General features: G+C 51.0%; 76 protein-coding genes and 1 pseudogene. 51 read left to right on the forward strand and 26 right to left on the reverse strand.

What is annotated here, in order from left to right; translation table 11 throughout:
- Positions 1–128: 128 nt before the first annotated feature.
- The 12 genes and pseudogenes from G8770_RS19695 to G8770_RS19750 all read left to right on the forward strand — a co-directional run bounded on the left by G8770_RS19695 (position 129) and on the right by G8770_RS19750 (position 11,535).
- The gene (locus G8770_RS19695) at positions 129–506 is read left to right on the forward strand and encodes a hypothetical protein (protein ID WP_167191151.1); all 378 of its coding nucleotides are present in this window, start codon (positions 129–131) and stop codon (positions 504–506) included.
- An 88-nt stretch (positions 507–594) separates the two neighbouring features.
- Complete coding sequence (locus G8770_RS19700; RefSeq protein ID WP_167191153.1) at positions 595–1,017, forward strand: hypothetical protein; 423 nt, start codon at positions 595–597, stop codon at positions 1,015–1,017.
- 122 nt (positions 1,018–1,139) lie between these two features.
- Entirely contained in the window at positions 1,140–2,048 is a 909-nt protein-coding gene (locus tag G8770_RS19705; RefSeq protein ID WP_167191154.1) for a hypothetical protein, read from the forward strand.
- A 103-nt stretch (positions 2,049–2,151) separates the two neighbouring features.
- On the forward strand, positions 2,152–2,652 hold the full coding sequence (locus G8770_RS19710; RefSeq protein WP_167191155.1) for a hypothetical protein: 501 nt from the start codon (positions 2,152–2,154) through the stop codon (positions 2,650–2,652).
- A gap of 109 nt (positions 2,653–2,761) precedes the next feature.
- Positions 2,762–3,544: a hypothetical protein gene (locus G8770_RS19715; RefSeq protein WP_167191156.1), complete on the forward strand. Its 783-nt coding sequence runs from the start codon at positions 2,762–2,764 to the stop codon at positions 3,542–3,544.
- A gap of 31 nt (positions 3,545–3,575) precedes the next feature.
- Positions 3,576–4,004 (forward strand): hypothetical protein, encoded by a 429-nt coding sequence (locus tag G8770_RS19720; RefSeq protein WP_167191157.1) that lies wholly within the window; start codon positions 3,576–3,578, stop codon positions 4,002–4,004.
- Positions 4,005–4,171: 167 nt separating this feature from the next.
- Positions 4,172–4,441, forward strand: a pseudogene (locus tag G8770_RS24750) (transposase); the annotation flags it as partial.
- A 25-nt stretch (positions 4,442–4,466) separates the two neighbouring features.
- Positions 4,467–5,054, forward strand: a complete 588-nt coding sequence (locus G8770_RS19730) for a CoA transferase (RefSeq protein WP_279537198.1) — start codon at positions 4,467–4,469, stop codon at positions 5,052–5,054.
- Between the two features lie 697 nt (positions 5,055–5,751).
- Positions 5,752–7,311 (forward strand): amidohydrolase family protein, encoded by a 1,560-nt coding sequence (locus G8770_RS19735; RefSeq protein WP_167191159.1) that lies wholly within the window; start codon positions 5,752–5,754, stop codon positions 7,309–7,311.
- 92 nt (positions 7,312–7,403) lie between these two features.
- Positions 7,404–8,186 (forward strand): amidohydrolase family protein, encoded by a 783-nt coding sequence (locus G8770_RS19740; RefSeq protein ID WP_167191160.1) that lies wholly within the window; start codon positions 7,404–7,406, stop codon positions 8,184–8,186.
- A gap of 137 nt (positions 8,187–8,323) precedes the next feature.
- A complete protein-coding gene (locus G8770_RS19745) occupies positions 8,324–9,889 on the forward strand; it encodes an amidohydrolase family protein (RefSeq protein WP_167191161.1) in 1,566 nt (521 codons plus the stop codon).
- A 17-nt stretch (positions 9,890–9,906) separates the two neighbouring features.
- Positions 9,907–11,535 carry an amidohydrolase family protein gene (locus G8770_RS19750; RefSeq protein ID WP_167191163.1) on the forward strand — a complete coding sequence of 543 codons (1,629 nt, stop codon included), beginning with the start codon at positions 9,907–9,909 and terminating at the stop codon, positions 11,533–11,535.
- A gap of 249 nt (positions 11,536–11,784) precedes the next feature.
- On the opposite strand, the gene G8770_RS23960 is transcribed toward G8770_RS19750, so the two are convergent.
- The 6 genes from G8770_RS23960 to G8770_RS19775 form a co-directional block, all read right to left on the reverse strand.
- Positions 11,785–12,309 carry a transposase gene (locus G8770_RS23960; RefSeq protein WP_208022395.1) on the reverse strand — a complete coding sequence of 175 codons (525 nt, stop codon included), beginning with the start codon at positions 12,307–12,309 and terminating at the stop codon, positions 11,785–11,787.
- Entirely contained in the window at positions 12,306–12,737 is a 432-nt protein-coding gene (locus tag G8770_RS23965) for a transposase (RefSeq protein WP_208022396.1), read from the reverse strand. Before G8770_RS23965 ends, G8770_RS23960 begins: the two co-directional genes overlap by 4 nt.
- A gap of 204 nt (positions 12,738–12,941) precedes the next feature.
- Positions 12,942–14,405, reverse strand: a complete 1,464-nt coding sequence (locus G8770_RS19760) for an arylsulfatase (protein WP_341771180.1) — start codon at positions 14,403–14,405, stop codon at positions 12,942–12,944.
- A 529-nt stretch (positions 14,406–14,934) separates the two neighbouring features.
- Entirely contained in the window at positions 14,935–15,270 is a 336-nt protein-coding gene (locus G8770_RS19765) for a hypothetical protein (RefSeq protein WP_167191165.1), read from the reverse strand.
- A 56-nt stretch (positions 15,271–15,326) separates the two neighbouring features.
- Positions 15,327–15,821 carry a DUF1269 domain-containing protein gene (locus G8770_RS19770; RefSeq protein WP_167191167.1) on the reverse strand — a complete coding sequence of 165 codons (495 nt, stop codon included), beginning with the start codon at positions 15,819–15,821 and terminating at the stop codon, positions 15,327–15,329.
- Between the two features lie 578 nt (positions 15,822–16,399).
- Positions 16,400–16,630, reverse strand: a complete 231-nt coding sequence (locus G8770_RS19775; RefSeq protein ID WP_167191149.1) for a hypothetical protein — start codon at positions 16,628–16,630, stop codon at positions 16,400–16,402.
- 341 nt (positions 16,631–16,971) lie between these two features.
- On the opposite strand from G8770_RS19775, the gene G8770_RS19780 reads away from it, so the two are divergent.
- Positions 16,972–17,181 carry a cold-shock protein gene (locus tag G8770_RS19780; RefSeq protein ID WP_167191169.1) on the forward strand — a complete coding sequence of 70 codons (210 nt, stop codon included), beginning with the start codon at positions 16,972–16,974 and terminating at the stop codon, positions 17,179–17,181.
- Between the two features lie 184 nt (positions 17,182–17,365).
- On the opposite strand, the gene G8770_RS19785 is transcribed toward G8770_RS19780, so the two are convergent.
- Complete coding sequence (locus G8770_RS19785; protein WP_167191171.1) at positions 17,366–21,181, reverse strand: molybdopterin-dependent oxidoreductase; 3,816 nt, start codon at positions 21,179–21,181, stop codon at positions 17,366–17,368.
- Between the two features lie 167 nt (positions 21,182–21,348).
- On the opposite strand from G8770_RS19785, the gene G8770_RS19790 reads away from it, so the two are divergent.
- Positions 21,349–22,380 (forward strand): AraC family transcriptional regulator, encoded by a 1,032-nt coding sequence (locus G8770_RS19790; RefSeq protein WP_167191173.1) that lies wholly within the window; start codon positions 21,349–21,351, stop codon positions 22,378–22,380.
- Between the two features lie 520 nt (positions 22,381–22,900).
- On the forward strand, positions 22,901–23,983 hold the full coding sequence (locus G8770_RS19795; RefSeq protein ID WP_208022397.1) for a nucleoside hydrolase: 1,083 nt from the start codon (positions 22,901–22,903) through the stop codon (positions 23,981–23,983).
- A 288-nt stretch (positions 23,984–24,271) separates the two neighbouring features.
- Here the strand turns inward: G8770_RS19795 and G8770_RS19800 are convergent, their stop codons facing one another.
- On the reverse strand, positions 24,272–25,039 hold the full coding sequence (locus G8770_RS19800) for an outer membrane beta-barrel protein (protein WP_167191175.1): 768 nt from the start codon (positions 25,037–25,039) through the stop codon (positions 24,272–24,274).
- Positions 25,040–25,183: 144 nt separating this feature from the next.
- Positions 25,184–25,921, reverse strand: a complete 738-nt coding sequence (locus G8770_RS19805) for a P-type ATPase actuator domain-containing protein (protein WP_167191177.1) — start codon at positions 25,919–25,921, stop codon at positions 25,184–25,186.
- 465 nt (positions 25,922–26,386) lie between these two features.
- On the opposite strand from G8770_RS19805, the gene G8770_RS19810 reads away from it, so the two are divergent.
- The 13 genes from G8770_RS19810 to G8770_RS19875 all read left to right on the forward strand — a co-directional run bounded on the left by G8770_RS19810 (position 26,387) and on the right by G8770_RS19875 (position 60,864).
- Positions 26,387–27,415, forward strand: a complete 1,029-nt coding sequence (locus G8770_RS19810) for a leucine-rich repeat domain-containing protein (RefSeq protein ID WP_167191179.1) — start codon at positions 26,387–26,389, stop codon at positions 27,413–27,415.
- A gap of 148 nt (positions 27,416–27,563) precedes the next feature.
- The gene (locus G8770_RS19815) at positions 27,564–28,460 is read left to right on the forward strand and encodes a sulfotransferase domain-containing protein (protein WP_167191181.1); all 897 of its coding nucleotides are present in this window, start codon (positions 27,564–27,566) and stop codon (positions 28,458–28,460) included.
- A gap of 25 nt (positions 28,461–28,485) precedes the next feature.
- A complete protein-coding gene (locus tag G8770_RS19820; RefSeq protein WP_167191183.1) occupies positions 28,486–28,791 on the forward strand; it encodes a hypothetical protein in 306 nt (101 codons plus the stop codon).
- A gap of 645 nt (positions 28,792–29,436) precedes the next feature.
- On the forward strand, positions 29,437–49,725 hold the full coding sequence (locus G8770_RS19825) for a hypothetical protein (protein WP_167191185.1): 20,289 nt from the start codon (positions 29,437–29,439) through the stop codon (positions 49,723–49,725).
- 99 nt (positions 49,726–49,824) lie between these two features.
- The gene (locus G8770_RS19830; RefSeq protein ID WP_208022399.1) at positions 49,825–50,178 is read left to right on the forward strand and encodes a DUF3467 domain-containing protein; all 354 of its coding nucleotides are present in this window, start codon (positions 49,825–49,827) and stop codon (positions 50,176–50,178) included.
- An 87-nt stretch (positions 50,179–50,265) separates the two neighbouring features.
- Positions 50,266–52,113, forward strand: coding sequence for an efflux RND transporter periplasmic adaptor subunit (locus tag G8770_RS24580; protein ID WP_167191187.1), 1,848 nt, complete (start codon positions 50,266–50,268; stop codon positions 52,111–52,113).
- An 8-nt stretch (positions 52,114–52,121) separates the two neighbouring features.
- Positions 52,122–54,269, forward strand: a complete 2,148-nt coding sequence (locus tag G8770_RS19840; protein WP_167191189.1) for a biotin/lipoyl-binding protein — start codon at positions 52,122–52,124, stop codon at positions 54,267–54,269.
- Positions 54,262–56,262: a preprotein translocase subunit SecA gene (locus G8770_RS19845; protein ID WP_167191191.1), complete on the forward strand. Its 2,001-nt coding sequence runs from the start codon at positions 54,262–54,264 to the stop codon at positions 56,260–56,262. The genes G8770_RS19840 and G8770_RS19845 overlap by 8 nt, the downstream gene beginning before the upstream one ends.
- A gap of 111 nt (positions 56,263–56,373) precedes the next feature.
- On the forward strand, positions 56,374–57,159 hold the full coding sequence (locus G8770_RS19850) for an efflux RND transporter periplasmic adaptor subunit (protein WP_167191193.1): 786 nt from the start codon (positions 56,374–56,376) through the stop codon (positions 57,157–57,159).
- Positions 57,160–57,188: 29 nt separating this feature from the next.
- On the forward strand, positions 57,189–57,851 hold the full coding sequence (locus G8770_RS19855; protein ID WP_167191195.1) for a YoaK family protein: 663 nt from the start codon (positions 57,189–57,191) through the stop codon (positions 57,849–57,851).
- 211 nt (positions 57,852–58,062) lie between these two features.
- Positions 58,063–58,623, forward strand: coding sequence for a hypothetical protein (locus G8770_RS19860; RefSeq protein ID WP_167191196.1), 561 nt, complete (start codon positions 58,063–58,065; stop codon positions 58,621–58,623).
- Between the two features lie 864 nt (positions 58,624–59,487).
- Complete coding sequence (locus tag G8770_RS19870) at positions 59,488–59,778, forward strand: YkgJ family cysteine cluster protein (RefSeq protein WP_167191200.1); 291 nt, start codon at positions 59,488–59,490, stop codon at positions 59,776–59,778.
- A gap of 348 nt (positions 59,779–60,126) precedes the next feature.
- Positions 60,127–60,864: an SDR family NAD(P)-dependent oxidoreductase gene (locus tag G8770_RS19875; protein WP_167191202.1), complete on the forward strand. Its 738-nt coding sequence runs from the start codon at positions 60,127–60,129 to the stop codon at positions 60,862–60,864.
- A 262-nt stretch (positions 60,865–61,126) separates the two neighbouring features.
- Here G8770_RS19875 and G8770_RS19880 read toward each other — a convergent pair whose 3' ends face one another.
- Positions 61,127–61,708, reverse strand: coding sequence for an OsmC family protein (locus G8770_RS19880; protein ID WP_167191204.1), 582 nt, complete (start codon positions 61,706–61,708; stop codon positions 61,127–61,129).
- 174 nt (positions 61,709–61,882) lie between these two features.
- Here G8770_RS19880 and G8770_RS19885 point away from each other — a divergent pair, with 174 nt between their 5' ends.
- The 10 genes from G8770_RS19885 (at position 61,883) to G8770_RS19930 (ending at position 73,725) form a co-directional block, all read left to right on the forward strand.
- Positions 61,883–62,935, forward strand: a complete 1,053-nt coding sequence (locus G8770_RS19885) for a GlxA family transcriptional regulator (RefSeq protein ID WP_167191206.1) — start codon at positions 61,883–61,885, stop codon at positions 62,933–62,935.
- A 3-nt stretch (positions 62,936–62,938) separates the two neighbouring features.
- On the forward strand, positions 62,939–63,400 hold the full coding sequence (locus G8770_RS19890; RefSeq protein ID WP_167191208.1) for a methyltransferase family protein: 462 nt from the start codon (positions 62,939–62,941) through the stop codon (positions 63,398–63,400).
- Between the two features lie 152 nt (positions 63,401–63,552).
- Positions 63,553–64,122: a Tll0287-like domain-containing protein gene (locus G8770_RS19895; protein ID WP_167191210.1), complete on the forward strand. Its 570-nt coding sequence runs from the start codon at positions 63,553–63,555 to the stop codon at positions 64,120–64,122.
- Between the two features lie 471 nt (positions 64,123–64,593).
- The gene (locus G8770_RS19900) at positions 64,594–67,068 is read left to right on the forward strand and encodes a TonB-dependent receptor (RefSeq protein ID WP_167191212.1); all 2,475 of its coding nucleotides are present in this window, start codon (positions 64,594–64,596) and stop codon (positions 67,066–67,068) included.
- 300 nt (positions 67,069–67,368) lie between these two features.
- Positions 67,369–68,853 carry a glutamate-cysteine ligase family protein gene (locus G8770_RS19905; protein ID WP_167191214.1) on the forward strand — a complete coding sequence of 495 codons (1,485 nt, stop codon included), beginning with the start codon at positions 67,369–67,371 and terminating at the stop codon, positions 68,851–68,853.
- Positions 68,850–69,866, forward strand: a complete 1,017-nt coding sequence (locus G8770_RS19910) for a M14 family metallopeptidase (RefSeq protein WP_167191216.1) — start codon at positions 68,850–68,852, stop codon at positions 69,864–69,866. Before G8770_RS19905 ends, G8770_RS19910 begins: the two co-directional genes overlap by 4 nt.
- Positions 69,867–70,138: 272 nt before the next feature.
- Positions 70,139–70,633, forward strand: a complete 495-nt coding sequence (locus G8770_RS19915; RefSeq protein ID WP_167191218.1) for a hypothetical protein — start codon at positions 70,139–70,141, stop codon at positions 70,631–70,633.
- Between the two features lie 122 nt (positions 70,634–70,755).
- Entirely contained in the window at positions 70,756–71,115 is a 360-nt protein-coding gene (locus G8770_RS19920; protein ID WP_167191220.1) for a hypothetical protein, read from the forward strand.
- A gap of 69 nt (positions 71,116–71,184) precedes the next feature.
- A complete protein-coding gene (locus tag G8770_RS19925; RefSeq protein WP_167191222.1) occupies positions 71,185–71,643 on the forward strand; it encodes a GNAT family N-acetyltransferase in 459 nt (152 codons plus the stop codon).
- A gap of 588 nt (positions 71,644–72,231) precedes the next feature.
- Positions 72,232–73,725: a protein adenylyltransferase SelO family protein gene (locus G8770_RS19930; protein ID WP_208022401.1), complete on the forward strand. Its 1,494-nt coding sequence runs from the start codon at positions 72,232–72,234 to the stop codon at positions 73,723–73,725.
- A gap of 226 nt (positions 73,726–73,951) precedes the next feature.
- Here the strand turns inward: G8770_RS19930 and G8770_RS19935 are convergent, their stop codons facing one another.
- The 3 genes from G8770_RS19935 to upp all read right to left on the reverse strand — a co-directional run bounded on the left by G8770_RS19935 (position 73,952) and on the right by upp (position 75,709).
- Positions 73,952–74,125 (reverse strand): YMGG-like glycine zipper-containing protein, encoded by a 174-nt coding sequence (locus G8770_RS19935; protein ID WP_167191224.1) that lies wholly within the window; start codon positions 74,123–74,125, stop codon positions 73,952–73,954.
- 31 nt (positions 74,126–74,156) lie between these two features.
- A complete protein-coding gene (locus G8770_RS19940) occupies positions 74,157–74,537 on the reverse strand; it encodes a hypothetical protein (protein WP_167191226.1) in 381 nt (126 codons plus the stop codon).
- Positions 74,538–75,064: 527 nt separating this feature from the next.
- On the reverse strand, positions 75,065–75,709 hold the full coding sequence (upp, locus tag G8770_RS19945) for a uracil phosphoribosyltransferase (protein WP_167191228.1): 645 nt from the start codon (positions 75,707–75,709) through the stop codon (positions 75,065–75,067).
- Between the two features lie 371 nt (positions 75,710–76,080).
- Between upp and G8770_RS19950 the strand changes: the two genes are divergently transcribed.
- From G8770_RS19950 to G8770_RS19970, 5 genes are all read left to right on the forward strand, one after another.
- Positions 76,081–77,568 (forward strand): NCS1 family nucleobase:cation symporter-1, encoded by a 1,488-nt coding sequence (locus G8770_RS19950; protein WP_167191230.1) that lies wholly within the window; start codon positions 76,081–76,083, stop codon positions 77,566–77,568.
- 9 nt (positions 77,569–77,577) lie between these two features.
- Positions 77,578–78,024 carry a YbaY family lipoprotein gene (locus G8770_RS19955; RefSeq protein WP_167191232.1) on the forward strand — a complete coding sequence of 149 codons (447 nt, stop codon included), beginning with the start codon at positions 77,578–77,580 and terminating at the stop codon, positions 78,022–78,024.
- Positions 78,025–78,556: 532 nt separating this feature from the next.
- The gene (locus G8770_RS19960; protein ID WP_167191234.1) at positions 78,557–79,621 is read left to right on the forward strand and encodes a DUF2868 domain-containing protein; all 1,065 of its coding nucleotides are present in this window, start codon (positions 78,557–78,559) and stop codon (positions 79,619–79,621) included.
- 1 nt (position 79,622) lies between these two features.
- The gene (locus G8770_RS19965; RefSeq protein ID WP_167191236.1) at positions 79,623–81,014 is read left to right on the forward strand and encodes a DUF3482 domain-containing protein; all 1,392 of its coding nucleotides are present in this window, start codon (positions 79,623–79,625) and stop codon (positions 81,012–81,014) included.
- A 420-nt stretch (positions 81,015–81,434) separates the two neighbouring features.
- On the forward strand, positions 81,435–81,887 hold the full coding sequence (locus G8770_RS19970; RefSeq protein ID WP_208022402.1) for a cytochrome C: 453 nt from the start codon (positions 81,435–81,437) through the stop codon (positions 81,885–81,887).
- A gap of 238 nt (positions 81,888–82,125) precedes the next feature.
- Here G8770_RS19970 and G8770_RS19975 read toward each other — a convergent pair whose 3' ends face one another.
- From G8770_RS19975 to atpD, 12 genes are all read right to left on the reverse strand, one after another.
- Complete coding sequence (locus G8770_RS19975) at positions 82,126–83,016, reverse strand: LOG family protein (protein ID WP_167191238.1); 891 nt, start codon at positions 83,014–83,016, stop codon at positions 82,126–82,128.
- A 29-nt stretch (positions 83,017–83,045) separates the two neighbouring features.
- Entirely contained in the window at positions 83,046–84,449 is a 1,404-nt protein-coding gene (locus G8770_RS19980) for an MBL fold metallo-hydrolase RNA specificity domain-containing protein (protein WP_167191240.1), read from the reverse strand.
- Positions 84,450–84,460: 11 nt separating this feature from the next.
- Entirely contained in the window at positions 84,461–86,185 is a 1,725-nt protein-coding gene (locus G8770_RS19985) for a Na/Pi cotransporter family protein (RefSeq protein ID WP_243760589.1), read from the reverse strand.
- Positions 86,186–86,224: 39 nt separating this feature from the next.
- On the reverse strand, positions 86,225–88,690 hold the full coding sequence (locus G8770_RS19990) for a phosphoketolase family protein (RefSeq protein ID WP_167191242.1): 2,466 nt from the start codon (positions 88,688–88,690) through the stop codon (positions 86,225–86,227).
- Between the two features lie 108 nt (positions 88,691–88,798).
- Positions 88,799–89,659 (reverse strand): F0F1 ATP synthase subunit gamma, encoded by an 861-nt coding sequence (locus G8770_RS19995; protein WP_167191244.1) that lies wholly within the window; start codon positions 89,657–89,659, stop codon positions 88,799–88,801.
- Complete coding sequence (locus G8770_RS20000) at positions 89,656–91,185, reverse strand: F0F1 ATP synthase subunit alpha (RefSeq protein ID WP_167191246.1); 1,530 nt, start codon at positions 91,183–91,185, stop codon at positions 89,656–89,658. Before G8770_RS20000 ends, G8770_RS19995 begins: the two co-directional genes overlap by 4 nt.
- Entirely contained in the window at positions 91,182–91,946 is a 765-nt protein-coding gene (locus G8770_RS20005; protein ID WP_167191248.1) for a F0F1 ATP synthase subunit delta, read from the reverse strand. Before G8770_RS20005 ends, G8770_RS20000 begins: the two co-directional genes overlap by 4 nt.
- Before the next feature lie 9 nt (positions 91,947–91,955).
- On the reverse strand, positions 91,956–92,219 hold the full coding sequence (gene atpE / locus G8770_RS20010; RefSeq protein ID WP_167191250.1) for an ATP synthase F0 subunit C: 264 nt from the start codon (positions 92,217–92,219) through the stop codon (positions 91,956–91,958).
- Positions 92,212–92,919, reverse strand: a complete 708-nt coding sequence (locus tag G8770_RS20015) for a F0F1 ATP synthase subunit A (protein ID WP_243760590.1) — start codon at positions 92,917–92,919, stop codon at positions 92,212–92,214. Before G8770_RS20015 ends, atpE begins: the two co-directional genes overlap by 8 nt.
- A 6-nt stretch (positions 92,920–92,925) precedes the next feature.
- Positions 92,926–93,201, reverse strand: coding sequence for an AtpZ/AtpI family protein (locus tag G8770_RS20020; protein ID WP_167191251.1), 276 nt, complete (start codon positions 93,199–93,201; stop codon positions 92,926–92,928).
- Positions 93,198–93,596: a F0F1 ATP synthase subunit delta/epsilon gene (locus G8770_RS20025; RefSeq protein ID WP_167191253.1), complete on the reverse strand. Its 399-nt coding sequence runs from the start codon at positions 93,594–93,596 to the stop codon at positions 93,198–93,200. Before G8770_RS20025 ends, G8770_RS20020 begins: the two co-directional genes overlap by 4 nt.
- Entirely contained in the window at positions 93,593–94,978 is a 1,386-nt protein-coding gene (gene atpD / locus G8770_RS20030) for a F0F1 ATP synthase subunit beta (RefSeq protein WP_167191255.1), read from the reverse strand. The genes G8770_RS20025 and atpD overlap by 4 nt, the downstream gene beginning before the upstream one ends.
- Positions 94,979–95,742: 764 nt before the next feature.
- Between atpD and G8770_RS20035 the strand changes: the two genes are divergently transcribed.
- From G8770_RS20035 to G8770_RS20070, 8 genes are all read left to right on the forward strand, one after another.
- Positions 95,743–96,081 (forward strand): hypothetical protein, encoded by a 339-nt coding sequence (locus G8770_RS20035; RefSeq protein ID WP_167191257.1) that lies wholly within the window; start codon positions 95,743–95,745, stop codon positions 96,079–96,081.
- 345 nt (positions 96,082–96,426) lie between these two features.
- Positions 96,427–97,419 (forward strand): sensor domain-containing diguanylate cyclase, encoded by a 993-nt coding sequence (locus tag G8770_RS20040; RefSeq protein ID WP_167191259.1) that lies wholly within the window; start codon positions 96,427–96,429, stop codon positions 97,417–97,419.
- A gap of 452 nt (positions 97,420–97,871) precedes the next feature.
- Positions 97,872–99,227, forward strand: coding sequence for a TolC family protein (locus G8770_RS20045; RefSeq protein WP_167191261.1), 1,356 nt, complete (start codon positions 97,872–97,874; stop codon positions 99,225–99,227).
- Positions 99,224–100,408, forward strand: coding sequence for an efflux RND transporter periplasmic adaptor subunit (locus G8770_RS20050; protein ID WP_167191263.1), 1,185 nt, complete (start codon positions 99,224–99,226; stop codon positions 100,406–100,408). Before G8770_RS20045 ends, G8770_RS20050 begins: the two co-directional genes overlap by 4 nt.
- Positions 100,401–103,568, forward strand: a complete 3,168-nt coding sequence (locus G8770_RS20055) for an efflux RND transporter permease subunit (RefSeq protein WP_341771181.1) — start codon at positions 100,401–100,403, stop codon at positions 103,566–103,568. The genes G8770_RS20050 and G8770_RS20055 overlap by 8 nt, the downstream gene beginning before the upstream one ends.
- 30 nt (positions 103,569–103,598) lie before the next feature.
- The gene (locus tag G8770_RS20060) at positions 103,599–104,291 is read left to right on the forward strand and encodes a response regulator transcription factor (protein ID WP_167191264.1); all 693 of its coding nucleotides are present in this window, start codon (positions 103,599–103,601) and stop codon (positions 104,289–104,291) included.
- 55 nt (positions 104,292–104,346) lie between these two features.
- Positions 104,347–105,570 carry a sensor histidine kinase gene (locus G8770_RS20065; protein ID WP_167191266.1) on the forward strand — a complete coding sequence of 408 codons (1,224 nt, stop codon included), beginning with the start codon at positions 104,347–104,349 and terminating at the stop codon, positions 105,568–105,570.
- Positions 105,571–105,845: 275 nt separating this feature from the next.
- Positions 105,846–106,883, forward strand: a complete 1,038-nt coding sequence (locus tag G8770_RS20070) for an MBL fold metallo-hydrolase (protein ID WP_167191268.1) — start codon at positions 105,846–105,848, stop codon at positions 106,881–106,883.
- 201 nt (positions 106,884–107,084) lie between these two features.
- On the opposite strand, the gene katG is transcribed toward G8770_RS20070, so the two are convergent.
- Positions 107,085–109,298 carry a catalase/peroxidase HPI gene (katG, locus tag G8770_RS20075; RefSeq protein ID WP_167191270.1) on the reverse strand — a complete coding sequence of 738 codons (2,214 nt, stop codon included), beginning with the start codon at positions 109,296–109,298 and terminating at the stop codon, positions 107,085–107,087.
- Positions 109,299–109,733: the final 435 nt, after the last annotated feature.

The following is a 109,733-nucleotide window of genomic DNA, read 5'->3' on the forward strand; positions in this document are numbered from 1 at the left end:
TAAAGTTCGCGCAATGAGTGATTATGTTAAGTGGATATGGTTGAATGGTGAGCATCAAAATTAAAAGGAATGGGCTGTGGATAAGCAATCTTTAGAAAACGTTTTTCTACAGTCTCGTTAGGCATCATATGAAGTATTTAATTGGCTTTATAACAACACCGCTCTTAGGCGGCTTACTCCTGACGCTCACAGATTATATTTCCTCTGGCTCATTCGGCCTCACCCTTGCAAACTTTGTTGCATGCTTCGTTTTTTCTGCATTCCCTGGGACGTTAATTGCTTACGTTTTAGCTAAGCAACAGGAGACTTCGATTGTTTGGTATTTTATCTCAGGCTGTCTTTTGGCATTAATATCTGTTTCAACCATCCTACAGATCGTACCCTTTCTTAACATTGGCCCATATAACTGGTTAAGTTACATGGCTCAATACTGGGCAATTCTTTTAGTTGGGGTAATATGTGGTGGTTACTATTTCTTTATTACAAGGCGCTGGCTTAATGCCTAACAAGGCCAAGCACATCGCGCCGTTGGCGCTGGACTCACAACAAGTTGCTCGCCTGTGTTGGCGGCGTTAGGTTTAATCAAGGTTTAGAATGAAGAGATTTCTTATAGTAACTGTGGCGATATTCTTGTCAGCTTGCAGTACGATTAAAAATAAATACGATGCACCAACATATGAAGGCCATCCGATTGTGGGTACCTGGATATACTCGAAAAATGGGTGCAATGAACAGTATGAATTTACCGCAACAGGTTCTCGCTTAGTGCATTCGAATCAGGAAGTGGTAAAAGCGATATATGAAGTAACAAACGTAGATAAAGAGCGCGGCGTCTACCTGTTAAAGGATACTGTTATAGAAGACAACGGAAAACCGGATTGTTCTGGCTCAACCAGTGATATGAGTGGAGATGTTGTTGAGGTTCTTTTGTTTATCCAGAATTTTCCTGACCGATTTAGTTTTTGCTTCAATCAGCAATTAACCAATTGTGTAGGACCATTTGTTAAACAACGGTAGAAACCTAACAAGCGCATGTTGTTCGCCCCTGCGGGGCTGGGACCTCCGTTCCGGCGTTTCACGCCTACACTGCGGCCCCAAATGCGGGCGTTATGTGAAAGCAATACATTGGAATAAATTTCATGAGTGAAAAAAATCAAATAAAGTTCGCTTTGCACCTGAAAGATTGGAGTTACGAGACTGGGGACAAAAAATTACTCAGAAAAAAGTCCAAAGAAATAACAACAACAGAATATCTAAAAGAAATGAAAGGCAGTATCTTTTGCCCAGAATGCTGCGTTGGACTATTTAAGTCCCCTGAGGATAAAGATTTTGACACAAATGGTAGAAAGGCGTTCTTTGCTCACACTAGCAAACACTCCCCTGACTGCGGACTGCGAGTGAAAAAGGCTGAGGGCAAAAGGTATGACAATGAGGAGCTTGCTAAAAAGGCCATAGAGGATGAAGAGCTTGTTGTTATTAAAGGGTTTATGAAAGAAAAGCCCATTCCCCCAAATATAGACGAGCCGCAAGAATATAAAGGGCATCCGAATGAAGACAAAAATGGAGGGATATCTAAAGTTCCCATTGGTCGGCATAATGGAGAGAATCTAAATCTTCCTTCTACTATCACAACTATTAGAGGCCTTTGTCGAAACTTTAATAAAAATATACATAAGTATTTTTACCTTCCGGGCCGAAATAATGCCGTTCATCTTCAAGACTTGCTAGTTGATATTAGAGCTGTAAAGGACGTCGATGATGTCCCGAAATTGTACTTTGGTAGGGTCACTAGGTCATGGAATTGCGGGCCAACACCACAGAATATTCGCCAGACCATGCTTGAATACAAACAAATTGGTGAATATAAAGATTTTTGCCTAAAAGCAACGGATGCTAGTTCACAAGAGCATGGTATTGATGATGATTCAAAAGGGAAAATGGCAATCATGTATGGTGTTGTTACCGTTAGCGGAATAGGGCTTTGCATTGAAAATGTAGGATGGGGAGAGTTCGCAGTGCTTTCAAAAAAATATGAAGACCTCCTTTAGCTCATCACATAACAAGACAATGGTTCGGATTTTTGTAAGCTCCGGCTTCGCCTCTACTTACAAAAACCGCACATTTCGGCGTTAGAAATCAATCGGGATTAGCATGGACATCAATTGGCAGGGCTTAATCACGGGCGCAATATCAGTTTTTGTGATTACGTACTTTATTAAAAGAGCTACCTACGCTGCGCAAGAAGGTGAATTAAAATTCGGGCTATTTATGAAGGGCTTGGGCTTGGCCTGCTTGTTATTTTCGGTAGTTCCATTCCTTGTATTTATAACTGGAAATTATCAAATAGATAAACCTGGAGAAACAACAGCTCTTATTGGTTTAACCATTGGTTTTGGCGTTGGTGCTATTTATACCTTGGTTGAAGGGTTCTTTGTAAAAGGCACTTATGATGACACTGAAATTTTCTTCTCAACTCCTTGGTCTGGCAAGAAAATCGAGAAATGGAATGATCTTGATTCAGTAAGTTTTAACGGCTGGTGTTATTGGTATGTGCTCAAATTCAAGAGCGGAAAAGTAATTCGGTTATCGTCATATTTAGGCGGTCATGGCTATTTATTAGAGTTTTTGCAGGATCGTGGCTATGATTTCTAACAATACGTGTCAGTCGGACAGTTTGTTCCGTGGCTCTTTTTGTGCTGGTCGCTACGCTAGCACAAAACGCCACTCCACAAACTGCCGCTGCACTTTGCGTTAGATTTATATGAACTCCGAACTAGATATCATCAATAAGTTAAAAGAATCCATGAGGACTTCATGTGATGATGCATTCTATTTCTCTGATAATGAAACACAGCTGATTGACGCTGAATACCTTCTAACAGTGAATGCAGCAAAGGCAATTAAGGAGCTCAACCACTATTTTGGCACTCCATACAAAATATGCCTTGAAAATAACACGAAGAAATTCGCTTCAGCTTGTACACCTCTAATGGCCAATGTAAAGGCGGACAATTTTCTAGGCTACAAATCTGTTATTCGAACTCCCAGCAATACACTGAGGTCTGGGAAAATTGATATTGCTATTTACACCGATCGAAACAGTATAGATATCCCGCTATGTGCGATTGAGGTCAAAGGGTTTAATCCGTGTAAAACCCTAGTAATTGAAGATCTAGAGAGAAATGCAGAATATTTTTCTTTAAGCTCTCGAACTGGCGATTCGATTTTACCTTTTACTGTTTTTATAGCGCTCCACAGTTATAAGGGAGTTTGGAATGATGAAAAAGAGCAGTTAAACCTTTCAAAGGTTAAGAAGCGCTATCAAAGCTACATTGATGGCAATGAGAAATTAAATAGCCTGTCACAGAGTGTAGAGGTCTTTACAATTCGGCGAGGGATTCTTCCAGATCCAGAAGATCCTCATATCCAAAAATATGGATTGCAAGGAGATGAAGACTATCTTTTCATAGGCGCGGTAGTAACAACGAAGAAAAATCTAACAAGTCAAAGCACTCGGACGCAGCAAAACTGCGCCGGTGTTTGAAGCGTTATGCGAAAAAGACAAGGAGCAGAAAGTGCCACTGAAGGTATTAACAATTCTATTATTTTCGATTTCTCTTTTTGGGTGTAACGCAGGGAATATAAAACCCAAGACACCTGGTGTCGGTTCCGTAAAGGTAATACCTGATGAAAAGGTATATCTGACAGTAGATATTCAAAGTGGAAACGTTTTAAGTGTTTCACGGGGTGAGTCATCCGGAAATATCACTTTTGAGCTTTCGAAAATGTCATCAGGAATGATGTTGTCAGCCTCAAACACGCTAGATCAGATTGTCAAATATGACATTTACATGATTGATTATAATGGCAATAAGCATTACACCAGTAGTTGTCCAATGATGGCTGGGGCAGGTGTCTTTGAAAGTTGGCCACACAATATCCCACAGTTATCCATTGAGAACTTTAGAGTTCTTGCTGCCAGTGACGAGCTCGCATGTCAGTAACATCGCATAACAAGGCCAAGCACAATCGTGCAATGCAAAAGACGCATTGCACTGGACGGCCTACACTACGTTTCGGCCGCCCGTGTTGGCGGCGTTGAAATTGTAGAAAAACTCCTAAAAATAGGTGTTTTTTGATAAAATTAGGCATCGGAAAAAGGACTACCGCCATGCCAAACTTCAAAAAGTACAACTACAGCCAGTCAACGATGGTTGTCATCAATTTCTAAGAGCAGCTTCAACCCAACACCTTCGAATTTACCTTGCATCAACTGATCGACAATCACATTGATCTGTCAGCGTTTTACGACAAGTACAACAACGATACCGGGGGCCGATCTGCCTATGATCCTGCCATTCTCTTGAAAATTATTCTTTTTGCCTATTACAAAGGCATCACCTCCAGCCGCGAAATTCAGTGGCAATGTGAGCACAACGTAGACAGTGCCTGTCCTCTTCAGTTCGATGGTGGAAGGTTCCGCAAATTTGATGTGGATGTGCCACAGTTACCACGCCGTCAATCAGTGGGATATGCGCAAGCGCGGTACCAACTTGTTGGATGGCGGTGCGTTTTTCTATGACACCTACGAGACAGCCGATGGTCGTTATGTGGCTATTGGTGCGATTGAGCCTCAGTTTTTCACAACCTTGGTGGAGAAAGCTGGCCTTGATTCGTCACGTTTCAATCTGAAGGATCAAATGCAAGAGCAATTGTGGCCTGAGCTAAAACAGGAGTTGGCGGCGGTGATCCGCAGCAAATCCCGAGACGAGTGGTGTGAACTACTGGAGGGATCCGAAGCCTGTTTTACCCCGGTTCTGGACGCAGTCGAAGCGCCACAGCATCCACACAACCAGGCTCGCCATAATTATTTGGACATTGATGGATATTTACAGCCTGCACCGGCACCACGCTTTAGCCGAACCCAGTCGCAGGTGAAACACGGCTTGCATCAACCCGGTGCTGATAACAGCAGTGTGCTGACGAGCCTGGGATTTTCTGCCAGCGATATAGCAGGCTTATGCGAGTCCGGCATTATCAAAAGCCGGACTTGAGGCTAGCCGAGGATTTCTGGTATTAAAAAAAGGGTGGGCCATAAGCCCACCCTTTTTAGTGAATAATATAAATAGAGCCTCTAGGTCCGCCGATCTAACTAGCTCTATATAACACCGAAGATTCCGGCGCGGGTCAGGGGGCGTGCGATTGCATTGATGCTGGCGCATCACAACCCGGGTGGGTTGCGGTCAATGATTATGTACTGGAGCGGGCAGAAATCGTAGCGGCCGAGATCCGCGAGCTGGGTGTGCCTGCCTGTGCCGTGCAGGCCGACGTCGGTGATCTGATGTCGGTGAACACAGCCGTGACTCAGGTTGAAGAGGCGTTGGGGCCGATCAGTCTTCGCAATAACGCAAATCGGGGTCCTTGCTGTAGGAATAGCCCAACGCCGTGGTCTTGCTGCCCAGCGCTGGGGCGGTGAAGCTCAGTGTCATTGCCCCGTGGCGTGCACGGGTAGGCAGATACGGGGACAGTTCACTGAACTTCCCCGCTCACCACCGGGATAAGTAGACTGTCCCCTAAATTCAGTGAATTCCAGAGACATTTGACAGCCAACACGGTTGCTGCTTAGCTCATAGAAGAACCTATGGCGCTCACGGGGAGAACCGTGGGCACTATTTCCCCCACTCGTTCCCCCACTCGGTTTGCCAATACGCGCTGCTTTGGCGGTACTGCGGCCACAGCGGAGATCATCGCATGAGATCCAACCTTCAGTTTTTTTTCGCTCTCGCTACAGTTCTTTTTGCCGCAGTAGCCAGCGGCCAGGATCACGACCTCGTGATCAAGAACGGTCGCGTCATGGACCCTGAGACCGGATTCGACCAGGTCGCGAACGTCGGCATAGACAAAGGCGTGATTACGAAGATCACGGAGGAACCGATATCCGGTAAAGAAACCATCGATGCCACGGGACATGTGGTGGCGCCGGGGTTTATTGATTTCCACAACCATATCGCAAATACCCCATTCGGTCAGAGGCTGGCCTTACGCGATGGCGTTACGACCCCTTTGGAGATGGAAGCAGGCGGTTACCCGATTGACATGTGGTACAAGCAATTGGAAGGGCGTTCGCAAACCAATTATGGCGCCACAGTTTCAACAGCCGGAATTCGGGAAAAGATTGCACATCCGGATTACGATACCAATTCAGGTTCATTCATTATGGATATCACAAATCCTGATACAGAAAGTAACCCTGATCTTCAGTTTGCAACCCTGTTGGCTACTCCTGAACAGTTAGAAGAAATGCGGCAGATGTTTATTGAAGGTGTTGAACAGGGTGGTCTTGGTATCGGAGGCCTGCCCGGTTATATGACAGATGGAACGAAAAGTGAAGAAACGATTATGTGGCAACAGGTGGCCGGGAAATATGGTCTGGCGGTTTATATTCACGGACGTTTCTCCAGCCAGATGCCGCCAACCTCCGGCATCCTGGGGACTCAGGAGTTCCTTGCCAGTGTCGGTATCTATGGTGGTGGCTTATATGTCCACCATGTCCATCAGCAAACCCTGGATCTCACACCCACTGTATTGGATTTGATCGAAGATGCCCAAAATAAAGGAATGAAGGTTCTTGCCGAGATCTACCCGTACTATCAGGGACAGACCATCGTATCAGCTGATTATTTAAAGCCGGAAACGTATGAGCGCAACATGGGTCGTGACTACGGTGACCTATTGGAAATTTCGAACATGCAGCCATTGACGAAGGAACGATACGAGGAAATGATAAAAACGAGCCCGCAAGACCAAGTTATTTTTGGTGGAATCTCAGAAGAGGGCATGCTCAGTGCATTGGCCGACCCCAGAACGGTGGTAGGAAGCGATGCACCGCCCATGGTAATCCCGGCAACAGGCAAATCGGCCATGGATTTTGATGTACCCTTCGAGTCGGTATCGGGGCACCCCCGAGCTGCCGGAACCCATGCCAAGGTGTTGAAACTTGTACGCGAAAAAGAGCTGATGCCACTGATGCTGGCTATTAAAAAAATGACCATCATGCACGCTAATTGGCTGGAAGAGAATGGCGCAAAATCGATGTCCCAGAAAGGTAGACTGCAAGTAGGAAAAGATGCCGATATCACGATCTTCAATCCGGTAACCGTGACCGACAATTCCACCTATAAACAAGGGGCATTGCCGTCAACCGGCATACCCTATGTGGTGGTCAATGGTACTGTAGTAGTCAAAGATTCAAAAGTACTGGAGGGTGTCTATCCCGGTAAAGCCATCAAGAATGATGTTGTAAAACAATAGCTTATGATAGTCTTCAATGAGTTTATGAAAAACTTCAAAATAATGAAAAAGACAATTAACATAGTCTGGCTAAGCAACTTTGCCTGATGTGCGTGACGCTATTTACCGGGTGCAGCGATAAGGCTGACGATACACCTACAAAATCCAAAGTAAATTCGAATACTGAGTTCGACCTAGTCATTTTAAATAGCTGGGTGATGGATCCAGAATCGGGCTTGGATGCCATCAGAAATGCTGGTGTAAAAGATGGTGTCATTGGGTTGATCACTAAAGAGAAAATATCAGGAAAAGAAACCATTGATGCCACGGGACATGTGGTGGATCCTGGGTTTATCGATATTCATTCACATATTTCAGATTTCCCTTTTGGGCAAAAATTAAGCTTGCGAGATGGGGTGGCTACCCCACTCGACATGGAAGCAGGTGCCTATCCGGTAGATGCATGGTATGCCAAATTGGAAGGTAAATCACAGACCAACTATGGAGTCGCTGTGTCTGCCGCAGCTATTCGCGAAACCCTATCAAACCCTGATTACAACACAAGTACGGCATCAATCCTTTTGGATGCATTTGATCCACATAATTGCAGTGATTTCAACATGTCCCTCACTGAATTTCTTCCTTCTCCAGAACAAATAGATGAAATGGAAGCGATGCTTGAAAAAGGCATTCAACAGGGAGCATTAGGCCTGGGGGCAGTTCCAGGGTACATGACGCGCGGCACGACCAGTCGGGAAACGATCATTTGGCAAAAATTGATGGGAGAACATGGTCTTAGCACCGTGCTTCATGGTAGGTTTTCCGGGATAAGTAGACTGTCCCCTAAATTCAGTGAATTCCAGAGACATTTGACAGCCAACACGGTTGCTGCTTAGCTCATAGAAGTACCTATGGCGCTCACGGGGAGAACCGTGGGCACTATTTCCCCCACTCGTTCCCCCACTCGTTCCCCCACTCGGTTTGCCAATACGCGCTGCTTTGGCGGTACTGCGGCCACAGCGGAGATCATCGCATGAGATCCAACCTTCAGTTTTTTTTCGCTCTCGCTACAGTTCTTTTTGCCGCAGTAGCCAGCGGCCAGGATCACGACCTCGTGATCAAGAACGGTCGCGTCATGGACCCTGAGACCGGATTCGACCAGGTCGCGAACGTCGGCATAGACAAAGGCGTGATTACGAAGATCACGGAGGAACCGATATCCGGAAAAGAAACCATCGATGCCACGGGACATGTGGTGGCCCCGGGATTTATTGATTTCCATAACCATATCGCAAATACCCCATTCGGTCAGAGGCTGGCCTTACGCGATGGTGTTACGACCCCTTTGGATATGGAAGGTGGCGGGTACCCGATTGACATGTGGTACAAGCAATTGGAAGGGCGTTCGCAAACCAACTATGGCGCCACAGTTTCTACAGCTGGTGTCCGCGAAAAGATTGCTAATCCGGATTACGATACCAATTCAGGTTCATTTATCAAGGATGTTACTAATCCTGATACACATAGTAACCCTGATCTTCAGTTTGCAACCCTTTTGGCAACTCCTGAACAGTTAGAAGAAATGAGGCAAATGTTTACTGAGGGTGTAGAACAGGGAGGTCTTGGTATCGGAGGCCTGCCTGGCTATATGACCAATGGAACGAAAAGTGAAGAAACGATCATGTGGCAACAGGTAGCTGGAAAGTATGGCCTGGCGGTTTATATTCACGGACGTTTCTCCAGCCAAATGCCTCCAACTTCCGGTATCTTAGGGACTCAAGAGTTCCTGGCTAGTCAAAGTATCTATGGTGGTGGCTTATTTGTCCACCATGTCCATCAGCAAACCTTAGATCTCACACCCGCTGTTTTGGATCTGATTGAAGATGCCCAAAATAAAGGAATGAAGGTACTTGCCGAGATCTATCCTTATTACCAGGGACAAACAATCGTATCAGCTGATTTTTTAAAGCCTGAAAACTATAAACGCAACATGGGGCGTGACTACGGTGACCTGTTGGAAATTTCGAACATGAAGCCATTGACGAAGGAACGATACGAGGAAATGATAAAAACGAGTCCGCAAGAGCAGGTCATTATGGCTGGGATCACAGAAGAAGGTATGCTTAGTGCATTAGCTGATCCCAGAACAGTAGTAGGAAGTGATGCACCGCCCATGGTAATCCCGGCAACAGGCAAATCGGCCATGGATTTTGATGTACCATTTGAATCAGTATCGGGGCACCCTCGTGCTGCTGGAACCCATGCCAAGGTGCTGAAACTTGTACGCGAAAAAGAGCTGATGCCACTGATGCTGGCTATTAAAAAAATGACCATCATGCACGCTAATTGGTTGGAAGAGAATGGCGCAAAATCGATGTCCCAGAAAGGTAGGCTGCAAGTAGGAAAAGATGCCGATATCACGATCTTCAATCCCGAATCTGTGACCGACAATTCCACCTATAAACAAGGGGCATTGCCGTCAACCGGTATACCCTATGTGGTGGTCAATGGTACTGTAGTAGTCAAAGATTCAAAAGTACTGGAGGGTGTCTATCCCGGTAAAGCCATCAAGAATGATGTTGAAAAAAATAGCTTATGATAGTCTTCAATGAGTTTATGAGAAACTTCAAAACAATGAAAAAGACAATTAACATAGTCTGGCTAAGCATACTTTGCCTGATGTGCGTGACGCTATTTACCGGGTGCAGCGATAAGGCTGACGATACACCTACAAAATCCAAAGTAAATTCGAATACTGAGTTCGACCTAGTCATTTTAAATGGCAGGGTGATGGATCCAGAATCGGGCTTGGATGCCATCAGAAATGTTGGTGTAAAAGATGGTGTCATTGGGTTGATCACTAAAGAGAAAATATCAGGAAAAGAAACCATTGATGCCACGGGGCATGTGGTGGCTCCTGGGTTTATCGATATTCATTCACATATTTCAGATTTCCCTTTTGGGCAAAAATTAAGCTTGCGTGATGGGGTGGCTACCCCACTCGACATGGAAGCAGGTGCCTATCCGGTAGATGCATGGTATGCCAAATTGGAAGGTAAATCACAGACCAACTATGGAGTCGCTGTGTCTGCCGCAGCTATTCGCGAAACCCTATCAAACCCTGATTACAACACAAGTACGGCATCAATCCTTTTGGATGCATTTGATCCACATAATTGCAGTGATTTCAACATGTCCCTCACTGAATTTCTTCCTTCTCCAGAACAAATAGATGAAATGGAAGCAATGCTTGAAAAAGGCATTCAACAGGGAGCATTAGGCCTGGGGGCAGTTCCAGGGTACATGACGCGCGGCACGACCAGTCGGGAAACGATCATGTGGCAAAAATTGATGGGAGAACATGGTCTTAGCACCGTGCTTCATGGTAGGTTTTCTAGTCAGATGCCCCCAACAACTGGGATTTTGGGAACTCAGGAGATGCTGGCAAGTGTCGCTGCCTATGGCGGAGGGCTATATGTGAGCCACATTCACCAACAGGCATTGAATTATACCTCAACAGCAATTGACATGTTGGATGCTGCCAAAAAGAATGGGCTAAATACCGTTGCTGCCATTTATCCCTATTGGCAGGGGGCAACGGTAGCAGGGGCCGACTACTTGGCACCTGATAATTATCAACGGAATATGGGGAGAAGCTATGAAGACATCATAGAAGTGGCGACCATGAAGCCATTGACCAAAGAACGATATGAAGAGCTGTTGAAAACACAGCCCGGGGCATCTGTCATTTTTGGTGGTGTAGAGGAGGAAGTCATGCTGCAGTCACTAGCCGACCCCAGAACCATGGTCGAGTCTGATGCCGCTCCCCTGTCTGTGACAGAAACCGGAGAACTGGCGCTTGATTGGTCTATTCCTTATGAGTCCACCCAAGGCCACCCACGTGGGGCTGGTTCGCATGCCAAAGCCTTACGCTTGGTCAGAGAAGAAAAACTGATGCCACTCATGTTGGCCATATCAAAAATGAGCTATATGCAAGCCAAATTCTTGCAGGAAAACGGTGTGGAACAAATGGCTCGAAAAGGACGGGTTAAGGAAGGGACAGATGCCGACATCACCATTTTCAACCCAGAAACGGTTACTGACAATGCCACTATGGCAAAAGGAGGACTACCATCTACAGGCATCCCCTATGTCATTGTCAATGGAACCATTGTAGTGAAAGAGTCTAAAGTTCTTGAAAGTGTTTATCCTGGTCAGCCAATACGAAATAAAGTCATTGATTAATATATACGTGGGTGTAAGCGGACAAGGTGTTTGCTCTTCACTTTCTAACTATACAGAATAATACAGGACAGGCACTGCTAAAAAAGATCTATCTCTATCCCGTCTGATCGATCACAAATCCTGCTAACTATTCAAGAATAATCACAATGTGTGGTGCAAAGGCGCCTAAACGCCAAATTTTCAAATTCCGGACACAGATACTTCTCGCAAAATGCGATCAACCAAAAGAGAAGGGAAAATCTGTTCAATTTACGCCGATTTTCGAAATCGTCGATGCACGATCTTTTCAAAGTGCTGGCTGTTGGTCAGCCAAAGCTCAGCGCGAATATTGAGTCGTTTCAGAATCGGTGGCAGGTGTTCGGGGATCGAACCCCGCTTGTCATTGCGAACGGCACGACCTGTCCAATCCACCAGTTGCAGATAATCACTCAGCGAATAGGCAATACCCGTTTGGCAGGTTGAACGGATAACATCTTCAAAAGGCAAGAGAGGCTTGATCGATAGGTCAAATTCGTTGGCTAATGCCTGATCCTTGATGGCGCTCTCCAGAGTAATCACAGGGTTGATACGTTCCCGAATGCTGGTGTGCTCAGAGGTCTCCGGTGTTTTGGCCATTCCCGCGCGGATGGGGTTGAGATCCACATACGCCATACACGACAGTAAGGCTTCGTCGGTGAGCAATGCCTGGGATTTAAAACGGGATTCCCAAAAGTGACCCGTGCAATTGTCCTCGGCATTGGCGAGTCGGGCAATGGGTTCGTTCAGGCACTTCACTTGTGCCCTATGGGTATGAACCAGCTTAGGTTTTGAAGTCGCTGTCGCCAGACGTTGATGATTTGTGAAACAGCCTCTTGTTCTACCTTGGACAAGGTCTCGCCTTTGTAATAACGCTGGACCAGTAGAGGGCCTTTATAGAGAATCAACCAGCGATCCAGCACCATCTGATCGGACCACTCATCAGAGGCGTTTAGCTTAACCACTAGATGGTAGTGATTAATCATCACTGAATAAGCACAAATATCGATGGCAAAGATGGCACTGAGCAGGTGAATTCGGTCTTCCAGCCACTGCCGACGATGCTCATAACTTTGTCCGGTGACCGTATCCGTACCACACAAAAAGGCACGCCTGACGCTGCGGGAGACACAGTGGTAGTAGGGCGTATCCGCCGTTGATATGAGTTGTTTACGAGGTTGGGTCATAAGGAGGACTCTGACATTGTGAGCCGGAAGTTTATTATTGCTGTGACTATAAGGGACTGTCCTGGATGCAAGACCGGAGAAGATGAATTGTTGTTGAATTGGAATGATATTGGGGTGTGTTTCACACTTAAGTGTTGGTTTTAATGCGTAGGTAGCGCCTGTCCTCTTCAGTTTCTTCAGTTCGTCACGATTTGAACGATGGGTTTATGGCCGAGCTGAATCGGGCAGATACGGATCGGGCGTGCCTAACTTGATGGGAGGCTCGTCAATTAGGGTTTGCTCGTGCTCCAATACCAGCTTCATGACGGCGGGCGTCACCCACATACTGTCTTCGCCATGCACGGCGCCGTATTGATAGATGTTGTACTGCTCTTTGGGATCGCTGAGCAGGTTGAAAACCTGGGGCATGCCCGGTCGATTGATGTCTCCCAGCATGGAGTCCTGCGTCAGGAAATGCACTTTCCAGTTTCTCCACTTGTAGGCCTGCAGTTGATCACCGTTGTAAACAGGAAACCCATCTCGCAGGCCCGTCGTGGTGTGGCCGGTGAGCAGGGCAGACTGGTCCAGGCCATCGATGTATCGGTCATCAGGAACCGTGGCACCGACAATTTTCGCGAGAGTCGGATAAACGTCAGTAATATGCATGATTTCGTTGTGGACGGTGCCCGCCTTTATTTTTCCGGGCCAGCGGATGATGAAGGGTGCCCGCAGCGAGCCCTCGAGTGCTGTGAAGTAGGTGCCCCTCCAGGGACCCGCAGTACCGTTGTACGGATAGACTTGTTCAGGTCCGTTTTCACTCATGAAGATAATGATGGTATTGTCGCGGATGCCCAGACGATCCATTGCGTCGATAACCTGTCCGGACCGATGATCGACCTCGGCCAGGACATCGGCCCAGCGGCCATTGCCCGTGCTGCCCTCGAAATCCTCGTTTGGCAATGCCGGCACGTGGACTTGCGTCAAGGGAAGGTAGGCAAAGAAAGGCTTACCTGCCTTGACGCTCTTTTCCACGAAACGAATTGAGCGCTGCACGAGTTCGGCGTCGATCTGACGCCGCGCGGCACGGTCATACAGTTTAATTTTGCGGGGTTTCTCGCCCCGAATGCTCTCGAAAATGTAGGGAGGCGTCACGCTTTCGGGATCGAACTGTAATCCCGACGCGTATACCGATTCATCCGTCGTGTTCGGTATGCCGTAAAACTCGTCAAACCCCTGATCTGTGGGGAATCTTCCGACCGTATCGCCGAGATGCCATTTACCGTAAATCGCGGTGGCATAGCCTGCGTCAGATAACGCCTCCGCAATCGTGTATTCCCACTGGGTCAGCCCGTAAAGCTGGCCCCAAACCACCTTGGTGGTTCCCGAGCGTATTGGATGTCGACCTGTCATCAATGCCGACCGGCTCGGCGTGCACTGGGATTCGACGTTAAAATTGAGAAAACGCATACCTTCAGCGGCCAACCGGTCTAGGCGAGGTGTTTCTGCACCACGGAGGATGCCGCCGCCGTAGGCACCCAGCTCACCCCAACCAAGGTTGTCCATCACGATCAGAACGATATTGGGTTTATCGTCTCGCGCAGAGGCGTTACCAGCAATGAATATGCCGGACAGCACTAGGGCTGCAACGAACAATTTTCCAGCCCTGAATGGATGAATTTTATCGATCACTTAACCTTCCTCTAAAACCAATAGCTATCCGTCCCCACAGCTGACGCCCACATGCTGGCACTTCCAATATAAACAATACTTCCTTTCATGCTGGTTCCTTCGATGCCAAAAGTAACTGCATACCCGACAATAGTAAACGAAGAATTTTAGCCGTTGTTAGCTATTGCGGTATCAGGCCGCAGAGCGATTCCTCTACCGCGATTAAACACCTGAATTATGACGGCAAGGCGAAAAAACTGCCTAAGACCCATTGTAAGGGCATGCCCCATAAACACTGCCAGCAAATCGCTCCTATCGGCCACTGGACGCCGCTTACGCTGCACACCTGTTACAGACGTCCGGGCTTCAATGACGCTTCTATTTCTGGTTTGATTATTCCATTATTTCATGGAGGCTCGGTGACCTATCCAGTAGAGAATACTGAGTCGGCTGCCCAGCGAACTTTCAAACCCCTCCGAAGAACCAAAGGACCGCCACGTGAGCACGCCGCTATTAGTTAGTGACTCGACGTCGACATCGAATGCCGTAATCAGTTATCGAGAAGGTCCAGCGCCTCGTCGTACTTCATTAGGGCATTCTCATAATGCGACACTGCCACACTGTCCTTGCCGTCGGCCCACGCCTCAATAGCCTTTTCCAGTTGCTCATTGCCCTGATCAAAATCCTTTGCAGCTTTGGCATAGGTATCAGCCTCGGCTTTCACCAGGTGGTCCAGCGCCGTGCTAAATTTCTCCAGGCCTTTGTTGAGGTGCTTGACCGCAGTATCATCATTACCTTTTGCAAGCGCGTTATCGGCTCTTTGGAATTCACGAATGCCCTTGGCAGCATTGACAGACGCTCGATGCAGTTGAAAATTAATACCCATTATATTCTCCGGTTATCGACATAGATCACGGGAAGTGATCTGATTTTTCTCGCAAATTAACTGGCGCTCTCAATAGCGGCGCGCAATGCATCTTCGCTATCTTTGGTCAGCGAGGTCTGCAGCACTTTGCCCTCACCGGTAAACTCCTTTAATTCTTCCAGAACCTTGTCGCCTGTCACTTTTCGTACCAGTACAAACAACGCGGAAGAACCTGGCGTAAAATTGGCCGCGACACCTTTCATCATGTCATCGCTGATGCCAATGTCAGACAAGGCACCAGACAGCGCACCGGCACCAGCGCCAACAGCAGCGCCAAGCAGAGGGTTCAGAAAAATCATGCCGATGAGCATGCCCCAAAACCCGCCACCGGCAACGCCGGCCGCCGTGAGATTCTGGGCTTGGTGTAGCTTCACCTTCCCCTTGTCGTTCTTTGTAACGATGACAATGTCTTCCATATCAATAAGGTATTCCCGTTGCATTTTTGCCAATTCACTGCGCAGAGCAAAGGCTTTTTCTTCATCAGGGAACGCAATTACAATGAGGTCTGACATAAATTATTCTCTCTATGTTTATGATTCTGAAAAAGTCGAACACCGGCCTGCATAATACGTGTGTATGCAAGCTGGAAGCCTGAGATTATGATGATGTGTCCGAACCGGACAAGAACCTAACCGAATAGTGTAGTCAAAGACATGGCAATCGCCAGTCTTCCCTATGGCGACAACTAAAGTAACGGCACCGGATTCATCTAGCTCGGTGAGCTGCTGAAGATCTTTTCGTCTTTACGATCTATACGGAACTCTGGTTAGAATCTGCAACGGAAATTCGATACCCAGTTGATTGACGTCACGATAAGCAGATAAGTCCCGGTAGCCTTCCCACTTACATCCGGAGGATCCTCCGGGAAGAGCTGGCACGCACCTGACAGCTCCATGATAATACAGGACAGGCACTCCTAAAAAAGATCTATATGCATCCCGCATGATCCAACATCAACCCCGCTAGCTATTCAAGAAGAATCAGATTGGGTGGTTTAAAAACAACTTAAGCGCCACTATCTCAAATCCCGGCACAGATACTCATCAGCAAATAAAGATCGGCTGGAAAGAGAAGGGAAAATCTGTGTAATCTACGCCGATTTTCGAAATCGTCGATGCACGATCTTTTCAAAGTGCTGGCTGTTGGTCAGCCAAAGCTCAGCGCGAATATTGAGTCGTTTCAGAATCGGTGGCAGGTGTTCGGGGATCGAACCACGCTGGTCATCGCGGATGGCACGACTCGTCCAATCCACAAGTTGCAAAATAATACAGGACAAAAAAATAATACAGGACAGGCACTCCCAGAAAAGATCTATACGCATCCCGCATGAACCAGCATCAACCCCGCTAGCTATTCAACGCAGGCAGTGCCTTTCCTCTTCAGTTCCCGAGGCACTTCTCAATACTTGCCGCATAATTATAATTAAGGCGTCAACTTTTAAATGGGTAGCACCAGTGTCGCAAGCCTGAGAAATCGTTTGACTTTGCCTGGTAAGACCTATAGTGTGGTTAAAGCTTGAAAGTAAGTCTATTTTTATTACCTCCATTTCGTCGTGTTCTTTGTAGTTCTTCGTCCTGTAGTTTCTAAATCTCAATTTATATTTCCCGCTTTTTCGTGCCTCACGAAGGCATTTTTATACTTTTTAATTACAGGATATTTATCATGTCTAATGCAACTACTGGTACCGTAAAATGGTTCAACGAATCTAAAGGTTTTGGTTTTATCGAGCAAAAGTCTGGCCCAGACGTATTTGCACACTTCAGTGCAATTGTTAGCTCGGGTTTTAAAACATTAACTGAAGGTCAACTGGTTGAGTTCATTGTTACTCAAGGCCAAAAAGGACCTCAGGCTGAGAATATCGTAGCTATCTAATAGCTCGGTAATTCATAAAAAGGCAAGCTGTAATGGCTTGCCTTTTTTTGTGCCTCAAATATAGCAAGTCTCTAAATCAATAAAAACACGTAATTAGCAGAAGTAATACAGGACAGGCACTCCTTAAAAAGATCTATATGAATCCTGCATGGTGGCAGTCGTGACTGTCCTGTTCTGCATTAGTTTACAAAGCTTCAACCGTCACCGGAATACCATTGAAGACAGCATTGCCTGAAAGTTCATCAATTAATTGATCATCGGTAAGATCGTTTTTGTTAACACCAGGATTGGTTTTCGCAACGCGCAACTCAACCCCTTCAAGGTCGTGACCCCAACCGTGTGGTAAACAGACTGCTCCCGGCATCACCGTGTCTGTCACTTCAACCACCACGCTAAGTTGTCCAACGCGTGAAGAAATTTTCGCTTTTTGGCCGTGGCTTAAATTGTATTTTTCTGCATCCTTTGGGTGCATGAATAAGCCGCAGCGGTCTTTACCTTTTACAAGACGTTGGCTGTTGTGCATCCAAGAGTTATTGGTGCGCAAATCACGACGTCCAATGAGGTTCAGTTCGGATTTGTTTTTCAGCTCGCTGGCAAAGATTTTTAAACGCTTTAAATCAGAGATGAATGGCTCAGGCAGCATGTGGATTTTCTTATCTTCAGTGAATAAAAAGTCCGGGAAGCAAGGCTGTAGTGGGCCAAGGTTTAAACCATTCGGGAATTCTTTGAGTTTTTCAAGGCTTAAGCCTTCGCTGTGGTGTTTGACCACTTCATCCCCTTGGTATTCATCAAAGCCTTGCCCGTATGGACCTGCTTTTAATGCGTAATCCAACATTTGTACCAAGGTCATGGCTTGAGGTTTTGGCTCTAGGCCGGTTTTGATTTGTTCTAGGCGGCCGATTAAACCGTTCATGATGTCCCAATCAGAAAGGGTGCCCGGTGCATGTGGGAATAACGGCTCAGAAAATTTCGCCACGTTATGAACCGAAAGAAGATTAAATACGAGGTCGTATTGTTCGTGCTCCAGTGGACCCGTTGGCGGCAAAATAATATCCGCATGGCGAGAGGTTTCGTTGAGATAAAAATCTAATGACACCATGAAGTCTAATTCACTGAGGCTTTTTTCCAGTAAGCGGCTGTTCGGGGTAGAAAGCCCTGGGTTACCAGCAATACAAATAAAGCCTTTGATTTGACCTTCACCCGGGGTGGTCATTTCTTCGGCCATGGCAGAGGATGGGAATTCACGGTTAAATTCCGGCAGGCCACGTACGCGGCTTTGGTAGGTGTTAAAGCTACCGGCTTGATGTGGTTTTACCGCAGAATCCACCGCTGGTTTGGTAAACATCATGCCGCCTCGACGATCTAGGTTACCGGTTAAAATGTTTAACGTGTTGATTAAGTAATGATTCAATGCACCGAATGTTTGTGCCGAAATACCCATGCGGCCATAACAAATGGCTTTGTCAGCGGCGGAAAACTCTTCTGCAATGCGTTCAATTTCCGATTGAGGGATACCCGTTAGTTGAGCAATTTCTGACATTGGTAACAAGTCGAAGGTGTCTAATAACTCACCCCAGTGATCCATCATGTCTTTTAAACGGCCCGGCTTATAAAGCTCTTTGCGAATCACATGTTGAATTAGGCCCACTAAGAAAATGGCATCGGTAGCTGGTTGAATAAAGTGGTGCTCTTGTGCGTAGATGGCGGTTTCGTTTTTACGCGGGTCGATCAACACGAGTTTTCCGCCTCGTTCGTGAATGCCTTCGATGCGTTTTAAAATATCACCACCGGACATCAAACTGCCGTTTGAGGCCGCTGGGTTGGCTCCTAACATCAACATGTAATCGGTGTGGTCTATATCTGGAATGGTAAACACTTGACCATGACCAAACATTAAGTATGAACATAGCTGGTGTGGCATTTGGTCAAGCGACGCCGCCGTATACATGTTTTTACTTTTTAAAACTTTACGAAGTTTGTTGGTGGCCATTAATAAACCAAGGTTATGTGAGGTTGGATTACCCCAGTAACCACCTACAGCATCGTTACCGTATTGTGCTTGTACTTTAGCAAGACCCTGGGCCGCGTAATCTAGGGCTTCGTCCCATTCAACTTCTAACCATTGGCCATCCACTTTGCGTAATGGTTTTTTCAAGCGGTCTGGGTCGTTGTGTAAGTCTTGTAATGAATAACCTTTCGGGCAAATGTGACCCCAGCTGTGTTGGTCTTTTTCATCGCCGGCCACGGCGATGATTTTGTCCCCTTGATATTGAATTTGCACACCACACATGGCTTCACACAACGTGCAGCTGCGGTAATGGGTTTCTACTGGCAATTTAGCTTGTGCCTCGGCCTCGGCCATGGCAGTGGCGCGCGCATCTTTGATGATGCTGAGCATTTTGGTCACGTTAGTTTCTTTGCGACGTGGGCGACCTTGCTTGGCCCCTTCCGCTTGTTCGTGTTGATCCAGTAATTGCCAATCGCTATAGGTAATGAAGTCCACTTGGTTCTGTTCAAGTAGGGCTTGAACGTCGGCTTCTATGGTGTCGAGCGTTTCTGGTAGGGCAGAAACCAATTGGCTGACCGTATCTGTAGCACAGTTTTTGTTACTGCCGATGACACCGCTGGCACCGCGTTTAATCCAACCGGCCACATAGGATTTTTCTTGCACTAATGATTTGTCGTTGGCGATGACGCCTCGGCGATCATCAAATGGTAGACCTTCAATGGGTGTGCCTTGATAACCAGTGGCGTTAATAATTAAACTCACTTCCAGAACGGATTTTTCATTGGTGGCAACAGCGGATACGTCGCCATCGTCGGCGCGCTCTAAACGGTTACGCACAATGTGCAATCGTTTCTCACCGTTTGTTTCAGTAATGGATTCTGGGCTGGTTAAAAACATAAAACGAATGCGCTTGGCGTTGTCGTCTTTTTTAAGTGGACGTTTTGCCACTTCACGTAACAAGGTTATGTTTTGACAGGCTTCGCTAAATTCAGGTAGGGCCAGTACTGCTTCGCTTTGTGTGTCCAGTTCAAGGTCGGCTGGGTTAATGACCAGGTCTAAATTTTCAATGGCAATTAATTGCTCTAACTCTTTGGGTGTGAACGCCGCTTGCACCGCACCGCGGCGCGCAAGTAAGCAAACTTCTTGAATGTTGCTGTCTTTCAGAGCCAACAGGGAAGGGTCGGCAATGTCGGTTTTGGCTAGTTCATCGTGTGGCAAAATTAAAATACGGGCAATATCCAACGCCACATTACCAATACCAATGACTGCTGCACGTTCGCCATTTAATGTTGGCGTGAGTGTTTGGTTTTCTGGATGGCCGTTGTACCAACCTACAAATTCAGATGAGCCAAAAATGTTATCCAAGTCAGCGCCAGGAATGGTTAGCGCGCGGCTTTTTGAGCCGCCCGTGGCATACACAACAGAATGATAAAGGGTGTTTAAGTCATCGATGCTGATGTCTTCACCAATTTTCACGTTACCCAAAAAACGCACTTGTGGATTTTCGGCAATACGTTCAAAACTGGCACTCACTGATTTAATGCGTGGATGATCTGGCGCTACGCCGTAACGCACCAAACCAAATGGGGTGGGCAGTTTTTCAAAAATATCCACTTTGGCCGATGGCATTTTTTTCAAAATGGCTTCGGCGGCATAAAACCCGGAAGGGCCAGCCCCCACAACGGCAAAACGACCAGATAATGCAGAGTGTGCACTGGCTGCCGTTTGTTGGGACACGCTTTGACGAATGGCTGGTAAGACTTTGGCTTGTTCAGCGTTTAGGGCGATGTAGTGCTGTTGATCTTCAGGCACTGCCGATTGAGGGAAGATGGCACGCTCAGGGCACTCCGTTAAACAGGCGTTACATTCAATACACACTTCTGGGTCGATATACAGCATGTCTTCGCCAGCGCGAAAGGCTTCAACTGGACACACATCCACACAGTTAGTGTGCTTATGGTTTACGCAAGACTCGGTTACAACGTAGGACATGGGGAAACTCCCTCATTCTCATCATGTGGTTGTGAGGCTTTGAAACTTTCTTCAAGCCTCATTTATCCTGGTTTTACTAATGAGGGAATATTAGGTATTTCAGGATCAGAAGTATTGACAGTTTCTCGCTCATTGACATTTTGTGCCAAATCTAGAATACTGGCCAAATGTCAGAGCAAGCCGTTATTCCCACCAGTTTTATTGCCGTATTACAGCGCTATGTTGCTCAGCGCGATTTACATTGCCCTGAGTTTTCAAAAAAGCTAGAGGACTTCCAGTCCCAAACTAAAATGGCCAACCGTGAATACGATGCACTGATTCACGAGCTGTATGCTATGGAGCCGGTGCCGGCCTTAGGGGTCAAGTTAGGGCAAATCATTCAGCCTAAAGATTTTGGCATCGTGGGTTATTTATTAACCGCGTGCAGTACACTTGGGCAAGCCTTAACCCGTTACGGCCGATTTCAAACCTTGGTACTTTCTGAGCTCAGCACACAGGTAGAAGTGAGCAGTGATGTGATTCGCCACCGCTGGCATTTACACGGTGTCGACACCCAACTTTCAGCACAGTTTGGCGTGTCTGTGTTTATCACGCTTTACCAAAGTTTGATCGGAAAAAAAATCGCGCCCATTAAAGTGGGTTTGCCTTTTGACGCGCCTGAAAATCCAGAATTGTACGACGAGTTATTTGCTTGTCCGGTGGAATTCAATACCGATTGTTTAATGGTGGATGTACCCGCTAATGTCATGTGGATGACGATTACCAGTAGTGATCCTTACATGCGCAAGATTTTTGATGGTCAAGCAGAAGCCATGCTGAAGGCTGAAGTTGAAAAACCATCAGATCCGTTTGAAGCTTTTTTCGAAAATCTACAGCAGCATATATTAATGGCCATGAAAGATGGTGATACAAAAGCTGCCACCGTGGCAAAGCAAATGGGTTATTCCACTCGCAGCTTTTACCGAATTTTAGAAGAAGCGGGTTACAGCTACCGCAGTATTATTTCCGGCTTGCGGCGCCGGCTGGCAAAAAAATATTTATTAGATGATTCCTTATCGTATTCTGATATTTCCATGCTGTTGGGGTATTCAGAACAGAGCGCCTTTTCTCGCGCGTTTAAAGATTGGATGGGGATGACACCGGGAGAATATCGAATGGGAAAAACTGGCAGCAAAAACCAGAATAGGCACTCTCTATAGTGGCCTAATGACTCGTTCAACATACTTTCTCATTCTCTCTGATAGCCAGAGTAATACAGCACCGAAATTCGGGGACAGAGAAAAGCCATGACGTCAGAGTGGTCATACGTTGACCTCGAATAGTTAGACCCCAAATAGTTTCTCCACCTCTCTATTGTTAGTTCTCCTGATTTTGAAAAATCTGTCTTACAGGCGGCTTTTTTGTGTCTGCCTATTCGGTGATGCTTGCTGGCGTTGCATTTCTTGATTAAAAGCTGACCGATTGGTTAGTTTTGGTGCGAAAAGAAGGGGCAACGCCGGGTGATCTTTTTTCAGTTGGTACGTCAAAGCCCCCGCCGTTACTGACTTTGTCCGTTATTTTTGTATGAAATATCATGATGGGCACAGTTTCTGCTATGACCTCCGTTTCTGTGTTCAGAGACACATCCTGAATAGGCGCTGGTATCAGCGCTATTTTTAGTTTAGATGAGGCATAATGATGATTCGATTACCTGTCCACGCTGTGAACAATATGAAACACATGGCACTAGGTTTAGCCTTGAGCTGTGTTGCTGCGCATGTGGTGGCTGCAGAAAAGCGCAAAGTGATTCTTGATGACGATGGATTTGCAGTAGCGCAGTGGATGGTCATTCAAGACCCCGGTGTTGACGTTTTGGGTGTCACTCAGGTCAGTGGTAACCGTTGGTTAGGTTGGAATGTCCAATGGGCTTTGCGTGCGTTAGAGTTGGCTAACCGCAGCGATATTCCCGTGTATGCCGGTGCGACCTTTCCCTTGCTCAATACCGAAAAATCCACGGAGTTATGGGAACAGCGCTACGGCAAGCTCATTTGGAAAGGCGCCTGGCAAAAAGAGTGGGTGGAAGAAACCGAGCAGTCCACACCTACCTATCACGCCTGGAACGAGATTCCCGATCTGGTGGAGGGTAATCCGACTCACACGGCTAAAGCAGAGCATGCCGCCAACTTTATGATTCGCATGGTACGTACCTATCCGGGAGAAGTATCGATCATAGCAACGGGGCCATTAACGAACATTGCGCTGGCACAATCGCTGGATCCAGAGTTTGCCAGCTTGGCTAAAGAGCTGGTTTACATGGGTGGCAGTTTGAATCCACGTCAGCGGTTGGATAACAAAATTGCGGGGGAATTTGCTCGCGAATTTGTCAATTCGCCACGTCGTGAATTTAATTGGCTTTGGGACCCTGAAGCGGTGCGCATGGCTTTGCGTGCACCCTGGAAGAAAATTGTGATGGTCCCCGTTGATCCTTCCACCACCACCCAATTGACACCGAAATTACTTAAGGCAATGGCGAAGCAAGATAATGCTGTCGCAAAGGTAGTCAGCACGCGCGAAGCCAATTTTCCGTTGTGGGATGATATTGCCTCGGGCGTTTGGTTGGATCCAACTCTCATAACAGAGTCCACCGATCTTTACGTGGATGCGGTGGTGGAATTTGGCCCAAACTATGGTGACACACTCTCATGGGCGCCGGGTTATCAGCCTGAGCAAGGGGAAACCTTGCAACAAGTGGTGCAAACGGTCGACACCAAAGGTTTAGAGAAACTCATGGTGCAATTGATGAATCGTCCACTGCCGGAATAACGGAAGCATTCATTGTTTTAACCCCCCAAAGCCCTTTGATGAAGCTCAATTAAAGGCTTTCCCTGAGGAAAATGGGGGTTGAATGCGGAGAGTTTCATAACAATCGTGGTGCTCAAGGCATGGAGCGTTCGATTTATTTAACAGACATTGCGGATAACAACATTGAGCTGAGGGCTGTTGTCGAAGAAAATTAAATGACGTATTTGATCTACAGTGGGTGTTATCGGCACGAACGATAGTCGTGCCAAGATCACAGTTACCAGCCCATCTGTTGATGAAAACGTGATATCAGTACTGCCAGCTGAGGCTGGCCTGAATTACGTCGGATTCCAGGTCAAAAACTCGCGAAAAACTGGCGCCCAGAGACAAGTGGTTGGTGAAATGAAAGCGCGCACCTACGCCTAGGGAAAAATCGCTGCTGTCATCGGTGTCGCTGGCATCTTCCAGCCAGATGAGGCTGCCGGTAGCATTTAATTCAAAACGAGGCGCGACTAAAACCCGACCACCGGTGGTCAATCGATACACGCCGCTTTCAACTTTACCCACTGGCGTATCGAGTGTTTCTCGGTCGTAACCTATACCTGCCAGCATACGGTATTTAACGCTCGGAGCCGACACCGCGCCGATAAAAATCGATTTTTGTGAAATGTCTATATCGTCGACATCCATATCAAAAACTTCGTCGACCTCGCCGTCCAGATACGATATTTGCATTAAAAAACCGCTGGTGAATTCATGTGACCACTCTATACCAAAACCACTTGCCTCTATATCCACAACGTCAACTTTTTGAACGAAGCCACCTGCTCGTATATAGCTCCAGTTCAGCAGATTTTCATCCGCATAGACACCCGGAGCTGCAGCCAACGCCATCAATCCGATAATACAACCTCCTGCTTTCAACATAACACTCTCCTTATGATTTCCGTGTTTGAATACATCCTTAAGCTCTACAGCCCCTGTAGGTATAACATATGCCCGGATCAAAACAACAAGCCTCAGTTGAAAATAAGATAAATGAACTTTAAATGTCAGGAAGGTGCTATTTTTTTGCAAAAAAGTTCCAGAGGCACAGGCGGAAATGTTCCCAGTACTACCTCCTGATCTATTACTCAGTGCTCTGTTCTTTATTCAGCGATTACCGAATCGATGCTTTGCAGAATTGGAGTTGTCATTGTTGGCCGCGGGCTCGCACGGTGCCTACTGGTACCGATGTTGCCCTTGCCCTGCCTGGATGTTTGTCTTGGTGTTTAACCGTATGACGAGGTCGATCAGTCCTTTTGATGCGCGCCAGCCCTTTTGCTGCCCGGTGTGGGCAATACACAGGCACGCCGAACCGGTCAGTACCCGTGTGCCTGCCATGCCCCAGTACTGGCCCTGCAGGGCTGTGGCCTGTTCGGTGAGTACGGTGCTGTCGATGGCATGCTTGTGAACCGGCCAGGCTTCGCCGGTCAGTGCCGATTCGTCCACCTGTAGCTGGTCGGTGAGCAAGAGGATACCGTCGGCGGGAAAGGCATCACCCTGTGTTACCAGCACCAGATCACCGGGCACCAACTCATGGGCTGGCAACGTCTGTTGTTTGCCGGCCCGAATCACCTGCGCATTACTGGCGAGCCGAGAACGCAGTCCGGCGGTGGAGGCCGCGGTGCGGTGGTGGAGGTAGAAATCCATGCCCACCAGTGGCAAGACGGCGATCAGCAGGATCACGGCTTCGTCGATGTCTTTGAGAAAAGCAAACAGAAGACTGGTGATGAGCAGAAACCAGAGCATCGGGTCGCGCGCGGTATCGGCGAGCAGTTGCCAGCCACCGCCCGGAGCTTTTTCGAGGATATCGTTACGACCAAAAGACGCACGTCGTGCGCTAACCTCTGTGTCGCAGAGGCCCCGCTCGTGGTCGGATAGAAAATCTTGAATGGTGTCGGGAATCGGGCGTCGCAATCATGATGCTCCAGCGGCAATCTGATCTCATTATAGGAGACCTGACGCAAGCATTGGGGAAATACAATAAACCTGAGCCGTTACGGGGACAGCGACTGCTATCGGTCTGGCACTCCTGTCAGCCTGCTTGCCATAACAGCGGAGTAATTGAAGTCCTTACGGAGCCAAGGCCAAGGCGCAGTTACCGCAAGACGTTGAATTCATGCCAAAGTAAGGTATCTTGAAGTAACAGGTATAGCTGCTGTCAGTATGGCTTTTAATGCCGGTGCCGTTGCTTTTAATACCAGTGCGATTGCTGACAAAGTAGCGCCCTTTTATTCGCGCTGCCCGGATTCCGGCCCTGGCTATAGATCACCAGCTGAATTTACGAGTAAAATCGCTGCTCACCATAAAGTGTGAGCAAAAGGGGACTGGGTTTCGACGTTTTTGTAGAACATTAAAAACAATCAAGGAAGGTTAGCCTGAATGATTTTTTCCAGACGCTCAATAGCCACATTCGGTTTGATAGGTATCATCGCTTCACTGGTTATCATTTATAGCGAGACGATTGTGGGGGCAGTGGATCGTTTATTTCCCCCAAACATTGAGGACACAGCACTTCTTCAGTGCATAACAGATGCGATGCGAGACAATACCGCGTCCGATCAAAACGTGATTACTCACTTGAAATGCAATGACAGAGGGATTAAAAGCCTGGCCGGGATTGAGCACTACGGAGAACTGAAATCTCTGGAATTACTCAAAAATCCTATAGCCGATATACAGCCCGTGACAAATTTGACGTTGCTTGAAGAGTTATCCGTGAGCGAGGCTGAATTTAATGATCTGAGTGCGATAGGCAAGCTGTCAAAGTTGAAAAAATTAACCTTATCGCAGTTTAAACCCAAGCTCAGCGAACTCTCTGAGCTGTCAACGCTGATAGAATTGCAGGAGCTGTATGTTGCGGCAAACAACATTACCGATTTATCGTTCCTGACTGACATGCAGCGCTTGGAAAAGCTCAATGTCTCTTTTAATAAACATATAAATCTCGAGACGCTACCGCAACTGCCAGCTCTGATTGAATTTAATTGTACCTTCTGCGCGATAGCTGATTTGTCGCCAATGACTCGCATCAAGAGCGTTAAGCGTATTGGCCTGTTCAGTAACGACATTGTCGACATCTCTCCACTCAGTGAGTTGCTGAGCCTCGAAGACGTTTCTCTGGTAAAAAATCAGGTTTCAGACATTAAACCGTTAACTCATTCTGTGAACATCAAAAGTTTAAACCTGGCCAACAACAGGGTTGAAGATTTAGAACCTTTAAGTGGATTAAGCGACCTTCAATATATTCAATTGGTCGGTAATCAAATCACCAGCTTAACGGCACTGGGTGGATTGGATAAGATCGTTTCGTTACAACTTGAAGGCAATGCAGGCCTAAGTTGTGAGGATTATCGCTGGGCGAAAAAGAATATTGGTGGCTCTATTTACTTTGACAAAAATTGCGGTTAACGAAATTTGGTGTTGCGGGTGTCTGCATTCCAGGCAGCTGAACCATTTAGACGGTACCACGAAATACTCACCATTTTGCTGTGGCGGCCTGATTGACCTTTGCACGCCATAAAGGAGGCGACTGCTTTTGAACAGCACGAATTGTCCGATGAAAACCAGAGAGCTCCATAATCATCATATCGACTCCACGATCTGGAACGATTTTACGTTTCGAGACGACGATATCATCATTTCGACTTATGCCAAGTCGGGCACCACCTGGATGCAACAAATCATTGCCCAGTTGTTGTTTAACGGTGCCGAGGGGTTGGAGGTTGCGGAAATGTCGCCCTGGGTTGACCTTCGGGTACCTCCCAAAGCCATAAAACTGCCTGCGATTGAGGCACAGTCACATCGACGGTTTTTAAAAACGCATCTGCCTGTGGATGCGTTGGTCTTTTCCGAAAAAGCAAAATACATCTACATCGGCCGGGATGGTCGTGATGTGTGCTGGAGCTTATATAACCATCATTTAAACGCGAATAAGTCTTGGTACCAAGCGTTAAACGATACGCCGGGCAGGGTCGGCCCGGCAATCGAACCTCCACCGTCTTCGGTCGTGCAGTATTTCAATGACTGGCTTGAAAAAGATGGCTTCCCGTTTTGGTCTCTTTGGGAAAACGCTCGTAGCTGGTGGGCCATTCGAGACTTGCCGAATGTGCATTTCGTTCACTTTTCTGCGTTAAAGGCAGATTTACCGGGTGAAGTGCGCCGCATAGCCGAGTTTATTGAAACCCCCATAGACGAGTCCCGGTATGGGGAACTGTTGCACCACTGCAGTTTCGATTATATGAAAGCCAATGCGACCAAAAGCGTTCCCTTGGGCGGTGCTTTTTGGGACGGCGGTGCTGAAACCTTTATTCATAAAGGCACAAATGGCCGCTGGCGGGAACTTCTCTCAGCGGAAGATGTAGCCAGATACGAGCAGCGTGCGGAAGCGGAACTTGGCCGCGCGTGTGCACACTGGCTGGCCACCGGTGAGATTGCCGAGACCGACTATAGTTAGGTGTCCCTGTATGGAGAGCGTTACTATGGCACGATATTTAGGCTTGTTTTTCTTGCTGGTGTCAGCGGCAGGCTCGGCGGACGATCGCTATATACAGGGCAAAGTAGTGTCTCTGAGCGGGAGTGATTTGGGCATACATGTTCGTTTGAATACGGGCAAACCTCTGGATTGTAAAAATTCACCCGGCGACAGTATTCTGGTGAAGCCCGATTATATTGGGGCGCTGTATCTTGCGCCCGCTTCACTGGGTAAACAGGTTGGCATTTTTGCGGATTTTGATCCCCTCCACAGGGAGTGTGTGGCAAAAGATTTTCAAATAAAAAGCCCTTAAGTAAGGCGCGGTGATGGCTTTCATTTGTACCCTCATTTCTGAAGTCGCTGCATAACACCATCCAACATCCTCATTGGCGAATATCATTTGTCTAAAATGACCAGGTTACCAGACCCCAAATGGACAGTCCTGAACGTGTGTGGAGTGAGGCTGACATACGCTTAATAGTTGAATTTTGCGTCAAATAATTGTCAATTTTTTTTACAATACATGCCTTTCTGATGTTTTTCTTGGTCAAACACTGACACTTTTTAAAAATAAATACTTACAAAACAGGCAGTTCCATTTGCGGGAACGCTAATTGCTTGTCACGTATTTCTTTGCTGTCATCCATTTACACAGCGCAATTATCTAAAGGTTCCCTCAGACCAGACAGGCACCTGAAGGGATTTCGGCCACGCCAAGCCGATGATGTAAGCAGGTTATGTAAAAATTTCGATTGATCACTCGCCCAATGCCCGAAACGGCTGTGAGGTGAGTTTCTTTTCAATACTGCTATCGATGTATAGCTGCGAAGTGCCTGAGTTGATAAAGGACGGTGTCCGACGATAGTGTCATGCAGCCTGACATACCTGACGTTGATAAATGGCTACGCATGAGTCGTTGTTCATCGATGTCCTCAGTTACCACGGATAAGGGTGAAAAATGGGTACTTCAATCACGTCGAAAATAAAGCGTTTCAGTCAGCGCAAATTGCCAGCGATTATCACCAGCATTAATCAACGCATTGGAGCACTCGGCGCGGGATTGGCCGCCTCGCAATCGGGTGCAACGCTCAAAAACAAGGCCTTGTTTTTTGAGACGCTGGAAACGCGATTGCTGTTGAACGCCGACCTTCCCGGTGTGGATTTGCTGGTCGCTGTTGATGCAGACCGGGACCATGATTTGCTGGTGCGGATGATTGAAGACCAGAAAACCACGGCGAGCGGATCAACCAGCGTGACCCGCCTGGAAGTGGTGGATCTGTCCAATGGCAATGAGATTCTGGGCCGAGCGAACGTCAATACTCTGAGCTCGCTGACGCTCGATTTGTCTGGTGGTGATGACCGTATCACGGTTGATACCCTGTCATTTGCCGATCACAGCCTTCCAGCCATCACGCTCTTGGGCGGCGGCGGCAACGATCAGCTGGTGGTCGAGGCGCTGTCGGACACGGTGTGGGAGATTAATGGCGACAACGCCGGCAGGGTCTCCGGCCCGCTCAACATTGACTTCGACAGTATCGAGACGCTGACCGGAAGCGCCAATAATCAGGACACCTTTATTCTCGGGGTCGACGGAGCCCTTACGGGGGCGGTGGACGGCGGCGATGCCGGCTACGATGTGCTGGAGATAGAGGGCTCTTACGCGTCGGTCACTTCCACTGTCTTTGATGCTGCCTCTGGGGTGATTGACCTGGATGGCAAGTTAATCACTTATGCCGGACTGGAGCCGGTCACCATCCAGAATGCGTTGCAATTTGTGCTGCTGGGCACCAGCGGTGACGATGCCGTGGTTTTGGAAGAAACCAACAACGGCAGTTTCCAGCTCAGAAGCGACAACGGTACCTTTGAAACCCATATATTCACCGGAGATGTGCAGACCATTGTGCTGGGCTTGTCGACGGGCAACGATTCCTTTACCTCGACGCTGACCAGTGACAACGCGTTTGACGGCAACCTTCTTATTCAGGAAACGGCCAATCTCACCCTGGGTGATATCAGCGGCCTGGCCGGTAACCTCACCATCGATACTCTGTCGGCCTTAAACGAGGCCGAGCCCGGACAGCTGGATTGGGACGGCTCGTCGGTCACCATTGCTGACAATGCCGTCATTAATCTCGGCGGGGATTTATCGATCACGGTCAATGCCAATACTGTGCAGAACGCCTCCACCATCCAGGAGTTTATCAGCGCGCCAATCGTCAAAGGCACTCTGGTGGTGGGTGATAATGTCAGCATCAATGCGGGCAATATCGATCTGCTGGTCAACAGCAACAATGAACGGCAGATGTTCCTGGGCATTGATACCCAGGCCTTGATCCAGCTGGCGCTGGATGACGCCAAAGTCGCTGAGCTGGCTGACGGTTGGGGGGCATTAACCTTCGCCAGTAACGGCGTGATTACCCGTGCCCAGGGCAGTTGGCTGGACGACGGCTTCGCCATTGGCCAGGACATTCAAATCAGTCTGGCGGACAATGCCAGTCATCAAACCTATAACATCACTGACGTCACCGCGACCACCGTGAGCGTTGCCCTGAGTCACGGCGCAACCATGCCCGCTGCCACGGAAACAGAAGCCGACTCCGGCATCCAGGTTACGGGCTATGGGTTTGATCGCGTGTCCGGTACCGATACGTTGGTGTTTGGTCTGGTGGAGGGCAGCGGCCTGTCCGGCATTGCCCGTCAGGTGCCAAGCGTTAATCCGGATGCGACCTTAACGGGCAATCCGGGTTTGGATTTTGTGCACAGTGACAGTGGCCCCGACAGCATCGTGCGGGCTGCGGGAACCTGGCTGGGGGATGGCTTCAAGGTGGGACAAACCATTGCCATTACCAACGCCGGTGCCAACAACGGCACCTATACCATAGCCGCGACCAACGGCACAGTACTTACCCTGGCGACAGGGGAAGTCTTGCAGGGTCAGCTCGGTGTCAGCGACGCGGCCATTAGAGGCCATCAGCTGGGCAATTTTATCGATGACGGGTTTGCCGCCGGTGACCTGATCGTGGTGCAGAATGCCGAGTTGAACAACGGCACTTACACCATCTCGGCGGTTACCGATACGCTCATTACCCTGTCGACCAGTGATGTGACGTCAGCGGAAACTGTTGACCTGAGTGCAGACGACGCCCCGAACCTCATCGTGCAGGTGGTGAAAAATGATTTGGCTCTGGCCAATGTGCCACTGGTGCTGATGGACGCCAATGGCAATGTGGTGCAAACCAGTGCCGGCGATGCCCTCAGTTTTACCCAGCAAGAATTGGAAGCGGCTTACGCGGCGTCTGCCGACAACGCTGCGATCAGCGAAGCCGATGTGCTGGCGTTCCTGGCGGACAACCCGATAACCGATATGCTCGGCGGCTTTGGCCTCAAAGTCTGGTGGAGTGACGTATCGGGTAGCATCACTTTGGGCCAGAATGTATCGCTGCAAGCCAGTGGCGATGTGAATATTCTGTCGACGGTACAGGTGGAGGTGGCGGCGTCGACGCCCAGTATCGTGGCCGGTGCCAGTGTCGTCGGTTCCGTGGTGGATGCTTCCGTAACTTTGCAAGAGGGGGTTGTCATCAATGCCGCGGGTCACGTTACGGTGGATGCCACGGCGGAAAATACCATGGAATCCAAGGTCTCGGTGACCTCCGGTTCCATTCAAAATCCCGGCCAGAGTGTGATCAGTGGCATCACCGGCTCGGCCACCGAGTCGGATCCCACGGGCTTTTCCAGTTTTACCGCGCCGCTGGTCTCCCAGTCTTTTCTCGGACCTTTGGGTTTTATCCGCGTACCTGGGCCCTCCCTGTCTGTGGCCGTGGGTATTGCCGATACCGACAGCTCAGTGCATCAGGCTGCCGGTGGCAAAATCCTGGCGAGCAGTGTCGATATTGCCGCCAACAATACCAATAACTATGCGGTGGAAGCGTCTTCCACCGTGTTTCAACCCGGGGCCAACATGGGGGTTGGGATCGGCGTGGCGGTCAGCGTCAATGATTCGGACAGTACTGTCACCATTGATGGCGACGTCATTACCCACGTCGGTCAGGAAGGGGATATCACCATCAGCGCCAGCTCGGTGAATGAGACCAATTCCGTCAGCTCGGCGGCCTGGGTGCGGGATGTGCCCCAGTCCGGGGGCGGTGCTGCGTCGCTGTTGGGTGGTTTTAGTGACAGCGTCAAAAATTTCCAAAATAACCTGCGCAACAACACTGCTCTCTCCGATTTGACCAATGAAAACCCTGGCAAGTTTGAGATGGCGGCGGCCATTTCGGTGCTGGTCAGTGCCAACACGGTCGACGTGATCATTTCGACAAAACCGGACGCCACCGGCAATGGCGGTGTGGTGGCCGATGGCAATCTCACGATCAGCAGTTACGCCGAACAAAACCCCGGTGTCGGGGCCGGTGGCTGTGCTGAGTCCGGTGGCGAAGTGGCACTGGCGGGCGGCATTGCCTTTGCCCGGTATGACAATACCGCCAACGTCACTGTCGCCGAGGGCGCACAGTTGCAAGCCGGTGGCGCCATGTCGCTGGCGGCCGAAGCGCAGGTGCCCAACCAAATTACCCTGGACGATACCTTTGTCACTGCTTTTACCGATGCCGAAAAGAAACGCGATCTCGCCATTGTCGCCGCCAATGGCGACGCGGATGCCATTGCCGAAGCCAATGTGGCGTTTAATGAAGAAATTGCGGCCGCCTCGCAAAGCCTGATTAAAACCCTCTTTGATGCGGTGGGGTTACGCAAGTGGGGGCTGGCGGGTCTGGAAGGCAGCTTGTTTACTACCTACATTAACTCCGGTGCCGGCGGCGAATACGCTTCCAATGCCCAGGGCGATCAACAGACGGTACTGGACGCCAACGGGCGTGCCGTCCTGAATGGCGATGGTACGGCAAAAACCACCACCCGGGCCGACGCCAAGCAGGCAAGCGACTACGCCCTGGCCGGCAACATCAATATTTTTGAAGTGCACAATCAGGCCGAGGTGGTGATTCAGGGTGCGGCGATTTTGGACGCGGACGATGATCTGACGATTGCCAGTAAGGCCGAAGCGGAAAGCGTCAATGTCACCGGTTTGACCAGTGTCTGGGATATTTTCTGGTCTCGCTTTGGCACCAGCAGTAACGACGGCGCATCCACCAGCGGAGCCAAAGCCGGTGTGGGTGCCAGTGTGGCCGTACGGGTATTTGATAACACCGCCCGCAGCACTGTTCTGGGTGACAGCGAGCTCAGTTCTTCGTCGGGCAGTGTGGCTATTTCAAGTAACACACGGGATTTGGCGGTTAACCTGAACGAAATGGGTTCCGATGGCGGCGAAGTCGGCATTGCCGGCAGCGTTGCGGTGGATGTCATCAGCACCACCACCGAAACCCTGGTGGATGAGTCGGCCCGTCTGTCGGCCTGGAACGATGTTTCCCTGACCGCCGACAGTGACTTTCTGCAAATCAATGTCGGCCTGGCGGGCACCCGGGTCGACGGTGGTGTGGCCATCGGTGCCGCCATCAGTGTGGATGTGATCGACACCACCACCCAGGCCATGGTGATGGATCTGGATGGCAGTGTGATTGATAACGCGGCGGCGATGACCGACGCGGACCTGGCGAACATCCAGGCGGGCCACGATGTGTTTGTCACCGCCGCCGCTCAACAGGTGATTGTCGGCGCTCAACTGGCAGGCGCCATGCAGGCAGACCCTGCCTCCGACAGCGGATCGGGTTCGAGTGGACCTCAGTGGGATTATGAGTGGTCAGGTACCAGCAATCTGATCAACAACAACAGCAGTGCCGCCACCCGCGGCGGTAGCGCGACCTCCACCGATAACGGCAAGGAAATCGGCGCCGCCGGTGCGGCCAGCGCCGTCATTTCTTCGGCGTCGGTGCATGCGGCTATGGGCTCTGGCAGTTCCGTCAGCGCGGGCAACGCGATCGACATCAGCGCCGACTTCGACGCCGACACCATTCTGGTGGAAGGCGGGGGCTTGCTGGATTTAACCGCCGAGGGCACCGACCTGGCCATTGCTGGCGCGGTGGGAGTGACGGTGTTTACCCGCGACGTTGACGCCAGCGTGCAAAACGCAATCGTTTACGGCAATGACCTGACTGTGGCGGCCGCCCAGCGAGATCTGTTGGTCGTGGTCTCGGCCGGTGGCGCCGGTGGTGCCAAGACCGATACCGCGGTGGGGATCTCGGGCAACATCCATGTGCTGGATAACCAGATTGATGCCGAGATCAATGGCGGTTTCATTCGCCTCGATCACGATGCCTGGGTGGGGGCGGAATCCGATACCTTGTTGGTCAGCGTGGCCGGCGCCCTGGGCTTTACCCTGGATGGCACCGGTGTGGGGGCGGCGATTGGTATCTCCCACGCCAACAGCGATGTGTCGGCCCTGATCAACGATGCCGATATTGAGGTCGGTCACGATGTGATCGTTTATGCCCACCATGGGCATCAGGTGGTGTCGGTCGTCGCCAGCGCCGGTATCGGTTTGGAAAACGCCGGTGCAGGACAGCTGTCGTTACACTTGTTGACCGGTGATACGGATGCCCGCATTGGCGGTGATTCCCAGATTCAGGCGGACAACAACATCGGTGTGATTGCCGATGGCCAGGTGCAAATGACCACGGTCACCGGCGGCCTGGCGCTGGGTGGTGATCTGGCAGTGGGAGTTTCCCTGTCGAGCTCGGATATTTACCAGCGTCGCGTGACGGCCACGGTGGGGGACGGGGTGAACTTGTTGTCCGGCAGTCAGGGGGACACCACGACGCTGGGCAAGGCGCAACTGGGGAGCGGGTATGCCGGTGATACCCTGATCCTGAACGGGGTGCTGGTCAGCGCCAACGCCGATGACGACATCATCAATATCGTCGTCGGGGTGGCTCTGTCGGAAGATCAGGCCTTACAGGGCTCGGTGTTGGTGGATACCAATGAAACCTATGTCTACAGCGGTATCGGCACCGAGCTTTATACCAATGGCCAGGGTATGGCGATGTATCGCGCCGCCGGCAGCAGTGACCGTCACGCGATTGTTACCACCAACAACGGTGGTGATATTCAGGTGCAATCGAGCTACGACTATCTGGGGGTGAATATCGTCGGTGGGGTCGCGGGCAGCATCAGCAAGTTTGCCGTCGGTGCCTCGCTGGATGTGTCGGTGCACTGGCGTGAGGTGGCGGCCGAAATTGGTGGATACAGCGTTCTGGATGCCGATGGCTCGGTACGGGTAGATGCCCAATTGCATGCGACCCATGTCTATGTGATTTTCAATGCGGGCTTGTCCGGTGGGGGTTCGGCGGGCGCCGGGGCGGTCTCTGTGCCGATTTATAACGATACGGTAAACGCCTTCGTGGGTGGTCATGCCCATCTGGTTGCGGGTGATGACGTGGCGGTTATCGCCGGGCATGAGTTCGAGCATACGGCGGTGAACGTTGCGTTAGCGGCAGCGGGCGGAAATTTTGCCGGCGGGGTTTCACTGGGAGTGGTGGTACAAAACGATACGGTCCATGCGAGTGTTGGCACTGATGCGGTGCTAGAGGCCGGCGATACCATTTTGGTGGCGGCGAGCAGTGACGCGAAGCTGGCGGATGCCTCCGGTGGTATTGCGGTGGGTGGCAAAGCCGGTGCTGGTGCCAGCGCCTTCCTGCTGGTGCGCAATGATGACGTGCGCGCTGAAGTGGCCACCGGGGCTGCCTTGACCGGGCTGGCACTTGGCAGCGGCTTGAGCCGCACCACCGCGGCTGGAACCACCACCTACCGCGGCGTCGGCGTGGTCGCCGAGTCCAGGGAAAAACTGGTGGGTGTTGCCATTCAGGGCAGTGGTGGGGGCACGGCCGGTGTTGCCGGTGCCGTGCCGGTGTCTGTTATTACGGAAACCACGCTGGCGCATGTGCACGATGGTGTGTCGATCAACGCCGGTCACAATATTTACGTCATCGCCAAGGATGACACCGAGCTTTATAACATCGCCGGTAACGTCGCCGGGGGCGGCACTGCGGCGGTAGGGGCGAGTATTGATATTGCCAGTGTCACCAAAACCACCCGGGCCAGTCTTGGCGATCCTGACGATGGTAGCGCCTACGTCGCGACCGATATCGGGGTGACGGCAGAAGCCGGTGGCAACATTGTGGTCGAAGCCTTCGCTAAAGAGCAAATCGTGTCGGTGGCGGTGGGTATCGCCGGTGCGGGCACCGCAGCGATAGGTATAAACGGCAGTGTCTATGTGTTGGGTCTGAATACCCACGCCTCCATTGGTGAGAATGCCGATGTGCTGGCCGAAGGTTCGGTGGTGGTCGACGCCCTGCAGGACACCGAAATCGATATGATTGGTGCTTCCCTGGCCGGGGCCGGTACCGCGGCCATTGTTGGTACTTTCGATATCCCCATCGTCACCAAGGCGGTAACGGCCACGGTGCTCGACGGCGCCGAGGTGGTGGCCCGGGGTAATCTCACCGGCATCACCACCCACACTGGTACCGTCAGTTCCAATGCCAGTGGTGCAGGCTCCAATTTCATCAATACCGAGTCCGGCTCGGTCAGTACCCCCACCGATGTGATCGATGGCAGTTTGAATTTGTCCATCCCCCAGGTGGATCAATCGGAAGCCGGTATGTACCTGGCGCGGGATTACTCGGCGGATACGGCAGTTGTCACCGGTGTGTCGGTGACGGCCACAAGCCTTGACGATCTGCAAGCCATCACCGGCGGTATCGCCATCGCCGGTAATGCCGGGATCGCGGTGGTCGCCGGGGTAGATGTCGCGGATATCACGACCTACGCCACGGTCGCCGACGGTGTGACCATTAACCTCAATAGCGACGGTCTGGCCAGTGAGAATCAATCGGTGACCATTGCCGCCGGCAGTGCACTGGATCATATGGGGGTACTGGCAGCTATCGCTTTGTCCGGTGGTGGCAGCGTCAGTCTGGTGGGCGATGTGAAAGCCTTGACCACCGATACCCGCGCCAGCGTCGGTGACGCCGATGTCTATGCCAACAACGATATTGTGATTACGGCGGACACCGAGGAGGATTTGCAGTCCCTGGTGCTGTCCATTGCCGGCGGTTACATCGCGGTCTCTCCGGCGGTCACGGTCATTTCGCTGGACGCCACCACCACTGCCTCGGTGGCGGCGGGCGCGATGCTGGATGCCGATAACAATGTGCTGATCGTGGCGAGTCATGACACCAATATCGATACCCTCAATGGCGGTGTGGCCGGGGGCGTCGGGGCGGTCAGTCCGGGGGTGGGTGTGATGGTGGTGGAGAAAACCACCACCGCCACGGTCGGCGACAATGCCCAGGTTGATGCCAGGGCACTGTACAACAGTACCGACGGTATTCAGGGCCTGGCGGTGAAGGCCACTTCCAGCGAAAACCTGGATCAGGTTGCTTTTGGTGCCGCCGCTGGCATCGTCGCCGTGGGCGGTTCGGCGGCCGTGCTGGAAGTGGATTCTGACACCATTGCCGGGATTAACGGCGGTGCACGCATCAATCAAAAAGGCTATTCAGCGGATGCGGCCCCCTTGGATCAACAGAACGTTGAGGTGAGCGCTCACAATGTTCTTGAGGTCGATGTGGTGTCCGGCGGCATGGGCATTGGCCTGATTGGTGCCGGTGTCGGTGTCGGGGTGCTGACCGTGAACAACGATACCGCCGCGTACCTCAATGGCAGCGTCAGTGCCGAGGACGATGTCTCGGTGACGGCGTTGTCTGACCAAAATGTCCACGGTGTGATTTTTGGGGGTGCCGGTGGCGCCGGTGCACTGGCCGTCGCAGTGGGTATTTTTGACATCGGTGGGGATAAAAGCGGCAGCGGTTACACCTACACCGACGGCAATGGTGAACAGGTGCAGAGTGAAGCGACCACCGCACCCAGTGGTCAGGATGAGAATGACAACTCCACGTCCAGCATCGACCCTTCGACGGATTCCAAAAATGCCATCAACTCGGGTGTCGGCGAACTTCTATCCAATTTGGGCCCCGGCGCTGGCAGCAGCGGCGATGACAATCTGGATAAACTCAATACCAGCTCTTCCACCATCACCACCCAGGTGGAGGCGCCGCCGACAGCGAATATCAGCACCACCAACAGCATCCCAACCGGCACCAGCGCGCTCATCGGTGCCAATGCGGTGATCACATCGACCGGTGGCAATGTCACCGTTCTGGCTTACCAGAACGCCGAGTTTGAAGCGGTGGTGGGTGGGGCCGCCATCGGTGGTGTTGCTGCATCTGGGGGTGTTGGGGTGGCGACTTTGGACAATGACGTGCTGGCCAGAATCAGCGCTGGCGGCATTATTTACGCCGTCGGTGATGTGTCGGTGAACGCGGTGCTCAATGAGCAGGCAGAATTCACCGGCTTCGCCGGCGCCGGCGCCATTGGCGTGGCACTGTCGGCAACGGTGGTGTCCTTGTCGGACTACAGCTCAGTCACCGCTGAGTTGGGCGGCACCATTCTCCAGGCCGGCGATGTGTCGGTGCTGGCCAGTTCCAACATTGGGCTCTACGCCGAAACCATCCAAATCTCGGCTGCCGCGTTTGGGGCCGGGGGTGGCGCAGCCACCATCGTGTCCAGTGACGGTCATACCAGCGCCGCGCTGCTGGATGGCACCGTCATTGGCAATGTTGACACACCCACAGCGGTCGAGAATGTCACGGTGCAGGCCATCGGCCTGCTGGAAATTGCCGACATTGATCGCGGCAGTGGCGATAACAATGCCATGGCCACCGGCGGCAGCGCCGGTGGCATTGCCGTGTCCGTCGGCTATTCAGGCGCGACGGACAAGCGCGATACCCTGGCTTACATCGGTGCGAACGCCGATGTCACCGCCTACAGTAAAGTCGAGGTGCAGGCGGACAGTTCGAGTAACCTGGACATCGTCACCAAAGGCGGCGCTGGCGGCGCCGTGGCAACCGGATTGATGTTCGCCAATGCGCTGATCACCGATTCCTACACTTCGGCCACCATCAAGAGCAACAGCCGGGTTCGTGCCACCGATATCACCGTGGCGGCCAAGGGCGACAAACTGGCCAATGCGCAAACCCTGGCGGTGGCGATTGGTGGTGTGGCGGTAGGTGGAACCAATGCAACGACAGAGGTGGTGGCGAACGTCGATGCCGCAGTGGACACCGCTGTCGAGATGATCGCCGATCAAAGCATCACCGTTAAAGCCGAGAGCGATATTGAGGGCGATGCGTTTGTTGAAGCGGTCAGTGTTGGGATCGTATCCGCCGGTGGCACCGACGGTATTGTGACCGTCACGCCTACCACCACAGTTGCGATAAACGACAACGCCCGTTTGTCTTCCGGTGGCGGGATTGCGGTGTACACCAAAGCCGGTCAGGCAGAAGTACTGGTGTCGACGGAAGTCAATAATGATTACCTGCTGAACGATAACTTGGTCAAGATCAACCGCCGCGACGTGAATACCGAACAGTTACTGGGTTACCAGATTGACCCGGCAACGGGCGAACCCGAGTATGAACTGGATGAAAATGGCGAGCCAACCGACACCGTAATTCTGGTTTACGGCAACAGTGACGGCAGCTGGAGAACCGCTGCAAATGATCCGGTGGCGGCTGATGCGGTGCAAATGCTGTATGAAATTTTAAATCTGCAAACCGGGGATGTGATTCAGTTGCATGAGGTGGGAACGCCTTCTGCTGACCCGATAGCAGAGCCCGTGGGTGGGGAATATCTGGATCGAAACCTGTCGGTGATTCGCATAGATCGTGAGACCGTTTCCATCGGTACTGTCATCCTGGGGCAGGATTTCGATGTTGACCGGGATACCATCACCGTGCAGCAGCCTCACAATTTTGTCACCGGTGATGTGGCCACTATTACCGATCCGCAAGCCTTGGTGTTTGATGGCAACAGCATCAATTATGACAATGAGGGCACCATTCGTGTCCCTGCCAATGCCATTTATATCCCCAATCATGGTTTGCAAAATGGCGATGCGTTTGTGTATTCCGCCGGTGATGTGGCCATTAAGGGGCTGGTGGATGGCGAAACCTACTACGCCATTACCCGCGGCAGTGATTACCTCGCGTTTGCCGCGAGTGTTGAAGATACCTACTCCGGAGTGCAAAGGCCAATTGACCTGACTCGCTGGGGCGATCAGGACGGCAGCATTGCTGTCTCTGGAAACCTTGTCTATGGTGCCGGTGATGTTCGCTACGCTGACTGGGTGTCGCAGGACAGCGGACAACCGGGCAACAGCTTTTACATTCCCGAACACAGCCTGGCGACCGGCGACACGGTCACGTTCGCCGGTGTGGAAGGAGTGGGCAGTAACTGGGCCGGAAAAACCTTTTATGTCATTGCCCAGGGCAGTGATTTTATCCAGTTGGCACAAACCCGGGGCGATGCCCTGATGGGCCAGGTCTTCGATCTGGAAGTAACCTTTGAGCCCGCGCTGTATTACTTCACACAATCCCAGTTCGACAGCAGCCAGGTGAATGTGACAGACAACAGTATTTTGCTGGAAAATTTCACGTTTGCGATTGGCGATCAGGTCCGCTATTTACCCGGTGATGACAGTGTCGGAGGCCTTTCAGGTGAAGACAGCTATCGGGTCGCGTCGGTCGATGGTCAATGGGTCACGTTCGAGACACTGGATAGTACCCCGGTGGATATTACTTCCGTCGGCAACGGCAGCATTGCCATCTCCAACGTGGTGGATTTTCACCCGCAGTGGATCACGGGGGATGACTATAATCTCGATGACAACCATCTCGATGACAACAACCTGGATAACGACGGACGGGAGATACCCCCGAACAGTCTCTACGACCCAAGACATAGTTTACAGACGGGTGATCAGGTTCGGGTCAGTGTTCCTGCTCAGTCGGGTATCTCTGGACTGACGCACAACGCATTTTACTTCGTTATCGTTACCGGTGATTACCTGCAGTTTTCATCTTCATTGGACAACGCCCTGGCAGGTATTGAAATTGATTTGTCAGCATCTACGGCCACAACAGCAACTTACGTTCAGCAGCAAGCCTTTGACTATAACGATGTGCAATTTGATGCGGGCGTTGATCAAGATGCAACCTTCAATAACAGTATCCGCGTTGCCGGCCACAGTTACACAACCGGCATGTTGGTTGAAATCAATACCGGCGATGTACCCGTAGCGGGTTTGTCTTCCGGCGCTTATTACGCGATGGTTATTGATGAAAACCACATTCGCCTGGCCACCTCACAGCTCAATGCGGACACTGGTGTCGGAATTGAGCTTGAGTCTCTGGGAACGCCGTTTATCAATGCATCCGGGGTCTTGGAAATCAACCTGGGTGAACAGCGAATCACACCCTTGCTGGATGATGGTTTGTCTGGGCAATACCGCGTAACCGTCATCGATAACTTTACCTTCAAACTGCAGCAACTCAGTATTAACAATGCCAGTGACACGCTTAATAACACAGACTTCGATCAGGTGGGGGTGAATAAAAATCCGGGCGATATCCTATGGGATGGCGGTTTTCGTTCAAACGCATTCCAGGTGGGTGATTACATTACCTACTACGAAGACGGTTTGGTGGAAACCGTGTCGGCCTCCATGTTGGGACTGGTGGCGGTAGAGATCGATTTTGAGCGGGGTAATGGCAATACAACGATCACCCAGTACCAATTCGAAGAAGGCTCCAACAACCTGTATGTACCAGCACATGGTTACATCACCGGTGACATTGTGGAGTACCAATCTGCCAATGGAAATGCCGGAGGTTTAACCGCGATCAATCCCGGTCGCTATTCCGTGGTGGTGGTGGATGAGAATCTGTTCACCCTGCATTATCTGGTAGCCGACGGAACCCATAATGTCGGCGATGAAGTCAATGTCTGGGAAAACATTGAATGGTACGAATTCAATCCGAGCTTCTACGGTATTGACGAAGACATAAACCCACTGCTCGATCTGGGCTCCATCCATAAGATCGTTAATGATCAGGTTGTTGGGGTGGATGGCTTGATTCACGGTCACGGCTATTACGTCATTGATAAGGTCGGCGACGATGGCTATCTCAATCTCTCACTGACCCGGGGCGGTGAAGCGCTGGTGTTTGTTGCCCGTGAAGGCAGTGTCACCTTCAGCCGTGAAGGTTTGGACTTATCGCGGTCGTGGGGTGAATTTCAAGCCTTGCTGGATTTCAGCGATCTGGCCGGTAAAAACATTGAGTTGATGGGCGCCGACGGTATTGACCTCAGCGAGGTGTTGAACGATGTCGGTGACAGCAAGTCTTCCCTGACACTGCGTAACACCAGCGGTGGTGCGATTAATGCTGGAACCAGCGTCGGTCAACTGGATATCAATGTCACCTTGGATACTACCATTGAGGGAGAGCTACTGGCTGACGGTTCCATCAGAGTCGACTCTGAAAACAAAACCTTTGGCTCCATTGATAACCAGCTCGTCGGTATCGGTGTGCTGGGCGGTGGCAAGCGCACCGAGTCGTTTCTTGATTACACCGAAAACCAGACGATTCACATTACCAATGCGGTACTTGATGCCGGTTATAGCATGGTCATCAAGTCTGAAACCGCGCCCAACATGACCACCGTCGCTAACGGGCGCGGGGGCGGTCTGGTGGACCTGAACTTTGCCAACGCCGATACCACGGTGAATATTGAGCAGAATAAAATTTTTATAGACGGTACTTCGCAATTACTGGCGGGCGGCCGCGAGGTTACGGATTTTGACGGGGAACCTCTGCCGGGTATGAGCATTCAGGCAATTACCGGTGGGCTGGCAAGTAATTCTTCCACCGCCTCTAACGGCGGCGTGGTTGCGGGTTTGCAAATTAATGCTCGCGGTGCCTACAAAACTTCCTTTACCGCCAATACTGGCGTGTCGATCGTCGACCAGGCCAGTCTGGAAGCCTATGAGCTTTTGATCGAATCGAAAAATACCGGCATTGACCTGGATTCTACGGCGCACTTGAGTATGGGCGGGCTCTTTGCTGGCGGTACCGCGGCGGCCATGATTTCCAGTAACCTTACGGCAGATATCACCCTGGCTGGTGCGGCGTCTCTGACTGGTCGCGATGGGGTTAAACTCAATGCCTTAAATTATGATAACAGCTTCAATACCAACACCACTATGTACATTATTGCCTTGGGGGGTGGCGAGGGCTGGTCGAAGTCAGACGTGATTACAGTTTCCAAAATAACCGCTGAGGCTGGTACCCGTGTGTATGCCGGCGCGGATGCAAGTAACCCTGCGGGCCTGGAAGTTCGTGCCGAGGATTTTGGTAACAATATTGACAGCAGCGCTTTTCAGGCAATGATTGGTTCCATTCATAAAAATAATACCCGTACGCCGACTTCGTCCGTCAACTGGGATGCCGATGTCCACATCTTCGCCAGAAATACTGGTTTCGGTTTGGAGGTGGACGCCAGCGGCAAAATTATTTCTACCAATGGCGTGACAATCAGTGATTACACCGTGGGTGATACGATTGCTGAGGATTACTTTTTCATTAACGATATCGCAGGCACACGAAATACTGATTTAGCTGAAATTTGGATTTATGCAACTGGATTAGGGACAAATTCAGTGAGTGGTAGCGAGGGCACTTTTTACTATAGCGCTTCATCGGATCCTCTTCAGATTGTTAATCATTCCGACAAAATAATGTATGTAGGAAATATTGATGTTCTTGGAAATCCACAGTGGGGCGAATATGACTCAGATGTGACAATTTATGTGCAGGGAGAAGAGTCAAACACCAGTTCGCGAGCACTGGCGTTTGGTATCGAATTCGAGGATTCAGGCACTGACATTGAAATTCTAAGCAGCGGTGCCGCTGTTGTGACGGGCGTGATAGAGAACCGCAAAGGAAGCACCAGTATTACCTCACTCAACAGTAGCGTGTTATTCAGCTCGTTGTTTGGTAATCCCGTTTTGCGCAGCAAGGACGTGTACCTGTCTGCGGAAGAAGGTAGTATTTTTGCGAACATAGATCTGATTGACGACGGCACAGGAAACAAATTTGAGATCAAGGCGCTGGATCAAGTTGATTTAACCCTGCAGTCATGGGTGATCAACGGCAATGCTGATGAAATGTATTATATGGTTTTGCCGGAGCTTAGCGTGGAGGCAGATGTTGATATCACTATTGAAGCTGCTCAAGTGGTCAATCCCACCAGCGTTAGTGGTGGGACCATCAAAGTCTATAGCTTTGCTAACGATGGTGCACCGATAGAGTCGGAGTCTGGACTCTATAGTGGCAGTTATCGGCAAGGGAAAACAGACATTCCAGTGTCCATATCAAGTGGTGGTGGAACTCTGGGGGGGGGTTACACAACGACTTATGCCTACATGGATATTAGCGCAGCCAGCATCTCAATATTGGGAGATTCTATAGACGATTTCGAACATGCCATTCAAATCGGTTTACGTTCAAACATTGCAGACAGTGGGCGAGTTGATGTACTTTCAGACTCTTACGTCATTGTTGAAGAAACCGACGGTGATCTTCAGGTAGGTCGCATCGAGTCGACCGAAGACAATGTCGATTTAATTACTTGGCGTGGTTCTATCCTGGATGCTGATAACAGTAATGAGCCTAACGTCATTGCAAAAAACAAAATCAGCCTGGGAAGCAGCGACACGATTGGACGTTTTGATAACGCTCTCGATATAGACGGCAGTACCATTAATTTTTCGGCAACGGGTGATGTGGCGTTGGTGGAAGTGGATGGAGATATAGTTCTCAATCTGAATTATTATGATAACACTACTGCCAGCGGCAATATCTTTTTAGAAGCCCTTAGCGGCAGTATCCGAAGTTCAAATTTCATTAACGATACTGCCTTTTTAGTGGGTGGTTCTATTGAATTGATCGCCAGGAATGGGAGTATTGGTTCAGAAAACGTAAGTCTGTCAATAGACAGCAGTTTAAACGAACCAAAAAGTGTGACGCTCTACGCCAGAGATGATGTTTACGTTAATGAAAACAGTGGCACATTAACGATTGCTTCGGCGGTATCGGAATCAGGAACGGTGTCTGTTTCAGCGCTCAACACGTCGATCTATATAAATGCCCACCTAAACAAACTGTATGACGATCTCGTTACCTATTGGGGTTCAGAGGATCAGTTTGGCCAGTCACGTCTCAATGCCAGTGGTTGGGAAATACGTGCTTATTATAATACCGGTGATGGTAAATTCTTTGACTTCCTTGGTGAATCTGTTGAGGGCATTAATAGTGTCCAGCGTTTGATTGATGTCGCAGGTGATTTACTTGCCAATGCTTTAGAGCCTGAGGCGGAAAACTCTTCCGTCATTTTACTCAGCGATGTAGGCATTATTGAGGCTGCCCAGCAGGTGTTTGTTGAGGCAATAGACGATATTCACCTCATGCAGGGAAGCCGGATCTATGCCGGTGACACCTTAAGCATTAAAGCGGATCAGAGCGTTTGGTTGCCAGTGACAGATAGCTTTTATGCGACAAGCGCTATTGGAACTCCACCATCTTATATCGAGATCGAGGACAACCCAACTCAAAGGCTTGAGCGTTTTGCTGAGGCTTATGAGAACGTTTCCGTTCAACAAATATTCCGGGGAAGCTATATAGAGTATATCCAGACGGGTGAGTACGAAGTCATTCCTTCATCGGGTGCCGGTGTTGAGATTCTGGTTGAGGGATCCATCTCCACCGAGAATGGTGCCTTTATTCATACGGGTGTCGATGCAGATACCATTCATTTCCTCAGGGCGACCTTGGCCGGTGAGGTAACGGCGTACGGTCATGGTGGTGACGATGCCCTGCGAGTCACCGAGCTTGTGGCTATGGCTGACCCCATCGCCAGCCAGGTCGACGGCAGCATCACCGGCCGCGATGTACTCAATCTGGTGGGCGGTGAGGGTGTCGATGACGTCACTGTCTTTACCCACGGTTCCGGTGATACCACCAACGAGTATGTGATCAACGTCGACAGCGACGCGGTGGATAGTGTGGTGATCCACGGCGCCGATGACAGTGACGATATCTTCCTGATGCGTGAAACGCTCGGCGTTGCCAGTTACCCCGGCAGTTTCAACATGGTTTCCGTGATCAACGGCACGCTGGCAGAGGCGACCACCAGCGGTGGTCCCGAGAGTGTGCAACGCATCAATATCAGCACCAACCTCGATCGTCTGTGGGTCTCCGGTGGCAGTGGTGAGGACTACTTCGCGGTAGACAGTTTTATCCACACCGAACTGGTGTTTGCCGGCGGTGACGGTGCGGATACCTACGCCTTGGGTCAATTCTTTGGCAGCAAACGCGATGCCGGAGCCCAGGTCGCGGCGCTGGATCATTTTGGCACGACCACCCAAACGCTTAACAGCAGCGCTGTGGAAGTCAGTCCGTCCAGCGAACAGCCGGTACTGATCCTTGATGGCTACAATGCGATGACTGGCGAGTTTGAGGATAAGGTCATCGTCAGTGAGGCACAACATGTGCCGCTGGGTGTGAACCGCGCTGAATTGAAAATGGTGGGCGCGGTGCTGATGCCGGGCGAGCTGAACGAGATCACGTTTGAAACGCTACCCGACGGTGGCGAGATACTCATCGATCAGGATGCCCTGCTGATCGTGCAGGATACATTGACCAGCGATCAGGCCAGTATCGAGTTGGAATTCACCGCCGGCGACAGTGACATTACCGGCTTTGCCTTCGGCACAGACTTGAATGCCATTGAGATGATTGGGCTCGACAGTGCGGCCAGTGTGACCTGGTCTCTCGTTAACGGGGCCCTGATTGCCAGCAACGGGGAAGACGATGTTCTTCGACTCGACATCGTCGCAGATCCTATTGTGGCCAATACCAGCGGTACTGTCCGGGTGACGGCTACCATGATGGGGGCTTTCCGCCATGAGAGCATCGTCAATGTGGATTCGCTGGCGATCACGGGCATTACCCTGGTGGCGACGGATACCGCCGCCAATCAAACCAGCAACAGCCTGCGGGTCATTGTGGGTGATGTTTCGCCTACGTTAACGGTCTCGGGGGGTGGCGTTAACGGGCTGGCCAATGAGGTGTTGAGTGGCAGCTGGAATGCCGAGGTGGGTGCCGATGGCCTGGGGGCCTACACCGTGACCGTTGATGGGGCTGACTATGGTTTGGATGAGGCCATTGCGATCTTCCGAGAGGGGGGGCAGATAGCGACGCTGAAGGTGATGTCCAACGGGGTCTGGGAAATCACCGCCACCGACCTGCTGCAGGATCTGTACATTAATCGTCACTACGACATCCGCTTCGGGCTGACGCTGGCCGACAGCGATCGGGACAGTGCGAGCGCCTTTGCCACCGTGACCCTGTCAGGATCGAAAGTGCCTGATATCGCTGCGATCGGCGAAGACGCCTTCCTGAGTGTCACTGACACGGCCAGCACGGATGTGAACAGTGTGGAGTTGACTTACACCGCCGGTGGCCTTGATCTGGTGGCGGTGGCCTTTGACAGCGACTTGTCCACCATTGTCATTGAGGGTCTGGACGATAATGCCGTGATGACCTGGTCGATCATCGATGGCGCCCTGATAGGCAATAACGGTAGCGCCGATGTGATCAAGCTGGAGATCACTGCAGACCGGATAGCCGCTCTCAGCAGTGGCACCGTCAGTGTGACAGTAACTCTGCTGGGTGCTCTGGCCCACGAAGACAACGTCAACGTAGACGTGTTGACGATCAGCGGCATTGGCCTGGTGGCGACCGATAGCGAAGGCTTTGAGTTGCAGCAGAGTGCTGCGGTTACCGTCTATGACAGCTTGCCGGCCATCGACGCCGAAGCGCTGATTCCCCAGGTACTGCAAGGTGAAACTATTCGCGGCACCTGGACCTTTGACGCGGGCGCCGACGGTTTGGGACGATTTGGCGTCAGTGTCGACGGAGTGGACTATACTCTGGATTCACCCATCGCACTTTATGGCGATGGCCGCCAGATCGGTGCATTGACGGTGGCGTCTGATGGCACATGGCAGCTCGTCGCCCTGACGGATTTGTGGACCGTTGACGGCGCGGCGACGCGGTATGATCTAAGTGTTGAGATCAGGGTCATAGACCGTGATCAGGATACGGCGGCGGTACAGTTTGATTTGGCTGTTGAGGTACCGGCTGTCGTCTTTGCCCAGATTGACACTGGCGTTGTTGTGGTCGATGAAGACCTGATTATCGACGAGACGTCTATTGATCTGACGGTTAAGACCGGCACTTTTGCGCTGGCGACGGTCGCGTTCGATACCGATACGTCGTCCATACAGATAGATGGATTGGATGATGCGGCGGCGATCAGCTGGCGCATTGATGCCACGGGTGCGTTGATTGGCCATGACGGGACAGAGGATGTGATTCAGCTGACTCTGACCTACGACAATCTGATTCAGGCCGAGTCTGAAGGCGTGGTGAGATTAACCGCTACCTTGTTAGGGGCCATGTCTCACGAAGATTTCGTCAACGTAGACAGTTTGTCGATCAGCGGGGTAGCACTGATTCTCAAGGATGGCTGGGGTTACACCGTCACACAAACGGTAGGGGTTACGGTGCTGGATGACCAGCCGGTAGTCGGCTTATCGAGCAGTGACCACATTGGCAATGACAGAGGTGGTGAAGTTCACAGCGGCAGCTGGAATGTGGATATGGGAGCCGATGCTGGCGGTACCATCATGGTGCTGGTCAATGGTCAGGAATTTGCCATTGGTGAAACCATTGAGTGGGTCGTGGGTACGGATTATGTCGGCGACCTAACGCTGCACGAGGATGGCTCCTGGACTTTTGTGGCTCAGAAGAAAACGTACGACGAGACCGCGCTGGTCATGGATATGAGCTTTGAACTGGTCGCAATTGATGCCGACGGTGATCGGGTATCCGCCCAGACAACGTTCACCGTGACGCGGAATCTGGGTCGGGCGAATAACGGCGTAGGCAACGGCCTGGATTCACAGCCACCGGGTAACCCGCCGGAAAATGATACTAACGATGCGGTCCCGGGTAGCCCGGGGAATCAAGGTGGAGCGGATTACGACAGTGATCTGGTGGTCTCGACTTTGGAATTGGACAGTAGCGAAACACAAACACTCATCATGGTGACTGCGGCCGGCGCAACACCATCGGTTGCACCGCAAGAAGAAACGGATGAAATCTGGATTGTGGATGACGTCAGCACAGCGCTGGAGAGGTTGCTCGATGCCGAGTCTGCACCCTTAAACCTGGTATCTCAATCGTCAATGACGGCCGTGGGCGAAGAGTGGACGGTCCTGTAATCGGGTCGCTTTTACATTCGGTGTCTTTGCAAGGGCTGTGATCATCACGATCGGGCCCGCACAACGTACCCTTGAAAAACGTTAACTAAGGAAAGTAGCATGTCAACAGAAGCCGCCATGAAACAAGATAATGCCTCACCCGAAACTGCCCTGGAAGGTAAGACTGCCTCAGAAGGTAAACCAGCCCCGCAAGCTAAGCCGGCCCAGGTGGTCTGGAATGACAAAGGGATGGTGTCGCATTTCGCCAACGTGGTGAATATTCAAAGCACCAAAGATCAAATCGATCTGCTCTTTGGGACCAACCAAACCTGGAACCTGAGCCAGGAAAATGATGTCACGATTGATCTTTCCAGCCGCATTATGTTGACTCCTTTGGTTGCCAAACGTCTCAGCCAATCGTTGATCAAATTGTTGCAAGAACACGAAGCCCGTCATGGTGCCTTGACGGAGTAGCTGTTTGTCTGGACACAGCCCCAGACGACAGCGTCGGTTCAGGGGGCATGTTGTGTTTAAGCATGTTGTTTTTAAAGAGCTGGCACCGTGAACCAATCTCTTGATCGGCAAATTTCAAACACATTATCTGCTGACACGGAAAATGCCGATGTACAGTGGACGCAACTTCTTCATGCCACCTCATGTGAGGCTGCGGCACAGCCATGGCTGACTTTAACCTGTGCAGACATCAATCACATCGACGCCGGTATTCTGCTGCTCGGAGAGATGCAGAGCCAGTCCCCCCCCGCAGCCCAGTGGCCTGAGGAGATTTTGGTGTCCAGGTCTTTGTTGCAGCTGGCAGAGGTTGCCAGGGAATCGGGCAAAGGCACCATCAGAAAAATCGATAAAGGCACGTTGATTGCCTACCCCATCAAGTTGGATGACACGGTTTATGGAGCGGTGTGCTTGTCCATGAATACCGTTGACATGGTCTTCATCCGGGCAGCGATGCGCCAGTTACAGTGGGGCTGTGCCTGGCTGCGCGATATTGTTCGTCGTGAACACAGTCTTGGTGTGCAGGACCAACATCAATTTACCCAACTGGCCCTGGATATTATCGGTGATGTGATTGAGGCCGAAGGTGCCAGTGCGGCTGAACATGACCTTGTGCATCATCTGGTGTCAGAATTTTCCCTGGAGCGGGCCTGTCTGGGTTTTCTGGATAATGGCGCTTTGAACATTACCACCATTTCTCACAGCGCCAGTTTTGGTGAAGAGATGAATCTGGTGCGCCTGTTGGGTGAGGCGATGGAAGAGGCCATTGAGCAGTACACCATCATTCATTACCCCATGGATGACAGTGACATCCCCACCCTGGTGAGAGCCCATGAATCCTTGCACCTTGCCAATCGTACAGGTGTTATCTTAACCGTTCCGCTGTTAAAAAAAGGCGAGCCCATTGGGGCTTTATTGTGCGAATGCAGCAGGGATAAAACTCTGGCTCCCGCACACATAGATTTGATTTCGGGTATAGCGGCCTATGCTGGTGGCTTGTTGTTTGAAAAACGACAGAATGATAAATCACTGATCGGAAAAATCCGTGATTCGGCGATGCGCCAATATGACCGTATGGTTGGCAGAGGCTATACCGGGCGCAAGCTGACGGTACTCGGTCTGGCAGCCTTGGTGCTTTTTTTCACTTTTGCCCAGGGAGAATATCAGGTCAAGGCGGACGGTGTGTTAAAGGGAGAAATTCAACGCTCCATGGTGACGCCGTTTGATGGTTTTATTTTGTCGAGCCCGGTGAGAGCAGGTGACCGTGTGAAACAAGGCGATCTTCTGGTGGCCTTTGACGATAAAGACCTGGTGCTGGAAAGACTGAACTGGGTCTCCCAAAAACAGGAATACCTGTTCGAGTACAACCGGGCTTTGGGCAGCCGAAAACGGGCGGAAGTGAACATTTTTGAAGCCAGAATTGCCCAGGCAGATATCCAGCTGGAATTACTGGATCAGCAGTTGCAGCGCACCCAATTAACGGCCCCGTTTGATGGTTTGGTGGTGTCTGGCGACCTCAGTCAATCGATTGGCAGTAGCAGCAGGCGGGGGGACATCCTGTTTGAAATTGCGCCGCTGGAGGCTTATCGGCTAACACTGTCGGTAGATGAATCGCAAATCGCCGATGTTGAAGTGGGTCAGAAAGGCATCTTTCTCACCGGCTCTTTACCCGACTCACCGTTTAATTTTTCGGTGACAAAAATTACCCCTGTGGCCAAAGCGGTTGACGGGGAAACCGTTTTTGAGATTGAAGCGACGGTGACCGACCCGGTCGATGTGTTACGTCCGGGTATGGAAGGCCTGGGTAAGATTGACTCGGGTCAACGCAATCTGTTGTGGATCTGGACACGCAGCCTGACGCATCGTCTGCGCCTTGTGTTCTGGTCTGTTTTTGCCTAGGGTCGACGATGAAAAGTTCGCATTTTTCACAGAATTGGTATCGGGTTGCAAATCTGAAGCTGTGTCTGCGAAACCATGTGGACATTCATCGCCAGATCATGCGCGGTAAAACCTGGTATGTCATACAGGATGCCCAATCCGGAAAATACTTCCGGGTTTCCCCTTCCTCCAGAGCCATGATTGTGCGTTTGGATGGCCGCCAGACGGTGGACCAGATCTGGCAAGAAGAAGGAAAAAAGCTCGGTAAGTTACAGCCGAGCCAGGGGGAAATGATTGAGCTGATTGCTCAACTGTATCGCGCTGACCTGATTCGTGGTGACGTTCCTCCGTACATTGAGGAAATGGTTTATCGTGCCGGCAAAGAGAGTCGCCAGCGCCTGTTGATGCGCTATAAAAATCCGCTGGCTTTGCGTTTTCCCCTCATCGATCCAGATCGCTTTCTTGACAAGGTCATGCCGTTGTTCCGACCGCTGTTTAATCCCTGGGGCATGCTGCTGGGATTCGGGATCATTGCAGCGGCCATTGTGCTTGCCGCAATGCATTGGGGGGCGCTGACGTCGAATCTCTCTGACCGGGTGTTCTCCCAAAATAATTTGATTTTATTGGTGCTCTTGTATCCGCTCATCAAGGGGATACATGAACTGGGTCATGCCATCACGGCAAAAGCTTTTGGCGGCGAAGTGCATGAAATTGGACTGATGTTACTGGTGTTTATGCCGGTGCCCTATGTGGATGCCAGTTGCTCTGCCGCCTTTAAAAATCACTGGCAACGAGCCGCCGTCGGGGCCGCGGGCATACTGGTTGAATGCCTGTTGGCCGCACTGGCGCTGTTTGTGTGGTTGGAGGCTGAGCCGGGTCTGCTGCGGGCCGCTGCGTTCAATGTCATGATGATTGGCGGGGTGTCTACTCTGCTGTTTAACGGTAACCCGCTGCTGCGCTTTGATGGTTATTATGTGTTGTCGGACATCCTCAATATCCCCAATCTGGCCGGCAGATCCAGCAAATACCTGATTTATCTGATTCAAAAAAAAATGTTCTCACTGCCCGATCTGGAGAATCCTGCCCACTCTGCAGGGGAGGCGCGTTGGTTCGTATTTTATGGCATTGCCTCTTTTTGTTATCGCCTGGTGATCATGATGACGATTGCGCTGTTCATCGCCAGCAAATTCTTTTTTATTGGCGTCATACTGGCGTGCCTGAGCCTTTATATGTCTCTGCTGCTGCCACTGCTAAAGGGCTTGCGCTATGTCCTGCAGTCGCCGTCACTGGGCTCTCATCGGCCGAGGGTTCAGCTCATTAGCGCGTCGGTATTGTTGGTGTTGTTGGGCGTCCTGTTTGTTCTTCCGGCGCCCTATGATACCAAAACAGAAGGCATCGTCTCTTTGGGAAGCCACAGTCGAGTCGTGAGCGGCACCTCGGGTTTTGTGTCTGAAATATTGTATGACACCGGCTCAACCATAAAAGCAGGTGATGTCCTGGTCGTTCTGGAAGACCGAGAACTGGCATTCTCCATTCGCTTGCTCGAGGCCGAGTTACAGGAATACAAGGCCAGTTACAGAGCAGTCAACCTGTATGACCGGGTACAGGCGGATATTCTCAAACAACAAATTGCCCGTACCGAAGCCCGTTTGTCCTTCATTCGCCAGCGGCAATCCAGACTCTCAATCCGGGCCGGGGCCGATGGTCATTTTGTGTTGCTCTCCAGCCCGGATTTACAGGGCCGATATATTTCGGAAGGTACGGTTGTCGGCTACGTCATGCCCAGTGCCATTATGGACGTCAATGTGCTGGTGCAGGGCAATCGCGCTTCACTGGTGAGTGACGATACGGTGGCCGTTGAAGTGAGGTTGGAGGGCGCCATCGACAAGGTCATTGGAGCCAGCATCATTCGCCAGGCGCCCTCGGCGCTGGTCAGCCTTCCCAGTTCGGTACTGGCGGCTGAAGGCGGTGGTTTGATTGCGGTCAATCCAAACTCCGGCAGCAGGCTGGAACCTCTCGATAATTACTATCAATTTGAACTCGCGTTGAGCCAGTCGGTGACTGACGTGCTGGTGGACAATCGTGTCTACGTGCGGTTTGTGCACTCGGCGATGCCTTTGGGATTGCAGTGGTTCCGACTCGCGAGGCAAACCTTTCTGAGTATGTTAAATGTCTGACGCCCCCTGTGTGACAGAAGACCGGATAAGGGTGCCGGCCCTGATCACGGCTTTTGAAAAGCAGTGGCGGAAAGAGGGCGCGCTGGAACTTTGGTTGACGCGCCTGGAAGGTCTGTTTTTGGGATGGTGTCGCGGTCGATATCTGCGGGACAGCTTTGGCCTGGTGTCAGGCTCGAGATCACAGCAGTCCGCAGTGGCGTCTTTAAGTGATCACGAGCTGCGTGCGCGCACTCGAACCGTTGGCGGGCAGTTGCGGCACGCCGGCCTGTCGGATCGTGAATCCCTGACCGCATTACTGGGCCTGTTAAGTGAGGTTTCGGTACGCAGCCTGGGACTTAAACCCCACGCGGTGCAATTGGTCGGAGTGCGGGTGTTGCTGGATGGGCATTTGGCGGAGATGGCAACCGGGGAGGGGAAAACTCTGGTGGCCGGTCTGGCGGCGGCGGCGGCGGCCTTGTGTGGGATGTCTGTGCATGTCGTGACCGTGAATGATTACCTGGCCGAGCGCGATGCGGCGTATGTGATGCCGTTAATGCGCTTCTTGCGCCTGTCGGTCGGTGTGGTGGTGCAGGAAACCTCGCTTGAGGACAGGGTCCGGGCCTATGCGCTGCCGGTGTGTTATTGCACCAACAAGGAACTGGCGTTCGATTACCTCAGGGATGCCAGCCTGAACCAACGCCACAAGCGCTTATCGAGAATGGCTTTTTCCCGGTTTCAAGCGGGACAATCGGCCACTCGCAGGGTTCAATCGCTGGGCTTTGCGATAGTTGATGAAGCCGACAGTATTTTAATTGATGAGGCTCGCACACCGCTGATTCTGTCTGCCGGGGTGGAAGCCAATCTTGATGCAGAGGTGATCCGGCAAATCATGCGCTACGCCCAAACTCTGCAGGAGGGACATCACTACCGCATCAACAAACTGCAGTCACTGATTGTGTTATTGGAGCCTGGCAGGCAGGCCTTGCATGAAAGGTTTGCTGCAGTCAGCGCTGGCCCCTTGTTTCTGGAGGTGCTGCGCGAAGAGTTATTGCTGCAGGCGCTGAGTGCACTCTACCTCTATCACGTGGATCAGCATTATTTAATCGTCGATGACAAGGTTTCCATGATTGATGAGTACACCGGACGGGTAATGCCTGATCGGGTCTGGAGTGAGGGTTTACACCAGATGATAGAGTTTAAAGAAGGGTGCCCCTTATCCGATCCGCAACGCACCATGGCCAGAATGACCTACCAGCGTTTTTTTCGCCGCTACCAAAAACTGGCAGGGATGACAGGCACGGCTGCGGAAGTCAGTGGCGAGTTCTGGAATGTCTACGGCCTGCAAGTTCACTCGGTGCCTACCCACAAACCCTGTGCCCGGGTGGTTTTAAAAGATAAGGTGTTTCTGACCAAAGCACTGAAATGGCAGTATCTCGTGCAGCGGGTACAGGCGATACACGAGACGCAAGCCCCGGTCTTGATTGGTGTGCGCAGTGTTTCGGCCATCAAGGAGGTCGCCGGGCAACTGACGCAAGCCGGGTTGGAATTTGAAACCTTGCATGCGGCCGACGATCAGCGTGAAGCGGAGATTATCGTATCCGCCGGTGAACTGGGAAAAATCACGGTGGCAACCAACATGGCCGGACGCGGTACGGATATTGCCCTGGGCCAGGGTGTTGCGGCGGTTGGCGGGTTGCATGTCATTATGACTGCGCGCCACGACTCGGGTCGCATTGACCGGCAGTTGATGGGACGCTGCGCCCGGCAGGGTAATCCAGGCTGCTTTCAAACGCTGCAATCGCTTGAAGATGATCTTGCATTGGTGGTCAGGCCGTCATTTTTTTTGACGTGTGCGCAATCGCGGTTGAAAAAAAGTAAAGACACGGCGGCGGGCTGGATTTTGGCGTGGGGTCAGAAAAAGCTGGAGCAGGAGCATTCCAGAGCGCGTGAGCGATTGTTGAAAAATGATCATTCAGAAAGTGAATTGCTGGCCTTCAGTGGCCATCCGGAATAGGGACACACCATGTTTGACGGCTTGAATCGCTTGAAACGGACTCTGCAGTCTACCGGCAGGTATCTGCTTTGGGGGCTTGTCTGTTTATCCTCTCAGATGGCTTTTTCTCAAATGGACAGCCGGTCAGAGTTTGACTGCCTGATTGATCCTGCTCAGGTACTGGATCTTGGCAGTCCGATTATTGGTGTGTTGGATCAAGTGCTGGTGTCGCGGGGGGATACGGTAAAAAAAGGCCAGTTGGTTGCCCAGGTGGAATCCAGCATCGAAGAGTCGGACCTGAAAATTGCCAGCTTAATGGCCTCCAGCGAAGCAACGATCAAGGCTCGGGAAGCCCAGGTGAACTACGCGCGCAAACAGTGGGAGCGGGCGATTGAGCTGCAACAAAAAGGCGCAATATCCAGCCAAAGCTTTGATGAACTGAAAGCCAATTACATCATCGCCGTGCAGGATTTGGAAGTGGCCAATTTTGAGCGTCAGCGTATGTCGTTGGCGAAGGAGAAAGCGCAGGCGATACTGGCGCAAAGAAAAATACGCAGTACCATCAACGGGGTTGTACAAAAAGTAGATCGCGGGCCCGGTGAATACGTGTTCCAGGAGGCCTCCATTATGACGGTGGTGCAACTGGATCCCCTTTTTATTGAGACTTTTATTCCGGTAGATCGCTATAAAGACGTTAAATTAGGTATGATGGGCAGTGTCTCCATTTCAGAGCCGGAAGAAAAAACCGTCAAAGCGGAAGTTATCGTTGTTGATAAAGTATTTGATACCACCAGCGGAACCATTGGTGTGCGCTTAAAGCTGGATAATCCCGAGGGGTTAATACCCGCTGGTCAGCGCTGTCAGGTTCAATTTCAAGGTGCCGACACGATTCCTACTGTGACAACGATTTCGGACTGATACCATTCCATTAAACTAGAGAAAAATCGTTGATCTCAAAATTACCCAAGTGGATTGAATACGGCGCATTTGTTCTTGCGTTTGTGGCTGGCAGTATCAATGCTATAGGCCTTTTGGGCTTTGATCATCAGTCTGTTTCTCACCTTTCGGGCACCGCCACGCTGCTGGGCTCCAGCTTCCATGATTCTTCTTTTGAACAGACGGCTCATTTGGCGGGGATATTGGGTGCCTTCCTGATAGGTGCCTCAATATCAGGGCTCTTGCTGCATGGCAGCAGGTTGAAACTGGGTCGTCACTACGACACGACTTTGCTGCTGGAAGCGGCATTAATTTTTGTGTCCCTGTATTTATTATCAAACGGTTCGTTTTATGGCCACTATACGGCGTCAGCCGCTTGCGGCATACAGAACGCATTGGCGACGACTTACAGTGGCGCGGTGATTCGAACCACCCATCTCACCGGAATTTTTACTGACCTGGGTATTATGATGGGTGAGGCCATGCGGGGCAGGTCGTTTGATAAACGTAAAGCCATCCTGTTCCTGCTCATCATTAGCGGTTTTATTACCGGAGCAACCGTTGGTACCTTTGCTTTTGATCTTTACCAATTTAACGCTTTGTTGGCTCCCGGTGTTATTTGCATTATGTTGGCGGGAATCTATCGTTTTTACTCATTAGTAACTAGTAACTAGTAACTAGTAACTAGAGACTCAGGTTCCGGTTATCTACATCGGTGAATATTGATATAGTTTTTTATAACTGTAACAAAGTATCTTTTTCGAACGACAATCGGAGCCTTAAATTACGATTGAGAAAAGGGTAACTTTGGCACTATAGTTAGGGTCTCTATTTGTTTGTGGGGGAGCACTACTTTCCTGACAAAGAACGGAGGAGGCTTAGATCATGTTCAATAAGGATCAGTTCATCCGCGATTGCACAAAGGCTGTGGCTGAAGGGAAGGAGGCTGTCCGCGAGGTTGTGGCAGAAGCTGTTTCTGATACAAAAAATGTCCTGTCTGCCCTTGGTGAGCAAGAGCATGCTGGCATCTACCCACTGTACCGGTCAGCGGATCTTACCATCATCAACTTTACGTGGGCACCGTGTATGAGTTTGATGCCACATAACCACCAGATGTTTTCAGTAGTTGGTATATATTCCGGCAGAGAAGACAATATTTTCTGGCGAAGAACTGATACCAGTATTGAAGCGGCTGGAGCGAAATCGCTTGGCGCAGGCGACGTGACCACACTTGATCGAACGATCATCCATTCAGTCCTTAATCCCATTGGGAAAATGACCGGTGCCATTCATGTGTATGGTGGGGATTTTTTCGCACCTCTTGAGCCAAGAAGTGAGTGGGATCACGAAACATTAATCGAACGTCCCTGGGACATAGATCGCGTTAAATCTCTGTTTCAAGAGGCAGAAGCAAGATTTTACACCCCTTTAAAGGGTAAGAGCTGAAAATGTCGAGAATTGGGAAAAGGCAATAATATCGGGGGCAGGCACTCTCCCCCTTTCTCCCCCCAAGTCTGTTCAGTGGGAGTGATTGCTCGTTTGAGGGTCGATGGCAGCTGTTCGGTAAGCGAATCAGCAAGCAAATCAGGGGTGTCACCACCTACCGGACGGTGTGACCAATTCACCCTCGGCAGGCAATCATTCTATGAATACTCCATGCCCGCCTGGTAGTTTGAGCGAATGGCATCCTCAAAAGGGAGAAAGGCATAGGCGGTCTGTCATTGCTGATCTATGGAATCTTTTTTTGTCGCTTTAAGATCGATATGCTCTTTGTCAGGAACTACTGCTCGATAGCTGGAGCGAAATCGGGTATCTTTGCCGATATCGAAATATTGTCTAACCTTATCGAAAGTAAACTTCTTACGACATCAACCCTGTCGGTCGGGCGAGAGCAACTTTGGTTGCATCGTCAGGCGTATATTGTTGTCGATTACCCCATGAGTTGAGTGATGAGGAAATAATGTAATGTCAACCACGAGAGTCATTTTTCATGGCAAGTAAAGAATTTATCCTACAGAGAATTTGTATTTATGCGGGTAGAGAGTTTGATCCATTAGTGGATACACAAGTGGCCGAAGTTTTGCGATCAAAATTTAATATCCACTTGCCACAAAGGGCGTCGGTGAATGCATCGCTGACATCATCGATAAGCGACCATGAAATCATCAGTCTTATATTGCAATACCGTACAATGGACTAGTGCTAGGGCAATCATGTTGTCTATGAATTTACAATGTAACCGCTCTGATATGTCGGCAAAAAACCTCAAATTGGAGTACCATGTTGCAATTGCGTTGATGGTACCTATTCGTGACGATACCTATAAAAGATGTAACCACTGCTGAAATTTCTTGCTCAAATTGTCAGGCGTGTTGCTGCCGTTTGGAAGTGATGATTATTTCTGACACAGGCGTGCCTGAACAACACATTGCGTTCGACGAATGGGGGGGTGAAACCATGTTGCGTTTGGCGGATGGTTGGTGCTCAGCTTTGGACCGGGAAACGTTCCTCTGTACGATTTATGAAAACCGGCCCTGGATTTGTCGAGAATTCGAAATGGGTTCCTACGAATGTCGCAGTGAAAGGTCTGAGTTAATTTAAACTTGGGGTCTTATTTTTTGGGTGTAAGAAAATGGTTAAAAATTGCGCGGCAAAGCTACCTGAAGATACATTACAGCCACGGCTAAAATGCGCTTTGAACGTCCCGCGATACATTTATGCGCATGTGAAAAGAGTCTGTAGGCCGCGCGATCGATTTTCCTTTACCTCATCAATAGCTCATGCCAGCAGAAGACGAGTGTGAGGAAAAAGACCACAAGGTATTGTACTATGACCTGATCAATCGTTCAGGCTTTAAAATTCAAAAATTCAAAAATTCAAAAATTCAAAAATTCAAAAATTCAAAAATTCAAAAATTCAAAAATTCAAAAATTCAACAGGAACTATCATATGTCTAAAGTGGCCATCATCACCGGCGCCAGTTCCGGCATCGGCGCTGCGACTGCAGAACTCTTTCACGCTGAGGGTTATAAGGTTGTACTGGCCGGTCGCAATAAAGACCGACTCACAGCCGCTGCGTCTAACCTGCACGATGCCATTACCTGGGCTGGGGATTTAACCAGCAGCAAAGCCTGCAACGAGTTGATCGAATTTACTCTTTCACACTACGGTCGTGTGGATGTGTTGATCAATTGTGCCGGGGTGATCCACCGTTATACTGCGGAAGAGACTACCGATGAGCATTGGGAAAACACCATGGCGGTGAATTTAAACGCGCCATTTTTTCTTTCAAGGTCGGCCATCCCACACATGAAAACGTCAGGCGGTGTTATTTTAAACATTGCCTCAGACTGGGGTTTACAAGGTGGACAATTGGCAGCAGCTTATTGCGCCAGTAAAGGGGGGCTTGTCTTAATGACCAAAGCCATGGCCCTGGATCATGCGAAAGAGAACATTCGCGTCAATGCCATTTGCCCGGGAGATGTGGATACACCCATGCTCAAAGTGGAATCCGAGCAGCGTGGCATGGATTATCAAACAGCCATGATTCAAAATAACGCAGACAGCCCAACCGGGCGAATTACCTTGCCAGCCGAAGTCGCCGCATTATGTTTGTATTTAGCCTCCGATGCCGCCGCACAAATTACCGGCACAGCCATTCCGATTGACGGTGGCAATACGGCGTAATTTGTTAAGTGAGTTCAATCCGTGACGACAATGGGCTGAGTTGCTGAGTTGCTGAGTGGCTAAGATATAAACTGTGTTCCACCTCTGACGGTCAACCGGTCAACCGGTCAACCGGTCAATGGTCCGATGGGATACGCAACCTTGAACAAGGGCGGCAAGGGTATGGGGGGCTGACTTTGTAACCCCTGCCGCCTTAATGTAAACATTGTTGTCTGTTCTTGTTGCTATCCCTGGATATTGGATCAGACGTCTTTTGTATTGACTAGGCGGCCACAACCCTGCGCACCCTTTCAACAGAGACCGGTACAGGGCGGCACACGGTATTACACACCGGAGAGTGATCGCGAGCAAAACTGATCAGATCGTCCAGCTCTTCGTCGCTGCAATCCGCTTCGATGTGCATCCGGATCTGAATCGACTCATAGCCCACAGGCACCCGATCATCCATCGCTAACAATCCTTGTACATCGATTTTTCCTTTCAGCTCGGTGGCTAGCTTGTGAATTTTTATGCCGCGTGCTGTTGCGTGTAAAACGGTTGTGGTGGTCACACAACCGGCCAGAGCATGTAATAAAAACTCGACCGGGTTGGCGCCTTCATTGTTGCCCAGCAGTACAGGCGGTTCGCCGTTGGTAAATTCAAAGGCCTTGTCGCGTGAATTATCTTCCGCTTTGGCACCATAGAAATCCTTGATCGTGGAGCGATTTTCACCGCCATTGATCCACTGATTGCGCGCACGAAATTCGAACAGCGCAATACCGGGATCTTGTTGAATGGCGCCGATGGTTTGCTGCATCTGTGCCAGGTCTAGGCCGTTACGAGTCAGGTTGTCGTGGTTGGTCATGATGTTATCCTCACTAAAGGTTGGGTCAGGCCTGGGTTGTCCATGCGGGGCTATCCATCCAGGTTTTTCAGCCAGGGTATCCAGGCAGGGGAGTAGTGTAGGACTTGGGCTGCTAAGCTATAAGATGCAATAGCGTCAAAAGCGTGTCATTTGTGCCACAGGTTGGGCAAGGGTATGGCAGAAAAAACGACTGATTCAGGTTCAGGTCAACTTAGAGTGCTGATTCTGGCGATTCCTGAGACCGCAGGCTCGGCCCTCTACGGTATGGTCGACGTGCTCAACGCCGCCGGCAATCTCTGGCAAACACTGGTGCGCAGTGACGCTGGTTTTAACCCGTTTGAGGTGAATATTGTCTCGTCGCAAAAGCAGGTGTTTAGCTGTGGTAACCGCATTCCGGTTATGCCCGATTGCGCCATTGACACGGCTGCTGATGCCGACATTATTATTTTGCCTGAGTTGTGGCTTGGCCCCGACCAATCCATAAAAGGCCGCTATCCTCAAATTATGGATTGGTTGCGGCAGCACTATCAGCAAGGCGGTTTTATTTACAGCGCTTGCTCGGGGTCCATCATGTTGGCCGAATCCGGATTGCTGGATGGCTGCTCGGCCACCTCGCATTGGGGATACCAGGATTTGTTTAAGCAACAATACCCTCTAGTCAAGTTTACTCCAGGGCCTAATTTGGTGTTTGCCGATGCGAATGGCCGGATTGTAACGGCAGGTGGGACGACGTCCTGGCATGATCTGGCGATACACATTATTTCTCGCCATGTCAGTACGGGTGAAGCTGTGCGCATCGCCAAAGTGTATTTGTTGAAGTGGCATGGCGAAGGGCAGCTGCCCTATGCCAGCCTCAACCTGAATGTGCTTCACAACGATTCGGTTGTGAAAAAATGCGAACAGTGGTTAAAAGATCATTATCGTGAAAAGGACGCCTTGCCGAAGGTACTCCTCTACGCCAAACTTCCAGAGCGCACGCTCAAGCGCCGGTTTAAGGCGGCTACGGGACATTCGCTGGTGACCTATATTCAGAACTTACGCATTGAAGAAGCCAAACAGTTACTGGAATCCACACAGTTGACCACGGACGACATCAGCGTCCAAATCAGTTACGAAGATACCTCTTTTTTCAGGCGGTTGTTTAAGCGATTAACGGGGTTATCACCCAGCCAGTATCGAAGAATGTTTCAACCTTTGAGCGCGTTGGGAAAGGATCAGGGAAAGTAAATCATGAAATTTCTCCACAACAAAATTCCTCCTCCGCTGGTTGCGGCTTTATGTGGCGCCTGCATGTGGGGCGTGAGCTTGATCAGTTCAACCTTGGATTTTCCTGCTGTTGCGAAGTACCTGCTGATGGGACTGTTGCTGATCACAGGGTTGGTTTTTCTGGTTTTGGGAGCCATGGCCTTTCGCAAGGCCAAGACCACCGTCAACCCATTAAAGCCGGATACGGCTACTGAGCTGGTGACCAACGGCGTGTATGCGGTTTCCAGAAACCCGATGTATGTGGGTTTTGTGTTTTTGATGTTGGCGTGGGCGGTGTATTTGGCATCCGCCTGGTCTTTGATGTTCGTCGCTCTTTATATAATCTACATTCACTGTTTTCAAATCAAGCCAGAAGAGCAGGCGCTTGAGCGGTTATTTGGCCAGCAGTTTGTGAATTACAAAGGCCGCGTTCGACCCTGGTTATAACTTTCCGAGGCGATATTATTCAGTGGTTATTACTGGAAGGGTAATTAAAACGGATTTTACTGTTTGGGTAGCCAGGCTTAATGTTCAGGACTATTACTTAACGATCAAGACAAGTCTTTAACGATCAAAGTGACACCGAAAAGGTTATTGTGATGACCCCTAAAACAGTGATGGCGTTGTCTCTCATCGCATTATCAATACCATTATTCACCGTGATGTCAGCCTATGCCGAAGACAGTGGCAAGGGTTTGGATGGCGCCGAAATTATTTCAAGGTTTAAAGTTGAGTTGCAGACGGCGCTCCGTTCAGGCTTGAAAGAGGGGCCTTTGCACGCGATGTCCGTCTGTAAAATGACGGCGCCAGGTATCGCTCAGAAACTGTCCGTGAATGGAATCCGGGTTGGGCGTACCAGTGATCGATTGAGAAATCCCAATAATGTTGCTCCTGACTGGGTGCAACCCATCTTAAATGACTTCCTTGAAAACAAGACGGACAGATGGGCTAAAGAAGTCTTACTCCCGGATGCTCGTATCGGCTATGTGGAACCTATTACGGTTCAACCCTTGTGTACGACTTGTCACGGGGACGTGCTTGCGGATGAAGTCTCTGAGCAACTCCAGTTGCTGTATCCACAAGACCGTGCAACCGGCTATAGAATTGGTGAGTTCCGCGGTTTGTTTTGGGTAGAGTATCCGGTGAGCGGAGTGAGGTCGGCAGAATGAGAAGGTGCTGATACCGGTTCACCTCTGAACCGGGTTGCCTTTTAAAGCGGCCATTAAACAGAGTAGAACGCCTCTTCTTTGTTGGTCATCTCACGGTCTATTGTGCAGCCGCTGTCGCGCGCTCCCAGTTGATGACGTTCTCATTTTTTGTCCGTACAATTTCGCCTCCAATAATTTCTGCGCGCGCTAAATTTCCGATAATGCGGTAAACCCGTCAATAAATTCTAACTGCTTGGAACGTTGGGGAGTGATGCGTTAAGTAACGTCCTCTCATCACCGTTATTGGTTGTTGTGGATATGGATACTGATGTTTCCGTTTGACAGAGTAAAAGAAAACACTGCACACTGTAGTTGAACAGTGCTGTACAGCAATAAGATTGGCAATTTCGCTGTTGAACACATCTTTTTACAACACTGGTTCAGCAGCCCGTTTGTTCGAAATATAAAATAATAAACTCGGGGAAACTCAGGATGAAAATCAATAAAAGTGTGTTGGCCATTGTTATAAGCATTATGGTGGGTCCCACCGTTCAGGCGCAAACGGTGCCTGATACTTCAACTTCAGCCAGAATTACCTCCTTGGAAGAGATTGTTGTGACCGCGCGTCGGCGACAGGAAACCGCGCAGGATTCTCCTGTGGCTTTAACCGTATTGAATGATGCCCTACTGGATCGTTACAGCATCACGGGTATAGACAGTATTGCCAGTTTGACGCCGGGATTGGTCACTGGTGAATCCGGTGGTGCGGTAGGTGGCAGTATTTCCCTGCGTGGTGTGGGCTCTGGTGAGTCGCAGGCGTTCATCGATCAGGCCGTGTCGATTAATATTGATGGTATCCCGATCAGTACGGCACAAATTCTGCGCGTTGCTCAAATGGATCTACAACAGATTGAAATCCTGCGCGGTCCCCAGGCCTTGTTTTTCGGTAAAAACAGCCCCGGTGGCATCATCTCACTGACTACGGCCAGTCCTGGCGACGAATTTGAAATGAAATTACGCACGGGGTATGAATTCGATGCGAAAGAGTGGTTTGTCGATGCCGCCATCTCGGGGCCGATCACGGAAAAAGCCGGTTTTCGATTGGCAGCCTACTACTCGGATATGGATGGCTATATTGATGTTGACTCACCGGTGCATTTAATTCCTGAGGATAATGACCCCTATGCGATTAAGGCGTCCCACCTTGACGCTTTTCCCCAGCAGGAAGACATGTTTTTGCGGGGCACCTTTACCCTCGACCCCATTGACGAATTGAGAATTTCTCTTAAGGGCACCTATGCCGACACCGAAATTGATGGTGCGACTTCGTATTTCAGTGACATTACACACTGCCCTTACGGCAATCCGCAGGAACTCTACCCGGTTGCTGGGAACTGTAAAAACGATGGTGAGATTATAACCTCCCAGATTCCTGGAGAAGTGCTTGCCCTTAACCCTCAGCTGAAAAGCAATGGCCACCGTGACAGTGAACAGACTTTGATATCGGCAACGGTAGAATTTGACCTGACTGAATCGTTAACCCTGACGTCCGTGACGGGCTATTACGATGCGGAAGAGGAACTGTCTTCCAATGGTGGCTACGGTCTCGCCCCGAGTAATGTCTATGCCGTGAATTATGAAAATGAACAGATTTCTGAAGAGCTGCGCCTGGCGTCTAACTTTTCGGGCCCGTTCAATTTTTTAATGGGTGGTTTTTATGAGGAACGGGAGCTCTACACCGATACCTATATTGTCATTCCCACGGTTGCCGCACCGACGTGTCCACTGTGTTTCGAACTGCCGTTTGAGACGACCAGTCAGGATCAGGAAAGTTACTCTTTCTTTGCGCAACTGCTTTTCGACTTCACGGAGCAAATTGAGCTTTCAGTCGGTGGCCGATACACCCATGAAACGAAGGAAGTCACCGAGTATACGATCATCGCAGAATCTCCCTTTGATCCGGCACCGGTTCTCAAAGGAACGCCAATCGATGTGCTGGGGCTGCCCACCTATCCGGGTGACACAAAACTGGATTTTAGCAATTTTTCTCCGGAGGTCACCCTGACCTACAAACCCTTCGAGAACATGATGTATTTTGCATCCTATAAAGAAGGCTATAAATCTGGAGGGTTTGACGGCTCCTACACGGCAGGCGCTGTGCTCACCAAAGGGGTCAACTCTTTCGACCCTGAAGAGGTCTCCGGCTTTGAGTTGGGCCTTAAATCCAGTCTGATGGATAAGCAGGTCATCTTTAACGCCACAGCTTATTGGTACGACTATCAAGACCTTCAGGTAGCAACCTATGATACCGCTGCTCGCTCTTTCGGAACCGGTAATGCGGCAGAAGCGACGGTAAGAGGCATTGAGCTCGAAACCAAATACTACCCTCAAGCGGCACCGGGCCTGGAACTACACGCGACTGCCAACTTTAACGACGCGGAGTTCGATGAGTTTTTTGCCCAATGTTATAAATCCCAGTCGCAGGCGCTAGGCTGTGACAATGACATCGATCCCAGTACCGGATTTGGCAATACGCAGGATCTGTCGGGAGTACAATTGCGCAAGGCACCGGAATTCACCGCTACGGTGGGGGGATACTACGAAACATCATTGGCATCGGGCCTTATGATGAGCTTTTCATCAGACCTTTTCTATTCCGGAAAGTATAACTATGGTACCGATTACCAGCCTTACACTGAGCAGCAAAGCTTCTTTAAACTGGATGCCTCAATGCGGATTTTTTCAGAAGATAATCATTGGGAACTGGCACTGATCGGCCGCAACCTGAGTGACGAGCGGAATCTGGTCAATGGTATCGACCGTACGGGTACCGGTGGCGCTTACGGCACCACATCACCGGTATGCAGCTCTCTGCCAGCGACGGGAGGCTGTATTGCGGCGGCAGACGTTATTGGTACACCGACCCGAGGTCGGACGTTAACCCTGCAAGCGACATACCGATACTGAGCCACCCTCAGCCAATGGCCCGCCTTGATCATCATTGCGGGCCATTATAGCCCCTATAACCCCTATAACCCCTCCCCAAGAGCCGATACACGGAGCGTCCTGATAGTGCCCGCTCATGGTATCTGGACGTGTTGAGGTTGTCGCTGGAAGGTCTGGAGTCGTCTGGCCTCTGATTCTACAGGTCTTGCCTGTTATGGGTATTTAATGGCTATCCAGGCACAGACTTTGATCTGGCGCATTGTCTTACTCTCAGCTGTTTCCTAAGCTCAATAAGTAGAATAGCTGAGGGAGTACAGGGTTATGGGGCTTGCTATCGCCAGTGAGGAGTTTACCGCTGAGGACTACAGACGTTTCTCTGCGCGCCTCGGGGGATGCCTTAAAGCCCTCAAAGAGATGTTGAGAGACCCGCAATTTGGCGGCAATGTGACGTCCTGGGGGGCGGAGCTGGAGCTCTATCTGGTCAATAGCCAGGGCCGGGTGGTGGACTGCAACGAAGAAGTGCTTGAGCTGGCCGCAGACCCCCATTTCACCCCGGAGCTGAATCGATTTAACCTGGAATACAACTCCGATCCGGTGATCAGTTCTGCGTCACCGTTCACCAGGTTGCAGAATGATTTTGAAGACGCCCTGGCACGCCTGGACGGCTTCACTCAGGCTTTTGGTGCGCGGCCGGTGGCCATTGGCATACTGCCTACCCTGCAGCGGGACAATTTCGGCCCAGCCCACATGACCGACCTGCCGCGTTACCGGGCGCTGACCAATGCTTTGCAAAACCTGGGGTCAGGGCAGTTCAACATTGATCTTGATGGCAATCCGCCGCTGCAGATTAAGGTCGGTGATGTCACCTACGAAGGCGCCAATACGTCCTTTCAATTGCATTACCGGGTCAGTCCGGCGCGTTTTGCCGATCTCTATAATGGACTGCTTTTGGCGACCCCGATTGTACTGGGGATGTCGGCTAATTCGCCCTCCCTATTTGGTCACCGTCTCTGGCACGAGACCCGAATTCCGCTGTTCAAGCACAGCGTCGACTGGCGCCCTGCCGCCGGTGAGTGGCGGCAACCGGCGCGGGTCAGTCTGGGGCAGGGGTATCTGAGGCGTTCGGCCTATGAGTTGTTTGCGGAGTCTGTGTCTACCCAGCCGCTGGTGTTACCGGTGTGTGGCAACGATGACTACCTGAGCCAATGGCGGGCAGGGCAGCCCCCGGGACTGGATGAGCTGCGCATGCATCAGAACACTGTCTGGTCGTGGTTAAGGCCAGTGTATGACACTGCCGATGGCGGGCATCTGCGCATTGAATTGCGGGTGTTGCCTGCCGGTCCATCCGTCACCGATATGCTGGCCAGTGCGGCTTTTTACATTGGGTTGGGGGAGGCGTTTGCCGACCGGATTGATGATTTGTTGCCGACTCTGCCGTTCAATTACGCCAAGTATAATTTTTACCGTGCGGCCCAATTTGGGCCAGAGGCCAAGCTGGTGTGGCCCAATCCGTTGCGCCATTGTCTGGAGGAGCAGACTTTGCAGCAGGTCGCGCAGTTACTGCTGCCGTTGGCGGAAGAGGGATTGCAAAAAACCGGTCTGGCAACTCAGGAGATTAGTCGTTATCTGTCGGTCATTGCGGAGCGAGTGGCGAATGGACAGACGGGGGCGGTGTGGCAATTACGTCAAATGGATCGTCTGGATAAATCGGCGCCGGTAGGACTTGAGGCTGCGCGGACCATGCTACTGGGGTATATGCACAATCAAAGATCGGGCTGCCCTGTCGCCCAGTGGGGGGATCTATGACACCGCTGCCGATAATTTCAATTCCCGAACAGCTGGGTAATCACCTCCTGGAATTTCTGCAGGGATTGCCTGGACCTTGTTGTATTCATGTCCCTGGTGCAGATCGCTCTCGTTGTCGCTTTGTGGTCACCCTGCTGCACGGTAACGAGCCTTCTGGGGTGGATGCCATCTACCGCTTGTTGCAACAGCCTCTGCAGCCAGTGTGTGATATGTACCTTGCCATTATGAATATCAGTGCGGCCCTGACGGAACCCTTTTTCCGTTATCGGCAATTGCCGGGCAAGCGTGATCTTAACCGCTGTTTCAAAGCGCCGTATGACGATGCGGAAGGCCAGTTGGCGCGCTCCTTGATGCAATTGATTCAAACTAAAAAGCCGGAAGCTTTAATTGATCTTCACAATACATCAGGCAACGGGCCGGCCTTCGGGGTGGCCGTGCATCTGGACAGTCGCCACGATGCTTTGGTCTCCCTGTTTACAGAGCGTCTGATCATCACCGATTTGCAGCTGGGCGCATTGATGGAACTGAGTGAAGAGGCTGTACCGACGGTCACGGTAGAGTGTGGGGGGGCTCAGGAAGAAGAAGCCCACAAAATCGCTTTTGATGGTTTACAGCGATACTTCACGACATCCAATCTGTTTGACCTGAGTGCCGCGCCTTGGCCCATTGAGGTGCTGCACAATCCGGTGAGGCTGGAGTTGGCAGCAGACCTCACTTTCAGCTACGCCGAGAGCCTGCAAGCCAGGGATGATTTGAGTTTGAGGGCCGACATTGAGCAATTCAATTTTGGGGTGGTGACACCTGATACCTTGCTGGGGTGGTGCACCGCCACCGCGGCAACTAAATTGCACATACGTAATGCATCGGCGGCGGATGAAGCATTACAGGCCTGGTTTTCTACTGACAACGGAGAGCTGCGACCTATCAGGCCATTAAAGTTGTTTATGATTACCGCCAGAGCCGATATTGCTCGCAGTGATTGCCTTTTGTATGCCGTTCGCTGTCGTGAATAGGTCTTAACAACAGTGAGAGACGTTGGTAATTGGGTTTACCTGGAGTCATTTGACTGAAATCATAGATTACCTGCAGTGAGTGGCTATAGTTCATACGGGGAGCAGCGGTAATGGCGCTGTCGTTTTACTGGACTTATAGTTTTACGGAGACTGGATTTGTAGTTTTACGGACACTGGATTTGTAGTTTTACGGGATCTCTAGTGTTACTGGATCTGTAGTTTTATGGAGCTGCAGTTGTAATCGTGTTAATCCCTATGTGGAGACGCTGACCATGAACGATAAAATGAAAGATATTATTGAAAAGTCCCAGGAATACCTCAAAGAGATTGCCGACAAACTGGAAGACCAGTACGAAGATTTGTCGGAGGAGGCGGCGGAGGTTTGGCAAACAGCAAAGCCGAAATTAAAAGCATTGAATGAATCATTAGCCAAAGCGACAGCGGCTCTGAAGACCCAGACCGACGAGGCACGTTTGCAAGCACACTTAGCCATTATGGATGCCAGTGATCAATGGATGTATCTGAACAAAACGGTCAGCGAGCTTACGCGCAATGCCCGAGCCAAGGGCTCGGGTGAATTCGAGCGTGCTGAGTTACAGGCCCACCTTGCGAAAATGGAGGCTCGGGATTTTATCAATACACACAGCAAGGAAATCAGCCGTGAATATCAGGAGGCTAAGGACAAAATTGAAAAGAACAGTCTCAAAGCCGCTCAAGAGATAGAGCACGGTCTGGAAACCATTGGTAAAAATTGGGTGAACAAATAGTACATGGCTTAATACTGCGTATCTGGGTGAATACAACGTAGACGGGGTAATCAAGGGAGCACGGGTGAACAACTCCTGGCTGGAAGCGGGGAGCCGGTTAAATCGTTGGTTAACTGCAAACAATGAATACGAAGAATCTATTAATCGGTGTCTTGTTGCTGCTCTCGCTGGGGGTGGGCGCCGTAGAGGCGGTGCTCAGCTGTCAGGGTGAGTGGATTTCCGAGTCCACACACGTGTTATGGGCCTTGATCTTTTTTTTGCTGACGATTCTTTGGGTCGTTGAAGATGCTAAATCGACGCACTTCGAAAAACCGTTTGATTTTGATTTTCTGATGTATGTTTTTTGGCCAATTGCCTTTCCATATTACCTGTTGTCAACCCGAGGGATAAAGGGGTTGAGGCTGCTAGTCGGATTCCTCCTGATTTTAGTCCTGCCCTGGTTGGCAGGGCTGATTGCCCATGTCTTGATCTGTACTGCCTGATCGATAGCACTTGGTGTAAATAAATAGACGCTTAGGGTATGGTGCACGGTACTTGGTGGAGAATATGGTATGTACGATTGGACCTGGAAGAGATTTGAAGAGCTCACGCTGGATGAACTCTATGAGATGTTAAAAATACGGCAACAAGTTTTTACCGTAGAGCAGAACTGTGCGTACCAGGATGTCGATGAACTGGACAAGGTGTCATGGCATTTGTTTGCCCTGAAACAAGGTTCGGGCACCGTCACGGAAATTCAGGCGTATTTACGTATTGTGGACCCAGGCTTTAAATACCTGGAACCCTCCATTGGTCGAGTATTGACCACACTGGAAGCAAGGGGAAAAGGCATTGGAAAGCAGTTGTTAAATAAAGCGATTGAATTTTCTGACGTTGAGTTTCCTGGTTTATCGATACGTATTTCAGCTCAGCAACATCTTGAGAAGTTTTACCGGGAATTTGGCTTTGAACCGGTATCAGCCCCATACGATGAAGATGGTATCCCGCATTTGGAGATGCTCACCTCCTGAGGTCTTTTCCGACATTGAAATTCTGGCTCCTGTATTACATCGCTTAAACTCTGTCTTTTAAATCACATCTGTTAAGCCTGGCCTCTTAAGACAAGTTACTTAAGACAAGTCTCTTAAGCGAACCCAATACAGACCCTGCTGGAAAGCTGCGGCATTGTCAGTGAGCATTCGTTGCTTGTCATGTGGGGTGTCCCACACTTGTCACTTTTGGCACAGAATCAACGGCTGTGCAATGACAGGCTTTATCGTAAGCGTTGGATATGAATAGTCATTTATGTCAATCAATTGCGAGCGATGCCACGCACGGCCGAGTCCACCCCAGGTACGTCAAGATCGAAGCCGGCGGCCTGAAGAAACGGGAGAGTGCTGGGTTGCGATTCGGCGAGTGGAAAGTTTTGGTGCCAAAATTATGAAATAATTGATTGGCTGGTCCTACCAGAAGGGACAACAGTAGTACCGTTTTTCGGTAGCAGGCCAGAGCTTATTAAGCCGTAGCGTTTCGAGCCGGGTGGCTCTCAAGGGTAACCGGTGTTACTGTAAGCGGAAGAACTCAACCTGTTAAGCGATATGTCCGTGATGAACCCAGCAGTGAAAATTCCATTTGATAATACCTATCTCAACGTGGCGGATGCTCTGTTTTCAAAGCAGTTGCCGACAGCGGTCGAGCACCCCGGTTTGATTCGCATCAATGAGGCGTTAGCGGAGTTATTGTTTATAGACCCTGAGCAATTGCGCGGTGCTGAGGGTGTTGCCGTACTGGCGGGTAACGCAATCCCTGCAGGCGCGGAGCCTATCGCCACGGTGTATGCAGGGCATCAGTTTGGCAATTGGAATCCCCAACTTGGCGATGGCAGGGCCATTTTGTTGGGCGAAGTCGTGGCTAAAGATGGCTATCGTTATGACCTGCAATTAAAAGGTGCTGGCCAGACACCCTATTCCCGAATGGGGGATGGTCGCTCTCCGCTGGGGCCGGTGTTGCGAGAGTACATTGTCAGTGAAGCCATGGCTGTCCTGGGCGTGCCGACCACGCGTAGCCTGGCCGCCGTCACGACGGGGGAAAAGGTGGCTCGTGATCAATTTTTACCCGGTGCGATTCTGACCCGGGTTGCGCGCAGTCATATACGGGTGGGAACCTTTCAATATTTTTCCGCGCGGCAGGATCTCGATTCGTTAACACGTTTGGCCGATCACGTGATTTCCCGTCACTACCCTGAGGCTGGCCAGGCCGCTAATCCTTACGTGTCGTTGCTGTCACAGGTTGTTGAGGCACAGGCAAAATTAATCGCACAGTGGCAGTCTATCGGGTTTATCCACGGTGTCATGAACACGGATAATATGCTGGTCAGTGGCGAAACCGTGGATTATGGGCCTTGTGCGTTTATGGAAAACTATGATCCGGAGACCGTGTTTAGCTCCATTGATCACGCTGGGCGCTACGCTTACAGCAACCAACCCCCGATTGCGCACTGGAATCTGGCCTGGCTGGCGCAATCCCTGTTACCACTGGTCGACAGTGACGAGACCAAAGCGATTCAATTGGTGCAGGAGGCGCTGGACAATTTCAAAGAGCAATTTCTCTACCACTACAATCAACGTATGTGCGCAAAGATTGGCGTTGCTCAGGTCAGTGAGGAAGCCAATGAACTGGTGGCGGAGCTTTTGGCAATCATGGCCAAACACCAAGTCGACTTTACCCTGGGATTTCGGGTATTGGCTGAGTGGTTATTCTGGGATCGAACGGAACAGGGGAAAAGCGCTATTGACGCTGCCAGTCTCTACACTCTTCCGGATGAAATGCAGGGCTGGGTGCGGCGCTGGCATGAGTTACTGGCACTGACGCAGCGAACGGCAGAAGATATTGCGGCCATTGCCCGCGGTATGCATGCTTGCAACCCGGTATTCATACCCCGTAACCACCAGATTGAATTTGCAATTCAGGCGGGCAACGCTGGGGATCTTGAACCTTTTCACCGGCTGGTAGAGGTTTTGTCTACCCCGTTCGAGTTTGACGCGCAGAAGTTGGATTATGCCATGCCTGCGACCCCTGATCAGCGCGTACTCAGGACCTTTTGTGGGACGTAATTTCACAAGTTGGGTTACGAAATGTGTTCTAATCCGGGACTGCCTTCCGGTTGATTGAAGGTCAACCGAAAGGCGCAATGACATGCTTGGGTGTGGCGAAACAATCCGCAGAGCTGTGTGGTCAGGAAAAACCGCGCTGGCAGTAAGTTCAGGGATAGCTGGGCCCAATGGCTCTAACTTCAACCCGTGGAAAGAAGCCAGAGCGCGGCTAGTCCACTGGTCATTTTCAATCGATGATGCCCACTACGGTGCCAACACTGGCGCCGATGGCTGCACCCTTACTGGCATCACCCGCTACGGCACCGATGCCTGCGCCGACCGCGGCCCCCTTGGTTGCGGCGCAACCGGATACGATAGCCAGAGCGAGTATTAACATGACCGCTTTCATTGAGTTATTCATCTTCCAGGCCTCATTTATGTGTCGTTGGGTATCATTGCATTGCTTTGACAAGACCCAGCCAAACTACGCCGAGTACCGGGACGTCGAGCTTTGAGTCGTTCGATCTGTACCATGAATCAATTCGACTAATGGCGGCATCAATTGTACTGGCGTCCATGGCAGCGGCGATATGGTTTACAGCCGCATCGGGGTCAAGGTCATTATGTTTGATCTGAATGGCGCGATTGACGGCCACGACATTGGATACGCCCATCAGATAGGCACGTTTTTCATTAAGAGAAGACGCCTGCCAAATGTGACCATCGATCTGGCCAACCTCAGCACTTGCTATCGTTGAAATACCAAGCGTGCCAGATAAGATCAGCAAAAAAAGGGGCAGCTTCATACACCGGTACCAATTGATTCGTTTCATAGTTTTCTCCAGTGACGCAATGGATATGGACCACAAATGATTAAGGGTGCCAGAGCCAGATGCGGCCCCGAACTCCGGAAAATTATAGTTCAATAATTTAGAAATACAGCGAATAGTGTGCAGGCTCCTTGGGGTTTCAACACGGTAAAAGATATACCCTATTATTTTTTATAGGGTTTATTGATTTCAGAAATTGTGAGAATAATATTTAATCAGCGCATTGTGTCTTCGCAAAACATATTTTATGTGCCGATAAAAATTCCCGTGGCGCATTTTTGGGGTGTTGTTGATGTTATTACTTGAGCTAACCGCTTTTCAAAAAATGGGGGGTAGACAGCTGAGTGTTTATGACCAGGGTGAACTGAGCGTGCGATCAGGCTCTCGCATCAATGTTTGACTCTTCAAGACAGGTGTTGGAGTAAAGCAGGAAAACAGCAGGTGCCGATGCAGAGTTATCCGCTTAACCCATTCATCATTGGGTTTTACAGCGGATTGTTTGCGAAGGATGATCCGTCACGGCCAAACAATCAATGCTCGCGATTCGACGTGCCAAATAACCGGTCACCAGCATCCCCAATGCCGGGCAGGATGTAGCCTTTGTCATTGCAGGCCCTGTCGATGCAGGCCGTGTAAACTTTCACATCAGGGTGTTGGTCGGCCAAGGTCTGCAGTCCCTCGGGGGATGCTAGCAGGCAAATAAAACGGATGTGTTTGCCTCCGTGATCTTTCACCTTTTGGATTGCCGCCGAGGCGGAGTGGCCAGTGGCTAGCATGGGGTCCACCACCAGACACAGCCGTTCATTGAGTTGCTTGGGTGCCTTAAAAAAATATTCCACTGCTTCCAGGGTTTTGGGGTCGCGGTATAAACCTATGTGCCCGACTCTCGCTGAAGGAACCAATTCCAGTAAGCCCGAGAGCAAACCGTCACCTGCACGCAATACCGAAAACAGGCACATCTTTTTTCCCGAAAGTACCGGGGCGTCCATGGCTTCCATGGGCGTTTCAATAGATCGGTAAGTTGTTGGCAGATCCCTCGTGGCCTCGTATCCCATCAGTAAGCTGATTTCTTTTAACAGATGCCGAAATTTCCCCGAAGCGGTGCCGCGGTTACGCATAATGCTTAACTTGTGCTGAATCAATGGATGATCTATGACGACAACGTTATCTTTCATGGGTATCTGTCTGTGAAATTAAAACTGCGTTTAAAAAAAATGTCTTTATAACTTGATGACTTTTCTAAAGCGTTTTTCAAATTTAAGTAAAGTCAGGAGGCGTCTTCAGGTCAAGTTTTCAAAAATAGAGCTTTAATCTGACAATAGGGGGTTAAGTCCGGTGGAATGGGCGTGTTTGTATTAAGGTTAAAAGCATTGAGGTTGAAAGTATTTGTGGGTAATGACGGGTAACGGGATGATTGCCGAGGTGGCAGATGAAAATAGGAACACTGAATCACGCTTTCTCAGAATAGATACGCTAAACCGGAAACGCTTTCATCCTATGGCGAGACGCAGACAGTAAAAAGCCCTTTCATACATTGAGATCGGTCATGATTCACACTCCTGAACATCAAACGTTGGTAGCCTCGCATCAGCCGGATGACGCTTTGTGGAATCCCGACCTTGAGCCGGCCCACGTGGAGAGACGCACCTGGAACTGGTTGAATATCTTCTCACTCTGGGTGGGGATGGTTATTTCGGTACCGGCGTACTTGTTGGCATCGGGCCTGATGCAGGAGGGGATGTCGCCCATACAAGCGATTTTAACGTTGTTGCTTGGCAATGTGGTGGTGTTAATACCCATGGTATTGATTGGCCATGCCGGAACCCGCTATGGGATCCCGTTTCCGGTGCTATTGCGTTCCTCGTTTGGCACAGTGGGTGCCCGTTTGCCGGGGGTGTTACGCAGTCTGGTGGCGTGTGGATGGTTTGGTATCCAGACCTGGGTGGGTGGTTTTGCGATTTATCAGATTCTCAACGGTTTGTTTAGAGGCGCATTTATTGGTGAACCGCTGCCTTTGTTGGATATCGATTTGGCACAGTTGATCTGTTTTTTGGCGTTTTGGTTGTTGCAGGTGTACTTCGTGGCCAAAGGCATGGAGTCGATCAAGTGGCTGGAAACGTTGGCGGCTCCATTACTAATACTGGTGGGTGTAGCGTTGTTCTGGTGGGCTTATGTCAATACCGATGGCTTGCAAGGTACGTTCAGTCAACCGTCGGAATTTGTTCAAGGCGGGGCAAAAGAAGGGCAGTTTTGGAGTGTGTTTTGGCCAGGCTTGACCGCGATGGTGGGCTACTGGGCCACTCTGTCTTTGAATATTCCCGATTTTACCCGTTTCGCCCGAAGCCAAACGGACCAGATCGTCGGCCAGGCCACCGGTTTGCCGTTGCCTATGGCCTTGCTGGGCTTCGTCAGTGTGTCAGTGACATCGGCCACGATGGTCATCTATGGTGAGCAAATTTGGGACCCGGTGGATATTGCCGGACGCATGGGCGGCTTTACCGCTCTGGTGGGACTGTTACTGCTCATCGTCGCGACCATCACCACCAATCTTGCGGCCAATGTGGTAGCGCCGGCCAATGGTTTTTCAAATTTGGCTCCCAGTCTGATTTCATTTCGCACCGGAGGTTTTATCACCGCGGTGTTGGGTATCGCTATAATGCCGTGGAAATTGATGGAGACCGCAGGTGCGTATTTGTTTGTTTGGCTCGTCGGCTACTCATCGTTACTGGGGCCAATTGCCGGTATTTTGATTGCGGATTATTTTCTCGTGCGCAAATGCATTCTGGAGTTGGAGAGTTTGTATCAACGAACCGGACCTTATGAATACTCTCGTGGCTGGAATGTGATGGCTTTGGTGGCATTTGTGATTTCAGTAATGCCGAATATCCCCGGGTTTCTGGTGGCGGGTGGCATTATTGAGACGGCTCCTGCATTTTTTATCGACCTGTATCAGTACGCCTGGTTTATCGGTGCTTTTCTCGGTGGAGGGTTGTATTATCTACTGATGCGAGGCCGGGCGCCCATTCATAAATAGGAGTTGAACATGTTGAAATGGTGTTTGTTTGGATTGACGATGGTGATGATGATGTCTTGCTCAGATGAATCTGGAAAATCGTTGGATACGGCTAAACAGGAAGCCGATAATTCTTTGATGCGGGTGATATCGGGAACGGTCTGGTATCGCGAACGTATAGCACTGCCACCGGGTGCCGAAGTAAAGGTTTACCTGGAAGATCAATCGAAGATGGATGCGCCGGCACAAAGGATTACCGAATATACGCACATCGTTGATGGCTCTGGCCCCTATAAATACCGATTGGTTTACAATCCTCGTGCCATCCAGGAAAAGATGCGATATGGCCTGCGAGCCAGAATTGAATATGATGGCAAATTGATATTCACAAGCACAGAGCATATTGATCCATTTGCGTCTGAGCCGGGTACAGAGATAGAGATCATGGTGTCGAAAGTTGGCCGGTCTGCCGAGTGATTGCTTGCCCTGCTGATTCAGCCTGAAATGATCGCTGGGGCCGGTTCACTCCGGCCAGGATCTCAGGGCGCTCTCCATACATTCTCAGCTCCCATGGGTTCTTGTCCCAGCTCCCATGCCTTCTCGCGGAGCCTGTTGAGCGAGGCTAGAGGCTGACAAATCATCGTCAATGGGGGATTGATGGGTGCTATCTTTGGGTTCTGAATGATGATGACGGAGTAACTCAGGTATACTCTGCTGAACGACATCAATGCTGTGTCCACACAGTGATCAGAACCGACAACATACGGTGATTATGGCCTCAATATTATCCTCCAAAGCAGTACTGCAATTCTTTTTTAGAGATGGGGCGACCGCTGCACTGTTTCGCTGGTTAAATTTCCGGCTGTTTGTGGGGCAACAACAACTGAAATTGGCGGCCTCAGAACACACCGACAGTCAGCCAACCTCGGCCACGACTTACTTAATTCAATGGGAACAGCAGGCAGCGAGTACTTTTTCAGTGCTCAAAACGACTCGCTGGGTATTGCTGATGCTCAGCCTGCTGATGGCTTTCATCGGTTTTGGGGCTATGGCGGGGGTATTGAATTATTCCGGCAATCAGCCAATTAATGTATGGATACCGTTGGCTTTGTTTGCCTTTATACCTTTTGGTTTGACCTTAAGCAGCTTCTATTTCTCCGTGTTGTCACCTGCAGAGCAGAGTGAACATGGGCATCCTTTCTTAATGATGTTGGTGAAAAAGCTTAAGTTGCGGGCTTTTTTGCCCTATAAGAATTTGCTATTCCCATGGTTGTTTTGGCAGGCACAGAAAGTGGCCATATTCTTCTCGCTCGCCGCGTTATTGTCCTTCTTTTTACTGGCTACTTTCCAGGATTATCAATTTGGGTGGTCGTCAACCCTGATTACCGATAACGCAACCATGACCCGGATCATGCGGGTGATCACCTGGCCCTGGCACTGGTTCATTGCGTCGCCGTCAGCTGAACTGATCAGTGATACCCGTTTCAGTGCGCTGAATGCAACGCTTTCTGGCGTGAACGAAAACTGGTGGTTAACCTTGGTTATGGCGATCATGGTTTATGGCATCCTGCCGCGTTTTCTGCTGACACTTTTTTTACGCAAGCGATTTGTCAATAAACTCAAGAGAAACATTTCAGGCAGCGGTGATATTGAGCAGTTCGTTGTGGCTCAAACACATCAAGCCAGTCATAATCCCATACAATTCGATGGCCAATTAGAGTTGCCTGACCGGGTCAGCATTGACGATTCCAAGGTCGATCTTATCAGCTGGCAGCAACCTGGATTTCCCCTGCCCGTTGTGAAAAATCTGGGTACCTGTGACTGGCATGAAGACGAACAATGGTTAATGTCTGCCGCCAGTCATCTTGTTAAACCTGTTTTAGTGATCGTCGATCCCGTGCAAACGCCCACCGGAGAGTTGGCCGATTGTATTGATTTGCTGAAGCAAAATAATGTTTCAGTTAGCTTGGTGTTATACACCAATGAGATCGAGGAAAAACGTTTTGTTCAGCAGCTGAAATCCTGGCAGTACTTTGCACAACGTCATCACATTGATCTGAAGAGAGGTGGTTGACGTGTCCAGATCCGTATCGACACCGGTTTTTGCTGTAGTGGGACACCCAAACAAGGGAAAATCCAGTATTGTGTCGACATTGACCCGACAGGATGCGGTAAAGATATCCGAGATTTCTGGTACCACGACCTCGGCACAAACCTTTGATCTTAGTATTGATGGCGTCACCCAATACACATTGGTGGACACTCCCGGATTTCAGCGGCCCAGACAGGTGATGTCCTGGTTGCAGCAGCATTCACCCAACGCGGCAGAACGTAAACACACCGTACAGGCATTTGTGACCCAACAGCTGGAGGCGGCACAGACCAAATACCATGATGAAATAGAACTGCTGCAACCCATTTTGAACGGTGCGGGTATTATTTATGTGGTGGATGGTTCTTTACCCTATACCCCGGAATTCGAGGCGGAAATGAACATCCTGCAATGGACTGGACAGCCTCGTATGGCACTGATTAATCCCATTGGTGGTGAAGCTTATGTGGAAGAATGGCAGAGCGCATTAAGTCAGTTTTTCAGTGTGGTACGGGTGTTTAATCCGATGACGGCGGACCATCAAAAGCAATTTACGGTGTTGTCTGCCTTCGCTGAATTGTATGAACCCTGGCGACCCACAATAGAGTCAACCATCAATCTTTTAAGGCAGTATTATCAGCGTCTTGAGGAACAGGGATCCTTGATTGTGGCAGAACACATCGTGTCCATGCTCAGCCATGTAAGCACAATAAAAGTACCTGCCGAATTTACCCAGGCCTTACTGCAGGACAGGTTAAAAAACGAGTATCAAAATACCTTGCGACAGATTGAATCTGATATGCAGATACAATTGCAGGCATTATTCTCTCACCCGCAAATGCACACCCAAGCAACCCAGCTCATTGCGGATTACCCGGATTTGTTTGATAACAGTCACTGGTATTTATACGGGCTCGATCGTCAAAAGATCGTTGCTTTATCTGCTTCGGCGGGTGCTGCAGCGGGGGCTGTCATTGATATTGGTGTCGGTGGTGCATCCTTAATGACCGGGGCTCTAACCGGGGGGCTGATTTCCGGATTGGCGTCATTGGCGGCAACCTGGAAACCGGATAAGTTAAACATCAAAGGCGTGCCTTTAGCCGGCAAGAGCTTGACGGCAGGACCCGTCAAAGAATTAACCTTTGCCTTTGTGCTACTCGGGCGAGCGGTTGATTTTTTAAAGATGATATTGACCCGAACCCATGCTGACCGCTCGGTGGCTGAACTGAACGATAACAAACTTACCCAGAACATAAACCAGTTATCCAAAGTTGAACAAGTCCAGCTGACGCGACTTTTACAAAAGGCACATAAGGGGTTGAATGAGAAGGAATTGCTGAAATTAAGAGACGCTATATTAACACTGTCCGTGTGAACCCCATTTTTAATATCAATTAGCTGTTTTAAATATTTTTTTGACTACCAATTCTGATATCATAACGTCCCAATGTCATTGGGACGCGACACTTCAGCGAGGTTTTGGCATTCAATTCTTTGAAGAGGCGTTGCTGTTCGGCCGTAACGGCTAATCTGGATTGCAACAGGTGAATGGAATAAGAACAGCCAGTCGGTCTCACCGCCCGTCGGTCGTCACAAAACACGGCTGCTGAGAAAGCTTGCCACTGTGCGATGGCATATTCTCAGGACAATGACGTGCCTTCCCCGTCCCGCCAACGCCATTTTACGAACCATCCCCGATTATTTAGATCAATGGACGGCAATTGGGTCTATGCTTGGTCTGAAGGGTAGCTCGTCAATTTTTCCTAACTTATAGAATAAAATGTATGGAGGCAGCATGACTCCTAAGATTTATGCGGTGTTGTTTATTTCCCTGCTGTCATTGGCCGGTTGCGACACGGGCCCGAAATCCGGAAAAGGTTTTACGCTGCCCGAGGGTGATCCTCAAATGGGGAGACAGGTATTCATCGGCATGCAGTGTACCGATTGCCACTTTTTGGCCAATGATTCAACGGTCAAGCAACCCGACAACCCTCAGTTCAGCATTCCGTTGGGCGGTGAGGTCAGGCGGATTCAAACCTATGGAGAGTTGGTGACGTCCGTCATTAACCCCTCCCACAGCCTGCCCAGTGGTTACCAGAAAGAGGCGATCTCCGACAACGGGCAGTCGAGAATGAGAAATTACAACGACATCATGACGGTGACTCAGCTCACCCATTTAATCACTTTTTTGCAGGACCAGTACGAGTTGCAACCGTTTGAACCCTCGATGTACCCCAGTTTTCATTAACGCTCGATACAGTCTCCTGTTACACCAGGGAATCACACCGACAGGAGTGTAGCGACTGTGGGATTCTGTGTTCTTAGAGTTTGTCCTGGCTCACCATGTGAATATTGGCCTTAAGGATAGTATTGCCCTTCAGCATAGTATTGCTCTTAAGGATAGTACTGTCCTTAAGGATAGACTTTCTCTGTGGCATTCATGAAGACGTCAAGACGGACTTCAGCATCACCGGCAAAGTATTCATTCAGCTAAGCCTTTCATCATTCAACCAATACTTTTCGAGAATGCTCCAGGCCTGCTCGGCGTTATCGACTATGTGAAACAGCTCCAGATCCTTCTCATCAATGGCTCCCTGTTCCACCAAAAACTCAAAATTGATCAACTGGGACCAGTAATGGCTGCCAATCAGAATGACTGGCAGGGGTTTGATTTTGTGGGTTTGTATCAGCGTCAGAGTCTCAAACAGTTCATCCAGCGTGCCAAAACCACCCGGGCAGGCAATCAAGCCCCGGGAGCGCTTTAAAAAATGCATTTTGCGGATGGCGAAATAGTGAAATTGAAAGCTCAGCTCTGGGGGAACATAAGGATTGGGAACTTGTTCGAAAGGCAGCACAATGTTTAAGCCAATGCTTTTGCCTCCCGCATCGGCGGCACCACGGTTGGCGGCCTCCATGACTCCGGGGCCGCCACCAGTAACAATCACAAAATCTTTTCCCCCGCAGGCCAGTGATGTGAGAGTAATTTGATGGGCCAATTTGCGGGCTTCGTCATAGTAACGACTGTTGCGGACCCGATTGTGGGCAATGCGGGATTGTTTAATGTTGTGAGGATCATTCGGGTTCTGGGCTAAGGCGTTCTCGGCCACCTTGAGCAGTTGTTGAGCGACATTGAGTTCCGGAAAACGCGCCCCGCCAAAGATCACAACCGTGGACTCTATCTCCAACTCCTCTTGAATCAAATCGGGTTTTAACCATTCGAGTTGCAGCCGCACTGCTCGTAAATCATCGCGCAGCAGGAAGTTTGCATCACTATAGGCTAACCGATAAGAATCCCCTGTTTCGGGTGTCAGCGTAGCGGCTTCGGCATCGTCTGCGGCGGTTGGAAAAATACAGCTTTTGGGTATGTGTTTTTTCATAGAAGATCTATTGTTAGAGGGTTGGTGAGTTAGAAGTTGATGGTTTCATTCAGCGTCGGTATCTGCGCCGACCAGCCCTGGTTTTTGAGGGCTTTTTGCAGTGCGCACTTGGCTTCTTTTTCCCCGTGTACCAGATAAAGTTTCAGCTTTTTATTTTGGAACGCATTCAACCAGTCTATAAGCTGGGCTTGACTCGCGTGCGCAGAAAACCCGCCCATGGTGTGGATGGAAGCTTTTACCGCAATTTCTTCGCCACCGATGCGGTAGGTTTTGGCTCCGTCCACCAACGAGCGCCCAGGGGTGCCGATCGCCTGAAAACCGACGAAGATAACATGGGATTGTCTGCGCCACAAATTGTGCTTGAGGTGATGGCGAATACGTCCACCATTGCACATCCCACTGCCCGCGATGATGATGCAGCCGCGATCGATGTTATTCAACTGCATGGATTCATCGGTACTCATGGAATATCGCAGTATTGGTAAAAAAGTATGCAGGCTGCTCTGGCTGGCCTGGTGTCTGATCAAGGCTTTGTCTTCGATATTGTAGACATCCTGATAGCGGTGATATATTTCTGTGACTGCTATGGCCATTGGACTGTCCAAATAAACGATCTGGTGTTTCAGCTTGCCTTTTTGATACAGTTCCCCCAGTCGGAAAATGATTTCCTGCGTGCGCCCGACGGCAAACGAGGGTATTAAAATGTTACCTCCATTTTGGGACGCTTCGTCCAACACGGTTTCAAACTCCTGCAGTGTGTCTTCCATCGAACGATGCTCTCTGTCACCGTAGGTGGATTCCATTAGCACCACGTCGGCCTCTGAGACCTGTTGAGGGTCACGGAGTAACGCCGCTTGAGAATTCCCCAGATCACCGGAAAACACCAGCTTCTTTTTGACTCCGGATTCGGTAATGAAAACTTCGACTATGGCTGAGCCTAAAATGTGCCCGGCATCCAGAAAATTAATGTCAATACCCGGCGCGATGTTCAGACGATGATTGTAGGCGACCCCTTTGCAGTAGCTTAGGGTATCGTCAACATCTTCTAAAGTATACAGCGGCGAAATATCTTCCTTACCGGCTCGGCGGCGGTGTTTGTTCTCCCATTCGGCGTCTCTCTCCTGCAGCGAGGCGGCATCTTTGAGTAACACGGCCACCAGTTCACTGGTTGGGTCGGTCATGTACATTGGGCCACGGTAGCCTTGCGACACCAGTAGCGGCAAGCGCCCGGAATGATCCAGGTGCGCGTGGGAGAGAACGACGGCATCAATATCATCAACGGCATAGGGTAGCGGTTTTAAGTTGCCTGCCTCTTCTTCACGACGGCCCTGAAACAGTCCGCAGTCGAGCAGTATGCGAGAATCGTTTACGGATAAGAGATAGTTGGATCCAGTGACGCCCTCAATAGCGCCTAAAAAAGTTAATGTTGCCATAGTGCCTCCAGTTAAAGGTTTTCAACGTGCGGGCTGAGGGGTTGATTTTGGGGCGGTGGAGTATCGGAGTCTTTGCTGTCCTGGAGCTGTGCTTCTTTGCCCAGGTGTTGCTGAGTGGTACCGGACTCTGTGTATAACCGGCGTAAATTGTTGGTGGCCTTGTGCCATTGCTCGCTGATTTTCTGCAAGTTTTCGAGTGCATCAATCACTTCCAGCATCTGCTCAATGGACAATTGTGATTGTGCCCCGGCCAATAATAACTGGGCCTTTGTCTCGTTGTGCAGTTTATGAATATGAGAAAACTGTGTTTTTGAGTGTTTTTTGGCGGCTTCGCTTTTGATAAAGTCCTGCTGTAGGTAAAGATCCACGGTTCGGTAAAATGTTTCGACATCACCGTAAATTCTGTTATCACGAATCAGGTTTAACAGTTGTCGGTACTCCAACAGGTGCGAGGACAGGCCGGTGCATGAGAGAAGGTACTGATCGATTCTCAATAGTGTGGCCAGTTGTTTGATCGTTTCTTCTGACAGGGCGTGTCTGTCTAGGCTGACAATAAAGCGAGAAACTTCGGCCAACAGGCGTTTAATATTGTTGGTTTCGGCATGAAAATCCTGTTCGGTTTGAGGCCGGGATGAAAGCCCTTCGGTAACCATCTGCCGCACCCGTTGACTGACGTCGATCAGTTCCAGCGTGATGGCATTGACTGCCAGTATCGGTGTTTTGGCAATGGCCTTATCCAGGTATTTGGGCAGTGATTGTTTTTGTTGACGGCTGATAAAGCAGCGCTCCAGAAAGTTGGCCAGGCGGTTATTGAGTGGGTAAATCATCATGACCCCGATCACGTTAAACACGGTATGAAACAGCGCCAGCGTGACACTCGGCAGGGCTGCTAGACCCAGAAACCGGCTCAGCCCCTCGATCACCAAAAACATCAGCGGTAATATCAGCAAGGCGACCAGTCCCGTACCCACATTAAAGATCACTTGAGCCAGTGCCACACGTTTTGCATGTGAGGTGGCGGCAATGGAGGCAAGAGCTGCGGTTGAGGTTGTGCCGACGTTCGCGCCAATGATCATCGCTGCCGCCGCGTTAAGGCCAACCATGCCCGAGGTACCAGCGGTAATGGTTAAGGCGATAGAGGCGCTGGAGGACTGGGTGAGAACGGTAAGGGTGATGCCAAGCAACAGGTAAATCAAGACGCCGGAGATACCTTCAGCGTTAAATTGTGTCAAATCGAAAGTCTGGATCACCCCTTCAAACGCTGTTTTCAGCACATCAATGCCGATAAAGAACAAACCAAATCCGACCAGCGCCATGCCAAAGGCCGCCGCCTGGCCCTCCTGCTTAATCAGTTTAATTAACATGCCGATGCCCACCAGCGGCAGGGCAAAGGCGGGAATGTTGAGGTTGAACCCCAGCAGCGCTACCAGCCAGGCTGTCATGGCGGTCCCAATATTGGAGCCGTAAACGATACCCAGTGCCTGCCGCATGCTGATCAGGCCGGCGTTGACAAAACCGATGGCCGCGACGGTAACGGCACTGGAAGACTGCACAATGGCGGTCATGAAAAAGCCGGAGGCAATCCCTTTCAGCGGTGTGTTTGTCCAGTTTGCCAAAATGGATCTTAAAGATTTTCCCGCAGCTTGCTTGAGGCCATCGGTGATCATGTTGACGGCCAGTAAAAACAGTCCCAGTCCACCCAGGACGGCGCCTATCGTGGTGACGTAATTGTCCAAACGGATGCCCTCCTCATGTTGATCAGCTTACCCGGATGGTCACTGGGGAGTGTGATCATGTGTCCAAAGCCAATGGTCTTCTTCTGGCAGGTCAACGCCAAATTCATGGGCATATTCTATACACTCGATCTGTCGATCCCTGAATGCCTGTTTTGCATGAGCACCGCGGTTTTGTAACCCGGGAACCCGGTCAATAACATCAATGGCCAGACTAAAGCGGTCGATCTGGTTAACGATGGCGAGCTCCAGCGGGGTGTTGATGTTGCCATCCTCGCGATAACCGCGCACGTGCAGGTTATCGTGGTTGGTTCTCTGGTAAGCCAGGCGATGGATGAGCCAGGGGTAACCGTGAAAATTGAAAATGATGGGTTTATTTATGGTAAACAGACTGTCAAAGTCACGGTGAGAAAGGCCATGTTCATGTTCGGGTGACAAACGAAATAAATCCACCACGTTGATAAAACGTATTTTCAAATCCGGAAAGCGGTCGCGCAATAATGCGGTGGCTGCCAGAGCTTCCTTGGTGGGTATGTCGCCGCAACCCACCATGACCACATCCGGTTCGGCATCCTGATCGCTGCTGGCCCAAGGCCATATGCCTAATCCCTTGGTGCAGTGTTTGATGGCGTCATCCATCGACAGGTATTGTATGTGCTCCTGTTTGTCACAGACGATGATGTTGATGTCGTTGTGGCTGCGCAGGCAGTGATTGGCCGTTGACAGCAGGCAGTTGACGTCCGGGGGTAAATAGATGCGCGTGACCGCTGGACTTTTGTTGACCACAATGTCGAGAAAACCGGGGTCCTGATGGGTAAAACCATTGTGATCCTGTCGCCATACGGTGGAGGTAATCAGCAGATTGATGGAGGCAATGGGCAGGCGCCAGGGCAGCGTGTCGGCGATGGCCAGCCACTTGGCGTGTTGGTTAAACATGGAGTCTATGACGTGGACGAAGGCTTCATAGGTGGCAAAAAAGCCGTGACGGCCCGTGAGGACATAGCCTTCCAGCCAGCCTTGTAAGGTGTGTTCCGACAACATTTCCAGCACCCGGCCATCGGGCGACAGCTCGCCACCATTGTCATCTTCAGGCAAGTATTGGGCTAGCCACAGTTTTTTGCTGACTTCGTAGATGGCATCCAGTTTGTTGGAGGTGGTTTCATCGGGCCCGAAGACGCGGAAGTTTTCGGGGTTGGACTGCATGATGTCCCGCAGCATCGCACCCAGGGGTTTGGTGTTGTAGGCGCGAGTTGTCGCGGGTAGCGCCACCGCAGCGGCATAGTCTTGAAAGTCAGGTATGCGCAACTCGCGTTTTAACAGGCCACCATTGGCGTGGGGGTTGGCGCTCATGCGCCGGTTACCCTGCGGTGCTACGGCCCTCAGGCTCGTGATCAACTGTCCATCGGGGTCAAACAGTTCTTCAGGTCGATAGCTGCGCAGCCAGGTTTCCAGCATCTTGAACTGCTCTTCGCTGTCATGCACTCCTGGCAGGGGGACCTGATGGGCTCGCCAGGAGCCTTCGATCTTATTGCCGCCTATGGCTTCAGGCCCAGTCCACCCTTTGGGGGAGCGCAAAATAATCATGGGCCAGATGACCCGCTGCGGCTGATTTTTAAGGCGTGCCTGTGCCTGCTGAGACTGTATCTCCTTGAGGCAGGCGTCGAGGGTTGTGGCCATCCGTTCGTGCATGGTGTTGGGGTCCTCGCCCTCGACAAAGTACGGCTTCCAGCCGTAGCCCCGGAACAGGGAAGCGAGTTCATCGTGGGGAATGCGTGACAGCAGTGTGGGATTATTGATTTTGTATCCGTTGAGGTGCAGCACGGGTAGTACGGCACCGTCGCGCACTGGGTTGAGAAATTTGTTGGAATGCCAGGCGGTGGCCAACGGTCCGGTTTCGGCTTCTCCGTCTCCCACCACCACTGTCACGATCAGATCGGGGTTGTCGAAGGCAGCACCAAACGCGTGGGAGAGGCTGTATCCGAGTTCCCCTCCTTCGTGGATGGAACCCGGCAACTCGGGGGTGCAATGACTGCCGATTCCGCCGGGAAACGAGAAACGCCTGAATAACTGGCGCAGGCCTTCGAGGTCCTGGCTCACTTCCGGGTAGACTTCTGAATAGGTGCCTTCCAGATAGACCGGCGCCAGCACTCCGGGAGCGCCGTGACCAGGGCCGGCCAGAAAGATGGCATTGATGTCGAATGTCGTGATCAATCGGTTGATATGGGTATAAATAAACGACAGTCCGGGACTCGAGCCCCAGTGGCCTAGCAGCCGCTGCTTGAGGTGCATTCGTTCCAGTGGCTGGGTTAACAGCACATTGTCTCGCAGGTAGATCATACCCGCGGCCAGATAATTACAGGCGCGCCAGAAGGCATCCAGTTTGTGAAGCTCATCAGGCGTTAGCGTCGTCTGAGGCTGCGCGGCGGTGTCATTGGTGTCGGTGTTGTGATTCGTATCGGTGTCATTGGTATCGGTGTTGTCATTCGCGCCGGTACTGTTGTTGCTCATGGTATAAATCCAATTGATGTGTGAGAGTAATAACCCGTGTAGTTAATGTCCGTAACAATCGGGTAAAGGTAAAAGTTACGGCGTCGGCGAATTTTGCGGAGTGACATGTCATGGCTCTGGCTTGTCCAGGGTATTCAGCAAAATAATTTCCAGCTCTTCGGTAATGGTTTCTTGCCGCAAATGGTTGTGTTTTTTGGCCAATTCCAGATGCTGATTGTCGATCTGGTCGAGAGCGTTTCGCAAGTGCTCCACGCGCTGTTCGTTCTCGGCGACGAAGGAGGTGGTCAACAGGTAATTGAGGTGAGAATACACATATTGGCCCATCAGCTCTGTCAGTAACTCGGCGGGCGCAAGATTGGTTAGCGGGGGGTAAGACGTTGTGGTTGATTGAGACCGAGGATTTTCCATAAACCCTTCGAGCAACTTTACCTGGCGAACTTGTTTGTGTCTGTCATCGTGAAATACCACGGTTACCGACTCAAAACCTCCTGCGGGAGGAGCCGTGGATAATAACTCAACCACAGCAGCCAGGGTGGTCTTAATTTCGGCCGCTACGTTAGCTCCCGACAATGGCGTGAGTGCATGGGAGAGATGCTGAAGCTTGTTCCATAATCGATAACCCACTACGATCAACTGACACTGTTCAAGCACGTGCGTGTCGATGGATTGTGTCAGTGTATCGACCACTCGTGCATTGAAATCGCCACAGAAACCACGCTCGCTGCCAATTAAAATAAGCACATTGGGGCAGTTTGAAAATGGTTGGTCCGTGGCAGAATGAACAGCATCAAATGTGGTCATGAAATCACTCACGGCTGATTGCATGGCGCTGATGCCCTGGCGTTGATTGTCGAGCGTGTGGCGAGACTGTTGCATTTCAATCAGGGCAATGGTTTTAATGCTGTCCATAATCTTTCCAATTTCATCCAGCAATTTCCTCTGTTGGCGGATAGCTTGCAGGTTACTCATAACACGGAACCTGGATCGTTGACGTTGCATGACGCTGATTGAGGCAGTTGCTCCTGATACCAGGGCCGCAAGGCTACTACCCAATTCTGTCGGGGCGAATCCAGGGTCAGGTTAAGCGTCTTGACGTGGTCGCGCAGGCTATTCAACGTGTCGACGCTTGTATCCATCGATAACTCGTCAAACCAGTGTTCATTGAAGGCAATCAGCCAGGCCAAATTAAACGTCGGCGATACCGGCTCGAGACGATGCTGGATCAGCAGTTTTCGCAGTATCTGTCCACGTTTCAGGATCTGTTCCATGCCGGCTTCAAGGCGGGCGCCAAAACGCGTGAAAACTTCCAGTTCCAAAAATTGTAAATAGTCGAGTTTGGTCCTCCCGGCCTCTTCCTTAATAGCGGCGGATTGGCCTTTACCACCAATTCGCGATACCGATTTGGAGATGTCGATAGCGGGGCGAAAACCCGAATTGAACAATTGCGCATCCAGATAAATCTGGCCATCGGTAATGGATATCAAGTTGGTGGGAATGTACGCAGAGATTTCACCTTGCTGTGTTTCCACAATCGGCAGTGCCGTCATGCTGCCACCACCAAATTCTGCATTGAGATGAGTGGCGCGCTCCAGCAAGCGTGCGTGTAAAAAGAAAATGTCACCGGGATAGGCTTCGCGACCCGGTGGACGACGCAACAGCAGGGACAGCTCTCTATAGGCGTGGGCGTGAGTGGTCAGATCGTCATAGACGATCAGGGTATCTTTACCTTGCTGCATCCAGGCTTCGGCGATCGCACAGCCGGCAAAAGGAGCAATGTATTTTTCTCCGGCCAAGGCACTGGCTTCACTCACGACCACACAGGTGTAGTCCATGGCGCCGTGTTCACGCAGATACCTCAGGGTACTGGTAACGGCTGATCGACGTTGCCCAATGAGTACGTAGACACAGCGCGTGTGGTGGTTTTTTTGGCTGATGACGGCATCTATGGCCAGTGAACTGCGTCCCAACCCCTCGTCACCGATAATCAACTGCCGCTGGCCTTTGCCAATGGGAATCAGGGTGTCGATGATTTTGTTACCGCTGTATAACGGCTGTTTCACAAAGTCACGTTGGTAGATGGTGGGGGCACGGGTATCGAGCAATTGCCGTTGTGTGCACTGCGCTGCGTCCTGGCCGTCCAGCGGGTCCCCCAGTGGAGTAATGACCCGGCCCAGTAACCCATCGTCGACCGGTATACTTAGTTGTCTTTTGCTCAGGTGAACCGAGGTGCCGGACGCAAGGGCCGGCGTTTCTTTAAGGAGTATGGCCCCCAATGTTGATGGACTTAAATGAAAGACAAGACCCTGGCTGCCATCTTCAAACCACAGCAACTCATCCATGGCTGCCGAGGGCAGGCCATTTACCCAGGCAATGCCGTCGCCAACGGCGGTTACTTCACCCACTTCCCCAAATCGAGGGCTGAACTGATAGTCGTCCACATGCTCCGTTAAACGTGACAGAGGAGAGTTTTTACGGTTAGCCGGGGTCTCTGTCATTGACAAGCTCCGCCATCATTAACCAACACCTCGGTAAAAAAATGCAGCTCGTTGGCCAGGCTGGCCTGTATGAACAAGGGCCCAGCGAGGATATGGACACCACTGATCAGTGCGGCATCCTCAATATATTGAAGTTGTAAATCCACATTGCCAGTGATGTCTGACAGGGTCTGTGCCAGTCGTTGACGCTGTGGATCGCACATGGGGTAGGCTGACCGGATGGCAACCGAATCTCCGGGGTGAGCCAGCGACGCTTTGAGCTCATCTTTACGCTCAGAGGGTAGCCGGTTAAGCTCTTCACAGGTGACCTGAATAATCAAGCTCTCAAGTTCGGCTCCGCTAAAGCGCGACAGCAGCCGTGCACAAAACTTCGCACTGACCTCAATCGCTTGTTGCTCCAGTCGCTTAAGTGCTTCTGCCCGCTGATGCTGGTCGGCTATTTTGCGTCGTTCACGTTCACCATCCAGTTCCTTATCCAGTGCGGCTAGACGTAATTTACGTTCGCTGTCGATGCTTTTTTGCAGTAACAGTTTTGCCTGCTGCTGTTCATGCTCACGCTCGGCCAGTTGTCTTTGCTGTTGTTGCAGCAGCGCTTCGGCCTGTTGTTTTTGTTCATTGGCACTGGCGAGATCCTGTTCAATGGCCGCGCGTCGTTTTTCTACTGCGCCCATTACGGGTTTGTACAGAAACCGTTTGAGAAGCCAAAGCAGCACCAAAAAATTCAGGATTTCCAGCGCGAAAGTGGTCCAGTTCAGTTCCAAGAGTGTGGCCTACTGTATGAGCGCAATTAAAGGGTTGCGAAAGAGCACGATTAAGGCGATGACCAAAACATAAATAGCCAGTGATTCAATCATGGCGAGACCGATAAACAGAGTCCGCATAATGGCCTTTTCACTTTCCGGCTGACGGGCCAGGGCTTCCAGTGCCTGACTGATGGCTCGTCCCATTGCCAGAGCGGGACCAATCACACCCAGGGCGATGGCCAGTAACACCATCGCCGTTGTAACAATGGTCAGTAATGATAAATCACTCATGGGCATTTCCTTTTTCAGTTTGAGACTTGTCGAGGTGACGTTGTTGCGATTGCAGCGCGCTGGCGATATAGATCAGTGCGAGTATTCCAAAAATATAGGCCTGGACCAGGGCTTCTACGATGTGCAGCATCAACAGCGGAACGGGTGCGAGAAAGCCGGCGACCAGCAGTACCAGCAGTGCGGCTATTTCCAGACTCATCATATTGCCAAACAGTCTTACTGCCAGAGCCAGGGTACGGGTCAGCTCACTGATCACGTGAAACGGTAACATCAGGGGAGTTGGGGTAAGGTAGTGGTTAAAATAGGCGCGCCAGCCCTGGCTGCGGATGCCAAACCAATGGACGGAGAAAAAGACAATCATCGCCAGAGCGCTGGTGATGGATAAGTCCCGGGTAGGGGATTCAAACCCGGGGATGATGCCAATTAAATTGGCAATGACCAGAAATATCCAAAGAGTTCCGATCAACGGCATTAATTGCCGGGTGTGCTCGGGCTGTACTGCGTGAACCGCATCTTCAATAGAGCCGACGATGCCTTCCAGCATAACTTGAGTGCCGCTGGGGTGAAGGGCTGACTTGCGGGTTAATAGCAGGGAAATCAGCACGATGCCCAACGTGATACCAAAGCTGGTGAGTAAACTGTTGGTCAGCTGCAGCGGTCCGAGGCTTATGGACCATTCGCTCATGATGTCTTTTTGCATGTTCAGTCAATCTTCCATGTTACGGATAAACCAGTACACATTGAGGGCGCCGACGATCACACCAAGAACGATAAAGCTCACCGTCCAGCTGGATGAAAATCCGGGCAGCTTTTCATCCAGCCAGGCGCCGAAGTAAGCGCCGCCGACAACTGGCAGCACAAATAGCAGCCCCACACTGCCAAAATAACCCATCTGCGCGAGGACGCTGGTATCGCGTCGGGCATTGTCGAGGCGCTTGACTTGTCGGCTGACTTTTTTTTTCAGCTCCTCCCGCTCTTTCATCGTTGGTGCTCCAGTTCCATCAGGCGTCGGAACATGGCTTTTTCAATGTGGGTAAGATTGCTTTTAATTTGCTGTAATGAGGCGTCCTCCGCCTGAAATTTTTGCTGCAGTATGGCCTGCATGTCAGAATAATTATTACCTCGCCAGTAGCGTCGGGTGTGGAGCACTAACTGATTTTTGCGAAAATAAATCAAACCACCGGATGTGGCTAAAAATTCACGTCGACCGTCTGTTCGATCGACTCGTGCCAAGCCCATCGTTAACACAGTAATGAAACGTGCATGGTTGGCCTGAATGCCAAAGCTGCCACTGGCATCTTCACCGACAAATAATGTAACCTCGTCAATGCGGTCGGTTTCTGTTGATTGAAATAGCTGCAGGGCAAAGGTGTTCATGACTCGCTTACCTGCATGCGACCTTGCATGTAGCAGGATTTTTCAGTGACACTGTCGTAATCGCCATTGATGAATGCTTCACAATCATCCAGTGTGTTGTCGAGACTCACGCTGACACCGGCGATGCCGGAGTGCTCCGCCGTGACAAAAAATGGCTGTGTGAGGTAGCGCTGTAATTTACGGGCTCGGCGAACAATTTGCTGGTCTTTCTCGGATAATTCTTCAATACCCAGCATGGAAATAATATTTTCCAGTTCTTTATAGCGGGCCAAATGCTCGCGCACCCCCTGGGCAATAGCGTAGTGACGCTGTCCGACAACCGTGGGGTCCAGTAATCGACTGCTGGAAGCCAGGGGGTCTACCGCAGGGTAAATGCCCTGGCTGGCCTGAGTGCGTGACAGAATCACATGGGTATCAAGATGGCTGAGGATTTCGCTGACGGCGGGGTCGGTCATGTCATCAGCGGGTACGTACACGGCCTGTACGGAGGTGATCGCGCCGGCGGGGGTTGAGTTAATTCGCTCTTCGAGTTCCGCGACTTCTGAGGCCAGGGTTGGCTGATAACCAACGGTGGCGGGCATACGCCCTAACAGACTGGAAATTTCGCTGCCAGCCTGAACAAACCGATAGACATTATCTATCACAAACAGGACTTCTTTTTGCAGGCTGTCGCGTAAATATTCGGCATACGTCAACGCGGTGAGTGCAACGCGCAGACGTACCCCCGGCGATTCGTCCATTTCCCCGTACACCAGGACCGCATGAGGTAATACGTCCGCAGCGCGCATTTCGTGCCATAACTCATGGCCTTCGCGAATGCGTTCTCCGACTCCACCAAATACCGACAGGCCTTGATGGAAATGGGCAATGGCGTGCATAAATTCCATGATTAACATGGTTTTGCCCACGCCGGCTCCCCCAAACAGGCCGGTTTTGCCCCCACGTACAAAAGGGCAGAGCAAATCGATAATTTTTATGCCGGTTGGCAGTACTTCATCGGTCGTCACGGAATCACTCAGCGGGACGGGGTGTCCGTGGATGTCAGCGTATTCGGTGGTGGTGAATGGGGGCAAATTGTCGAGCGGGGCACCGAAGACATCGACTACCCGTCCCAGGCAGGCCCTGGATACCGGCACCTGAACGGGGCCTCCGCTGTCAAATACCGCGGCGCCGCGCTGTAAACCGGCACCGCGGTGCAGAAGAATGGCCCGCACATGGAGATTGTCCAGATGCTGATGCACCTCGAACAGGTAGTGGTCTCCGTTAATCCGGGTGAAGAGGGCCCGGCGCAGAGGCGGTAATGGTTGGCATTGCACTACAATAACAGGCCCGTGGACTTCGGTAATCACACCAATGGGGGCAGTTTGGGAGTGGTTAGACATTGAAGTGCTCTTCCTTAAAGCAAAGCGGTCACAATGTGCCTTTGGGACAACAGCCTATCTAGAGAGTTTAGCAGCTGTGAATGAGGTGCCATTGATCACAATCAAGTTTTGTTTGGCCGCATGGGTCGTCTGCCTGAGCGCCCTTGGCGAAGGTTCGAGGGATGAAGTGGGACCCGTAAAATAGGACGCGCAAAACTCGGAAGTAAGTCACGCCAGGTTGAAAGGCGTCTGGCAAGCCCTGACAGCACATTTAAATTACCTTCAAATCGGCAAGCACGACAAACCATAGCCCATACCGCACATATAAAAGCCACTCATGCAAACCCAAGTTTCATAAATATTTGCGCGCGAATGACACTGCAAAAATGCATTGCTGTCGTCATGGAAACCAAGACACCCAGTCCGTCCAGAGATTGATCTCAGAGACTTTAGATAGAACAACGATCTATACCTTCAGGTACCTTGTCTTCAGGTATTTCATTCACGCTGAGACGGTCCGGGCCTTAAATTCAAAATAGAGCGTGCTAGCGCCAGACAGTCTTAGGATTTCGGCTGATAGTGGTGCCAGGAACAACGAACGTTAGGGGGACGGTGACGATATCGGTTAGTCGGACAGTGATTTGTGCGGTATCCCACAAGGGCCTGACGGTCGGCAATGTTTGGCGCTGATCTAACGGTAGTATCTGAGTATCTGAGTTTCGGCGTTGTCATTTTATCGACTTACCTCTAATCTTAAAGTACGACATCATAGCGAGGTGTGTCCCATGCTTTACAGTGAACGGACGTTTGATGGAGAACGAGTGGTTTTACACGGAAATTTTTATCGCGATTGTACCTTTAAAAATTGTGAACTGGTGTATGACGGTGATCCGTCCCCCACATTTCATAACAACCAGTTTGTTGATTCTGTTTTCGTCTTTACAGGACCGGCTTTAAGAACACTTTATTTTCTCGGCAACATGTATCGAGCCGGTGAAGGGGGACAGGAGGTCGTGGAAGAGACTTTTAATGATATCAAAATGGGCAATATTCATGGCGCTGAAGCCAGTACGATCATTCCGAACACCACCGACCACAGTTTGAAGGCACGGCATACTCAATAATGCCATGTTGGTTATGGCGATGGGTCATTTTGCATCCATAAAGCTGAGTAATTGTTGCGGGATTGATCCATTCAAAGACATTATTTTACCGCTCTGTCAGCCCCAGGAAGGGGGTGACATGGTTCCGCCTGTCCATCATCAGGGTTGTTGAGCGTGTCCCAAGATTGTGAGCCTCCAGCGCCTGACTTTGTGTTGCCTGGGTTCCACCTTACTTAAAATGAATAATGCGCCAACAGGGCATCAACCTTTGTGGCGGGCGGCATTTCAGTGTCTTATGAAAATAAGGTAAGGTTTAATGGGCTGAGCTAGAATCATTGGACGTATATATGCGCGTGGAACACAGCAATGCCTGGTAGTTTACCCAAAATGACGGATCAAAGCCTGGCGGCTACTCTGGAGCTGATCAGCGATGGCATATGGGATTGGAATGCCCGGACCAACTTTGTCTACCGAAGCCCTGGCTGGTATGTGATGCTGGGCTACGACGTGGATGAGCTCGAGAATACGGTTTTTACCTGGGAGAGTGTCATACACCCCGATGACTTTGACCGGGTGATGCAGCACTTTGACGATCACATCAACGATAAATCGTCCGAATATAAGGTTCAGTATCGTTGCCGCACCAAACATGGCGGCTATCTGTGGATAGAAGATCGGGGCAAGATTGTTGAACGCAATGCCGATGGCACGGTTGCCCGAATGATCGGTGTGCATCATGATTGCTCCGTGGAGAAACAGCAACGGGAAGAGTCGGAGAAGAAAAATCTCTCCCTGCAGGAAATCGTCAATACCCAGACCCGGGAATTGATTGAGGTTAATCGTCTCTTGGCGCAGAAAATCAAAGAAGTGGAATTGTTGGCCACCAAAGATTCCCTGACTTCACTGTATAACCGACTTCATTTTGACCAAACCTTGAAATTGGAATGCGCACGCTCCATTCGATTTAATGAACCCTTGTCGTTAATTGCCATTGACGTCGATAATCTTAAGCCCATTAATGATCAGTTCGGCCATGCTGCTGGAGATCTGACCCTGGTGAAAATAGCGGAAATCATCGACGCCAATATCCGCGAAATTGATATCCCGGTCAGGTGGGGCGGCGATGAGTTTATGCTGTTGTTGCCGAACACTCCCCTGGATCGGGCACTGGTGCTGAGCGAAAAATTACAGGGTTTGATTCACCATTTAGACATACACCCTGACACTGTGACCTCGGCCAGTTTCGGGGTTGCTCAATTGGAAAAAGGCGAAGAGCCTAACCAGTTTGTGAGTCGTGCGGACTGCGCCTTATACAGATCCAAAAAAGCGCGGGTTAAAAAATCTACCGATTTTGACTAGCGGCATCGTCTCTGGTCTGCTGATAAAGCGGATTGCGATCTGAAGTATGACCTGCTTGTGTATTTAAACGCTGGCAAGGGGCAACGGCCATTTGGTTGTCAATACCCTCTCTGCTGAAGTATTTCCCCCCGGTTCCTATTTATAACACCTGCGTTGCATCGAACCTATCGGGTTAAGTCCGGTAAAGGCGTGCTGTTTTTGTCATACAGCTATTTTGTAAGATGTTTTTGCACAGCGCTACCCCCCGGTTTTCCAGCCACTGATGTCCCCTTTTGGGGGTGTCTGGCCGTGACCTCATCCCGAATCAGTTCCTTTCCCCCTGGCCAGGGCCTTAACCCGACGTTAACCCCCGGTTGTCTATAGTCGCACTCTCAGCGTAGCCATGTTGGCGTTATGGGGTTGGCGCTGCCGTGTTGACGAAGTTATGTAACGCTCAAGGAGCAGAAACGTTCATGAAGTATTTACGCCGATTAACCCCTGTTATTGTGCTTGGCAGTCTGCTGTTAGGTGGGTGTAGCTCTTTGGGTGGCGAGACGGGCTATGCTGCGCAGGCAGAACAGCAGCGGCAGATTCAACAGTGGTCGCAGCTGGACAACAGCCAGGCGGTGATGGAGCTTACCGACCTGCTGCACTCCCCGGAACTGGAGTTTTTGATTGATGAAGCCCTGCAGGCCAATCCCAGCCTGCAGCAGACCTTGTTGTCTCTGAATATTCTTCAAGCCCAGTACCGTCAGTCCCGTTCTGAACAGCTGCCCAGTGTGAATGCAGGGGTGGATGCCAGTAAAAGTGAGGATCAAGAGGCCCTTTATACCGGTTCAGCGAGCATCAGTTGGGAGTTGGACTTGTGGTTGAAAGTGGCCAATCAAACCAGTGCCGCCGCCAAAGACGTGGCTGAACAGCAGGCGCTCTATCAATCTGCCCGGGATACACTGGTGGCAGAGGTCATGAAGGGTTGGTTACAACTGACGAATTTACAGCACACAGTACGTATTGAAGAGCAGCGGGTGGAGGTGTTGACAAAAAATGAGCAGTTGATTGTCCAGCGCTATCGCTCGGGACTGGGGTCTCTGGAGGACCTTGACAGTGCCCGCAGTACGGCGGCCAGCGCTCGCGCCAACCTGGAGTCCACCCGCGAGTCTCTGGCCCAGCAACAGCGCGCTCTGAATGTCCTGTTGGGTCGTTCTCAAGGTGCGGCGGTGATTGCCAGTGACTATCCCGACGTCTTGGTGCCCCTGGCCGATTTACCGCAACAGACACTGCAGCGCCGTCCCGATTTGAAAGCCGCCTGGCTGGCCATTGAAGCCGATGATTTCAGGACTCAGGTGGCGTACAAAAATATGTTGCCATCCATCAGCCTGCAAGCCTCGCTGGAAGACAGTGTCGGCTCGTTGTCGCAGGCGTTGCTGAAAGACCCTGTTTGGGCTCTCTTGAGCCAGCTCACCGCTCCGTTGTTTCAAGGTGGGGCGTTGAAAGCTGCTGCCGAGGCAGCGGAACTGACCACCGCGCAAAGTTATCAGGCCTACCGTGAGACTTTGTTCTCCGCAGTGCAGGAAGTCGAAGATGCGATCGGCCTTGAGCGCAGCTTGAACCGCCAACTGCATTATACACAGGCCGCTGTCGACAGTGCCCGCCGGAACCTGAATCAGTACCAAAGCAAATACCGCAGTGGTCTGGCGACGATGCTGGACTTGCTGCTGGTGCAGCAGCAGGCCTACGACCTTGAAGCTCAATTGGATAATTTGACCTACCAGTTCCTCAGCAATCGCATCACTTTGGGACTGGCTCTGGGATTGGGAGTAAACACATGATTAAGCGTTATTCTAAAGGATTTTCCCTGTTGGCCGCGTTGCTGATACTGGCGGGAGTCGTGATCTACAACAGTCATATGATGGCTGCACAGACGAACCGCCCCATACCGGTGAAACAGGTTCACACAGATTATCCTGAAGTGTCCGTCATCAGCGTGACCGCGGGTAGCCATGCTGCCACCGTGGAAGCCTTTGGTGCGGCGGAACCTCATTACAAACTGGAGCTGACGTCGCAACTGGCGGGTCGCGTGGAGATGCTGTCAGCGACCTTTGACAGCGGCCGGCAAGTGAAAAAAGGGGACTTGTTGCTGCAATTGGAAAGCAGCAATTATCGCGCAGCCCTGGCTGCTGCTGAAAACGATCTGGCCACTGCCGAAGTGGACTTTCTGGAAGCCCAGCGAGAAGCCGAGCAGGCGCGCGTTGAATGGGAAAATTCCGGTTTGACCGGTGAACCGGATTCTCCGCTGGTGTTGCGACAACCTCAGTTAAACGCTGCCAGGGCCGCGGTAGAAAATGCCAGGGCGGCCGTGGCCAGCGCGCGCCAAGAGCTGGAGCAGACCCGTATTCGGGCGCCGTTTGATGCGTTGATTGTCAGTCGCAGTGTGTCGCCTGGCAGCTTCCTGCAGGCCGGCGGAGCTGTCGCTTCGTTATACAGTACAGATTGGCTGCAGATCTCGCTGCCGATGTCTAAACGTGACTGGCAGAAATTGCCGGATGTTCAAACTTTGGATGAAGGTGAGTGGCCAGTGCTGTTTACCGACGTCGAAACCGGTCAGCAGTGGCAGGGGCATGTGCTCCGTACAGAATTACACCTGGATGCAACTACTCGTCAACAGTCTTTAATCGCGGCGGTCGAAAAACCGTTGCAGCAAACACCGGTACTGGCACCGGGCACCTTTGTGCGCGCCGAAGTTAAGGGGCGTGCGATGGACGATCTGTGGCAGCTGCCGGCGTCCTCTCTTAGCCAGCGGGGTGAGATCTGGTATGTCGAAGCAGATACCCTGAAAAAATTTGCGGCCGATCCGGTCTCCAGTGACGCGAATGTTATTAATGTGTTGCCGCCCAAAAATTTACAGGGCCTGAGCGTACAGGTGCTGGTACACCCTCTGAGCAGTTATATCGAGGGTATGGCGGTCGTTGCCAGAGAATACACCATGGTGGTGGAGGTGGCCAGTGAGTAATCAAACCTGGAATCAGGGGGTTATTCCCTGGTTTGCACGCAATCCGGTGGCGGCCAACCTGTTTATGTTGTTGGTGATTGTGCTGGGGGTGTTTCAGATGGACGGTCTGCGCAAAGAAGCGTTTCCGAGTCTTGAGCCCAATAGCCTGACCGTCAGTATGAGTTATGACAGTGGCTCGGCGCAGCAGTCTGAAGAGGGGCTGGCGATCAAAATCGAGGAGCAGTTAGAGGGGGTCACCGGGATCAAGAGCCTCACCAGTGCTTCTACGGGTACCGGTGTGACGGTGACGGTGGAAAAAGCCAGTGACTATGACCTGGATGTCCTGCTGCGGGATGTGAAAACCAAGGTAGATGCGATATCGACGTTTCCCGCCGATGCTAAAAAACCGGTCATTGAAAAAGCCCAGCGGCAGGAACATTCACTCTGGTTACAGCTCTACGGCAACGGTGATCGTCAGACGCTGCAACAACTGGCGCAGGATTTAAAGTCGGATCTGTTGGCCCATGCTCAAATCAGCAGCGTGACGGTGTCAGGCTGGCTGGATCCGATGATGGCCATTGAAGTGGATGAAGGTCGCCTGCAAGCCTATGGATTGTCGTTATCGGACATTGAAGAGGCGATTAATCAAGGTTCTTCCAGCACCATGACCGCGGTGCTGAAAAATGAAGCGGTTTATCTGCAGTTAAAAGCGTCGGAACAGGCTTACCTGAAAGAAGATTTCGCCGCCATACCCTTGTTGACCAGTGCGAGTGGAGTGCGTTTAACCCTGGGGGATATTGCCACGGTGCACGACACTTACGCGGACGATACTTCCGTGTTATCCCGCTTCAACGGGCAAAACAGTCTGGCCATTCAGGTGATCACCACCGGTCAGGATGATATCACCAAAACCGTTGACGCGGCTAAATCCGTGGTGGCCGACTGGCATCAGGCGCAGCGGTTGCCGCAGGGGATTGAGTTGACCAGCTGGTATGACCGCAGTGAATTTATCAGCGAGCGCTTGGAATTGATGACCGGTAACGCGTTGACCGGTGTCATCATGGTCTTTATCCTGTTGGCCATTTTTCTGAACCTGACCGTGGCGTTCTGGGTGGCAATGGGATTGCCGTTTATTTTCTTCGGCACCCTGTTTTTTATGGGAGATGATTTTGCCGGACTGTCGTTGAATGAATTTACCACGTTCGGTTTCATCATGGCACTGGGTATTGTTGTAGACGATGCTGTGGTGGTCGGAGAAAGTGTGTACAGTGTGCGCAAGGCCGAAGGGGACAGCTTAGAAAATACCATTAAAGGCACCATGCGGGTTGCCGTACCCACGTTATTTGGTGTACTGACAACGGTCGCTGCCTTCTTTTCCCTGTCACAGATCAGTGGCATGTTGGGTGAAATCTATGCCCAGTTCGCCACAGTGGTGACCATCTGTCTGCTGTTGTCGATGGTGGAATCGAAACTGATCCTGCCGTCACACCTTGCGCAGCTGAAGACACATCAGACTGCCAGCCAGAATCGGCTCATGCGCATCATTCACTGGGTGCAGAAACAAGCCGATGCGGGTTTACAGTGGTTTAGTGAACGTCTCTACAAACCCGCCATCGAATTCGCATTGCAGTATCGATATGCCGTAGTGATGGTGTTTATGGCGGCGTTCATATTGGTCATCGCCATGCCCTTTACTGGTGCTTTGAGAGTCAGTTTTTTTCCAGAACTCAGTGGTGATACGGTTAGTGCACGGTTAACCATGCAGGCAGATACCAGCTTTGGCCAGACACATTCTGCGTTGCTGGGCATTGAACAAAAAGCTCATCAGATTGATCGGCAGTTGCTGGCTGAAAAAGGCAGCCGTCTGGATTCCGGCATTGCCAATTTACAGGTTTTATCAGAAGCCGATCAGTCGGGTAAAGTGACCGTCGAACTGTCAAAAGCATCGCCCTATAATATGGATGAGTTTACCCGCGCCTGGAAAGCGATCGTGTCGATTCCGGAAGGGGCGAAAACCATCAGTGTGGCCAGTCGTCCGGAAATGGTCGATGCCCTGCGGATAGAGCTGCGAGCCAGCGACGATGAGGTGTTGAATGGTGCCGGAGCTCTGTTGAAGTCAGCTCTGGAAAAAACGCCAGCCGTCAGTGGCATTGAAGACAATTTCGAAGCCAGCCAGCCGCAGTTATACCTTAAATTGAACGCCCAGGGTGAGGCCTTGGGACTGACCACCGATATGTTGGCCGAACAGGTGCTGCAGGCTTTTAGTGGCCAGGTGGTACAGCGTTTCCAGCGCAGTACCGACGAAATTGAAGTGAAGGTTCGCTATCCGCAAGCGGCACGTCAGAATCCCGCGGATGTGCTCAATGCCCGCATCCGCACCGAGGACGGAGCGGTGTTGCCTCTGTCCAGTGTTGCTAGCGTTGAATACGGGTTTGCCCGTGACACGATTACCCGTATTGACAACAAAAGGGCACTGTATTTGTCGGCAGATGTGGACAAAGAAGCTCTGTCATCAACGGATTTGGTGTCCAGTTTGCAACGTGACCTTGTGCCTCAAATTAAACGTCAGTACCCGTCACTGGAAATTCGTTTTGCCGGCGAGGCGGAGGAGCAGCAAGAAACGCAAACTTCCATGAGCACAATGTTTGTCGGTGCCATGTTGGTGATCTACATCTTGTTGGCCATTCCCCTGGGATCTTACTTTCAGCCCTTTATCATTATGACCGCGATTCCGTTTGGCATCATGGGAGCTATGCTGGGGCACTGGATGAACGATCTGGCGCTGAGTATCCTGTCGTTTAACGGTATCATCGCTCTGAGCGGGGTTGTGGTGAATGACAGTTTGCTGTTGGTCACGCGTTATAATGAATTATATCGCAATGGCGACAATCTGATGGACGCTTTGGTGAACGCCTGTCGAGGCCGTTTGCGCGCTGTATTGTTGACGTCCTTCACGACCTTTGCAGGACTGGTCCCTTTGCTGTCAGAAACGTCCATGCAGGCACAATCCTTGATTCCGGCAGCGGTGTCACTGGGTTACGGCATTATGTTTGCTACCCTGGTGACCCTGATTTTGATACCGGTGCTGCTGGCCATCCAGTATGATATCGTGGTGGTGTTAAGTCGTTTGCGACAACTTTTAAAGCCGGACAGCATATTGAAGCCGGAAGAAAGTCTTTAAGCTGGATTAGGTCATAGGCTGGACAATTTGATGTTGAAACTGCTGTTGATTGAAGACGACCTCGATCTCGCCCAGACACTGGTGCAGTATCTTGAGCTGGAAGAGATGATTTGTGACCATGCCAGTAACGGTGTGGCCGGGTTGAATCTGATCGCGAAAAATAACTATGATGTGCTATTGCTGGATGTCAATTTGCCGCGCATGGACGGCCTGCGGGTGTGCCAGAATTTGAGACAGAAGGGCAATGATGTTCCGGTGCTGATGCTGACTGCGCGAGATCAGCTGGATGACAAATTAAAAGGTTTTGCCGCCGGCAGTGACGATTATCTGGTGAAGCCCTTTGAGTTGCAGGAGTTGCTGGTGCGCATTCATGCTCTGTCGAGGCGTCGCAGTGGGCAGGTAAAAGTAATGACCTGCGGTGACCTTGAAATGAATCTCAGCGAGCGCGCGGTAACCCGTGCCGGAAAGTTACTTCAGTTATCGCCGACCAGTTGGAAGCTGCTGGAATGTCTGTTGCGAGCTTCCCCGACGCCGGTATCTCGTGAAACACTGATGGACGCTGTGTGGGGGGATGAGCACCCTGACAGCAACAGTTTAAAAGTACATATTTTTAATTTAAGAAAGGTAATAGACGCTCCTTTTCCTGTGGCTCTACTGCACACGATAAGTGGTGTAGGTTTTGCCTTGAAACCACCCTCTCGGCACTCACTTGATGAAATTTAAATTCAGTCTGCGGCTGTTATTGGTCGCCTCTTTTTTGTCATTGGGACTGGTCCTTATGGCAACCTATTCGGTCGTGACCACCGAATATTTTATTCGTGGCCTCGACAGTTCCCTGATGTTTAATATGGAACGGGTAGCACGGGTCTACCGAAAGTGGATTCCGCAAGAGGACTATGCCAAGGGTACGGATTTTATCAATTTCTTTCTCTCCTCAAACTGGGACACCATGCCCGAGTATGTCCATCAGGTCTTTGATAACCCTCCTGATGAACATTCGCGGTTGTTAAAACACTCGAACTCTGGCTGGTTTGATCCGCCATCAGAAATTGTGTTTTTGATGAGTTACGAAGATGAACAGGGTACTCTTTACATCAGTCAGCTGATGAGGCCAGATTATAAATCCTCCGTGGTGGATGCTACCCATAAACAAAATAAGCAATTGTGGCTGCTGGTCAGTTTTTTGGTGATGGCCTTTGTGGCACTGATCTGCTGGCTTCTGCTGCGTCATATTTCCCGCCCGATTGCCGCCTTGCGCACTTGGACGCACTCGCTCGACAGCGACAAACTCAGTCAGCCGTTGCCGGATTTTTCGTACCCGGAATTGAATGAAATGGCGGAGCTTATCCGCAACAGTCTTTCATCGGTGCAGCAAGCGCTGGAACGAGAACACCGATTTTTACGTTACGCCAGTCACGAGTTGCGAACGCCCATCTCAACCATTCGAAGTAACATTGAACTGTACCAAAAACTGAGTTTGAAACAGCAGCGCCCGGCCAGTGAGCAGGCGGTGCTGGATCGAATTGACCGAGCCAGTAAAACCATGAAATACCTGACGGAAACGTTGTTGTGGTTAAACCACGAGCCGGATTCACCGCTGCGAACACAGCTGGTGAATTTGCCGGATCTGGTGCAAGAGCTGGCCAGCGAAATGGAGTATTTGTTAACCGGTAAACCGGTTGATGTGGAGATAAAGACCCATCCATTTGAGTGCAACATTCCGATGATTCCGGCGCGTATAATTATCGGCAATCTGATTCGCAACGCCTATCAGCATTGCTGGGAAGGCCGTGTCCTGATAGAGCAGCAAAACGGCTGTATTAGCATCAGCAATCCCGTCGGCAGTGATGAACTCGCAGGCGATAGTTTGAACCAACAAAGTGGTTATGGACTGGGATTGGAATTGACCCATCAATTGACCCAACGGATGCGGTGGACCTGCCAGCATCAGATCGAGGACAACCGTTATTGGGTGGAATTGATCATTGCTCCTTCAGACTAAAAAAGCGGGTGCTGGTGAGGCCATGCTGTCAGCAACCTGTTCAGGTTTATCAACTATAATAATCAGCAGTACATCTCAAATGTCTAGCACTTTTGCACGGTATCTTTTACACACAACACTAGCGACATAGGTTTTAGTTGGCACAGGTGTTCTTTAATATGAGATTTAGCCAAGTCTGCTATCGCCACTGTTTGCTGTTAGTATCATGATGTTCACGTTTCATGAATATAAGAGTGTTAAAGATTCATTAGTCAGGGTAACAGCAGGAACCGATCATGATATTTGAACAGTTTGCCGCCGGTGGCTGCCAGTCTTACCTGGTGGGTTGTGAAAAGCATTGTGTCGCGGTGTTGATTGACCCCGAAATCAGCCTGGTCGATCGCTATACTGCGGCGGCGGCCCGAGATGGATTGCGGATTCTGTATCTTATCGATACCCATACGCATGCCGACCATTTCTCAGCCACGCAACAGCTGGCCAAAAGGTTGTCAGTGCCCATTGTGATGTATCGTTCCAGTCCGGCGCCTTTCGTCAATTTACGCCTGGACGATGGCGAGATGCTGGCGGTGGGTGACCTCCGGTTTAAGGTGATGCACACGCCGGGTCACACCAAAGACTCCATGTGTCTGTTGGTGGAAGATCGGGTATTTTCGGGTGACACCCTGCTGATCGGGGGGACGGGCCGCACCGACTTGCCAAGCGGTGATCCCGATGAGCTTTATGACAGTCTGTTCAATCGGCTGCTGCTGCTGGATCCGGCCACCAAGGTGTATCCCGCCCATGACTACCAGGGCCGCAGCCACACAACCATCGGCGCTGAACTTACCTCGAACCCCCGTTTACAGCGGCGCAAACGTGAAGAGTTCGTCACCATGATGCGCAATCTTGAACTCAACATGCCGACCCATTTAACGGAAGCCTTGCGCACCAATATGAGCGGCGGCAAAAGCGTGGCGCAGATGTTGACCGAAGCGTCTGAAGCGGTGCCGTTTATGTCGCTGGAAGAGTTGAAAGCCCAGTGTGAGTTGCCTGCCAACAATCTGATTATTCTCGATGTGCGCGAGCGCGATGCCTACCAGCAAGGTCACATTCCTGGAGCCCGTTTGCTGCCAAGGGGTCAGCTTGAATTGCGCGTTAATGAGGATTTGCCAGACCCGACGCAACGCATCCTGGTGTATTGCGAGCTGGGTCGAATATCCACGCTGGCGACAGCCACCCTGCGTCAAATGGGGTTTGACCGGGCAACAGCTCTGGATGGTGGGATGAAGTCGTGGCGAGAAGCCGGCTACCCCGTCCAGTCAGGCATTGAGTAGAGGTCTCACCATAATTCATTGTGAAATTGGACCTGTGTCTGGTTCGATAGAGTCTGTGTCTGACCCGATAGAACCTGTGTTTCATTAGCCTGTGTTTCATTAGATAGAGCCGTTCGGACCTCGTTAAGCACGAGACCCGAACGGCGTGCGTCCATGTTACGCCTTTGGCGTCAGGCGAGATTGACGCAAGCAGGAATCAGGCTAGACGAGATCGAAGCGATCGGCGTTCATGACCTTATTCCAGGCGGCGACAAAGTCACCCACAAATTTTCCTTTTGCATCGTCCTGGGCATACACCTCGGCCAGAGCCCGCAATTGGGAGTTGGAGCCGAACACCAGATCGACTCGAGTGGCGGTCCATTTGACGTCGTTGGTCTTGCGGTCACGGCCTTCGAAGACATCTTCATCGGCGGCGGTCGGTTTCCATTCGGTGCTCATGTCCAGCAGGTTAACGAAGAAGTCGTTGCTCAACGTGCCCGGGGTTTTGGTGAATACCCCGTGAGGTGATTGGTTGTAGTTGGCATCAAGTACGCGCAAGCCACCAATCAGCGCGGTCATCTCAGGCGCACTCAGGTGCAGCAGTTGCGCTTTATCCACCAGCATTTCTTCATCCGCTACCGTGAACTTGGTTCGGCGATAGTTGCGGAATCCATCCGCTTCCGGTTTCAGCGGTTCAAAGGATTCAATGTCGGTCTGGTCCTGAGTGGCATCGGTACGGCCTGGACTGAACGGCACTTCAATCTTGTGACCCGCAGCTTTTGCGGCCTGTTCAATGGCGGCACAGCCACCGAGCACAATGACGTCAGCCAGTGACACTTTTTTATTCCCCGATTGGGCATCGTTGAACGCCTTCTGCACCCCTTCAAGCGTTTGCAGTATGCTGGCTAATTGTGCGGGCTGATTGACTTCCCAGTCCTTTTGCGGTGCCAGGCGGATGCGTGCGCCGTTGGCGCCACCGCGCATGTCAGAGCCACGATACACCGAAGCCGAAGCCCAGGCCGTGGACACCAGCTGAGCGATCGACAGGCCACTGCCGAGGAGATCACTTTTCAGGGTCGCGATGTCTTTTCCATCGATCAGGTCGTGATCGACGGCGGGCACGGGATCCTGCCAGATCAGTTCTTCTGACGGAACTTCAGGTCCGAGATAGCGTGATATCGGGCCCATGTCACGATGGGTGAGCTTGTACCAGGCACGGGCAAAGGCGTCGGCGAATTCTTCCGGGTTTTTGTGGAAGTGTTCTGAAATTTTACGGTAGGCCGGATCCTCTTTCATGGCCATGTCGGCGGTGGTCATGATGATGGGTTGGAGGATGGAAGAGTCTTCGGCGTCCGGAGCCATGTCTTTATCCGCCAGGTCTTTGGGGGTCCATTGATGGGCTCCCGCCGGACTCTTGGTGAGTTCCCACTCATAGCCAAACAGCACGTCGAAGTAACTCATGTCCCATTGGGTGGGGGTCGGCGTCCAGGCGCCTTCCAGGCCACTGGTGGTGGCGTCGCGGCCCTTGCCGCTGCCATGACTGTTTTTCCAGCCCAGTCCCATTTCTTCCATCGGCGCCGCTTCTGGCTCGGGTCCGACTAACTCAGGGTCGCCGGCGCCATGGGTCTTGCCAAAGGTGTGACCCCCGGCGGTGAGCGCGACGGTCTCGTAGTCGTCCATGGCCATACGGGCAAAGGTCTCTCGTACGTCACGGCCAGAGGCAATCGGGTCCGGGTTGCCGTCCGGGCCCTCCGGGTTGACATAAATCAGGCCCATCTGCACGGCTGCCAGCGGGTTTTCAAGATCCCGTTCGCCAGAGTAGCGACTGTTGGCCTTGTCACTGGTGGCCAGCCACTCGTCTTCGGCACCCCAGTAGATGTCTTCTTCCGGCTCCCAGATATCGGCTCGTCCACCGGCGAAACCAAAGGTTTTGAAGCCCATGGACTCCAGCGCACAGTTGCCGGCCAGGATCATGAGATCGGCCCAGGACAGTTTGTTGCCGTATTTTTGCTTGATGGGCCAGAGCAATCGTCTGGCCTTGTCGAGGTTGCCGTTGTCCGGCCAGCTGTTGAGGGGGGCAAATCGTTGTGAGCCGGAACCGGCCCCGCCGCGGCCATCACCGATACGGTAGGTGCCGGCACTGTGCCAGGCCATGCGGATAAAGAAAGGGCCGTAGTGACCGTAGTCGGCAGGCCACCAGTCCTGAGAGTCGGTCATCAGGGCAAACAGATCCTGTTTAACCGCCGTCAGGTCGAGTTTTGTGAACTCGTCGGCGTAGTTAAAGGTGTCACCGAGTGGGTTCATTTCGGCAGTGTTCTGGTGAAGGATTTTCAGATTCAGCTGGTTTGGCCACCAGTTTTGGTTGGCGGTGCCTTTATCGGCCAGCTTGGTGCGTGAGCCGTGCATGACGGGGCATTTACCGGTACTACTGCTCATATATAACTCCTCATATATAACTCCGTTTTTACGTGAGTGGACCTGATTCATGAAATCTGACTTGGACGATATTGCTCTTTTTTGTCCTTAATGAGTGTAAAGGGGAGCGTGGTTGTTTGGATTACTCAGGGGCTCTGTGGTTACCCAGACAACAATAGTTTCTATAGTAGTAATAACAGGGCAGTAATGCTTCCTAATGTTCATTGTATATTTTCACCGGATCGATAGTGAAATTACATGTCATTGGGGTTTCTCATGTGGATACGCTATAGCATCGGGCCTTAAGGTGTTTGCAAGGACTTACTGGCGGTTAATTTATGGTTCATCGCGGATTGGCGTGAAAAGGTAGGAGACGACGGTAAAACCGGTTAGTTTTGAGTTCGCCAAAACAACAAACCCAACCGACTTACCGCCGCCTTATGAATGCTAATCTTC

Source organism: Pseudomaricurvus hydrocarbonicus (assembly GCF_011602365.1).
GTDB classification, from domain to species: Bacteria; Pseudomonadota; Gammaproteobacteria; order Pseudomonadales; family Cellvibrionaceae; genus Pseudomaricurvus; species Pseudomaricurvus hydrocarbonicus.

Coding starts and splice junctions, on each gene's coding strand:
- G8770_RS19695 (WP_167191151.1), top strand. CDS start 129: ATGAAGTATTTAATTGGCTTTATAACAACACCGCTCTTAGGCGGCTTA.
- G8770_RS19700 (WP_167191153.1), top strand. CDS start 595: ATGAAGAGATTTCTTATAGTAACTGTGGCGATATTCTTGTCAGCTTGC.
- G8770_RS19705 (WP_167191154.1), top strand. CDS start 1,140: ATGAGTGAAAAAAATCAAATAAAGTTCGCTTTGCACCTGAAAGATTGG.
- G8770_RS19710 (WP_167191155.1), top strand. CDS start 2,152: ATGGACATCAATTGGCAGGGCTTAATCACGGGCGCAATATCAGTTTTT.
- G8770_RS19715 (WP_167191156.1), top strand. CDS start 2,762: ATGAACTCCGAACTAGATATCATCAATAAGTTAAAAGAATCCATGAGG.
- G8770_RS19730 (WP_279537198.1), top strand. CDS start 4,467: ATGGTGGAAGGTTCCGCAAATTTGATGTGGATGTGCCACAGTTACCAC.
- G8770_RS19735 (WP_167191159.1), top strand. CDS start 5,752: ATGAGATCCAACCTTCAGTTTTTTTTCGCTCTCGCTACAGTTCTTTTT.
- G8770_RS19745 (WP_167191161.1), top strand. CDS start 8,324: ATGAGATCCAACCTTCAGTTTTTTTTCGCTCTCGCTACAGTTCTTTTT.
- G8770_RS19750 (WP_167191163.1), top strand. CDS start 9,907: ATGAGAAACTTCAAAACAATGAAAAAGACAATTAACATAGTCTGGCTA.
- G8770_RS23965 (WP_208022396.1), bottom strand. CDS start 12,737: ATGACCCAACCTCGTAAACAACTCATATCAACGGCGGATACGCCCTAC.
- G8770_RS19765 (WP_167191165.1), bottom strand. CDS start 15,270: ATGGGTATTAATTTTCAACTGCATCGAGCGTCTGTCAATGCTGCCAAG.
- G8770_RS19770 (WP_167191167.1), bottom strand. CDS start 15,821: ATGTCAGACCTCATTGTAATTGCGTTCCCTGATGAAGAAAAAGCCTTT.
- G8770_RS19775 (WP_167191149.1), bottom strand. CDS start 16,630: ATGCGTATAGATCTTTTCTGGGAGTGCCTGTCCTGTATTATTTTTTTG.
- G8770_RS19780 (WP_167191169.1), top strand. CDS start 16,972: ATGTCTAATGCAACTACTGGTACCGTAAAATGGTTCAACGAATCTAAA.
- G8770_RS19785 (WP_167191171.1), bottom strand. CDS start 21,181: ATGTCCTACGTTGTAACCGAGTCTTGCGTAAACCATAAGCACACTAAC.
- G8770_RS19790 (WP_167191173.1), top strand. CDS start 21,349: ATGTCAGAGCAAGCCGTTATTCCCACCAGTTTTATTGCCGTATTACAG.
- G8770_RS19795 (WP_208022397.1), top strand. CDS start 22,901: ATGGCACTAGGTTTAGCCTTGAGCTGTGTTGCTGCGCATGTGGTGGCT.
- G8770_RS19810 (WP_167191179.1), top strand. CDS start 26,387: ATGATTTTTTCCAGACGCTCAATAGCCACATTCGGTTTGATAGGTATC.
- G8770_RS19815 (WP_167191181.1), top strand. CDS start 27,564: ATGAAAACCAGAGAGCTCCATAATCATCATATCGACTCCACGATCTGG.
- G8770_RS19820 (WP_167191183.1), top strand. CDS start 28,486: ATGGCACGATATTTAGGCTTGTTTTTCTTGCTGGTGTCAGCGGCAGGC.
- G8770_RS19825 (WP_167191185.1), top strand. CDS start 29,437: ATGGGTACTTCAATCACGTCGAAAATAAAGCGTTTCAGTCAGCGCAAA.
- G8770_RS19830 (WP_208022399.1), top strand. CDS start 49,825: ATGTCAACAGAAGCCGCCATGAAACAAGATAATGCCTCACCCGAAACT.
- G8770_RS19840 (WP_167191189.1), top strand. CDS start 52,122: ATGAAAAGTTCGCATTTTTCACAGAATTGGTATCGGGTTGCAAATCTG.
- G8770_RS19845 (WP_167191191.1), top strand. CDS start 54,262: ATGTCTGACGCCCCCTGTGTGACAGAAGACCGGATAAGGGTGCCGGCC.
- G8770_RS19850 (WP_167191193.1), top strand. CDS start 56,374: ATGGACAGCCGGTCAGAGTTTGACTGCCTGATTGATCCTGCTCAGGTA.
- G8770_RS19860 (WP_167191196.1), top strand. CDS start 58,063: ATGTTCAATAAGGATCAGTTCATCCGCGATTGCACAAAGGCTGTGGCT.
- G8770_RS19875 (WP_167191202.1), top strand. CDS start 60,127: ATGTCTAAAGTGGCCATCATCACCGGCGCCAGTTCCGGCATCGGCGCT.
- G8770_RS19880 (WP_167191204.1), bottom strand. CDS start 61,708: ATGACCAACCACGACAACCTGACTCGTAACGGCCTAGACCTGGCACAG.
- G8770_RS19885 (WP_167191206.1), top strand. CDS start 61,883: ATGGCAGAAAAAACGACTGATTCAGGTTCAGGTCAACTTAGAGTGCTG.
- G8770_RS19890 (WP_167191208.1), top strand. CDS start 62,939: ATGAAATTTCTCCACAACAAAATTCCTCCTCCGCTGGTTGCGGCTTTA.
- G8770_RS19895 (WP_167191210.1), top strand. CDS start 63,553: ATGACCCCTAAAACAGTGATGGCGTTGTCTCTCATCGCATTATCAATA.
- G8770_RS19900 (WP_167191212.1), top strand. CDS start 64,594: ATGAAAATCAATAAAAGTGTGTTGGCCATTGTTATAAGCATTATGGTG.
- G8770_RS19905 (WP_167191214.1), top strand. CDS start 67,369: ATGGGGCTTGCTATCGCCAGTGAGGAGTTTACCGCTGAGGACTACAGA.
- G8770_RS19910 (WP_167191216.1), top strand. CDS start 68,850: ATGACACCGCTGCCGATAATTTCAATTCCCGAACAGCTGGGTAATCAC.
- G8770_RS19915 (WP_167191218.1), top strand. CDS start 70,139: ATGAACGATAAAATGAAAGATATTATTGAAAAGTCCCAGGAATACCTC.
- G8770_RS19920 (WP_167191220.1), top strand. CDS start 70,756: ATGAATACGAAGAATCTATTAATCGGTGTCTTGTTGCTGCTCTCGCTG.
- G8770_RS19925 (WP_167191222.1), top strand. CDS start 71,185: ATGTACGATTGGACCTGGAAGAGATTTGAAGAGCTCACGCTGGATGAA.
- G8770_RS19935 (WP_167191224.1), bottom strand. CDS start 74,125: ATGAATAACTCAATGAAAGCGGTCATGTTAATACTCGCTCTGGCTATC.
- G8770_RS19940 (WP_167191226.1), bottom strand. CDS start 74,537: ATGAAACGAATCAATTGGTACCGGTGTATGAAGCTGCCCCTTTTTTTG.
- upp (WP_167191228.1), bottom strand. CDS start 75,709: ATGAAAGATAACGTTGTCGTCATAGATCATCCATTGATTCAGCACAAG.
- G8770_RS19950 (WP_167191230.1), top strand. CDS start 76,081: ATGATTCACACTCCTGAACATCAAACGTTGGTAGCCTCGCATCAGCCG.
- G8770_RS19955 (WP_167191232.1), top strand. CDS start 77,578: ATGTTGAAATGGTGTTTGTTTGGATTGACGATGGTGATGATGATGTCT.
- G8770_RS19960 (WP_167191234.1), top strand. CDS start 78,557: ATGCTCAGCCTGCTGATGGCTTTCATCGGTTTTGGGGCTATGGCGGGG.
- G8770_RS19970 (WP_208022402.1), top strand. CDS start 81,435: ATGACTCCTAAGATTTATGCGGTGTTGTTTATTTCCCTGCTGTCATTG.
- G8770_RS19975 (WP_167191238.1), bottom strand. CDS start 83,016: ATGAAAAAACACATACCCAAAAGCTGTATTTTTCCAACCGCCGCAGAC.
- G8770_RS19980 (WP_167191240.1), bottom strand. CDS start 84,449: ATGGCAACATTAACTTTTTTAGGCGCTATTGAGGGCGTCACTGGATCC.
- G8770_RS19990 (WP_167191242.1), bottom strand. CDS start 88,690: ATGAGCAACAACAGTACCGGCGCGAATGACAACACCGATACCAATGAC.
- G8770_RS19995 (WP_167191244.1), bottom strand. CDS start 89,659: ATGAGTAACCTGCAAGCTATCCGCCAACAGAGGAAATTGCTGGATGAA.
- G8770_RS20000 (WP_167191246.1), bottom strand. CDS start 91,185: ATGACAGAGACCCCGGCTAACCGTAAAAACTCTCCTCTGTCACGTTTA.
- atpE (WP_167191250.1), bottom strand. CDS start 92,219: ATGAGTGATTTATCATTACTGACCATTGTTACAACGGCGATGGTGTTA.
- G8770_RS20015 (WP_243760590.1), bottom strand. CDS start 92,919: ATGCAAAAAGACATCATGAGCGAATGGTCCATAAGCCTCGGACCGCTG.
- G8770_RS20020 (WP_167191251.1), bottom strand. CDS start 93,201: ATGAAAGAGCGGGAGGAGCTGAAAAAAAAAGTCAGCCGACAAGTCAAG.
- G8770_RS20025 (WP_167191253.1), bottom strand. CDS start 93,596: ATGAACACCTTTGCCCTGCAGCTATTTCAATCAACAGAAACCGACCGC.
- atpD (WP_167191255.1), bottom strand. CDS start 94,978: ATGTCTAACCACTCCCAAACTGCCCCCATTGGTGTGATTACCGAAGTC.
- G8770_RS20035 (WP_167191257.1), top strand. CDS start 95,743: ATGCTTTACAGTGAACGGACGTTTGATGGAGAACGAGTGGTTTTACAC.
- G8770_RS20040 (WP_167191259.1), top strand. CDS start 96,427: ATGCCTGGTAGTTTACCCAAAATGACGGATCAAAGCCTGGCGGCTACT.
- G8770_RS20045 (WP_167191261.1), top strand. CDS start 97,872: ATGAAGTATTTACGCCGATTAACCCCTGTTATTGTGCTTGGCAGTCTG.
- G8770_RS20050 (WP_167191263.1), top strand. CDS start 99,224: ATGATTAAGCGTTATTCTAAAGGATTTTCCCTGTTGGCCGCGTTGCTG.
- G8770_RS20060 (WP_167191264.1), top strand. CDS start 103,599: ATGTTGAAACTGCTGTTGATTGAAGACGACCTCGATCTCGCCCAGACA.
- G8770_RS20065 (WP_167191266.1), top strand. CDS start 104,347: ATGGCAACCTATTCGGTCGTGACCACCGAATATTTTATTCGTGGCCTC.
- G8770_RS20070 (WP_167191268.1), top strand. CDS start 105,846: ATGATATTTGAACAGTTTGCCGCCGGTGGCTGCCAGTCTTACCTGGTG.
- katG (WP_167191270.1), bottom strand. CDS start 109,298: ATGAGCAGTAGTACCGGTAAATGCCCCGTCATGCACGGCTCACGCACC.